This is a genomic window from Micromonospora sp. CPCC 205558, assembly GCF_036902955.1.
GTDB lineage: Bacteria > Actinomycetota > Actinomycetes > Mycobacteriales > Micromonosporaceae > Micromonospora.
This window is the reverse complement of record NZ_JBAKHR010000012.1, coordinates 1-115,343: the sequence shown is the minus strand read 5'-3', so window position 1 is coordinate 115,343 and position 115,343 is coordinate 1. Positions and strand designations below refer to the sequence as shown.

The 115,343-nt window shown below is 69.4% G+C and carries 96 protein-coding genes and 1 pseudogene; 33 read left to right on the top strand and 64 right to left on the bottom strand.

Features of this window, described 5'->3' with window-relative positions:
• Positions 1–56: 56 nt before the first annotated feature.
• From V6U86_RS16490 to V6U86_RS16475, 4 genes are all read right to left on the bottom strand, one after another.
• Positions 57–1,160, bottom strand: coding sequence for a sugar-binding protein (locus tag V6U86_RS16490; RefSeq protein ID WP_334504086.1), 1,104 nt, complete (start codon positions 1,158–1,160; stop codon positions 57–59).
• Positions 1,161–1,212: 52 nt separating this feature from the next.
• Positions 1,213–2,511 carry a multiple monosaccharide ABC transporter permease gene (gene mmsB / locus V6U86_RS16485; RefSeq protein WP_334504084.1) on the bottom strand — a complete coding sequence of 433 codons (1,299 nt, stop codon included), beginning with the start codon at positions 2,509–2,511 and terminating at the stop codon, positions 1,213–1,215.
• Entirely contained in the window at positions 2,508–4,055 is a 1,548-nt protein-coding gene (mmsA, locus tag V6U86_RS16480; protein WP_334504082.1) for a multiple monosaccharide ABC transporter ATP-binding protein, read from the bottom strand. The genes mmsB (V6U86_RS16485) and mmsA (V6U86_RS16480) overlap by 4 nt, the downstream gene beginning before the upstream one ends.
• 543 nt (positions 4,056–4,598) lie before the next feature.
• Complete coding sequence (locus V6U86_RS16475) at positions 4,599–5,777, bottom strand: alcohol dehydrogenase catalytic domain-containing protein (RefSeq protein WP_334504080.1); 1,179 nt, start codon at positions 5,775–5,777, stop codon at positions 4,599–4,601.
• Positions 5,778–5,941: 164 nt separating this feature from the next.
• Between V6U86_RS16475 and V6U86_RS16470 the strand changes: the two genes are divergently transcribed.
• Entirely contained in the window at positions 5,942–6,268 is a 327-nt protein-coding gene (locus tag V6U86_RS16470; RefSeq protein WP_334504078.1) for an alpha/beta fold hydrolase, read from the top strand.
• A 28-nt stretch (positions 6,269–6,296) separates the two neighbouring features.
• On the opposite strand, the gene V6U86_RS16465 is transcribed toward V6U86_RS16470, so the two are convergent.
• Positions 6,297–6,527 (bottom strand): tautomerase family protein, encoded by a 231-nt coding sequence (locus V6U86_RS16465; RefSeq protein WP_334504076.1) that lies wholly within the window; start codon positions 6,525–6,527, stop codon positions 6,297–6,299.
• Between the two features lie 30 nt (positions 6,528–6,557).
• Positions 6,558–7,274, bottom strand: a complete 717-nt coding sequence (locus V6U86_RS16460) for an SDR family NAD(P)-dependent oxidoreductase (protein ID WP_334504074.1) — start codon at positions 7,272–7,274, stop codon at positions 6,558–6,560.
• Between the two features lie 68 nt (positions 7,275–7,342).
• On the opposite strand from V6U86_RS16460, the gene V6U86_RS16455 reads away from it, so the two are divergent.
• From V6U86_RS16455 to V6U86_RS16445, 3 genes are all read left to right on the top strand, one after another.
• Positions 7,343–7,963: a TetR/AcrR family transcriptional regulator gene (locus V6U86_RS16455; protein ID WP_334504072.1), complete on the top strand. Its 621-nt coding sequence runs from the start codon at positions 7,343–7,345 to the stop codon at positions 7,961–7,963.
• A 112-nt stretch (positions 7,964–8,075) separates the two neighbouring features.
• A complete protein-coding gene (locus tag V6U86_RS16450; RefSeq protein ID WP_334504070.1) occupies positions 8,076–9,758 on the top strand; it encodes an ABC transporter ATP-binding protein/permease in 1,683 nt (560 codons plus the stop codon).
• On the top strand, positions 9,748–11,214 hold the full coding sequence (locus tag V6U86_RS16445; RefSeq protein WP_334504067.1) for an aminotransferase class V-fold PLP-dependent enzyme: 1,467 nt from the start codon (positions 9,748–9,750) through the stop codon (positions 11,212–11,214). The genes V6U86_RS16450 and V6U86_RS16445 overlap by 11 nt, the downstream gene beginning before the upstream one ends.
• 47 nt (positions 11,215–11,261) lie before the next feature.
• On the opposite strand, the gene V6U86_RS16440 is transcribed toward V6U86_RS16445, so the two are convergent.
• On the bottom strand, positions 11,262–11,660 hold the full coding sequence (locus V6U86_RS16440) for a hypothetical protein (RefSeq protein ID WP_334504064.1): 399 nt from the start codon (positions 11,658–11,660) through the stop codon (positions 11,262–11,264).
• Between the two features lie 378 nt (positions 11,661–12,038).
• On the opposite strand from V6U86_RS16440, the gene V6U86_RS16435 reads away from it, so the two are divergent.
• Together V6U86_RS16435 and V6U86_RS16430 are read left to right on the top strand one after the other, a co-directional pair.
• The gene (locus V6U86_RS16435; RefSeq protein ID WP_334504062.1) at positions 12,039–13,295 is read left to right on the top strand and encodes a family 16 glycosylhydrolase; all 1,257 of its coding nucleotides are present in this window, start codon (positions 12,039–12,041) and stop codon (positions 13,293–13,295) included.
• A 160-nt stretch (positions 13,296–13,455) separates the two neighbouring features.
• Positions 13,456–14,478: a DUF4331 family protein gene (locus V6U86_RS16430; RefSeq protein ID WP_334504060.1), complete on the top strand. Its 1,023-nt coding sequence runs from the start codon at positions 13,456–13,458 to the stop codon at positions 14,476–14,478.
• Positions 14,479–14,557: 79 nt separating this feature from the next.
• Here the strand turns inward: V6U86_RS16430 and V6U86_RS16425 are convergent, their stop codons facing one another.
• Together V6U86_RS16425 and V6U86_RS16420 are read right to left on the bottom strand one after the other, a co-directional pair.
• Complete coding sequence (locus V6U86_RS16425) at positions 14,558–14,788, bottom strand: DUF2188 domain-containing protein (RefSeq protein ID WP_334504058.1); 231 nt, start codon at positions 14,786–14,788, stop codon at positions 14,558–14,560.
• Positions 14,789–14,861: 73 nt separating this feature from the next.
• On the bottom strand, positions 14,862–15,521 hold the full coding sequence (locus V6U86_RS16420; protein WP_334504342.1) for a M23 family metallopeptidase: 660 nt from the start codon (positions 15,519–15,521) through the stop codon (positions 14,862–14,864).
• A 138-nt stretch (positions 15,522–15,659) separates the two neighbouring features.
• Between V6U86_RS16420 and V6U86_RS16415 the strand changes: the two genes are divergently transcribed.
• Complete coding sequence (locus tag V6U86_RS16415) at positions 15,660–16,325, top strand: hypothetical protein (protein ID WP_334504056.1); 666 nt, start codon at positions 15,660–15,662, stop codon at positions 16,323–16,325.
• Positions 16,326–16,377: 52 nt separating this feature from the next.
• Positions 16,378–16,944, top strand: coding sequence for a TetR family transcriptional regulator C-terminal domain-containing protein (locus V6U86_RS16410; RefSeq protein WP_334504054.1), 567 nt, complete (start codon positions 16,378–16,380; stop codon positions 16,942–16,944).
• Between the two features lie 18 nt (positions 16,945–16,962).
• Here the strand turns inward: V6U86_RS16410 and V6U86_RS16405 are convergent, their stop codons facing one another.
• Complete coding sequence (locus V6U86_RS16405; protein WP_334504052.1) at positions 16,963–17,946, bottom strand: TolB family protein; 984 nt, start codon at positions 17,944–17,946, stop codon at positions 16,963–16,965.
• Positions 17,943–19,244 carry an MFS transporter gene (locus V6U86_RS16400; protein WP_442934948.1) on the bottom strand — a complete coding sequence of 434 codons (1,302 nt, stop codon included), beginning with the start codon at positions 19,242–19,244 and terminating at the stop codon, positions 17,943–17,945. Before V6U86_RS16400 ends, V6U86_RS16405 begins: the two co-directional genes overlap by 4 nt.
• 214 nt (positions 19,245–19,458) lie before the next feature.
• Between V6U86_RS16400 and V6U86_RS16395 the strand changes: the two genes are divergently transcribed.
• Positions 19,459–20,838 (top strand): CBM96 family carbohydrate-binding protein, encoded by a 1,380-nt coding sequence (locus V6U86_RS16395; RefSeq protein WP_334504047.1) that lies wholly within the window; start codon positions 19,459–19,461, stop codon positions 20,836–20,838.
• 280 nt (positions 20,839–21,118) lie between these two features.
• On the opposite strand, the gene mmsB (V6U86_RS16390) is transcribed toward V6U86_RS16395, so the two are convergent.
• The 19 genes from mmsB (V6U86_RS16390) to V6U86_RS16300 form a co-directional block, all read right to left on the bottom strand.
• Entirely contained in the window at positions 21,119–22,369 is a 1,251-nt protein-coding gene (gene mmsB / locus V6U86_RS16390; RefSeq protein WP_334504044.1) for a multiple monosaccharide ABC transporter permease, read from the bottom strand.
• Complete coding sequence (gene mmsA, locus V6U86_RS16385; RefSeq protein ID WP_334504041.1) at positions 22,366–23,904, bottom strand: multiple monosaccharide ABC transporter ATP-binding protein; 1,539 nt, start codon at positions 23,902–23,904, stop codon at positions 22,366–22,368. The genes mmsB (V6U86_RS16390) and mmsA (V6U86_RS16385) overlap by 4 nt, the downstream gene beginning before the upstream one ends.
• 82 nt (positions 23,905–23,986) lie before the next feature.
• Entirely contained in the window at positions 23,987–25,129 is a 1,143-nt protein-coding gene (gene chvE, locus V6U86_RS16380; protein WP_334504039.1) for a multiple monosaccharide ABC transporter substrate-binding protein, read from the bottom strand.
• A 310-nt stretch (positions 25,130–25,439) separates the two neighbouring features.
• Entirely contained in the window at positions 25,440–27,086 is a 1,647-nt protein-coding gene (locus V6U86_RS16375; RefSeq protein ID WP_334504037.1) for a glycoside hydrolase family 27 protein, read from the bottom strand.
• 290 nt (positions 27,087–27,376) lie between these two features.
• On the bottom strand, positions 27,377–28,363 hold the full coding sequence (locus tag V6U86_RS16370; RefSeq protein ID WP_334504035.1) for a LacI family DNA-binding transcriptional regulator: 987 nt from the start codon (positions 28,361–28,363) through the stop codon (positions 27,377–27,379).
• A gap of 412 nt (positions 28,364–28,775) precedes the next feature.
• Entirely contained in the window at positions 28,776–30,881 is a 2,106-nt protein-coding gene (locus V6U86_RS16365) for a family 43 glycosylhydrolase (protein ID WP_334504033.1), read from the bottom strand.
• Positions 30,882–31,219: 338 nt separating this feature from the next.
• Positions 31,220–32,722, bottom strand: a complete 1,503-nt coding sequence (araA, locus tag V6U86_RS16360; protein WP_334504031.1) for an L-arabinose isomerase — start codon at positions 32,720–32,722, stop codon at positions 31,220–31,222.
• Positions 32,723–32,748: 26 nt separating this feature from the next.
• Positions 32,749–33,738 carry a galactofuranose ABC transporter, permease protein YjfF gene (gene yjfF, locus V6U86_RS16355; RefSeq protein WP_334504029.1) on the bottom strand — a complete coding sequence of 330 codons (990 nt, stop codon included), beginning with the start codon at positions 33,736–33,738 and terminating at the stop codon, positions 32,749–32,751.
• Positions 33,735–34,805: an ABC transporter permease gene (locus V6U86_RS16350; RefSeq protein ID WP_334504027.1), complete on the bottom strand. Its 1,071-nt coding sequence runs from the start codon at positions 34,803–34,805 to the stop codon at positions 33,735–33,737. Before V6U86_RS16350 ends, yjfF begins: the two co-directional genes overlap by 4 nt.
• Entirely contained in the window at positions 34,802–36,343 is a 1,542-nt protein-coding gene (locus V6U86_RS16345; protein ID WP_334504025.1) for a sugar ABC transporter ATP-binding protein, read from the bottom strand. Before V6U86_RS16345 ends, V6U86_RS16350 begins: the two co-directional genes overlap by 4 nt.
• A 189-nt stretch (positions 36,344–36,532) precedes the next feature.
• Positions 36,533–37,537 carry an ABC transporter substrate-binding protein gene (locus V6U86_RS16340; protein ID WP_442934947.1) on the bottom strand — a complete coding sequence of 335 codons (1,005 nt, stop codon included), beginning with the start codon at positions 37,535–37,537 and terminating at the stop codon, positions 36,533–36,535.
• Between the two features lie 128 nt (positions 37,538–37,665).
• Positions 37,666–38,358 carry an L-ribulose-5-phosphate 4-epimerase gene (locus V6U86_RS16335; RefSeq protein WP_334504023.1) on the bottom strand — a complete coding sequence of 231 codons (693 nt, stop codon included), beginning with the start codon at positions 38,356–38,358 and terminating at the stop codon, positions 37,666–37,668.
• Positions 38,355–40,037, bottom strand: a complete 1,683-nt coding sequence (araB, locus tag V6U86_RS16330; RefSeq protein WP_334504021.1) for a ribulokinase — start codon at positions 40,035–40,037, stop codon at positions 38,355–38,357. Before araB ends, V6U86_RS16335 begins: the two co-directional genes overlap by 4 nt.
• 627 nt (positions 40,038–40,664) lie before the next feature.
• Entirely contained in the window at positions 40,665–41,453 is a 789-nt protein-coding gene (locus V6U86_RS16325; protein ID WP_334504018.1) for an ABC transporter permease, read from the bottom strand.
• Entirely contained in the window at positions 41,450–42,427 is a 978-nt protein-coding gene (locus V6U86_RS16320; RefSeq protein WP_334504016.1) for an ATP-binding cassette domain-containing protein, read from the bottom strand. The genes V6U86_RS16325 and V6U86_RS16320 overlap by 4 nt, the downstream gene beginning before the upstream one ends.
• Positions 42,428–42,460: 33 nt before the next feature.
• Positions 42,461–43,303, bottom strand: a complete 843-nt coding sequence (locus V6U86_RS16315; protein ID WP_334504014.1) for a DUF4097 family beta strand repeat-containing protein — start codon at positions 43,301–43,303, stop codon at positions 42,461–42,463.
• A 70-nt stretch (positions 43,304–43,373) separates the two neighbouring features.
• Entirely contained in the window at positions 43,374–43,898 is a 525-nt protein-coding gene (locus V6U86_RS16310) for a hypothetical protein (RefSeq protein WP_334504012.1), read from the bottom strand.
• Positions 43,899–43,990: 92 nt separating this feature from the next.
• The gene (locus tag V6U86_RS16305; RefSeq protein ID WP_334504009.1) at positions 43,991–45,139 is read right to left on the bottom strand and encodes an FUSC family protein; all 1,149 of its coding nucleotides are present in this window, start codon (positions 45,137–45,139) and stop codon (positions 43,991–43,993) included.
• A gap of 56 nt (positions 45,140–45,195) precedes the next feature.
• Entirely contained in the window at positions 45,196–46,179 is a 984-nt protein-coding gene (locus tag V6U86_RS16300; RefSeq protein WP_334504007.1) for an SDR family NAD(P)-dependent oxidoreductase, read from the bottom strand.
• Between V6U86_RS16300 and V6U86_RS16295 the strand changes: the two are divergent.
• A pseudogene (locus V6U86_RS16295) lies at positions 46,162–46,707 on the top strand (AraC family transcriptional regulator); the annotation flags it as partial. The gene V6U86_RS16300 and the pseudogene V6U86_RS16295 overlap by 18 nt on opposite strands.
• 130 nt (positions 46,708–46,837) lie before the next feature.
• A complete protein-coding gene (locus V6U86_RS16290; RefSeq protein ID WP_334504002.1) occupies positions 46,838–49,069 on the top strand; it encodes a hypothetical protein in 2,232 nt (743 codons plus the stop codon).
• 12 nt (positions 49,070–49,081) lie between these two features.
• Here V6U86_RS16290 and V6U86_RS16285 read toward each other — a convergent pair whose 3' ends face one another.
• Positions 49,082–49,837 carry an SDR family oxidoreductase gene (locus tag V6U86_RS16285; protein WP_334504000.1) on the bottom strand — a complete coding sequence of 252 codons (756 nt, stop codon included), beginning with the start codon at positions 49,835–49,837 and terminating at the stop codon, positions 49,082–49,084.
• A gap of 117 nt (positions 49,838–49,954) precedes the next feature.
• Between V6U86_RS16285 and V6U86_RS16280 the strand changes: the two genes are divergently transcribed.
• Complete coding sequence (locus V6U86_RS16280) at positions 49,955–50,605, top strand: class I SAM-dependent methyltransferase (protein ID WP_334503998.1); 651 nt, start codon at positions 49,955–49,957, stop codon at positions 50,603–50,605.
• Here V6U86_RS16280 and V6U86_RS16275 read toward each other — a convergent pair.
• Positions 50,580–51,113 (bottom strand): adenylate kinase, encoded by a 534-nt coding sequence (locus tag V6U86_RS16275; RefSeq protein WP_334503996.1) that lies wholly within the window; start codon positions 51,111–51,113, stop codon positions 50,580–50,582. The genes V6U86_RS16280 and V6U86_RS16275 overlap by 26 nt on opposite strands.
• Positions 51,114–51,286: 173 nt before the next feature.
• Here V6U86_RS16275 and V6U86_RS16270 point away from each other — a divergent pair, with 173 nt between their 5' ends.
• Positions 51,287–52,474 carry an RNA ligase RtcB family protein gene (locus tag V6U86_RS16270; protein ID WP_334503994.1) on the top strand — a complete coding sequence of 396 codons (1,188 nt, stop codon included), beginning with the start codon at positions 51,287–51,289 and terminating at the stop codon, positions 52,472–52,474.
• Positions 52,471–53,100: a peptide chain release factor H gene (gene prfH, locus V6U86_RS16265; protein WP_334503992.1), complete on the top strand. Its 630-nt coding sequence runs from the start codon at positions 52,471–52,473 to the stop codon at positions 53,098–53,100. Before V6U86_RS16270 ends, prfH begins: the two co-directional genes overlap by 4 nt.
• Before the next feature lie 4 nt (positions 53,101–53,104).
• Here prfH and V6U86_RS16260 read toward each other — a convergent pair whose 3' ends face one another.
• On the bottom strand, positions 53,105–54,010 hold the full coding sequence (locus V6U86_RS16260; protein WP_334503989.1) for an alpha/beta fold hydrolase: 906 nt from the start codon (positions 54,008–54,010) through the stop codon (positions 53,105–53,107).
• A gap of 191 nt (positions 54,011–54,201) precedes the next feature.
• Between V6U86_RS16260 and V6U86_RS16255 the strand changes: the two genes are divergently transcribed.
• The 7 genes from V6U86_RS16255 to V6U86_RS16225 all read left to right on the top strand — a co-directional run bounded on the left by V6U86_RS16255 (position 54,202) and on the right by V6U86_RS16225 (position 62,032).
• Positions 54,202–55,026: a PIG-L family deacetylase gene (locus V6U86_RS16255; protein WP_334503987.1), complete on the top strand. Its 825-nt coding sequence runs from the start codon at positions 54,202–54,204 to the stop codon at positions 55,024–55,026.
• Positions 55,027–55,421: 395 nt separating this feature from the next.
• Entirely contained in the window at positions 55,422–56,615 is a 1,194-nt protein-coding gene (locus tag V6U86_RS16250; protein ID WP_334503984.1) for an endo-1,4-beta-xylanase, read from the top strand.
• A gap of 201 nt (positions 56,616–56,816) precedes the next feature.
• Entirely contained in the window at positions 56,817–57,158 is a 342-nt protein-coding gene (locus tag V6U86_RS16245; RefSeq protein ID WP_334503982.1) for an ArsR/SmtB family transcription factor, read from the top strand.
• A 287-nt stretch (positions 57,159–57,445) separates the two neighbouring features.
• Complete coding sequence (locus tag V6U86_RS16240; protein WP_334503980.1) at positions 57,446–58,213, top strand: hypothetical protein; 768 nt, start codon at positions 57,446–57,448, stop codon at positions 58,211–58,213.
• Between the two features lie 141 nt (positions 58,214–58,354).
• The gene (locus V6U86_RS16235) at positions 58,355–60,958 is read left to right on the top strand and encodes a hypothetical protein (protein WP_334503978.1); all 2,604 of its coding nucleotides are present in this window, start codon (positions 58,355–58,357) and stop codon (positions 60,956–60,958) included.
• A gap of 39 nt (positions 60,959–60,997) precedes the next feature.
• Positions 60,998–61,486, top strand: a complete 489-nt coding sequence (locus tag V6U86_RS16230) for a nitroreductase/quinone reductase family protein (protein WP_334503976.1) — start codon at positions 60,998–61,000, stop codon at positions 61,484–61,486.
• 156 nt (positions 61,487–61,642) lie between these two features.
• Positions 61,643–62,032: a DUF6223 family protein gene (locus V6U86_RS16225; protein ID WP_334503973.1), complete on the top strand. Its 390-nt coding sequence runs from the start codon at positions 61,643–61,645 to the stop codon at positions 62,030–62,032.
• A 66-nt stretch (positions 62,033–62,098) separates the two neighbouring features.
• Here V6U86_RS16225 and V6U86_RS16220 read toward each other — a convergent pair whose 3' ends face one another.
• The 4 genes from V6U86_RS16220 to V6U86_RS16205 all read right to left on the bottom strand — a co-directional run bounded on the left by V6U86_RS16220 (position 62,099) and on the right by V6U86_RS16205 (position 66,529).
• Positions 62,099–62,761 carry a response regulator transcription factor gene (locus V6U86_RS16220; RefSeq protein ID WP_334503971.1) on the bottom strand — a complete coding sequence of 221 codons (663 nt, stop codon included), beginning with the start codon at positions 62,759–62,761 and terminating at the stop codon, positions 62,099–62,101.
• The gene (locus V6U86_RS16215) at positions 62,758–63,891 is read right to left on the bottom strand and encodes a sensor histidine kinase (RefSeq protein WP_334503969.1); all 1,134 of its coding nucleotides are present in this window, start codon (positions 63,889–63,891) and stop codon (positions 62,758–62,760) included. Before V6U86_RS16215 ends, V6U86_RS16220 begins: the two co-directional genes overlap by 4 nt.
• Positions 63,892–63,959: 68 nt before the next feature.
• Complete coding sequence (locus V6U86_RS16210) at positions 63,960–65,933, bottom strand: ABC transporter ATP-binding protein (protein WP_334503967.1); 1,974 nt, start codon at positions 65,931–65,933, stop codon at positions 63,960–63,962.
• A gap of 104 nt (positions 65,934–66,037) precedes the next feature.
• The gene (locus tag V6U86_RS16205) at positions 66,038–66,529 is read right to left on the bottom strand and encodes a MarR family winged helix-turn-helix transcriptional regulator (RefSeq protein ID WP_334503965.1); all 492 of its coding nucleotides are present in this window, start codon (positions 66,527–66,529) and stop codon (positions 66,038–66,040) included.
• A gap of 107 nt (positions 66,530–66,636) precedes the next feature.
• On the opposite strand from V6U86_RS16205, the gene V6U86_RS16200 reads away from it, so the two are divergent.
• Genes V6U86_RS16200 through V6U86_RS16190 form a run of 3 tightly spaced genes read left to right on the top strand, consistent with a single transcriptional unit; the run spans position 66,637 to position 69,451 of the window.
• On the top strand, positions 66,637–67,686 hold the full coding sequence (locus tag V6U86_RS16200) for an LLM class flavin-dependent oxidoreductase (protein WP_334503962.1): 1,050 nt from the start codon (positions 66,637–66,639) through the stop codon (positions 67,684–67,686).
• Positions 67,679–68,707 carry an LLM class flavin-dependent oxidoreductase gene (locus tag V6U86_RS16195; RefSeq protein WP_334503960.1) on the top strand — a complete coding sequence of 343 codons (1,029 nt, stop codon included), beginning with the start codon at positions 67,679–67,681 and terminating at the stop codon, positions 68,705–68,707. Before V6U86_RS16200 ends, V6U86_RS16195 begins: the two co-directional genes overlap by 8 nt.
• Before the next feature lie 27 nt (positions 68,708–68,734).
• Complete coding sequence (locus tag V6U86_RS16190) at positions 68,735–69,451, top strand: NADPH-dependent F420 reductase (RefSeq protein ID WP_334503958.1); 717 nt, start codon at positions 68,735–68,737, stop codon at positions 69,449–69,451.
• Here V6U86_RS16190 and V6U86_RS16185 read toward each other — a convergent pair.
• Both V6U86_RS16185 and V6U86_RS16180 read right to left on the bottom strand, forming a co-directional pair.
• A complete protein-coding gene (locus V6U86_RS16185) occupies positions 69,448–70,176 on the bottom strand; it encodes a tetratricopeptide repeat protein (protein WP_334503956.1) in 729 nt (242 codons plus the stop codon). The two genes, V6U86_RS16190 and V6U86_RS16185, sit on opposite strands and share 4 nt — an antisense overlap.
• A 14-nt stretch (positions 70,177–70,190) precedes the next feature.
• Positions 70,191–70,964 (bottom strand): GNAT family N-acetyltransferase, encoded by a 774-nt coding sequence (locus tag V6U86_RS16180; RefSeq protein ID WP_334503954.1) that lies wholly within the window; start codon positions 70,962–70,964, stop codon positions 70,191–70,193.
• A gap of 206 nt (positions 70,965–71,170) precedes the next feature.
• On the opposite strand from V6U86_RS16180, the gene V6U86_RS16175 reads away from it, so the two are divergent.
• From V6U86_RS16175 to V6U86_RS16160, 4 genes are all read left to right on the top strand, one after another.
• Positions 71,171–71,617 (top strand): iron chaperone, encoded by a 447-nt coding sequence (locus V6U86_RS16175; RefSeq protein WP_334503952.1) that lies wholly within the window; start codon positions 71,171–71,173, stop codon positions 71,615–71,617.
• 59 nt (positions 71,618–71,676) lie between these two features.
• Positions 71,677–72,273 carry a hypothetical protein gene (locus tag V6U86_RS16170; RefSeq protein ID WP_334503950.1) on the top strand — a complete coding sequence of 199 codons (597 nt, stop codon included), beginning with the start codon at positions 71,677–71,679 and terminating at the stop codon, positions 72,271–72,273.
• Between the two features lie 237 nt (positions 72,274–72,510).
• Positions 72,511–72,915: a superoxide dismutase, Ni gene (gene sodN / locus V6U86_RS16165; RefSeq protein WP_334504338.1), complete on the top strand. Its 405-nt coding sequence runs from the start codon at positions 72,511–72,513 to the stop codon at positions 72,913–72,915.
• A 63-nt stretch (positions 72,916–72,978) separates the two neighbouring features.
• On the top strand, positions 72,979–74,289 hold the full coding sequence (locus V6U86_RS16160) for a radical SAM protein (protein WP_334503948.1): 1,311 nt from the start codon (positions 72,979–72,981) through the stop codon (positions 74,287–74,289).
• A 57-nt stretch (positions 74,290–74,346) separates the two neighbouring features.
• Here the strand turns inward: V6U86_RS16160 and V6U86_RS16155 are convergent, their stop codons facing one another.
• Entirely contained in the window at positions 74,347–75,900 is a 1,554-nt protein-coding gene (locus V6U86_RS16155; protein WP_334503946.1) for a pectate lyase family protein, read from the bottom strand.
• A 480-nt stretch (positions 75,901–76,380) separates the two neighbouring features.
• Here V6U86_RS16155 and V6U86_RS16150 point away from each other — a divergent pair, with 480 nt between their 5' ends.
• Positions 76,381–77,694: a hypothetical protein gene (locus tag V6U86_RS16150; protein ID WP_334503944.1), complete on the top strand. Its 1,314-nt coding sequence runs from the start codon at positions 76,381–76,383 to the stop codon at positions 77,692–77,694.
• Positions 77,695–77,755: 61 nt separating this feature from the next.
• On the opposite strand, the gene V6U86_RS16145 is transcribed toward V6U86_RS16150, so the two are convergent.
• From V6U86_RS16145 to V6U86_RS16110, 8 genes are all read right to left on the bottom strand, one after another.
• Positions 77,756–78,835: a hypothetical protein gene (locus V6U86_RS16145; protein WP_334503942.1), complete on the bottom strand. Its 1,080-nt coding sequence runs from the start codon at positions 78,833–78,835 to the stop codon at positions 77,756–77,758.
• Between the two features lie 87 nt (positions 78,836–78,922).
• Entirely contained in the window at positions 78,923–79,555 is a 633-nt protein-coding gene (locus V6U86_RS16140) for a hypothetical protein (protein ID WP_334503938.1), read from the bottom strand.
• A 27-nt stretch (positions 79,556–79,582) separates the two neighbouring features.
• On the bottom strand, positions 79,583–82,003 hold the full coding sequence (locus tag V6U86_RS16135; RefSeq protein ID WP_334503936.1) for a family 43 glycosylhydrolase: 2,421 nt from the start codon (positions 82,001–82,003) through the stop codon (positions 79,583–79,585).
• A 188-nt stretch (positions 82,004–82,191) separates the two neighbouring features.
• The gene (locus tag V6U86_RS16130; protein WP_334503934.1) at positions 82,192–84,657 is read right to left on the bottom strand and encodes a glycoside hydrolase family 43 protein; all 2,466 of its coding nucleotides are present in this window, start codon (positions 84,655–84,657) and stop codon (positions 82,192–82,194) included.
• Between the two features lie 348 nt (positions 84,658–85,005).
• Positions 85,006–86,160, bottom strand: a complete 1,155-nt coding sequence (locus tag V6U86_RS16125; protein ID WP_334503932.1) for a serine hydrolase domain-containing protein — start codon at positions 86,158–86,160, stop codon at positions 85,006–85,008.
• A gap of 3 nt (positions 86,161–86,163) precedes the next feature.
• The gene (locus V6U86_RS16120; RefSeq protein ID WP_334503930.1) at positions 86,164–86,988 is read right to left on the bottom strand and encodes a carbohydrate ABC transporter permease; all 825 of its coding nucleotides are present in this window, start codon (positions 86,986–86,988) and stop codon (positions 86,164–86,166) included.
• Positions 86,985–87,938 (bottom strand): carbohydrate ABC transporter permease, encoded by a 954-nt coding sequence (locus V6U86_RS16115; RefSeq protein ID WP_334503928.1) that lies wholly within the window; start codon positions 87,936–87,938, stop codon positions 86,985–86,987. The genes V6U86_RS16120 and V6U86_RS16115 overlap by 4 nt, the downstream gene beginning before the upstream one ends.
• Positions 87,935–89,290, bottom strand: a complete 1,356-nt coding sequence (locus V6U86_RS16110) for an ABC transporter substrate-binding protein (protein ID WP_334503927.1) — start codon at positions 89,288–89,290, stop codon at positions 87,935–87,937. The genes V6U86_RS16115 and V6U86_RS16110 overlap by 4 nt, the downstream gene beginning before the upstream one ends.
• 370 nt (positions 89,291–89,660) lie before the next feature.
• Between V6U86_RS16110 and V6U86_RS16105 the strand changes: the two genes are divergently transcribed.
• Together V6U86_RS16105 and V6U86_RS16100 are read left to right on the top strand one after the other, a co-directional pair.
• A complete protein-coding gene (locus V6U86_RS16105; protein ID WP_334503925.1) occupies positions 89,661–90,686 on the top strand; it encodes a LacI family DNA-binding transcriptional regulator in 1,026 nt (341 codons plus the stop codon).
• 15 nt (positions 90,687–90,701) lie between these two features.
• The gene (locus V6U86_RS16100) at positions 90,702–91,715 is read left to right on the top strand and encodes a family 43 glycosylhydrolase (RefSeq protein WP_334504336.1); all 1,014 of its coding nucleotides are present in this window, start codon (positions 90,702–90,704) and stop codon (positions 91,713–91,715) included.
• 57 nt (positions 91,716–91,772) lie between these two features.
• Here V6U86_RS16100 and V6U86_RS16095 read toward each other — a convergent pair whose 3' ends face one another.
• From V6U86_RS16095 to V6U86_RS16070, 6 genes are all read right to left on the bottom strand, one after another.
• The gene (locus tag V6U86_RS16095; RefSeq protein WP_334503923.1) at positions 91,773–94,166 is read right to left on the bottom strand and encodes an RICIN domain-containing protein; all 2,394 of its coding nucleotides are present in this window, start codon (positions 94,164–94,166) and stop codon (positions 91,773–91,775) included.
• Positions 94,167–94,246: 80 nt separating this feature from the next.
• Positions 94,247–95,098: a sugar phosphate isomerase/epimerase family protein gene (locus tag V6U86_RS16090; RefSeq protein ID WP_334503921.1), complete on the bottom strand. Its 852-nt coding sequence runs from the start codon at positions 95,096–95,098 to the stop codon at positions 94,247–94,249.
• Between the two features lie 6 nt (positions 95,099–95,104).
• Positions 95,105–96,289: an ABC transporter substrate-binding protein gene (locus V6U86_RS16085; RefSeq protein WP_334503919.1), complete on the bottom strand. Its 1,185-nt coding sequence runs from the start codon at positions 96,287–96,289 to the stop codon at positions 95,105–95,107.
• Positions 96,290–96,302: 13 nt separating this feature from the next.
• A complete protein-coding gene (locus V6U86_RS16080) occupies positions 96,303–97,286 on the bottom strand; it encodes an ABC transporter permease (protein ID WP_334503917.1) in 984 nt (327 codons plus the stop codon).
• A gap of 2 nt (positions 97,287–97,288) precedes the next feature.
• Positions 97,289–98,260, bottom strand: coding sequence for an ABC transporter permease (locus tag V6U86_RS16075; RefSeq protein ID WP_334503915.1), 972 nt, complete (start codon positions 98,258–98,260; stop codon positions 97,289–97,291).
• A gap of 114 nt (positions 98,261–98,374) precedes the next feature.
• Positions 98,375–99,886, bottom strand: coding sequence for a sugar ABC transporter ATP-binding protein (locus V6U86_RS16070; protein ID WP_334503913.1), 1,512 nt, complete (start codon positions 99,884–99,886; stop codon positions 98,375–98,377).
• 525 nt (positions 99,887–100,411) lie between these two features.
• On the opposite strand from V6U86_RS16070, the gene V6U86_RS16065 reads away from it, so the two are divergent.
• Positions 100,412–103,966: a ThuA domain-containing protein gene (locus tag V6U86_RS16065; protein ID WP_334503911.1), complete on the top strand. Its 3,555-nt coding sequence runs from the start codon at positions 100,412–100,414 to the stop codon at positions 103,964–103,966.
• Positions 103,967–104,144: 178 nt separating this feature from the next.
• On the opposite strand, the gene V6U86_RS16060 is transcribed toward V6U86_RS16065, so the two are convergent.
• The 8 genes from V6U86_RS16060 to V6U86_RS16025 form a co-directional block, all read right to left on the bottom strand.
• The gene (locus tag V6U86_RS16060) at positions 104,145–105,152 is read right to left on the bottom strand and encodes an aldo/keto reductase (RefSeq protein ID WP_334503909.1); all 1,008 of its coding nucleotides are present in this window, start codon (positions 105,150–105,152) and stop codon (positions 104,145–104,147) included.
• Positions 105,149–106,027, bottom strand: coding sequence for an amidohydrolase family protein (locus V6U86_RS16055; RefSeq protein ID WP_334503907.1), 879 nt, complete (start codon positions 106,025–106,027; stop codon positions 105,149–105,151). The genes V6U86_RS16060 and V6U86_RS16055 overlap by 4 nt, the downstream gene beginning before the upstream one ends.
• A complete protein-coding gene (kduD, locus tag V6U86_RS16050; protein ID WP_334503905.1) occupies positions 106,024–106,785 on the bottom strand; it encodes a 2-dehydro-3-deoxy-D-gluconate 5-dehydrogenase KduD in 762 nt (253 codons plus the stop codon). The genes V6U86_RS16055 and kduD overlap by 4 nt, the downstream gene beginning before the upstream one ends.
• Entirely contained in the window at positions 106,782–107,807 is a 1,026-nt protein-coding gene (locus V6U86_RS16045) for a zinc-dependent alcohol dehydrogenase (RefSeq protein WP_334503903.1), read from the bottom strand. Before V6U86_RS16045 ends, kduD begins: the two co-directional genes overlap by 4 nt.
• Before the next feature lie 105 nt (positions 107,808–107,912).
• On the bottom strand, positions 107,913–109,136 hold the full coding sequence (locus V6U86_RS16040; RefSeq protein ID WP_334503900.1) for a mandelate racemase/muconate lactonizing enzyme family protein: 1,224 nt from the start codon (positions 109,134–109,136) through the stop codon (positions 107,913–107,915).
• A 1-nt stretch (position 109,137) separates the two neighbouring features.
• Positions 109,138–109,965 carry a carbohydrate ABC transporter permease gene (locus tag V6U86_RS16035; RefSeq protein WP_334503898.1) on the bottom strand — a complete coding sequence of 276 codons (828 nt, stop codon included), beginning with the start codon at positions 109,963–109,965 and terminating at the stop codon, positions 109,138–109,140.
• Positions 109,965–110,939 (bottom strand): carbohydrate ABC transporter permease, encoded by a 975-nt coding sequence (locus V6U86_RS16030; protein WP_334503896.1) that lies wholly within the window; start codon positions 110,937–110,939, stop codon positions 109,965–109,967. Before V6U86_RS16030 ends, V6U86_RS16035 begins: the two co-directional genes overlap by 1 nt.
• Positions 110,940–110,949: 10 nt before the next feature.
• The gene (locus V6U86_RS16025; protein WP_334503894.1) at positions 110,950–112,212 is read right to left on the bottom strand and encodes an ABC transporter substrate-binding protein; all 1,263 of its coding nucleotides are present in this window, start codon (positions 112,210–112,212) and stop codon (positions 110,950–110,952) included.
• A gap of 146 nt (positions 112,213–112,358) precedes the next feature.
• On the opposite strand from V6U86_RS16025, the gene V6U86_RS16020 reads away from it, so the two are divergent.
• Positions 112,359–113,129, top strand: coding sequence for a FadR/GntR family transcriptional regulator (locus tag V6U86_RS16020; protein ID WP_334503892.1), 771 nt, complete (start codon positions 112,359–112,361; stop codon positions 113,127–113,129).
• A gap of 72 nt (positions 113,130–113,201) precedes the next feature.
• Here V6U86_RS16020 and V6U86_RS16015 read toward each other — a convergent pair whose 3' ends face one another.
• Together V6U86_RS16015 and V6U86_RS16010 are read right to left on the bottom strand one after the other, a co-directional pair.
• Complete coding sequence (locus V6U86_RS16015) at positions 113,202–114,587, bottom strand: RICIN domain-containing protein (protein ID WP_334503890.1); 1,386 nt, start codon at positions 114,585–114,587, stop codon at positions 113,202–113,204.
• Between the two features lie 188 nt (positions 114,588–114,775).
• Positions 114,776–115,343: RICIN domain-containing protein (locus tag V6U86_RS16010; RefSeq protein ID WP_334503888.1), on the bottom strand; the 568-nt coding region annotated here is incomplete at its 5' end.

Sequence of the window (115,343 nt, the reverse complement as noted above, 5' to 3'; positions counted from 1 at the left end):
GGGTCCCGGAAGAGGAGACCCGGGACCCATCGTCGTTACTACCTACCGTGCGGTAATTACTTGGTGAGCGGCGCGAGCTTCGGGTCGTTGGCGTACGCCTCAGCCGCGTTCGCCTTGGTGACGGCGACCGGCGGGAGCAGGTACGTGTCGACGACCTTGCTGCCGTTGTTGTAGGACGAGGTGTCGTTCACCTGCGGCTTGTCGCCGGCCTGGAGAGCCTTGACCATGTTGATGGTCTCCTTCACCAGGTTGCGGGTGTCCTTGTTGATCGTCATGTACTGCTCGCCCTTGACGATCGACTTGACCGACTCGACCTCGGAGTCCTGGCCGGTGACGACCGGGGTCGGCTTGCCGGCGCCCTTGACCGAGGTCAGGATGGCGCGCGCCAGGGTGTCGTTCGGGGAGAGGACGCCGTCCAGCTCCTTGCTGCCGTAGGTCGAGGTCAGCAGCTGGTCCATGCGGGCCTGCGCACCCTCGGCCTTCCAGCCCTGGATGGCGGTCTGCTTGACGTCCTTCTGACCCGAGGCGACGACGACGTTGCCCTTGTCGATCTCCGGCTTGAGCACGTCCATGGCGCCGTTGAAGAAGACACCGGCGTTGTTGTCGTCCGGCGAGCCGGAGAACAGCTCGATGTTGTACGGGCCGTTCGGCTTCTTGGCCTTCATGCCGTCCAGCAGGGCCTGGCCCTGGAGCTGGCCGACCTTGAAGTTGTCGAACGCCACGTAGTAGTCGAGGTCCGGCGTGTTGGTGATGAGCCGGTCGTACGCGATGACCTTGGCGCCGGCGGCGTGCGCCGCGGCGACCTGGGTCGCCAGCTGCGCGGCGTCGGTCGCGCCGATGACGATGACCTTGGCGCCCTTGGTGGTCATGGCGGTGATCTGGGCCTGCTGGTCGGCGACCGTGGTCGACGCGCCGGCGTACTGCACGTCAGCCTGGAAACCGGCCTCCTTGAGGCCGTTGCTGAACAGGTCGCCGGCGAGGACCCAGTTCTCCGAGGTCTTGGCCGGGAGGGCCACGCCGATCAGGGAGTTGGCCGCGAAGCCCTTGGCGGCGTCGCCGCTGGAGCTGCTGTCGCCGTCGCGGCCGGAACCGCAACCGGCGAGGGCCAGCATGGCGGCGGCGCTGACCGCGACCACCGACGTGCCGAAGAATTTGCGCATGGTGAGGACTTGCCTTTCTGGAGGTGTAACAGGGTGGTGAGGTCGGTGACCGTCAGCCGGACACCGCTGCCTTGGCGGGCTCGCGCTCCGCGTCCGGCGGTGAGGCGGGTGGGACGGAGTCGTCGCGGCGGAAGGGCCGCATCAGGCTCCCGATGATGGAGAACCGCCCCTGGCTCTTGTTGTAGACGTCGATCGCGACGGCCAGCAGCAGGACCAGGCCCTTGATGATCTGGACCTTGTCGGTGCCTACGCCCTGGAGCTGGAGGCCGTTGTTGAGCACGGCCATGACGAGACCACCGACGATGGAGCCGCTGATGGTGCCGATGCCGCCGGCGACGGCCGCGCCGCCGATGAAGACCGCGGCGATGGCGTCCAGCTCCCAGCCGTTGCCGTCCTGCGGCCCGGAAGCCTGCGAACGGGCCACGAAGATCATGCCGGCCAGCGCGGCCAGGACGGACATGTTCATCATGACGAAGAAGTTGACCCGCTTGAGCTTCACGCCGGACAGCTCGGCCGCCCGGGAGTTGCCGCCCACCGCGTAGATGTGCCGGCCGCCGGCGGTGTTGCGGGTGTAGAAGGAGTACGCGATCACCAGCGCCACCAGGATGATGCCGGAGATCGGGAAGCTGGTGCCGACACGACCGCTGGCGAAGCGCAGCGCCGCGAAGGCGATGACCCCGACCATGACGGCCATCCGCAGGATCGAGATCCACATCGGCGCCGGGTTGGCGTCCATGGCCCGACGGGTGTTGCGGGCTCGGACCTCGCGCCACACCACGGCCACCGCGGCGGCCAGACCGAGCAGCAGCGTCGCGTTGTTGTAGCCGGTGTTCGGCCCGAACTCGGGCAGGAAGCCCGAGCCGATCTCCCGGAAGCCCTCCGGCACCGGAATGCTCTGCGCGTTGCCGATGAACTGGTTGCCACCGCGGAACAGCAGCATGCCGGCCAGGGTCACGATGAACGCCGGCACCCCGACGTACGCCACCCAGAAGCCCTGCCACGCGCCGATCACCGCGCCGATGGCGAGGCCGAACACGATGGCGGCGGGCCAGGGCAGATCCCACTCGGTCATCGACTTGGCGACCAGGATGCCGGTGAATGCGGCGACGGAGCCGACCGAGAGGTCGATGTGCCCGGCGACGATCACCATGAGCATGCCGATGGCCAGGATCAGGATGTACGAGTTCTGCTGGAACAGCGCGATCAGGTTGTCCGACCGCAGCGTCAGCCCATTGGTCCAGATCTGGAAGATCAAGACGATCGCCACGAGGGTAAAGATCATCCCGAACTGGCGAGCGTTGGAGGTCGTGCCTCCGAACAGGTTCTTCTGAAGGTCCTTCAATCGGCTCATCGGGTGGCCATCTTCTTCGTCGAGGTCATCTGCTTCATGAGGTTTTCCGGGGTGGCGTCCGCCCGGGCGATCTCGCCCGTGATGGCGCCTTCGAACACGGTGTAGATGCGGTCGCAGAGCCCGATCAGCTCAGGCAGCTCCGAGGAGATGACGACGACGCCCTTCCCCTGGTCGGCGAGCCGCTGGATGATGCCGTAGATCTCGTACTTGGCACCCACGTCGATGCCGCGGGTCGGCTCGTCGAGGATCAGCAGGTCCGGGTCGGTGAACATCCACTTGGCCAGGACGACCTTCTGCTGGTTGCCGCCGGAGAGCTTCGAGACGCCCTCGTCGACCGACGGGGCCTTGGTCCGCAACTCCTTGCGGTACGCCTCGGCCGCCTGGTACTCCTCGACCTGACTCAGGACGCCGTGGTGCCTGATCTTGGAGAGCTTGGCGGCAACCGTCGACGACTTGATGTCGTCGAGCAGGTTGAGGCCGATCGCCTTGCGGTCCTCGCTGACGTACGCGAGGCCGTTGTCGATCGCGTCGGCGACCGACTTCAGGACGATCTCCTTGCCGTCCTTGATGATCGTGCCCGACTCGTACACCCCGTAGGAGCGGCCGAAGACACTCATCGCGAGTTCCGTGCGGCCCGCGCCCATGAGACCGGCGAAGCCGACGATCTCGCCGCGGCGCACCACGAAGCTCTCGTTCTTGCAGACCTGCCGCTCGGCGGAGATCGGGTGCCGGACGTTCCAGTCGCGGACCTCGAAGAAGACCTCACCGATCTTCGGCGTGTGGTCCGGGAACCGGCTGCCCAGCTCACGACCGACCATGCCGCGCACGATCCGGTCCTCGTCGACCCCGTCCGCCTTGACGTCGAGGGTCTCCACGGTCCGGCCGTCACGCAGGATGGTGATCTGGTCGGCGATCGCCTCGATCTCGTTCAGCTTGTGCGAGATCATGATCGAGGTGATGCCACGGGAGCGGAACCCGCGCAGCAGGTCCAGCAGGTGGCGGGAGTCGGCCTCGTTGAGGGCCGCGGTGGGCTCGTCGAGGATGAGCAGCTTCACGTCCTTGGCGAACGCCTTGGCGATCTCGACGAGCTGCTGCTTGCCGACCCCGATGTCCTTGATCAGGGTGTCCGGGTCCTCTTCCAGACCAACCCGGGCCATCAGGTCCAGCGCCATCCGGTTCGCGGCCTTCCAGTCGATCGCGCCCCGCTTGCGCGGTTCGTTGCCGAGGAAGATGTTCTCGGCGATCGACATCCCTGGAATGAGCGCGAGCTCCTGGTGAATGATCACGATGCCGGCGTTCTCGCTGGCCCGGATGTCGGAGAACTTGCTCTCCGACCCCTGGTAGACGATCTGGCCGTCGTAGGTGCCGTGTGGGTAGACCCCGCTGAGGACCTTCATCAGCGTGGACTTGCCCGCACCATTCTCGCCGCAGATGGCATGGATCTCGCCGGCGCGAACCACCAGGTTGACGTCGGAGAGGGCCTTGACTCCGGGGAACTCCTTGGTGATGGAGCGCATCTCAAGGAGGATCGGCACGTTGCTCATAGCTCGTACCACCTCGCCAACGTCATCGGTTGCCTCCGGAAGGTTGAACCTTCACTTGGTTTTGTTGTTGACGGCAACGTATTGCGGCCGGAGGGCCATCCGCAAGGCGAGAGACTGTTGAAAAAGTAACAATCCGGCAATATAGACGTAACGCAGTATTCGCCTGTCACAGCCGCCCCGATGGCCCCGCAGGGCACCTTGGCCTGCCGGTGGCAACGTTGTCAAATGACGGCCAACGCCATGATCGACCCCGGCCATCCTCGACAAGCCTGCCACCAGGCACGATCCGCCACCAACCGGAGCACGGGCCGCTGGGCGACAAACTCGGGACCATTGAGTGATCTTGATTGGGTCGCGACGCCGACATCGAGCCCAGGACGGCACGACGGCCTTGGTTCAATGGTGTGACCCACGCCTCCACTCAATGCTGGGATCGACGATGATCATCTCGTCGCGCCCGCGACCAGGAGGCCAGGTGCGGCTCAGCGTCCCTTAAGGGCGAATCGGGGCGTTCGCCGCTCCCGCGTCTTCGGAGCCGATCGCTCAGGACGGGTGCAGCACCACCTTGATCACGCCGTGCTCCCGCCGGTCGAAATGCTGATACAGCTCGGGGGCGTCGGCGAGGGTGCCGTGATGGGTCACGATCATGCTCGGGCGCGCTCGGCCCGCGACGACCAGGTCCCGCAGCAGGGCGGTGTAGCGGCGGTCGTGGGTGCGACCGAAGCGGACCGCCACGCCCTTGCTGAACAGCGCACCCCAGGGCGCGACCAGATTCTCGTGGCCGTCCGCGCCGGGGCCGGGGTGCGGGTCGCGTTCCGGGAACACACCGGCGACCGCGATCGCGCCGGCGGCGTTGACCAGCCGGGCCGCATCGGCGATGACCTGGCCCGGACGCTCCCGCTCCGGGTGCTCCCGGTCGCGGGCCTGGAACCCCACCGCGTCGATGACCTTGTCGACCCCGCCCAGCTTCTCCTCGCCGAGCGGCAGCCCGGTCCGCGACCGGTCGGCGCGGATCTGCTCGACCGGGTCGCCCCGCCGGAAGTCGATCGGCACCGCGCCGATCTCGCCTGCCTTGTCGAGTCGGGCGTCGACGCCGTCGACGGAGTAGACCACCCGGGCACCTCGCAGCAGCGCCGAGTAGGCGCCGAGCAGACCGATGGTGCCGGCGCCGAACACCGCCACGGTGTCACCGGGCTCGACCTCGGCGAGGGTGGCGGCGGCGTGCCACCCGGTGACGAACGCGTCGGCGAGCAGCACGAAGTCGTCCTCGTACCCGTCCCCCGGCTCGCCGGGCAGGGGTACGCAGTTGGCATCGGCCCACGGCACGCGCAGCAGATCGGCCTGCGCACCCCGATACGGACCCATCCCCGCGTACCCGTATGCCGCGCCCGGCCCCTCGGCCCGCGCCCGCAGACAGGCCGCGGAGAGCCCGCGAGCGCACATCACACACGTTCCACAGAACAGGTGCGTGGGGATCACCACCCGGGTGCCCGGCCGGACGGTCTGCACCGCGGCCCCCACCTCCTGCACCACACCCAACGGTTCGTGACCGAGCACCAGGCCCGGCTCGGCACTGGTTCGTCCGTCGTACATGTGCAGGTCGGTGCCGCACAGGGCGGTCGAGGTGATCCGCACGAGCGCGTCCGTGTCCGCCTCCAGCGTCGCGTCGGGCACCTCCCGCACCTCGACGGTCCGGACGTCCGCGTACACGACGGCTCTCATCCCGGCTCTCCTGTTCGGCGGCAGACAGACCCGGCGGCCTTCCCCCGACTGGTCCGTTCATGCCGCCCCGGCCCAGGGGCGGGTCGGGGCGGTGCTACCTTCCACGGCTTCACAAGCCTCGAAACGGTCGACGGGTTCGGGCATCCCCGCGCCCTCGACGCGTCGTGGCATTCGATCCTCGACGCGGTGCACACCACGTTGAGCACCTGGCCGACCGAGACCAGGACAGCACGGACATCAGCCGGTGGTCCTCGATCTCGGTACCGACTCTCCTGCTGGCTGGCGCGGACACCTGGGAGCCGATGCCCACCACGATGAACGCCCTGGCGCGGACGATTCCGGCGGCGCGTCACGTCGTCTGGCCGGGTCAGTCGCACTTCGTGACCATGACGGCCCCTGCCCTGTTCGCCGAGGCGCTGCGGGAGTTCTTCGCCGAGGCCCCGGCGGTCCCGCCGGGCCGGTCGGATTCCGGCGGCCCGGCGGGACGGTGACCGCGGCGGCGACGCCGCCATCGTCGCCCTACTCGGGCGCCTGCTGCTGGCGGAACTGTTCGACCGGGAGGCCACCGCGACCCCAGTTCTCGGTGTCGACCTCGTCGATCACCACGAAAGTCGACGTCAGCGGCTTGTTCAGGACGTCGCGCAGCAGCTCGCTGACGCCCTTGATGAGGGCGGCCTTCTCCTCGGCGGTCGCTGCGGACGCGCCGGCGGTGCTGCCCTCGCGGGTGATCTGGATGGTCACGATCGGCATTGTCTACTCCGTTCCAGGCGTGGGGTGGCGTCAGTGACCGGCGTTCTGGCCGCCGTCGACGTGCAGGATCTCGCCGGTGACGAACGGGGCGGACTCGAGGTAGACGACGGCGTCGACCACGTCGCTGGTCTCGCCCATCCGGCCCACCGGGTGCAGGCCCGCGAGCGTCTGGTGCGTCTCGACCGGGTGCATCGGGGTCTTGATGATGCCGGGCGCGACGGCGTTGACCCGTACGCCACGACGGGCGTACTCGATGGCCAGGGACTTGGTCGCGGAGCTGAGACCGCCCTTGGTCAACGACGCGAGCACCGACGGGACGTTCGAGTTGGGCTGGTCGACGAAGCTGGTGGTGATGGTGACGATGTGGCCCGAGCCGCTGGCCTCCAGGTGCGGCAGGACGCGCCGGGTGAGGTGGAAGAACCCGGCGAGGTTGATCCCGGTGACCTGGTCGAAGTCCTCGTCGGTGTAGTCGGTGAACGGCTTGGCGACGAAGACGCCCGCGTTGTTCACCAGGGTGTCGATCCGCCCGAAACTGTCCAGGGCGGCACGGACCACCCGCTCGGCGGTGTCGGCCTCGGCGATGTCGCCCGGGACGGTGACGACCTGCGGGTCGTCGGACGCGCCGATCGAGCGTGAGGTCGCGACCACGCCGTACCCGAGCTTGCGGTAGGCGGTCACCAGGTCGGCGCCGATGCCCTGGGAGGCGCCGGTGACCACAACGACCTTCTGTCCCTGACTGCTGTTCATGAGGAAACCACCTTCACTAGACGACTGGTCTACTAAAAGCTAGCCGACCGGTCGTGTATCGTCAAAGCATGGGACGGACCAGTGACGCGAAGAACAAGATCCTCGACGCGGCCGCCACGCTGATCGAGCAGCGCGGCTACACGGCCCTCGGCGTGGCCGAGATCTGCGCGGCGGCCGGTGTGCCGAAGGGCAGCTTCTACTACTTCTTCGAGTCCAAGCAGGCGCTCGCCCGCAGCGTCATCGACGAGCACTGGGTCACCCAGCGCCGCCAGTGGGAGCAGTTGCTCGGCAGTGAGCGCGACCCGCTACAGCGGCTGCGCGACCTGTTCGAGGCCACCGAGGAGGTCCAGCGCGTCGGCCAGCGGAAAGCCGGTGTGGTCGCCGGCTGCCTGTTCGGCAACCTCGCCCTCGAACTCAGCAACCAGGCCGAGGAGATCCGCGGCCGGCTCCAGGAGATCTTCGAGGAGCAGATCAGTCTCATCGAGCAGGTCGTCGTCGAGGCGAAGGAGCGCGGCCTCGCGGGCCCGGCGGTCGACAGCCGGGAGGCCGCGCGGTCGATCGTCGCCCAGATCGAGGGGCGGGTCCTGCTCGCGAAGTTGCTCAACGATCCGACCCAGCTGGAGACGCTGTGGCGCAACTGCCTGGATCTCCTCCAGGTGCCGGCGCAGGCGCGGACCACGACCGACTGAACGGACGACGGTCGCTGACCGTCCACTGCGGGCGCACTGCGCGGTCGCTCAGTAACATCGGCGAGGCACGATATTCAGGCGGATCACTCCCCGACCGGATCGAGCACTCGACATGACGACCGAGCAGACCACGTCTCCCCCACGTGCCGGTGTCGGCATCGCCGCCCGGGGGCTGGGCCAGAGCGTCCAAAGCGGTCACCAGATTCTGGACGACATCTCCCTGAGCATCGCGCCGGGCGAGGTGGTCGCGATCATCGGTGCCAGCGGCGCCGGAAAGACCACACTGCTGGAGATACTCGCCGGGGTGCGGCAACCAGCGGCGGGCACTGTGACGTACGACGACAGCGCCGCGGCCGGCACCGTCGGTGTCGTTCCGCAGGACGACATCATCCACCGCGAGCTGCCCCTGGCCCGCACCCTGAGCTACGCCGCCCGACTGCGCCTCCCCGCTGACACCCGGCCGGCCGAGATCAGCGCCCGGGTCGCGGAGGTGCTCGCCGAGCTGCGACTCACCGACCGGGCCGCCACGCCGGTCGGCCTGCTCAGCGGCGGTGAACGCAAGCGCGCCAGCATCGCCGTCGAGCTGCTCACCCGGCCTGGCGTGTTCTTCCTGGACGAGCCCACCTCCGGGTTGGACCCGGCGATCGCCGTGGATCTGCTCCGGGTGCTCCGCGCGCTCGCCGACACCGGCGCCACTGTCGTGCTGACCACCCACCAGGTCACCGACGTGGACCATTGCGACCGGGTCGTCGTGCTGACCCGTCAGGGCCGCCTGGCGTTCACCGGCACCCCGGCCGCCGCCCGGGAGTTCTTCGGCCTGCGATCCCTCGTCGAGGTGCACCTCCGGCTCGACGAAGCGACGCGACCCACCGAGTGGCCCGATCGCTTCGCCGAGCAGCGCGACGCCGAACAGCCGCCATCGAGCACCGATGCTGGCGTCGCCGCGACGTCGCCGCGACACGTCGGCCGGCTGCGCCAGTGGGCCGTCCTCACCGCGCGCAACGCGGAGATCGTCGTCCGCAACCGGCTGACCCTGGCGATCCTGCTCGGTTCGCCGCTGATGGTCCTCGGCATGTTCGCGCTGCTGTTCCGTCCGGGGGCGTTCGAGCCGAGCAGACCCAGCCCGACGGTGACCGTGATGATCCTGTTCTGGATCGCGTTCGGCGGTTTCTTCTTCGGGCTGACCTACGGGCTCCTCCAGATCTGCACCGAGCTGCCGATCCTGCGCCGGGAGCGGCTGGCCGGTGTCCGGCTGGCCCCGTACCGGTTGGCGAAGGTCGCGGTGCTGCTGCCGCTGCTGGCCGTGGTGGACCTGGCCCTGCTCGGGGTGCTGCGCGGCATGGACCGACTCCCGCCGGTCGGCAGCGCCGACTTCGCCGCCCTGTACGCGACCCTCCTGCTCTCCTCAGCGGCGGCGCTCGCCCTCGGCCTGCTCTGCTCGGCGGCCGTGTCCGACGCGGCCCAGGCGACGCTCATGCTGCCGATGCTGTGCTTCCCACAGGTGCTCTTCGTCGGTGCGATCCTGCCGGTGCCGTCCATGGCCGTCGGCGGTCAGTGGCTCAGCTACGCGATGTCGAACCGGTGGGCGTTCGAGGGCCTGGGGCACACCGCCGGCGTGGAGCGGCTCTGGCGCGACGGCGGCTCCCCGCTCGGCCCGCCGCTGCTGGCCACGTACGGCGACAGCTTCTCCCGGCCGGTGTGGGTCGACTGGCTGGTGCTCGGCGGTTTCGCGCTGCTCTTCCTGGGCGCGGCCTGGGTGGTCCTGGTCCGACGGGATCGTCGTCGTGCCTCCTGAGCCGGCCACGCACGCCTCCCCCGCGGCGCTGCCGGGATATGCCGCTACCGGCCGGATCGACGAGCTGCGCGCCACCGAGTACCGACACCTGGATGCCGACGGGCAGGTCTACCTCGACTACGCCGGTGCCGGGGTGGCCGCCCAGGCCCAGGTTCGCGCCCATCACGACCGGCTGCTCGCCGGCCTGTACAGCAACCCGCACTCGGAGAACCCCACGAGTGTGGCGGCGGGCTCGCTGGTGGAGTCGGCGCGACGCGCGGTGCTCGACTTCTTCCGCGCCGACCCGGCCGAGTACGCGGTCGTCTTCACCCCGAACGCCAGCGGCGCCTGCCGGCTGGTCGGCGAGGCGTACGACTTCGGCCGTGCCGCGCCACTGGTGCTGACCTGGGACAACCACAATTCGGTCAACGGCATCCGGGAGTACGCCCGGTCGGCCGGCGGGTCCGTGCGCTACGTGCCGCTGGACGGGCCGGAGCTACGGGTCGCCGAGTCGGACGTGGTCGCGGCGCTCGACGCCGGCCGCGGCGGGCTGACCCGTCGGTGGGGTCGGTCCGGCCGAGGTGGGTTGTTCGCCTATCCGGCGCAGAGCAACTTCTCCGGCGTACAGCACCCGCTGAGCTGGGTGGAGCTGGCCCACCAGCGGGGCTACGACGTGCTGCTCGACGCTGCCGCCTTCGCGCCGACGAACCGGCTGGATCTCAGCGCCGTGCGGCCGGACTTCGTGTGCCTGAGCTGGTACAAGCTCTTCGGCTACCCCACCGGGATCGGCGCGCTGCTGGCCCGCCGATCGGCGCTGGCACGGTTGCGCCGGCCGTGGTTCGCCGGCGGCACGATCCGGGCGGTGAGCGTGCAGGGTGACTGGCACCGGCCGATGGACGACGAGTCGGCGTTCGAGGACGGCACGCTCAACTTCCTGAGCATCCCGGACGTGGAGTTCGGGTTGCGCTGGCTTGACTCGGTCGGCCTGGATCTCGTCCACTCCCGGGTCGGCCTACTCACCGAATGGCTGCTGGAGCGGCTGGCGACCCTGCGCCACGACACCGGCGGGCCGCTGGTCCAGGTGCACGGGCCGACGACGGGTCTGGGGCGCGGTGGCACGGTGACGTTCAACTTCCGCCACCCGGACGGCACGCTGGTCGACGAACGGCTCGTGGCGCGGGAGGCGGCAGCGGCCGGCCTCTCCCTGCGTACCGGCTGTTTCTGCAACCCGGGCGCGGGCGAGGGCGCGTTCGGGATCAGCCGGGCCTCGACCCGGCAGCGGTTGTTGGCGGGGGTCGACACGATCGACCAGTACCTCACCGCGCTGCGGCTGCCGACGGGCGGCGCGGTCCGGGTCTCGTTCGGACTGGCCTCCACGGCGACCGACGCGGAACGCTTCGTCGCCTTCGCCCAGTCGACCTACCTCAACCGTGAGGTAGGTGCCGAGTCACCGCTGCCACCTCGGCTGCGCTGCTGACCGGCCCGGGCCACGCCAGCTAGCTGACCGGCCCCGGGCTCCGCCGGCTAGCTGACCTGGGCGACCGGCGCGGGGCGGCGCTTGATCTCCTCCATGAACGGAAACCGGGCGGTCAGCTCGGCGGCCGTCAGGCCGGCCCGCCAGGCCGCAGCCACCTGGGCGACCTGCACCAGGTCCATGACGTCACCGCGCGCGAGAACCTCTCCCGCGACCCGGATGTCGATCATGAAGTATCGGGCCTGCGATCCCAGCCCCACGCAGACCACGCCCTCGTCGGAGTGCAGCTCAGCACAGGTGAACCGGGCCCGCCCCTGCTCGGGTGCGGTCACCCGGCCGACATCGAGCCCCTGGCGGGCAGCGGTTTCGATGAGCGCGGGGGCCAGGCCACCCCGCTCGACCAGATCCGGGTAGAGGCGCACACCCAGCGCCGTCGACGCCTCGCTCATGACTGACTCCCACTTCCTTGTGACAGAGACCAGCAGCGCGCAGGTTACGGGAAAGTTTCCGGCACGCCTCGTCATCCTGTCCCGGGTGGACGCCCCTCGGCAATAGGAAGGGTCGATTCGACCGCTATCGAGTAACGCCGGGCCGCGCCGAACTCCTTCGATGGGTCAGCGCCGTCCACCTCGGAGGCATCGATCGATCCCACCGTGACGACCGGGCCCGGCGCTTCTCCGCTCACTGGCCAGCATCGGGCGGTAACGGACGGTCGTGATATTGGAAACAGTCTTGACAGAAAGACACTATATCGACATGCTTCGCTTTAGAGAGCGCTCTCTATCCTGGTAGACCGCTTCCACCACCCCCACGCTGAGGAGCCTCCCGTGTTCACAGCCCGGCCCAGCCCGCGCTTCCGCCCCCTCGCACTCCTGGTGGTCGCCATCGTCGCGACCACGACGGCGCTCGTCCTCCCGGCGCACCCCGACCGGGCCGAGGCCGCCATCGGCCCGATCAGCTGGCAGGACGAGTTCAACTCCCCCGCCGGCACGCCCGTCGACCAGAACAAGTGGCGGTTCGACATCGGGGGCGGCGGCTGGGGCAACAACGAGCGGCAGTACTACACGAACAGCACCAGCAACGCCGTCCACGACGGCCAGGGCAACCTGGTCATCACCGCCCGCCGGGACAACCCCGCCAACTACCAGTGCCACTACGGGCGCTGCGAGTACACGTCGGCGCGGTTGCTGACGGCGGCCACCTTCACCCAGACGTACGGGCGATTCGAGGCCCGGATCAAGATCCCGCGCGGTCAGGGCATCTGGCCGGCCTTCTGGATGCTCGGCACCGGCGGCGGGTGGCCCGACGCTGGCGAGATCGACGTCATGGAGAACATCGGCCGGGAGCCGAACACCGTCTACGGCACCGTGCACGGGCCCGGCTACTCCGGCGGTGGCGGCATCACGGGCAGCCGCACCCTCGGTGCGCCGCTCGCCGACACCTTCCACACCTACCGGGTGGACTGGGAACCGAACGTGATCACCTGGTACGTCGACGGGGTGCAGTACCACCGGGTCGACCCCGCCCGGCTGGGCGGTAGCCGCTGGGTGTTCGACCACCCCTTCTTCATGATCCTCAACGTGGCGGTCGGTGGTAACTGGCCCGGCTACCCGGACGGCTCGACCCAGTTCCCGCAGCAGATGCTCGTCGACTACGTCCGGGTTTCCAGCTACACCTCGGGCGGGGGCGACCCGGCTCCCGGCACCAGCCGGATCAGGGGTGCGCAGAGCGGTCGTTGCATCGACATCCCCGGCGCCAACCCGGTCGAGGGCGCCAAACTCCAGATCTGGGACTGCAACACCACGGCGGCCCAGAGCTGGACCTTCGCCTCCGACGGAACCATCCGCGCGATGGGCAAGTGCATGGACCCGGCCTGGGCCGGCACCGCCAACGGCACCGAGGTCAACCTGGTCAGCTGCAACGGCAATACCGCGCAACGCTTCACCCTCAACGCCTCCGGCGACCTGGTCAACCTCAACGCCAACAAGTGCGTGGACGTACGGGAGGCCAATCCCAACAACGGCGGCAAGCTGCACCTGTGGGACTGCCTCGGCGCCGCCAACCAGAAGTGGTCTCGCATCTGACGACACGGGCACCGAACGGTGGGCCGTCCGAGAACAGTTCGGGCGGCCCACCGCCGTACGCGGACCTCCGCAGACCGGATTGTTCGATGGGTGGGGAGGCCAGGCTCACGCCCACTATGTTCGGATTAGTCCAGAATCCGGCAGTTCCAGGAGTGAGCTCATGTCGCACCACCTCGACACCCCCCTCGCCGCCCAGGGCGGTCAGCTGTTCCTCAACGACCTGTTCGTGTTCAACGGCGACCGCGCCACGGTGTTCGTCATGGACGTCAACAGCTCGGTGACCAAGGCCGACATCAAGCGCGGCTTCCACGCCGAGGCACGCTACGAAATCAAGATTCATATCAATGGGGCCGAGATGGAGGACCTGACCTACCGGTTCGCCTTCGGCGAGCTTGACGGCGACGCCCGGCAGGCCTTCCAGTTGTACGAGCTCACCGGAGCCGACGCCCGCGACGACGCCGCGATGGGCACCCCCGTCGCCCAGGGGCGAACCGGCGAGGTGACGGCCGGCAGCAACGTACGGATCTGGGCCGGCCGAATCACCGACCCCTTCTTCATCGATCTCGACGAACTCGCCACCATCAACGGCGCGGTCAAGAACGGTTCGCGGGTGGACCGTTCAGCGTGGCGGGTCGACCAGGCCAAGAACAGCTTCGCCGGCACCACGGTCGAGTCGATCGTCCTTGAGGTCTCCCATGACGAGCCGCTGCTGCGCGACGGCACTGAGATCGGCGTGTGGTGCCGCACCATGCTGGCCACCGACGCCGGCGGGTGGCGCCAGATCAACCGCGCCGGCCACCCCATGATGTGGCCGATCTTCTGGCCCCACGACACCGACTTCTCCGACCCCGCCAACTTCCGGCACCCCGGCAGCGACCTCGCCGAAGGCGGCGAGGAGATCGCCAACGCGGTCGCCGGGGTCGTCAAGGCGAACGGCACCGCCGCGGACCCGCAGGCGTACGGCTGGAGCGTCGCCCGGCAGCTCTACCCCGACCTGCTGTCGTACAAGGTCGGCACGGCCGCGAACTTCGGCTTCGCGGCCCGCAACGGGCGCGGCCTGGCCGACAACGCACCCGAGGTGATGTTCTCCCTGGTCCTCAACACGGGCACCACGTCCGGCCTCACCGCGGAGGTCACGAAGGCCGCCCGCGCCGCTACCTTCCCGTACGTGGTCCCGGCCTGAACGATCACCGATCAACCGCCGGCGGACCGACCTCCCCGGTCACGCCGGGGAGGTCGGCCCGCTGAGACGGAGAAAGCCGTCAGCCCTCGATGTCCCGAGGGTCACGGCTACGGGGGTAGGTGTTCTTCTCCCCGATCGTGCCGTCCTGCTTCTTGATCACGTGTTCGACGCCCCGGTCGGCCGCCATCTCGCGGCCCTGGGCCTGCGCGTCGGCCTTCACGTCATGCGTGCTGCTGGCCCGCTCGTGACCCTCGGGCTTGTTCTTCCACTGCCCGTCCTCGTGGTACGTCTCGACGTCACCCTTGACCATGGCCGGCTCCCTCCCTGCGTCTGCGCTGTCCCCCGAATCAGTGCCCCGAGCCGTGCCGGGCAAACCGCGTTCCTCAGGAGACGGTCGGGCAGTTGTTGCTCACCCGCCGCAGGATCTGCTCGCGTTCGTCGGTGGTGATGCCCGACGCCGTACCGTCGAAGTGGGTCTCGACCTTGTCCCAACCGCGTCGCTGTTCGTAGTGCAGGTGCGGCGCACCGGAGTTGCCGGTGCTGCCGAGCCGCCCGATCTGGTCACCCTGGGCGACCTTCTGACCGACCTTCACCAGTGGCGGTTCGAGCATGTGCAGGTACTGCGTCTCCCACTTGCCGCCGTGGTCGATCTTCACCCAGTAGCCGCCGCCGCGCCCCCGTGGGCCGTCCGGGTTCTCCGGGGTACGGCCGCCCAGCGAGCCGTTGATGCCCGCCACGGTGACCGTTCCGGCGTACGACGCGAGCACCGGCCGCCCCCACGACTCACCCTCGATCGGGAAGAAGTCGACGTCGTAGTCGTCGTGGCCGGGGTAGGTGCTGAGCTGCCATGTCTCGCCACAGGCCACCGGCATCTGGAAGAGCGGGCGCGGCCCGGCCGGGCGCAGCATCGGCACCGTGACCACCGCGATGCCGAGGACGGCCGCCACGGCGACGAGCGCGAGGAGGACGCGGATGGCACGGCTTCGAGGGCGGCGGTGGGAACGGGCTCTGGTGGGGCGGCCGGTCGTCACCGGCCCGAGCATGGCAGATGCCGGCAACCGCTCAGCTTCGAGGCCGCGCCCCACACCCGTTTACATTGCAGTCGCATCGTAAACGGGATACGGTCGAATCCAATGCAGTTGTATTGCAACTGACTACCGTCCCGAGCGAGAAGGACGACCATGATCGACGCGAAGACGCCGTCCAGGGCACGGATGGGCCCGCTGCTGCGCCGAGCGGCGCGGGCCGAGGCCGCGACCTGGCGCAGCCTGTACGTGTGGGCGCGCCGCAACCCGCTGCCGCTGGAACCCGGCGACGAGCCGTTCGGTTACCTCGGTGTGGTCAAGCCGATCCTGGGCATCTTCATCGGTCTCTCGGTCGTGGAGATCCCGATCTTCGACGTCGTGGTCACCCACGTGGTGCCGTGGCGGCCCGCGCGGTGGATCGTGCTCGGCCTCGGCATCTGGGGTCTGCTCTGGATGATCGGCCTGTTCGCCAGCATGACCATCCATCCCCACGTCGTCGGCGACCGTGGCCTGCGGGTGCGGCTCAGCTCGGGCATCGACATCTTCATCCCGTGGACGGACGTCAAGGCGCTGCGCAAGCGCTACCGTTCGCTGCCGTCGAGCAGGTCGGTGCAGGTCGAGCAGGAGGGCGACCGCCGGGTGGTGTCCATCTCGGTCGGCAGCCAGACAAGCGTTGACGTCCTGTTGCGCCGGCCGCTGACCTTCGACCTGCCCAGGGGCGGGTCCGCGCCGACGAACGAGCTGCGACTGTACGCCGACGACCCGGACGGCCTGCTGCGCAGTGCGCGGGGCACGCCCGCGAGCAGCACCGTCAGCCGCTGATCGTCAAAGCTGGCGGGGCATCCGGGTCAACCACTGTGAAACGATCGAGGCCATGCCGAAGAAGGTCGACCACCAGGAGCGACGCACCCTCATCGCGGACGCGTTGATGCGGGTCGCCGCAGCTCAGGGGCTGGAGGCCGTCAGCCTCCGACACGTCGCCGCCGCGGCCGGTGTGTCCGCCGGCATGGTCCAGCACTACTTCCGGACCAAGGACGAGATGATGACGTTCGCGTTGAGCGTGGTCCGCGAGCGCAGCCAGATCCGGGTCACCGAGGCGGTGGCGGGGCTGGGTGCGAACCCACCGCCTCGGCTGCTGCTGCGGACCCTGCTCGCCGCGCTGCTGCCCCTCGACGAGCGCACCCGCGACGACGGGCGGGTGGCGCTCGCGTTCCTCGCCTACACGGCGGTGCGTCCGGCCGCCGCGACCGGCCTGCACGACGACACCGCGCAGTTCACCGGGTTCATCGCCAGCCTCCTGCCCGACCGGCACGACGCCGCCGCCGCGGCCGGTCTGCTGGCGCTGATGGAAGGGCTGGGTGTCTACCTGCTGGGCGGGCAGTACACCGCCGAGCAGGCGCTGGGTGCGCTGGACGCCCACCTGGACCTGCTCTTCGGCTGATCGCGGCACAGCTGAGCGTCAGGTGAGCGGCGACGGCGACTCGGCGCCGGGGATCGTCAGCGCCGGCGTACCCGACCCGTCCGCCGGGACGCTCCACACGTCGGGTTGGCCGTCGTCGCGGCGCAGCGCGTAGGCAAGCGTCACGCTGTCCAGCCAGGCGGCCTGGTCATCGACGCTGCGGGTCTCCGCGGTCGCGGTGACCCGCATGCTCGACAGGTCGAGGACCGACAACCGCCAGCCCTTCGCCGGGTCGGCGTCGATCGCCTCCTTGAACGCGAGCCGGGTGCCGTCCGGTGACAGCGACGGGCACTCGACGTTGTCCTTGAGCGTTTCGACGGTGCGGGCGGCGACGTCACCCCGGACGAGGTATCGCCTGCCCCCGGTGGACATCGTCGCGTAGAAACGGTTGTCGTCGGCGGTGAAGGTGACGCCCCAGTAGTTGACGTCCGGGTTGCGGTGACGGCGGCCGTCCTTCGTGATCGCGAAGTCTTCGAGCGATGTCACAGTGGCGCCGGTGAGGGTGTCGAGGATCCCGGTGCGGGTGGAGAAGCCACTGGAGGTGTACGAGTCGCCGCCGACGAACGTCGTCCAGGAGACCATCCGGCCGGAGGCCGAGACCCGGGCCCGGTTCGGCAGACCGGGCACACCGACCGCCCGGGTCTGGCGCAGCTCCGCGTCGAGCACGACAACCTGGTACGACCACGCGGTCTCCGGTTTCAGGCAGACCCCGGTGCCGGCTGCGGCGTACACCCGGAGGCATTCCAGACCGGCGACCGTGCGCGGCCCGGCGGGGTCGGTCGCGGCGACGGTGGAGACGTGCCGGTCGGTGATCGCCAGCAGGCGCGGCCCGGGTGCCAGGCTGACCGCCCGCTCGCCGCCGACGGGCGGTGGTGTCCGGGGATCCCGCGCGGCCGTGGCGGCGTAGCCGGCCGCCACCGTGCCCAGCAGCACGGCCGAGGCGACCACCACGCCGAGCTTCGCTCGGGTCGACATCGCGGTCATCGGAGCACCTTCCGGGTGGTGGGTCGGGACGGGGAGGTCAGCAGGAGCAGCGTGCCGACCAGGACGCCGGCGACGGCCACCGCCGCCGCGCGGGCCGCGTTCTGCGGTCCCCACGCCTGCCAGGCCAGACCGAACAGCACTGAGGAGACGAGGTACGCCAGGGCCTGCCCGGTCTGTACCAGCGCGATTCCGGTCGTCCGCAGTCGCGCCGGCAGCACCGGCCCGGCGAGCGCGATGAGCACGCCGTCGGTGGCCGCGTAGAAGGCGCCGTACAGCGTCAGCGCCAGGGCGATCAGTGGCCAACCGTCGACCGGGCCGGCCAGCAGCAGGTACGTCGCACCGAGGGCGGTGTAGCCGCCGATCACCACGGGCAGGCGACCGACCCGGTCGGCGAGCGCGCCGAGCGGGGCGGCGAGCACCAGGTAGGCCAGGCTGGTCCCCACCGCGAGCAGCGGAAACCAGCGCAGACCGAGGTCCATCCGGCGCTGCAGCAGCAGGTAGACGAAGCCGTCCCCGATGGTGGCCAGGCCGAGCATCGCGGCGGCCAGCACCAATCGCCGGGCAGGCCCGCCGCGCAGCAGGCCGAACGCCTCGCGGACGGACACCTTCGGGTCGTCCGGCCCGTCCGCCGCCTCGCCGTCCGCTGCCGGACCGGCGGGCCGTTCCCGGACGAAGAGCACCAGCACCACGACGGCCAGTGCGGCGATGCAGAAGCTGGTGACGAAGACCGCGTCGTACGACTGCCCGACGACCAGCAGCACCGCGAACGCGGCGAGCGGCCCGAGGAACGCGCCGAAGCTGTCCATCGCCCGGTGCACCCCGAACGCCCGACCCAGCGCCTCGGGCGGGGTGGAGAGGGTGATCAGGGCGTCGCGTGGGGCGCTGCGCACGCCCTTGCCGAGCCGGTCGACGGCGATGACGGCACCGATCGCCGGGATCGACCGGCCGGCGAGCAGCAGTCCGAGTTTCGCCACCCCGGAGAGCGCGTACCCGAGGCCGGCGATCAGTTTGCGCCGCCGGAACCGGTCGGCGGCGAAACCACCGACGACCCGCAACAGCGCGGTGGCGCCGGTGTGGACGCCGTCCAGCACACCGAAGGCCACCGGGCTGAGGTTCAGGCCCAGCACCAGGTAGAGGGGCAGGACCGCGGCCACCATCTCGGCCGACACGTCGGTGATCAGGCTGACCGTGCCGAGCGCGATGACGTTGCCGCTGACCATCGCGAACCGGCCACGTCGGGGCCCCGATCCGGGCGGGTCGGCGACCGGTCGGGAGACGGTCGACAGGTACACGAGCATCTCCTCGGATCGACGGCTGACGGGCAGCCATCGTCCGTACTCAGCGCAGTGGGCACAACGGACCGTCGGTGGCCTCCGGGCGAGGGCCGGGTGAACGGGTGTCCAACAGCGAGGTGTTCGCCTGCCGGGACGCGGTGTTCATCCGCTCGTCGCTCGCCGGCCCATCGACCTTCCTACATTCGTTGCGCTCTTCCCACGAGGTAAGGAGTCCTGGATGGACATTCGATTCCCCCGTCCGTCGGTGACGCTGGGGGTGGTCGCGGTGATCGTCGCCGCGACCGCCGCCGTCGTCGTGAGCGGCGCTGGCGCGGCGTCGGCGGCGAGCGTGACCTTCACGCCGGTCGCCGACACCTACGTCCAGAGCGACACGGCCAGCACCAACTACGGCACGTCCACGCAGGTCGTGGTCGACAACTCACCGGTGCGGCGCTCGTTCCTGCGCTTCACCGTGAGCGGTGTCAGCGGCACGGTGACCGCCGCCACGTTGCGACTGCGCACGATCAGCGGCAACAGCGGCAGCGACGCCGGCGGCACGTTCCGCCGGATGTCCAATACCACCTGGTCGGAGACCGGCACCACCTGGAACAACCAGCCGGCCATCGACGGGGCCACGCTCGGCACGATCGGCGCGGTCAGCGGCAACACCTGGTACGAGGTCGATGTCACGGCCGCGGTCACCGGCAACGGTACGTACAGTTTCGGCGCCACCTCGACCAGCGGCGATGGCGCCTACTACGACACCCGCGAGAGCGGGCCGGACGCCCCGCAGCTGGTGGTCACCACCGGGACCACCACGCCGCCCTCGTCGGGCGACCCGGTCTTCGTCGGCGCCGGCGACATCGCCGACTCGGGCTCCGGCGACAGTGCCACCGCTGCGCTGCTCGACACCATCCCGGGAACGGTCTTCACCACCGGCGACAACGTCTACGACAGTGGGACGGCGTCGCAGTTCAACAGCTACTACGAGCCCACCTGGGGTCGACACAAGTCCCGTACCCGTCCGTCGCCGGGCAACCACGACTACAACACGTCGGGCGCGACCGGCTACTACAACTACTTCGGTACGTCCGCCGGCCCGAGCGGTCGCGGCTACTACTCGTACGACCTCGGCAACTGGCACATCGTGTCGCTGAACTCGAACATCAGCATGTCGGCCGGATCGACGCAGGAGCAGTGGCTGCGCGCGGACCTGGCCGCCAGCGGCAAGCCGTGCACGCTCGCGTACTGGCACCACCCGCTGTTCACGTCCAGCTCCAACCACGCGCCGTCGACGTCGACGCGTCCGCTGTACCAGGCCCTCTACGACTACAACGCCGACGTCGTGGTGTGGGGGCACAACCACGTGTACGAGCGGTTCGCCCCGATGAACCCGTCCGGTGCCGCCGACTCCAGCCGGGGGATGCGCAGCTTCGTCGCCGGGATGGGCGGTGCCGGTCACTACAGCTTCGGCACCATTCAGCCCAACAGCGAGGCGCGCAACAGCTCGGCGTGGGGTGTCCTGAAGTTCACCCTGCACTCGGGCAGCTACGACTGGCAGTTCGTGCCGGTGGCCGGGCAGACCTACGCCGACAGCGGCACCGGCACCTGCCACTGAACGGTGGGTCCCGCCGCGTCGTTCGCGGCGCGGCGGGACCACCACCCGCCCCAGCCCGCCGCACGCCGCTCCCTCGCCGGATCGAGATCTTGGACAGTTTCCGTTACGCCGTAACGGAAACTGTCCAAGATCTACGGGATCGTCGTCGGGCGGCGCCGTCTTGCGGGACATCGGGCGGCGACTGAGGGCGACCACGGACAGGTGCGGCACCGTTGAAGCGAAACGACGCGTGCCCCGGCCCGTAGGACGGGCCGGGGCACACGTGCGGACGGACCAGGCGTCAGCGGGCCGTGCCGGCGCGACGCTTGTTGTAGACGTCGAAGGCGACCGCGACGAGCAGGACCAGACCCTTCACCACCGACTGGGTCGACTGGTCGATGCCCATCAGCTGCATGCCGTTGCTCATCACCGCCATGATCAGACCACCGACCATCGCGCCGACCACGGTGCCCACGCCACCGGTAACGGCCGCGCCGCCAATGAAGGCCGCGGCGATGGCGTCCAGCTCGAACATGTTGCCGGCGGCAGGCTGCGCGCCGTTGGACCGCGACGAGTAGATGACGCCAGCCACCGCCGCCAGGAAGCCCATGTTGACGAACATCCAGAAGTTGACGGTGCGGACCTTCACCCCGGACAGCGCCGCCGCCGACAGGTTGCCGCCGATCGCGTAGACCTGGCGACCGAAGACGGTACGGCGGGTGAGCAGGCCGTAGACCAGCACCAGCACCGCCAGGATGATCAGCACGATCGGCAGCCCTCGGGCGTGCGCCAGCTGCCAGGCGAAGTACATGAGGACCGCGCCGACCAGCACGACCCGGGCGACGAACAGCGGGAACGACTCGACCGGCTGCTGGTAGCGGATACGTGCCACGCGGGTGCGGAAGCCGCTGACCGCGTAACCGGCCACGGCGATGGCGCCGATCAGCAACGTGAAGGCGTCGAAGCCCTCCCCGCCGAGCAGGCCGTTGAGGAAGCCCGCCGCGACCTGCTGGTATTCGGAGGGGAACGGGGACAGCGAGATGTTGTCGAGCACCCGCAGGGTGAGACCCCGGAACAGCAGCATGCCGGCCAGGGTCACGATGAAGGCCGGGATGCCCGCGTACGCCACCCAGAACCCGTGCCAGGCGCCGACCGCGACACCGACGACCAGCGCGGCCACGACGCCGATCCACCAGGGATGGCCCTGCTGGATCACCAGGACGGCGGAGACCGCTCCGGTGAGCGCGACGACCGAACCGACCGACAGGTCGATGTGCCCGCCGATGATCAGGATGACCATCCCGATCGCGAGAACCAGGATGTACGAGTACTGGAGGACGATGTTGGTGATGTTGCCGGGGCTCAGCAACACCCCGTCGGTCAGGACCGCGAAGAGGGCGACGATGACGACCAGGGCGACGTAGATCCCGCTCTGCCGCAGGTTGTTCAACACCAGCGCCCGGAGGTCGTTCGTCCCGCTGTGCAGGGCGGCGGTGGGCGTGCTGTCCGGGGGCGTGGGGCGCTCCGTCGAAGGGGTCTTGATGCTGGTCATCCGACGAGCTCCTTGTCCTTGGTCATCAGCTCCATGAGGCTCTCCTGAGTCGCCTCGGCCACCGGCATCTCGCCGGTGATCCGGCCGGCGGCGAGGGTGTAGATGCGGTCGCACATTCCGAGCAGCTCCGGCAGCTCGGAGGAGATGACGATCACCGCCTTACCGGCCGCCACCAGCCGGTTGATGATCGTGTAGATCTCGTACTTGGCGCCGACGTCGATCCCGCGGGTGGGTTCGTCGAGGATCAACACGTCCGGGTCGGTGAACAGCCACTTCGACAGCACCACCTTCTGCTGGTTGCCGCCGGAGAGCTTGCCGACCACCGCCATGACGCTCGGCGTCCGGATGTTCATCTCCTTGCGGCTCGTCTCGGCAACCTTGATCTCCTCGTTGCCGTTCACCCAGCCCAGGCGGGACAGCCGGTCCAACGCGGCGGCGGACACGTTGCGCCGCACGTCGTCGATGAGGTTGAGGCCGTAGCGCTTACGGTCCTCGGTGACGTAGGCGATGCCGTTGTCGATCGCCTCGGCGACGGTGCGCGCGTGCACCTCCCGCCCGTGGACGAAGAGTCGGCCCCGGATGTCGCGCCCGTAGGACCGACCGAACACGCTCATGGCCAGCTCGGTGCGCCCGGCCCCCATCAGGCCCGCGATGCCGACGACCTCACCGGCGCGTACGGACAGGCCGACGCCCTCGACGACCATCCGGTCCTGGACCGGGTGCCGCACCGTCCAGTCCTCGATGCGGAGGACCTCGTCACCGGGGGACGACTCGCGGTCGGGGTAGAAGCTGTCCAGGTCGCGCCCGACCATGCCCCGGATGATCCGCTGCTGGTTCACGTCGTCGGACTTCATGTCGAGGGTCTCCACCGCGCGCCCGTCGCGGATCACGGTGGTGGAGTCGGCGATGGCGGTGATCTCGTTGAGCTTGTGCGAGATCATGATGCAGGTGATGCCCTGCTCCTTGAGGGCCCGCAACAGGTCGAGCAGGTGCGCCGAGTCGATGTCGTTGAGCGCGGCCGTCGGCTCGTCCAGGATGAGCAGGCGCACCTTCTTCGACAGCGCCTTGGCGATCTCCACCAGCTGCTGCTTGCCGACGCCGAGCTGGATGACCGGGGTGACCGGGTTCTCGTGCAACCCGACGGACGCCAGCAGCTTCGCCGCTTCGGCGTTGGCGAAGTTCCAGTCGATGAGCCCGCTGCGGCCACGCCGCTCGTTGCCGAGGAAGATGTTCTCCGCGATCGACAGGTACGGCACCAGGGCGAGCTCCTGGTGGATGATGACGATGCCGTTGGCCTCGCTGTCGCGGATGCCGCGGAACTGCATCGGCTTGCCGTCGAAGAAGATTTCGCCGTCGTACGAGCCGGACGGGTAGACGCCGGACAGCACCTTCATCAGGGTGGACTTGCCGGCGCCGTTCTCACCGCAGATGGCGTGGATCTCGCCGCGGCGCACTGCGAGGGTGACGTCCTCCAGCGCGGTCACGCCGGGGAAGGTCTTGGTGATGCGACGCATCTCGAGGATGGTGTCGTCCATTGTCACTGTCCTCCGTCAGGTCTGGACGCGGTACACGCCCAGGCGTCGGGCCCGGCGGTGACCGCCGGGCCCGACGAGTGGCTTACTTCTTGGCCTGACCGGCGGCGACCTCTTCCGCCGTCCAGTAGCCGGAGTCGATCAGCGTCGCCTTGATGTCGTCCTTGTAGACGGTCGCGATCGGCAGCAGGTACGACGGGACGACCTTGACGCCGTTGTTGTACGTCTGGGTGTCGTTGGCCTGCGGCTGCTTCTTCTGCAGGAATGCCTCGGCCGCGTTCACGGCCTGCTCGGCCAGCAGTCGGGTGTCCTTGAAGACAGTGGAGTTCTGCACGCCGTCGTTGATCAGCTTGATCGAGGCGATCTCCGCGTCCTGGCCGGTCACCACCGGGAGCTTCTTGGCGCCCTTGCCGTAACCGGCGTTCTGCAGGGCGGTGATGATGCCGCGGGAGATGCCGTCGTACGGCGACAGCACCCCGTCGACCTTCGAGCCGTCGTTGTAGGCCGAGGTCAGCAGGTTCTCCATCCGCTTCTGCGCGGTCTCCTGCTGCCACCGCAGGATGGCGACCTGCTCGGGGGTGGTCTGCTTGGACTTGACGACCAGCGTGCCGTCTTCGATGAACGGCTTCAGGGTGTCCATCGCGCCGCTGAAGAAGTACTGGGTGTTGTTGTCATCCAGCGACCCGGCGAAGAGCTCGACGTTCAGCGGCCCCTTGGCCGTGCCCTTCGAACCGTCCTTGTTCAGCAGGCCGAGACCGACGAGCAGCGCGGTGCCCTGGGCGACGCCGACCTTGTAGTTGTCGAAGCTGACGTAGAAGTCGACGTCCTTGCTGCCGCGGATCAGCCGGTCGTAGGAGATGACCGGGATCTTCGCGGCGGCTGCGGCCTGCAACTGGCTGTTGAGCGCAGTGCCGTCGATCGCCGCGATGACCAGAACATCAGCGCCCTGGGTGATCATCTGGTCGACCTGCTGCGACTGCGTGGGGATGTCGTCACCGGCGTACTGGAGGTCGACCTTGTAACCCTTGGCCTCCAGCTTCGACTTGACCGCGTTGCCGTCGGCGATCCACCGCTCCGAGGTCTGGGTCGGCATCGACACACCGATGGTCAAATCGCTGGGCTTGTCGCTGCTGGTGTCGCCACCGCTGCCCGCACCCCCGCCGCTGCACGCCGCCAAGCTCAGCGCCAGTGCCGCGCCGCCGAGAGCAACCAGGAATTTCCTGCCCACGGGCTTCTCCTCTCTGGACTCCCCCGCCGACTGCCGGGGCCAACTGTCATCTTTCGGGTAGTGTTAGCGCTCACAAACATTGCGTCAACACCTGATCCGAAATACCGGTGTCACGGTCTCGTAACGGAGCATCCGGGCGAGCGTAGCCATCCGGTCGAGCGGCCGGAAGAGCAGGACGCGACAACTCAGCGTGGTCGTCACAGCACCGACAGAACGATGCCCGCGGACGACGTCTGTCGTCCGCGGGCACCAGCGCTACTGCCGGATCAGGTGGGTCGCCGGGACCTCGGCGGTCGGCGGACCCGATCGGCTACCGCTGCGACCACCGCTGGTTGGCCGCCCCGGTGCAGGTCCAGAGGATCACCGTGGTGCCGTTGGCCGTGCCGTTGTTGTTGACGTCCAGGCAGAGCCCCGACTGCGCTCCACTGATCGTGCCGTTGGCGTTGACCGCCCACTGCTGGTTGGCCCCGCCGTTGCAGTCCCAGATCTGCACCTTGACGCCGGCCGTGGCGTTGAGGGGCGCGTCGAGGCACTTGCCGAGGGCCTGCAGGGTCTGACCACTGCGGGTCCAGCGCTGGTTGGCGGCGCCGTTGCAGTCCCAGATGACCGGCTGCGTGCCGTTGGCGGTGTTGCTGTTCGGCACGTCGAGGCAGCGGCCGGAGGCGGCGCTTGCGTACGCGCTCGCCGTGGTCGGCGGGGGCGTCGTCGTTCCGCCACCGCTGACCCGGTACACCACCGTGCCGTGCGCCGGGACGCTGGCGCTGATGGTTCCGCTGCTGGAGTTGGTACCGCCGGTCCACGCGTCCACCAGCGTGAACGACGAGCCGGACTTGCCGATCGCCGCGGCCGTGGTCGAGATCGTCGTCGTCGAGCCGCCCTGGTTGAAGAGGGCGACGGCGACGTCACCGTTGGCGAGCCGCTTGGCCAGCACCCGGCGCGTGCCGTCGAACGACACCTGCGTCCCCTGCAACCCGAGCGAGTCCTGGTTGATCGCGATCAGGTTGGCGTTCTTCAGGATGGTCTGCGTCGCGGAGTTCATGTTCCGCACGTCGTTGCCGGCGATCAGCGGAGACGCCATGATCGCCCACATCGCGAAGTGGCTGCGCATCTCCGTGTCGTTCATGCCGCCGCGGCCGACCTCCATCATGTCCGGGTCGTTGAACCCACCCGGCCTCGCGTAGGACGCCAGCGGAACGGTCACGTTGATGATGTTCTGGATGCCCATCGGGTAGCCGTTGGTCTGGCCGGTGTCCCACGCGTTGGTGATGTCCTCGGTGGTTCGCCACATGTTGGCCACGTCGCCCCAGTTGCGCTGCGGGCCGGTCTTGGCGTGGATGCTGTTGGGGTTGATGCTGTAGACGATCGGCCGGCCGGTGGCGGCCAGCGCGTCACGCATCTTGGCGAAGGTGGTCACCTGGTCGTTGATGCTGCCCTCGGGTGAGCACCAGTCGTACTTGAGGAAGTCGACACCCCAGGCGGCGAACTGGCGGGCATCCTGCACCTCGTGACCCCGGCTGCCGGTCGCGCCCGGGTAGGAGCCGAAGTACTGTGCGCAGGTCTTGTCGACCGGCACCTGGTAGAGGCCGAACTTCAGGTTCCGGGCGTGCAGGTAGTCGCCGAGTGCCTTCATTCCGCTGGGGAACCGGCCGGGGTCGCCCTGGATGTTGCCGGAGCTGTCCCGGTTGGGGTTGAACCAGCAGTCGTCGACGACGACGTAGTTGTAGCCCAGGTCCCGCATACCGCTGCTGACGATCGCGTCCGCCGTCTGCCGGATCAGCGCCTCGTTGATGTTGCAGCCGAACGAGTTCCACGAATTCCACCCCATGGGGGGAGTGCGCGCCACGCCGTTGTCGAGTGCCTGCGCCGTCGGGGCGCGAAGGCCGACCAGTGCGCCGGCGAGCAGTATTCCGGCGGCCAGTACGCTCCCCCAGCGACGACCTCGGGTAGTGCGGTTCATCGAGCCTCCTTGTCGGTGGCGCCCGCCCGTGACTACGATCCCCGGTTGGTGCGCCGATAGTCGTACACCAATTTTGTTAGCGTTAACAGAGACGCTCATCATGTTACGGCGACATTTCACGAGGTTCAATACCTTCACGGTGCCGTATCGTTCGGGGTCGATTGACTACACACCGCAACCCATCGAGTCACGTCATACCGATGACAAAGGCCGGGAATTGGCGCAGGCATGCGCAAGCCCAGACCCGCTCAGCGGAAAGCGGGCGGGACTGCCGCTGGGTGCTCCGGCCGTCAGCGCCGCGGTGGGGCGACACTCTGGCGGGCGACCAGCGCCGGGGCGACGGTCTGCCGCAGCGCCCCACCGGTGCCCGACTCGATCTGGGACAGCAGCATCTGCAGGCTCGCCCGCGCCACCGCGTCGAAGTCCGGTCGGACGGTGGTCAGCGGCGGAATGAAGTACGCCGCCTCCGGCACGTCATCGAAGCCGACCACACTGATCTCGTCCGGCACCCGCCGGCCGAACTCGTGCAGCGCCCGAAGCACGCCCAGCGCGAGATGGTCGTTGGCAGTGAAGACGGCGGTGACCTCCGGCATCCGCGCCAACATCTGCCCGCACCGGTAACCCGACGCCGCGGACCAGTCCCCCGGCATCGGCGGCGGCGGATCCACCCCGGCGGCCAGCAGCGCCTGCCGCCAGCCGTCGATCCGACCGACGCTGTCGAACCAGTCGGTCGGCCCGGAGACGTGCCAGACGGTACGGTGCCCGGCGTCGAGGAGATGTTGCGTCGCCGCCCGCGCGCCCGCCACCTGGTCGACAGTCACCAGCGGCACCGGTCGGCTCGGGTCACCGTCGACCGTGACCAGCGGGACATCCTTGGGCAGGCGCTCCAGCGCCTCACCGGCCGACTCGACCGGGGCGATGACCACAATGCCGGCGACCCGGTGCGACAGGTGCCGCTCGACGGCCGCCGAGATGGAGCGGTGGTCGAGATTTCGCACGCTGCCGACACTGACCGCGAAGCCCTCTTCGGCGGCGGTCTGCTCCAACGCGGCCAGCAGTGACGCCGGACCGTAGAGCGTCGTGTTCTGCGCGACCACACCGATGACCTGCGATCGACCGGTCACCAGGGCGCGCGCCGCGCCATTGGGTCGATAGCCGAGTTCGGCGATCGCCGCGCGCACCCGAAGCCGGGTCTGCTCACGGACGTTGGGGTGCCCGTTGAGCACCCGCGACACCGTCTGATGGGAGACACCGGCGAGACGAGCAACGTCCGTCATCGCGGGACCGTGGACGGCCATTTCACTCCCCCCGCTACATCGCCGGCCCGCAGCCCGTCGACGTCGACTGGAGCGGCCCGGCCCGATCCCCCTCGCTCAGTCACCACGCCGGTGCTGAATCCCAGGTGACCAGCGCTGGATCGCCGATAGTCTACGCCAGCAAGGGCCTCAAACACGGCATGGCTCTGTCGGGACTGCGCGACGCGCCGAAGCCGCCCAACGCAGTGCCCACCGGGAGTACGCGGCCAACCGGCGCGACGCACGGTCCCGACATGGTACGCCGGCCTGCCCTCGCTCCTGGACAGAGCGTGGAGCAGGCCGGCGAGGACCTGACGCGGTGGCGCGGACGCGGCATGCCACCAGGCATGTCGTGCCAGCGCCACCGGTCAGACCGACAGTGGTGTGACTGGTGTCACGGGGTGGTCAGGTCGAACCGCCGCACGGTGACCGCGCCACCGAGCGCCTGCGTCGCGTGGTTGAAGATGGCGAATCGGTAGCCCATGAAGAACTGCCAGTTGTTCGCCAGCGTCAGGGCGTTGCCGAACGAGGTGAAGTTGACCCCGTCGGTGCTGTACGAGAAACGGGCCTGCCGGCCGGAGCCGGGTCTGATGTCGGCGTTGGCACGCAACCAGATCCGGCCACCGGAGACGGCCGTGCTCGCCACCTCGCTGCCGGTGCTGGTGGTGTTCCAGCTGCCGTCCATCGTCAGGCCGTTCTGCATGACCAGCCTCGTGGAGCCGTTGTCCCGGCGGACGCCGATCCAGGCCGACGAGTTGCGCAGCACCGCCAGGCCGGTGCGATCACCGTCGCGCATGGTGGAGTAGTCCAACTCGATGGTCGCTGTCGAGGTGGGCCCCTGGATCCGGTGGGTCAGCGTGTTGCGCGCCTTGTACAGGTCGCCGGTGACGGTGGCGGTCTGCAGGTTCAGCCCGTTGTTGACCGACCACTTGCTGTTGTCCGGGTTGTGGTTCCACTCCCACTGCGGGCCGAGCGTGGTGCCGGCGAACGTGTCGGTGCCGGTGAGCGGCTTGACCGCCCGGGGCGGGGCGGGCAGGTTCGGCTTCGGGTACGAGCTGCCCCACGCGCCGTTGACCGTCTGCAACACGGGCCAACCGTCGCCGGTCCAGGTGATCGGGGCCAGGGCCGGCATCCGACCACCGGGGTACGCGTCGACGAAGGACATGTAGTACCAGTCGCCGTTCTGGGTCTGCACCAGACCGCCCTGGTGCGGAACGCCACCGCCGGAGATCGGGCCGGGCAGGTTGAGCAGGACCTGCCGCTGCTCGTACGGACCGAACGGGCCGTTCGTCGACTTCAGCACGTACTGGCCGTTGGCCGGGCGGGTGAGCCAGATGTAGTAGGCGCCGTTGCGCTTGTAGAAGCGTGCGCCCTCCAGCGTGCCGATACTCGACGGCGTCTGGTAGACCTGCTGGGCACGGACCTGCGACTTCCCGTCGGCGGACAACTGGGCCACGCTGATGGTGCCGTTGCCGTACGCGATGTACGGGGTGTCGTTGTCGTCGAACAGCAGGCCGGCGTCGTAGTAGCAGTTGGGGATGGTGGCGTGCTTGCTCCAGGTGCTGTCGACGGCGGACGCGGTGTAGATGTGGGTCTGCGCGAAGTCGATGCAGCCGGCCCAGTAGTACTGCCTGTTGCTCGGCCGGTAGTTGAGCGTCGACGCCCAGATCCCGTCGACGTACGCGTTGCCGCCGCTCATGTCGTACTTGGAGCCGAAGTCGAGCCGGGGCACGGCGTGACCTGCGAACTCCCAGTTCACCAGGTCGTACGAGCGCAGGACGGGCGCGCCGGGCGAGTAGTGCATGGTGGACGACGTCAGGTAGTAGGCGTTGTCCACCCGGATGATGTCGACGTCGGCGAAGTCCTGCCAGATGGCCGGGTTCGAGAACGTGCCGTTCGACGGGGGCGGCGTGGTGGGGTCGGTTCCACCGCCGACGCGGACGAACTGCCACTGCTGGTTGGCGCCGTTCCAGTCGTCGTACTGCACGATGTTGCCGCCGTCGGCGATCGAGGCGCTCTGCACCTCCATCACCTTGTTGCTGTTCCGATTGATCAACCGGACGTAGCCGCCGTCGGAGTCGGCCAACCGGAACTGCTGGTTGGTGCTGTTGTTGTCGGTCCACTGCACGATGCTGGCGCCGTTGGCGGTCGAGAAGCCCGAGACGTCCAGCACCTTGTTGGACAGCCGCGACTTCACCCGGTAGTAGCCACCACCGGAGTCGACGAACTGCCACTGCTGCTGGTTGCCGTTGTTGCGGGTCCACTGCGTGATCCGCGCGCCGTCGTTGGTCGCCAGGTTGTACACGTCTAGGGCCTTGCCGCTGTTGCGGTTCACCAACACGTACCAGGCACTGGTGTCGACCGTCGCCGCTGACGCGGGCGCCGAGGCGACGGCTGCGGCCGCGCCACCGACCACCAGTGTCATCGCGGCGACAGCAAGTCTTGACAGCCACCCGCGCCGACGTGGCGCGCTCCGGGGAACCCGACCGATGGAAAGCATGATCCTCCTCTGCTGACGTCAACCGAGCGATCTGGGTCGGCGTCCGCGGCACCGGGCGGGGCACCGAGCTGACCGACGTCCGGCCATGTGATCGCTAACACCGCCAGCCCGACCGTTGCGGCGATGAGCTGCCGCAACCGAGGGAGGTGGAACGCGTGCGTGGCCGGACAGTCAAAGACATCGACCATCTTGGCTATAGACTGTGAGCGATAACATGCTGTTAGTCAAGCCGTAACACGGCCGCCTCGCGTCACGCCGGGACCACACGCGAACGGGTGGTCCACCCAGCCGCAGGCCGGGATGGACCACCCGTGTCGAGGGCGATCAGAGCGCGCGAATCAGAAGCCGCGGGCCAGCCGGTAGTAGGCCTGGTTCCAGCGCAGCTCGTCGGCGAAGCGGCGGGGCTCCGTGGCGGCGTCGATGACGACGAGCTCGGTGCGGCTCATCTCCGCCAGGTCGTGCAGCTCCTCCACGCCCACCGCCTGCGACAGCACGGTGTGGTGCGGGGCGCCCGCGGTGATCCACGCCTCGGCCGAGACCGGCAGGTCGGGGCGCGGACGCCAGACGGCACGGGCGACCGGCAACCGGCGCAGCGGCTGCGGCGGGGACACCACGTCGATCTCGTTGGCCACGAGTCGGAAGCGCTCCCCCATGTCGGCCAGCCCGAGCACCACGGCCGGACCGGGTGCGGCGTCGAACACCAGCCGGACCGGGTCCTCCCGGCCACCGATGCTCAGCGGGTGGATCTCCACGTTGGGCACGTCGGAGGCGATGGTCGGGCAGACCTCCAGCATGTGGGCGCCGAGCACCAACTCGTTGCCCGGGGTGAGGTCGTAGGTGTAGTCCTCCATGAACGACGTGCCGCCGCTCACGCCCACCGACATCGCCTTGAGGGTGCGGACCAGGACCGAGGTCTTCCAGTCGCCCTCACCGCCGAAGCCGTAGCCGTCCGCCATCAGCCGCTGCACGGCGATGCCCGGCAACTGACGCAGCCCTCCGAGGTCCTCGAAGTTCGTCGTGAAGGCCCGGAACCCGCCCGCGTCCAGGAAGGCGCGCATGCCCAACTCCACGCGCGCGGCGTAGCGCAGCGAGTCGTGCTGCCCGCCGCCGGGCAGCAGCTCGCCGACAATGCGGTAGGTGTCCTCGTACTCCTTGACCAGGTCGTCCACCTGCGCGTCGGTGACCTCGCCGACCACCTCGACCAGGTCGTTGACGCCGTAGGTGTTGACCGAGACCCCGAACCGCAGCTCGGCCTCGACCTTGTCGCCCTCGGTCACCGCGACGTCGCGCATGTTGTCACCGAAGCGGGCCAGGCGCAGCGACCGCATCGCCGACCAGCCCAGCGCGGCGCGGGCCCAAGCCCCGATCCGAGTGGTCACCCGCGGGTCGCTGACGTGCCCGGCCACCGTCTTGCGGGCCACACCGAGACGCGTCTGGATGTACCCGAACTCACGGTCGCCGTGGGCGGCCTGGTTCAGGTTCATGAAGTCCATGTCGATGTCGTTCCACGGCAGCAGAACGTTGGCCTGGGTGTGCAGGTGCAGCAGCGGCGTCTGCAACGCGTCCAGACCGGAGATCCACATCTTGGCCGGCGAGAACGTGTGCATCCAGGCGATGACCCCGACGGCACCCTGGGCGGCGGCGTCCCGGCAGACCTGCAGGATCTCACCACTGTTGGTCAGGACGGGCTTCCAGACCACGCGGGCGGGAATCTGCGGTGAGTCGTCGAGCGCGGCCGCGATCTGGCGGGACTGCTCGGCCACCTGGCGGAGCGTCTCCTCGCCGTACATGCCTTGGCTGCCGGTGAGGAACCAGATCTCGGGTTCGGTGTGTGGTGCCATGGAGTTGCCTTCCGCGAGAGGGGCGGTCACTTGTAACGGATTCCGATGAGGCGCTGCAGGAGGATGAACGCGAAGAGCAGGCCGCCAATCACGATCTTGGTCCACCAGGAGTTGAGGCTCCCATCGAAGGTGATGAGGGTCTGGATCACGCCGAGGACGAGCACGCCGAGCACCGTCCCGAAGACGTAACCCGCGCCACCGGTGAGGACCGTGCCACCGATGACGACGGCGGCGATGACGTCCAGCTCCATCCCCACGGCGATCAGCGGCGCGCCGGAGAGGGTGTAGAAGGACAGCAGGATGCCGCCGATCGCCGAGCACAGACCACTGATCGTGTAGACGGCGATCCGGGTCCGCCCCACCGGCAGGCCCATCAGCAACGCCGACTGCGGGTTGCCGCCGATGGCGTACACGTTGCGTCCCAGCCGGGTGTAGGCCAGCACGTACGCGGCGATGACGACCACCACGAAGGCGATCAGCACGCTGATCGACACGAAGTTGCCGCGGGGGTTGCCGATCCGCTCCTGCGACATCGCCGTCCAGAAGCCGTCGGTGATCGGAATCGACGCGCCGGAGATGAACGTGCACATGCCCCGGGCGAAGAACATCCCGGCGAGCGTGACGATGAACGGCTGGATCTCGAAGAAGTGGATGACGCAGCCCATCAGCAGGCCGAGCGTCGGGCCGATGAGCAGGGCGATGACGAGCACCAGCGCCGCCGGCATGCCGTCCTTCAGCAGCGCGGCCGACACCATCGCCGTCATGGCGACGACCGAACCGACCGACAGGTCGATGCCACCGGTGAGGATCACGAAGGTCATGCCCACCGCGACGACGAGCAGGAAGCCGTTGTCGATGAAGACGTTGAAGATGACCTGGACGTTGGAGAACGCCGTGTACTGCGAGACGCCGATGCCGTACATCACCAGCAGCAGGGCGAGCGTCGCCAGGACCGGTATCTGCTTCCTCGGCAGCCGGAACCGGGTACGACCGGCGGTAAGCGCTCCAGTGGTCATGCCGGCACCTGCTCCTTCGGCTTGTCGGCGACGGGGGCGGGCGGCGGAACGTTGCGCCTACGGCGGCTGAACCGGGCCCGGAAGGCCGGTGCCTGGATGAGGCAGACGGCGATGACGACTACCGCTTTGAACAGCAGCGACGTCTGCGGTGAGATGTCCATGGCGTACACCGTGGTGGTCAGGGTCTGGATGATCAGCGCGCCGATGATCGTGCCGCTGAGGAAGAACCGACCGCCCGCGAGGGAGGTACCACCGATCACGACCGCGAGGATCGCGTCCAGCTCGACCCAGAGGCCGGCGGCGTTGCCGTCGGCACTGGAGACGTTGGCCGTCATCATGAAACCGGCGACCGCGGCGCACGCGGCGCTGATCACGTAGGCCAGGAAGATGACCCGGCCGGACCGGATGCCGGCGAGCCGGCTGGCCACCGAGTTGCCGCCCACCGACTCGATGATCATGCCGAGCGCCGTGCGACGGGTGAACGCGGCGACGAGCAGGGCCGCGGCGAGCGCGATGAAGATGGCCAGCGGCAGGGTCAACGCGTGGCCCAGGCCGATCGCCCGGTACGGCTCGGAGTTGATGGTGATGATCTGACCCTCGGTGATCAGCTGGGCCAGACCTCGGCCGGCGACCATCAGGATCAGGGTGGCGATGATCGGTTGGATGCCGATCACGGCCACCAGCACCCCGTTCCAGGCGCCGAGCACGAGCGAGACCCCCATCGCCATCGCGAGGGCGGTCACCACCACGCCAAGGCTGCTCTGGTCGGGCTGCTTGCTGATGTACATGCAGGCGATCGCGCCGCTGATCGCGCAGAGCGAGCCGACCGACAGGTCGATGCCGCCGGTCGAGATGACCAGGGTCATGCCCAGCGCGACGAGGATCAACGGTGCGCTCAGCCGCAGGATGTCGATCGGCGTGCCGTACAGGTGCCCGTCCTTGAGCTCGATGGACAGGAACCCGGGCCGGTAGATCGTGTTCGCCGCGAGCATGACGAACAGCACGGCGGCGGGCCAGAACAGCCGGTGTCCGGTCATCGTCCGATAGCGGCTCAGGGTGTCGTTCATCGGTCTGCCTCCTCCCGGTGGGATCCGCTGGCGATTGTCTGCATGACGCGGTCGGCGTCGAGGCTTTCGTCGTTGGCGAGCTGCGCGACCATCTGCCGATCCCGCATCACGGCAACCTTGTGGCTGAGGCGCAGCACCTCCTCCAACTCGGCGGAGATGAACAGCACCGCCATGCCCCCGTCGGACAGCTGCGTCACGAGCTTCTGGATCTCGGTCTTCGCACCGATGTCGATGCCCCGGGTCGGCTCGTCGAGGATCAGCAGACGTGGCTCGGTGATCAGCCACCGGGCCAGGAGCACCTTCTGCTGGTTGCCGCCGGAGAGGTTACGGACCGGAATCTCCGGGTCGGCGGGCCGGATGTTGAGGGCTTTGACGTACTTGTCGACCAGCTCGTCCTGGCGGCGACGCGGAACGGGCCGCAGCCAGCCGCGGGCCGCCTGCATGGCGAGGATCATGTTCTCGCGGACCGACAGGTCGGCAACGATGCCCTCGGCACGGCGGTTCTCCGAACAGAAGCCCACGCCGTGGTCGATGGCCTGCGCGGGGGTGCGCAGGCTGCCCGAAGCGCCGTCGATCGCGACCTGACCGCCGTCGGCCCGGTCGGCCCCGAACAACAACCGCGCCACCTCGGTACGCCCCGAGCCCAGCAGGCCGGCCAGGCCCACCACCTCGCCGGCGTGGATGGTGAGGCTGAACGGCTCGACCGCACCCGCCCGACCGAAGTTCGACACCGCCACCAGCGGGGTGCCCTCCTCCAGGGTGGCCAGGTCCCGCCGGGAGTGCTCCTCGATGCCCTCCAGGACGTCGAGCTCCTTGCCGATCATCTTCTCGACCAGGGAGAGCTGGGGAAGCTCGGTGGTGAGGTACTCGCCGACCAGCCCGCCGTTGCGCAGCACGGTGATCCGGTCGGCGATCTCGTAGACCTGGTCGAGGAAGTGGGTCACGAACAGGATGGCGATGCCCTCGTCGCGCAGCTGCCGCATGATCCGGAACAGCTGCGCCACCTCGTCGGCGTCGAGGCTGGACGTCGGCTCGTCCAGGATCAGCACCCGGGCTTTGATGTCGATCGCGCGGGCGATGGCGACCATCTGCTGGATCGCCAGCGAGTACGAGCCGAGTGGCGCGCTGACGTCGAGGTCGAGGTCGAGGCGGGTCAGCAGGGCTCGGGCGCGGCGGCGAACCTCGCCCCAGCGGACGGCGCCGAGGAGCCGAGGCTCACGGCCGATGAAGATGTTCTCCGCCACCGAGAGGTTGGTGCAGAGGTTGACTTCCTGGTAGACGGTGCTCACACCGGCGGCGGTCGCCTGCATCGGCCCGGTGAACGACACGGGCTCGTCGTGGAGGGTGATCGCGCCCTCGTCGGTGTCGTAGACACCGGTGAGCACCTTGATGAGGGTCGACTTGCCGGCGCCGTTCTCGCCCATCAGGGCGTGCACCTCGCCGGGGAAGAGCCGGAAGTTGACGTCGTGGAGTGCGCGCACCCCGGGGAAGGACTTGCTGATCCCGGTCATCGTCAGGACCGGACGGCTATCCGTCATCCCATCAGACCTCTTCTGGGTTGTCGACACGGAAGGGCCGCCACGCCCCCGCGACGCCCGCCCGATCGCCCCTGGGGGGTCGCTCGGGCGGGCGTGCTACGAGGGTCGTCGCGGGCCAAGCCCGGTCCGTTTCGGGTAGGGAAGCGACGCGGCGGGGCCGCCACGCGAGCGCGGCGACCCCGTCGTCGATCAGTACTTACGGTTGGGCAGAGCTTCCTTCGCCTGCTCAGACGTGAAGGTGGTCTCCTCGGTCTCGATCCGAGCAGGCACCTCCTGGCCCGCGTGGACCTTCTTGGCCAGGTCCATCAGCTGCGGGCCGAGCAGCGGGCTGCACTCCGCGATGAAGTTGAACTTCCCGTCGGCGAGAGCCTGCATCCCGTCCTTGACGGCGTCGATCGTGATGATGGTGATGTCCTTGCCGGGCGTCTTGCCGGCGGCGGTGATCGCCTCGAGAGCGCCCAGGCCCATGTCGTCGTTGTGCGCGAACAACACGTCGATCTTCGGGTTGGCCTTGAGGAACTGCTCCATGACCTGCTTACCGCCGGCCCGGGTGAAGTCGCCCGTCTGGGAGGCGATGACCTTCAGGTTCGGGTTGGCGGCGATCGCCTCGGCGAAGCCCTTCTTGCGGTCGTTCGCCGGTGCCGCGCCGGTGCTGCCCTGCAGCTCGACGATGTTCACCGGACCCGAGGCGGTCTTCTTCTGCTCGACCAGCCACTCACCCGCGAGCTTGCCCTCCTTGACGAAGTCCGAGCCGAGGAAGGTCTTGTACAGCGACTTGTCGGCCGAGTCCACCGAGCGGTCGGTCAGGATGACCGGGATGCCGGCGTCCTTCGCCTCCTTGAGCACGGTGTCCCACCCGGACTCCACCACCGGCGAGAAGGCGATCACGTCGACCTTCTGCTGGATGTAGTTGCGGATCGCCTTGATCTGGTTTTCCTGCTTCTGCTGCGCGTCGTCGAACTTCAACTCGATCCCGGCCGCAGTAGCGGCCTCCTTGATCGAGATGGTGTTCGCGGTACGCCAGCCGCTCTCCGCACCGACCTGGGAGAAGCCCATCGTGATCTTGCCGTCGTCCTTGGCCCCGCCGCCGCCGGTGTCGCTGTTGCCGCAGGCCGCCACGCCGCCGACCAGCAGCACGCTGGCGAGGACCGCGGCAGCGCGCCACGGAGCGGACTGCGTTCGCATCTTTCCCATCGAATCTCCTTGGCTGGATGTGGTGGGTAACCGCGCGAACCGCCGAGGTGCGAAGGAGCGGCGTACGCGGGTGGTGCGTGCTGGTGCGTCGTGGTGCAGACCGACGGGTCCCGGATGTTCGGTGAGGGTCAGGAACCCGCCGGTGCGACTGGTTGTTGGCCGTAGACGTTCTGGTAGCGGTCGTAGAGGGAGTCAATGTCGGCCTGTGCCATCGGGACCGGCTGCCCGAGGGTGTGGGCCAGGTGCGCGGTACGGGCCACGTCCTCGCACATCACCGCTGCCTTGACCGCCGCGCGGGCGTCGCGGCCGATGGTGAACACGCCGTGGTTGCGCATCAGCACCGCGGGCGAGCGGTGCCCGGCGAGCGTGGCGACGATGCCCTTGCCGATGTCGTCGCCGCCGATCAGCGCGAACGGGCCGATCGGGATCTCCCCGCCGAACTCGTCGGCCTGAGCGGTGAGGTGGCAGGGGATCGGCTCCCCACACGCTGCCCAGGCGGTCGCGTACGAGCTGTGCGTGTGTACGACACCACCAACCTCGGGCATGGCCCGATAGACGTAGGCGTGGGCGGCGGTGTCGCTGGACGGGGCGAAGTCGCCCTCGACGAGAACGCCGTCGAGGTCGCACACCACCATCGTGGCCGCGGTGAGGTCGTCGTAGCTCACCCCACTCGGCTTGATCACCATCAGATCCTGGCCGGGAACCCGCGCGGAGACGTTGCCGGACGTCCAGGCGACCAGGTTGTACCGGGTCAGCTCGGCGTGCAGGCGGGCGACCGTCTCACGCAGCTCGCCGATCTGTCGGTTCACCTCGGCGTTCACGCCACCACCTCCAGCGGGGCCTCGTGGGTGGTCGCGGCGGTCTCGACCGCCGCGTTGCGGATCGCCCGCAGGCGGAGCATGACGTCGTTGCCGCCGCGACCGAAGTGGTCGTGCAGCGCCCGGTACTCGGCGTAGAGGGCGTCGTAGGCGCGTGCCCGCTCGGGGTCCGGACGGTAGACGGCCTCGTGCACCCGACCCATCGCCCGCGACGCCTCGTGGATCGAGGGGAACTCGCCGGCGGCGACGGCGGCGTGGATCGCCGAGCCCAGCGCCGGCCCCTGCGCCGAGGCGATGATGTTCAGCGGTCGCTTGGTCACGTCGGCGTAGATCTGCATCAGCAGCGCGTTGTTGGTCAGACCACCGGCGATCACCAGGTCGTTCACCGGGACTCCGGCGTCGACGAACGCCTCGATGATCATCCGGGTGCCGTACGCGGTGGACTCCAGCAGGGCCCGGTAGATGTCCGCCGGCCGGGTGGCCAGGGTCATGCCGACGATCATCCCGCTGAGGTCGTGGTTGACCAGCAGGGAACGGTTGCCGTTCCACCAGTCCAGGGCGATCAGGCCGTGCGCGCCGACGGGCTGGCTCGCGGCCAGCTCGGTGAGGCGCTCGTGCGAGTCGACGCCAGCCGGGGCGGCGTGCTCGACGAACCAGCCGAAGATGTCGCCGACGCCGCTCTGCCCGGCCTCGTAACCCCAGGCGCCGGGGCTGATGCCGCCGTCCACGACACCGCACATGCCGGCGACCTCGGCGACCTCCGCGCCGTTGACCACGTGGCAGGTCGAGGTGCCCATGATGGCGACCAGCCGACCGGGCTCCACCGCCTGTGCGGACGCCGCGGTGACGTGCGCGTCGACGTTGCCGACCGCCACCGCGATCCCCTCCGGCAGGCCGGTCCATGCGGCGGCCTGGGCGGTGAGCGCGCCGGCTCGGGCACCGAGGGGCAGCAACGGGCCGTCCAGTTTGGCCACGAAGTCGCCGAAGTTGGGGTTGAGCGCGGTCAGGAAGTCCTCGGAGGGGTAGTGACCGTCCTGCAGGATGCCCTTGTATCCGGCCGTGCAGACGTTACGGGTCTCGGTGCCGCAGAGCTGCCAGACGATCCAGTCGGCAGCCTCGATGAAGCGCTCGGCCCGGTCGTAGACCTCCGGGTCCTCCTCCAGCAACTGCAGGCCCTTGGCGTACTGCCACTCGGCGGAGATCTTGCCGCCGTACCGGCCGATCCACGGCTCGGCCCGCTCGTGGGCCAGCGCGTTGATCCGGTCGGCGTGCGGCTGCGCGGCGTGGTGCTTCCACAGCTTGACCCAGGCGTGCGGCCGATCGCGCAGCTCGGGCGTCTCGCACAGCGGAGTGCCGTCGGCGAGCGTCGGCAGCACGGTGCAGGCGGTGAAGTCGATGCCGATGCCGACCACCGCCGCCGGGTCCACCCCTGCGGCGGACACCGCCGCCGGGACGGCGTACCGCAGCACGTCGCGGTAGTCCTGCGGGTTCTGCAGGGCCCAGTCCGGAGGGAGCGTTCGCCCTCCTGGCAGCGCCGTGCTGATCACGCCATCGCCGTACTCGTGCACCGCGGTCCCCAACTCGGCACCATCGCCGACACGGACCACCAGAGCTCGCCCGGACAGGGTGCCGTAATCGACACCGACGACGTAGCGGTCGTCAGCTCCGTCCACACGGTTCATGTTCACCTCCACCGTTAACGGGGATAGTGTTAACGCTCACATCCAGCCTCGTCAAGACATCTACCCGCAACAGCTCCGTAACGGAACGCGGAAGGCGCACCGACTCGGGAGGGTTGATAGCGGACCGGCGCAAAGCGCTCTATTTCCGCCTCAACTGCCCCAGCCAGGCGAGGAAGGGGGCCTACGCGCGGAACGGATGCCGTCCGGAGCGCCGCCTACCGGCGGGGCGACAGGTCCAGCGCGCCGGACACTGCGGGACGACCGTCCGATAGCGACCACCTCTCTCGCGCCGACGATGGCAGCGATAACATCGCTGGGCCGTCGCGCTCGCGTGCTCAGATCCGTGCCACGGCCATTGGTGACCATGCAGGCTCATGGGTGAGCGCTCCGCAGCGGCGGCCCGCACAGCGCGCAACCGGTTGGCGCGGCGGTGTTATCGATAACAATCGACGTCTTGCCGTGCCGCCACCGCCCGGAGCGACCCGCGCGGCGGACAGCACCGGAGACAAGGTCGACTGGTGTCTCCCGAGGGTCGTGGAGCCGGCCCGCGGGCCGCGCGACGCCACGAGCCGGCGGCCCGACCCCCAGTGGGGGCCGAGCCGCCGGCTCTCTGCTGCGATGGCGGGATCAGGCCGTCCGGTTGCGGTTGTAGAGGGCCTTGGCCCAGAGGAAGCAGACCACGCTGATGACGACGCACCAGACGACGGCGATGGTCCCGTTGTTGCCGATGCCGGTGCCCAGCAGCAGGCCGCGAAGGGTCTCCATCACGGGCGTGAAGGGCTGGTAGTCCGCGAACAGCCGCACGGCTGCCGGCATCGAGTCGGTGGGGACGAACCCGCTGCCGAGGAACGGCAGAAGGATCAGCGGCATGGGCAGGTTGCTGGCCGTCTCGACGCTGTCACTGACCAGACCGAGGGCGACGGACAGCCAGGTGAGCGCAAAAGTGATCATGGCGAGGACGCCGACCGCGGCGAGCCACTCGACCGGGTTGGCCGTGGGCCGGAACCCGACCAACAGCGCCACACCGGTGACGGCCGCGAGGCTGAGCATGGTCTGGATCAGGCTGCCCAGCACGTGACCCGTCAGGACCGACGGTCGGAAGATCGACATCGTGCGGAACCGGGCGATGATCCCCTCGGTCATGTCCATCGCGACCGAGATGGCGGTGCCCTGCGCGGCGCTGACCACCGTGATGAGCAGGATGCCGGGGGTGACGTAGTTGGCGTACTGCGAGCGGTCGCCGGACGGGCCGAGGCCAGCGCCGAGCGTGCCGCCGAAGACGTAGACGAAGAGCAGCAAGATGATGATCGGGATGCCGATGAGCAGGAACGTCATCGACGGATACCGCCGCATGTGCAGCAGATTGCGCCGCAGCATGGTGTTCGAGTCGCGGACGGCGAGGGAGAGGGTGCTCATCGCGCGGGAGCCCTTTCGTGGTCGGGTCGGCTGGCCGGGGCCTCGGGCTGACCGGTGAGGGTGAGGAAGACGTCGTCGAGGTCGGGGGTGTGCACGGAGAGCCCCGCCACGCTGATCGAGGCGCGGTCGAGCTGGTCCAGCAGGGATCGCAGCGATTTGACCCCGCCGTCACTCGGCACCTGCAGGGTGAGCGCGGCGTCGTCCCGGGTGGCGGCCCGGAACGTCCGGGCCGCCGAGTCGAGCCCCTCCTGGTCGGCGAACTGCAACACCACGTGGCCACCCGGGATGAGCCGCTTGAGTTCGCGCGGCGTGCCCTCGGCGATCAGCCGGCCATGGTCGAGGAACGCCACCCGGTCGGCGAGCTGGTCGGCCTCCTCCAGGTACTGCGTGGTGAGCAGGATGGTGACGCCCTCGGCGGCGAGCGCCCGAATGATGTGCCACATGGCCCGCCGGCTGCGCGGGTCGAGGCCGGTGGTCGGCTCGTCGAGGAAGATGACGCGGGGCTGGCCGACCAGGGTCATCGCGAGGTCGAGCCGCCGACGCATGCCACCGGAGTACGTCGACACCGGCTTGCCCGCCGCCTCGGTCAGGTCGAACTGGTCGAGCAGGTCGGCGATCCGACGCCGACCGGCGGCCCGGTCCAGGTGGCACAGATCGGCCATCAGGGTCAGGTTCTCCCGAGCGGTGAGCAGGTTGTCGACGGCGGAGAACTGGCCGGTGACGCCGATCAGCGCGCGTACCGCGTCGGGCTCGTGGGTCAGATCGTGGCCGATGATGCGCGCAGTGCCGGCGTCGGCCTTGATCAGGGTGGAGAGGATCTGCACGGTGGTGGTCTTGCCGGCGCCGTTGGGACCGAGCAACGCGAAGATCGAGCCCTCGGTGATCATCAGGTCGATGCCGTCCAACACGACCTTGTCGCCGTAGGACTTGCGTAGGTCGGTAGCGACGATCGCGGGGTTCAGGGAGCTGGTCATGGTCTCCTCATTCGTGCTCGACGGGGTGGGAGGTCAGGCGCGGCGGATCATGATGTCGCCGTACGAGGTGTCAGCCCGGACCTCGACCGTCTCGTCGGTCTGCGCCGGGCTGTCGGTCGACTCCAGCGCGTTGTGCACGCGGCCATGCTTGGAACTGACGTCGAGCCACGCGGCGGTCCCGCGACGGATGCCGACCTCGATCGCGCCGTAGGAGGTCTGCACGTCGATCGCGCCACGGGCGACCTCACCCAGCCGAAGGTTGCCGTAGGCGGTGCGCGCCGTCACCGAGGCCAGCGACGCGTCCACGGTGATGTCGCCGTAGGCCGTGTTGATCCGGACGTCGCCACCGCTGCGACCGATCCAGCAGTCGCCGGACGAATTCTTGATCTCGGCGGTGCCATCGACCGCGCCGATGCGCACCTTGCCGGAGGAGGCCTTCACCCGGGCGGAACCCACGACCCTCTCCACGGCGACATCGCCGTGGCTGCTGTCGATCTCCAATGGCCCGGTCTCGTCGAGCCGGATGCCACTCCCGGTCTTGATCCGACACTCGCCGAGCCGACCCTCGCAGCGGAACGCCGCCCACGACGCCTCGGCGTGCACTCGCGAACCGGCCGGCAGCTCGATCAGGACGTCGACCGACGGCCCCGGGCCGAACCCGTAGCGGCGCCAACTCTTCGGCACCCTGATCACCAGTTTCCCGGCGGCGTACTCCACGGTGGTCTGGTCGGCGGCGCTCACGTCGGCCTTGCTCGACGGGTCGCGGGGCCGAACGGTCACCACCGTGTCGGTGCGGTCGCTCGCGGCGATCCAGGCATCGCCGACCGGCAGTTCGATCTGCGCGGAAATCGGCTCTGGCGTCTCGAAAACAGGCATGGTGGTCTCCCGAAAGGTGGTCGGCGAAGGTCGCCGCAGGTCAGCGGCGCGGCGGAAGGGGTACGGGAAGTTAGCGGGCCCAGCCGGTGAAGCGCTGGCCGGAGGTCGGCTCCACCCGGCGCGGTGGACGGCGTCCCGGGTCGCCCGCCCCGATGGCACCGGCGACGGCGCGCACCAGCCAGGCGTTGACCGAGAGCCCGGCACGGCCGGCGGCGTCCTCGACGCTGGCCTTCAGGTGGTCAGGGAGCCGGAGGTTGATCCGCGAGGTGCCGCCCTCGTCACCGTCGGGCGCGGACACCGGCACCGACAGCGGTGGCGGGCCGCTGGCCTCGCTCGCCACCTCGACCGGCGGGCTGGCCGGCGTCACCACGAAGTCGGGCTCGCGCCCGCGCAGCCGAACGTGCACCGAACCCGGCGCCAGGTCACGGGTGATCTCGTCGGCCGCGTCGGAGAGCGCTTCGAGCAGCGTGAGACGGGTGGCCGCCTCCAACTGCGCGAAGAGCCGTTCGGCAAGCGCCCGGGCCTCCGGGTCCACACCCTCCGCGGCCACGGCGAACTCGTCTCGCAGGTTCTCGACGTACGACCTCAGCTCCATGGCACCATCATGGCATCATTTTGGCTCAGGATGCAACAGTGATGGCTCACGTAGGTGCCGTCGCCTGGCTCCGCTGGCGGGTAGCCGGGCTCTCAGAGATCGCCGAAAGCCCTCCGGACCAGGAGATTCGCGTCCTCCTGAGCCAGGCCGGAAGCGAGCAGGAGGTCACTGACGGTCGTCCGGACCTGCGCCACGACCACCGCGCCGGAGAAGCCGACGCCGTCGCGATAGGCGTGCCCGGCGTGCCCGACCGCCCGCAGCGCCTGCTCCCGCGCCCGATCCGGCTCAGCACCGGCGGCGAACTGCCGCTTGAACAGACGGACGGCCTCCGCGAGATCGGCGACCGACCTCGGCAGCGACTCGGGCACCGGCTCGCCGTCCTCGATGAGCGTCACCGACCGCCGGATCAACGTCCCGCTGTTGCGCATCGCCCGGTCGATCGGCTCCGCCGCCTGCGCGTAGCGGCCCACCGGCCCGCGCCGGTGGTGCCAGTACACCGGCGACAGCATGCTCGCCTCCCGCGCGCCCTGGGTCGCCTCGACGAACGCGTTCAACCGGCCCGCGCTCTGGCGGAGCTCACCCCGGGCGGTACGGGCCCGAGCGGCGTCACGCTCGGTCAACGCCTCGGCGGTGGCCTCAAGCTGGCTCACCAGCAGATCCAACGCCGGCCGGGCGGCCCGGTTGAGCACCCGCAGCGGGTTCAGCGGCAGCAGCACGGCGCTGACCAGCAGCGCCACCCCTCCCCCGATGAGCGCGTCCACGAACCGGGGGATCTCCAGATCCCGGACGGCCGGGCTGAGCGTGGCGATGAGCACCGCCGTCGCTCCGGCCTGGATCACCACCGCCGCGCTGCCCGCGAGGAACAGCGCGACGACGATCGCCAGCACGACGATCAGGGCGAGCTGCCACCACCCGGTGCCGATGACCAGGAGCAGCAGGTCGCCGATCAGCACCCCGACGGTGACACCGATGATCAGCTCGACGGTGCGACGCAACCGCTGGCCGACCGACGCGGCGAGCGTCGAGACGGCGGAGATCGGCGCGAAGACCGGCTGCGGCACATGCAGCACCGAGTGCGCCACGAACCAGGACAGCGCCGCGGCCAGGCCGGCCTGCAGGGCCAGGCCACCGATGGCCCGCACCCGACGGAGCCGGTCGCGCAGCGTGGCCAGCACGCGGTCCGAGAGCCGGACGACGGTCGACGGGCCCGCGTCCGCTCCGCGCCGACCGGCAGCGACCATGGCGACGCCTACCCTGCCAAGACCGGCTCAATCCTCGCCAAGAGGCGTCGGCGCCCTCAGCGTGCGGCGAGCGTCTTCTCGGCGTAAGCCCAGAGCCGGTCAGCGGCGGCCGGGTCCAGGGCGTAGGCGGCGACCCCGCCGGTGGCGTCGGGGCCACCGGCGACGATTTCGGCCTCCTGGTTGTCGTCGAAGTACCGGCCGCCGACCCCGTCGAGCAGAGGCGAGCCGGCGAGCAGCACCGTCGTCGACGCGCCCTGGGCGGGCGTCTTGTAGTAATCCGCCTCGACGAGGTTGCCCGCTTCGTCCATCGCGCCCGCCGCACGCATCGTGTCGTCGCCGATGTGGCGCTGGAGGTTGGTGAAGATGTACCCGGGGTTGAGGGCGTTCGCGGTGATCCCGTCAGCCGCCCACTGGCGGGTGATGCCGACAGCGAGCAGCACGTCAGCGGTCTTCGACTGGCCGTAGGCCGACCACGGGTCGTACGGGCGCCGCTCGAACTGCGGGTCGTCGAAGTCGAACGGCGCGGCCAGGTGCGCCCCGGAGCTCACCAGCACGACCCGGGCCGCCGTGGCGGTGCGCAGGTTGTCGTGCAGCCCCCGGGCCAGCGCGAAGTGACCGAGGTGGTTCGTGGCGAGCTGGAGTTCCCAGCCCACGGCCGTCAGCTGGCGGGTCGGGATCGCCATGATTCCGGCGTTGGCGACCAGCACGTCGAGCGGGCCCTGCCAGGCTGCGACGAAGTCGTCGACCGACGCCAGGTCGGCGAGGTCGAGGGCGGCCGAACGGACCGTGCCCGGGGTGGCGTCGGTGACGAACTCCTCGGCGAGCCGGTCGGCCGCTCGGGGGTTCCGGGTCGCGACGGTGACGTCGGCGCCGGCCCCGGCCAGCGCGCGCACCGTCTCCACACCGATGCCGGAGGCACCCCCGGTGACGATCATGCGGCGCCCGGTGAGGTCGACACCGTCGAGGATCTCGGCGGCGGTGGTGCGGGCGTTGAACGGGGTGGTGAGGCGTGAGTTCACTGCCTCCCGCCGGTCATCCACGTGCCCGCCGACACCCCGGAGGTCGATGCCGTCCAGTGGGCCCTCGGCGAGATCGACGCGGAACTGCGATCGACGCGGCTCGGCTCCCACCTCGTCGCCGAGCATCTGGCGCTGGTCCTGCTGATCCGGGTGCTGCGGCTGCACCTGGCCCGCGACGACCAGCCCACCTCGGGGTGGCTGGCCGGCCTGACCGACCCGGTCGTAGCTCCGGCGCTACGCGCGATGCACGCGCGACCCGCACACCCGTGGACGGTGGACGAGGTGGCCCGGGCAGCCACCGTCTCCCGGTCGACACTGGCCGCCCGCTTCAAGAAGGTCGTCGGGGTGGGCCCACTGGAGTACCTGACCGGGTGGCGGATCGAGCTCGCGGCGGATCGCATCCGGCGAGGCTCCGACACTGTCGCCACCATCGCCCAATCTGTCGGTTACGGCTCGGAGAGCGCGCTGAGCGTGGCCTTCAAGCGCACCACGGGCCTCTCGCCGCGCGCCTACCGCGCCGAGATGGCGAAGGCCGGCCGCCGGGATTGAGGGCGTCCGGATCGGGTAGACCCGGCTCCGCTGTCACAGCGGTCGCCAGCGCCGACGCATGACGTCGGGGATCGGTCGCGGGTCATGAATTGCGGGACGCCTCGGGAGGACGTCGGATGGATCAACGCGGTTGAGCGGGCCGGACAGCTCCGGTGAGGTCGTGGAGCTACGGGTGCACGGGGTCTCCGGCGCGAGCCCCGCACAGGTGCTGGGCCTGCAACAGACCGGGCAGGTCGCCGGTGACCGCAGCGGCGGGTTCTACCGGCCGCGCCCCCGGTGCTCGGACAGCGCCGGTGTGCCGGGGGTGACGCTGGAGGCGTACCGCTGGGGTGATCTGCCCTCCGGCACCGTGGCCCGCACCCTGGCGGTGGTGTTCCTGCTCCCCTTCATGCTGGTCAACGTCGCGATCTGGATGCGCCCGGCGAACCCCGGTGCCGAGGCGGCGGTCAAGTCCCTGTGCCGGGTGCTGGGGCTCACGCTCACCGTGCTGTACGTGCTCGCCATCGCCGGCGTCGCGCTGGATCTCGTCGGATGGAAGTGCCTGGCCTCGCCGAACTGCCTCTCCGGGCGCAGCTGGTTGTCCTGGTTGGGTGGGCGGACGATCGAGCTGCGGCTGGCGGTGCTCGCACTGGTCCCGGCCGCCGCGATCGGCCTGATCTGGCTGGTCAGCTGTCGTCCGGGGCGAGCCTTCGAGGCGTTTCGCCCACCCGATCAGGGCGGCTCCGCGTGTCGGCTCGACACCGTCGGCCAGTGGGACGCCGAGCCGCTGGTGGGCCGGTTGCGGGCCATCCATGTCGCCGCCGCGTTCGCGACGCTGGACCTCGTCCTGCTCCTGGCCCAGGGTGCGAGAGACGCCTCGGCGGCCACCATCGCGCTGACGGCGATCACGGGGGTGATCCTGACGAGCTGCGTGGGGCTGCTCTGCACCCCGCCGCTGATGGACCGGTTCCCCGCCGACCAGCGGCTCGACCGGATCACCCGCACCCTCCGGACCGCTGCCATCATCCTGACCGTGGTCGTCGTGGCTTACGTGCCGACCAGTTCGCAGCCGTGGCCGCAGGAGCACGGGCTGCCCGGTTACGACCCGACCGTGGTCGGTGTGTTCGCGGCTCAGACGACACTGTTGGCCGCCCTGGGCGTGGTGCTGCTCTGGTACCGGAGCCGGGAGCGCGACGCCACCCCGCTGTTCGGGCTGGGCGCTCTCGTTGTCGCGGCCACCGGGATCAGCATGGCGGTGGCGTACTCCGCGGAGCTGGTCTGCCGGGTGGCGGACTTCCTGGATCGCGACGTGCCGACCGGGGAGGGCATCTTCGCCGGCCCGCCCCGGGCCTACACCTGGGCGATCTACGGCTTCTTCCGCGCAGTGGTGGTCACCGCGATCGTCGCCGGCCTGGTCATCCTGATCTCCCGCCGGAGTCGACGCCGGGCTGCGGCGGCGATCGTCGCGCGCGACTTCCCGAACGCGCCGGCCGAGGCCGAGCCCCGCCTGAGGCAGGTCCGAGACGCGATAGCTCGGGCCCGCTTCACCGAGAAACTGGTGCCGTTGGCAGTGGTCTACGGTTGCCTCGCCGGACTCGCCACGGCCACCACCACGGTCGGCCTGCTCGGCCACTTACCGGGCAACGTCATCGAGCGAAACATCGGATTGCCGGCGGAGGCGATCAATTTCACCATCGCGCTCAGTAGCTGGGTGATCGGGGCAATCGTCCTCGTCCTGATCATCGGCGCCATCTTCGCGTACCGGACCGAGCCGTACCGCCGGTACATCGGCGTCCTCTGGGACCTCGGCACCTTCTGGCCCCGGGCCGCCCACCCGTTCGCGCCGCCCTGCTACTCCCGGCGGGCGGTGCCGGAACTGGCCCGCCGGATCACCTACCTGGTCGAGCGCGGCAACGCGGTGCTGCTGACCGGGCACAGCCACGGCTCGATTCTGCTCGCCGCCGCGGTGCTCCAACTGCCGCCGCAGATCGGCGACCGGGTCGCTCTGCTCACTTACGGATCACCACTGCGCCGTTTCTGCGCGCGGCCCTTCCCCGCCTACCTCGACGACGCGGCACTACACGAGATCGGCCGGCGGGTGGGTTGGCGCTGGGTGAACCTGTGGCGCGACACCGATCCCATCGGTGGCTGGATCTTCTCCCGGCATCCGTCACCCGCGCCGGCCACCACCGGCGATCCGGCCGCAGCGGTCGATCGCCGACAGCGCGATCCACGCGACGTGGTGCCGCCGCCCGGGGACAGCGTCGCCCCACCCATCCACGGGCACTGGCCGGACGAGTCCGACGAGCCGTTCATCGAGGCGGTTCAGGAGTTGGTGCAGCGACTCGGTGGGCGGGCTGGCCCGCCCGCGACGCCGAGATAGCAGGGGCCGGGCTCAGCGTCCCCGGCCGGCCCCCGCACGCCACTCGTCCAGGGCGGTGCCGGGGATGCGGGCGCCGTCGGCCGGAACGAGCGAGCGTTCGCCCAGCTTGGCGCCGAAGTACCGGGCGTCGGGGTCGGCCACCACTGAACGAGGGTCCTGCTGATCCGCGAGGAGGGACCGCCCCAACTCGTCGAGGCGGAACGGCTCCGGGCCCGCGACCTCGACCACGGAGTTCGTCGGCGCGCCGAGCACGACCTCGGCTACCGCGGCCGCGACGTCGTCCGCGGCCATCGGCTGAATGAGCACCGGGGCGAGGTGCACGGTGTCGCCGTCGGTGGCGGCGTCGATGATGCCCTGGAGGAACTCGAAGAACTGGGTGGCGTGCACCACCGAGTACGGGATTCCGGACGCGGCGATGAGCTTCTCCTGGGCGACCTTCGCGCGCATGTACCCGCTGTCCGGGATCCGGTCGCTCCCCACGATGGAGAGCGCAACGTAGTGACGCACCCCGGCGTCCGACGCGGCGGCGAGGAGCGTGCGGGTCGAGGTCTCGAAGAACTCCAGCACGGCCTTGTCCTCGAAAGACGGCGAGTTCGACACGTCGACGACGACCTCGGCGCCGGTGAGCGCATCGGCCACCCCCTCACCGGTCAGGGTGTTCACGCCGGTCTTCGGCGATGCCGCCACGGTCTCGTGGCCCTGCTCGTCGAGGCGGGCCACGAGCTTGGAACCGATGAGGCCGCTGCCCCCGATGACGACGATCTTCATGGTCGAACCGTCCTGTCTGCCCTGGGTTGAATCGTGCCGCCAACCAGTAAGACGGAAAGCGTGCGCGGATGCAGGACAATCGCCAGAGAACACTTCGACGGAGATCAGGAGGTCGGCATGGCCACGGTTTCCCACCCCGTGTTCGCCCGGGTGTACGAGCGACTCAGCGTCGCCATGGACCGCGCCGGCACCGCGGCGTTCCGGCGGGAGCTGGTCGCCGGCCTGTCCGGCCGGGTGATCGAGATCGGTGCGGGCAACGGGCGGATGTTCGCCCACTATCCGCCGGAGGTGACCCAGGTCCTCGCGGTCGAGCCGGAGCGGCGTCTCCGGGCCTCCGCCGAGCGCGCCGCGTCGGACGCGCCGGTTCCGGTCACTGTCGTCGACGGTCTGGCCCAGGCGCTGCCCGCCGGGGACGGCGAGTTCGACGCCGCCGTGGTCGCATTGGTGTTGTGCACCGTGCCCGATCAGGCGAGCGCGTTGGCCGAGATCAGCCGGGTGCTGCGCCCCGAGGGCCAGGTGCGGTTCTTCGAGCACGTGGCCGCCGAGGAGGGCAGCGGTCTGCGCCGCGCCCAACGAATCGTCGAAGCCACACTGTGGCCGAAGCTGTTCGCCGGCTGCCACCCCGCCCGTGACACCGTCGCCGCCATCGCGGCGGCCGGCTTCGAGGTGGCGGAGCTGCGCCGGTTCCGTTTCCCGGCCACCAGCAACAGCCCCTCCTCCCCCTGCGTCCTCGGCCGGGCGGTCAAACCGGCCCCGACAGCCCGCTGAGCCAGGCGTCCAGGTCCGCCGGAGAGCGCAGTAACACCACGGGCGGCGCGGCCGGGTCGGCCTGCCAGGCCCGCATCCGCCGTCGAGCCCGGGCGAACGCGGTGACGTGCCACACCAGGATCGAGTCCCGGGACAGCACACTGCTCAGCGACTCGCGGTTGCCGTTGCAGATCACCTCGCCCGTCAGCACGCGGCGCACGGTGCGGCGGAGCAACCACCCGAACGAGCGCCACCGTGGATAGTCCAGGCCGACGACCAGATCGGCGCGGGCGATCGGGACGTCCCGCCAACCGTGGTACGCCCCGTCGATGATCCAGCGGTCCCGTCGGCAGATCTTCTCGATCCGGCTGCGCTGCTCATCGACCGGCACCTCGACCCACCCCGGCTGCCAGAGCAGGTCGTCCACCGGATACCAGGGCAGTCCGAGGCGGTCGGCCAACCGCGCGGCGAGGGTGGACTTGCCGGAGCCGTACACCCCGTAGATCAGGATGCGACGCGGTGCGCTCATCGCGGCAGCGTACGTGGTGAAGGAAAATCGGTTGTCGTGCCTGGCGCGCCTCGGCCAGAGTGACGGCCATGACGTACTGACGGACACCCTCCCCTGCTCCGCGCCACCGGTGAATGCCTCCCCGGGGCCGTGACGCCGTCCGTTCCCACGTCCGCCGCGAGAAGTGAGCCTCCTTGTCCCAGCACCACCTCCCTCGGGAGACCCTGCCCCCGTCCGCCCCGGCCACCGTCACGGTGTTCGCCTCGCCGGCGAGCTGGATCGAGTCCGAAGCGCTCGCCCAGTGCCAGCAGGTCGCCGCCCTGAACGGCATGCGGCACGTCGCCGCGATGCCGGACCTGCACCCCGGCAAGGGCGCGCCGATCGGCGCGGCCATGGCGTCGACAGTGCTGTACCCGTTCCTGGTGGGCTCCGACATCGGCTGCGGCATCGCCGTGTTTCCGATCAAGCTCAAGCGCGCCGTACCGGAACGGCTCGCCGCCCGGTTCCCCGACCTCGACCAGCCACTCGATCCGGTGCGGGACGCCGACGACCCCGCCTGGGCCGCCGTCGACTGTGCCGTTCCGGCCGGTTACCTGGACGGTCTCGGGACGGTCGGCCGAGGCAATCACTTCGTGGAGCTGGCCCGCGTCGACACCATCCTCGACGGACGTCACGCGAGCCGGCTCGGGCTCGACGCGGGCGATCTCGTGCTGATCGTGCACAGCGGTTCCCGTGGCCTGGGCGAGCAGATCCTGCGGGCGCACACCGAAGTCCACGGCGCGGGGCCGGCCCCCGACCCCGCCGCCTACCTGAGCAGGCACGACGACGCCGTGCGCTGGGGATCGCTCAACCGGCGGGTGCTGGCCGCCCGGGTGGCGCACGCGTTGGGGGCCGAGCCCACCGCACCGATCGTCGACCAGTGCCACAACCTGGTCGAGGTCCGGGACGGGGGCTACCTGCACCGCAAGGGCGCGGCACCGGGCGACGGGCGCGACGTCCTGATCGCCGGCACCCGGGGAACGGCGTCCTACCTGGTGGCCGCGCACGCCGGGCCGGACGCCAACCATTCCGTGGCCCATGGTGCTGGCCGCAAAATGTCACGCGCCGACGCCCTGCGGCGGGGTCGGGCCAAGCACACGGTCGAGGAGCTACGCCGTACGCCGGTGGGGTCGCTGGTGGTGTGCGGTGACCGGCAGTTGCTCTTCGAGGAGGCGCCCACGGCGTACAAGCGCATCGAGCAGGTGATCGCCGACCTGGTCGAGCACCGCCTGGCCACGCCGGTGGCCAGCACGACTCCCCTGGTCACCTACAAGACGCCCGATCTCGGGTCCGCGGCACGACCGGACCGGCGGGGCCACCGCGGCAGGCGAGGCCGGTCGTGAACGTGTTCCTGCTGCTGTCGGCCGGACGCGGGCCGCAGGAGTGCGCCTGGGCACTGAGTCAGCTGCTGCACCGTCTGCGCGCAGAGGGCACCCGCCGAGGTCTGACGATCCAGCAGGTTCAGGCGGTGCCCGGTGACCGCACCGGCACCTACCGGTCGGTGCTGATCCGGATCTCGGGTGTCGACGCCGAGGCGTTCGCGGCCTCGTGGACCGGGACGCTGTGCTGGCAGGCCCCCAGCCCGTACCGGTCGGGCACCGGCCGGAAGAACTGGTACGTCACCGCCCAGCCGCCCGAACGCGACGCTCAACCGACGACGTTCCGCGAGGCGGACGTCGACATCGTCGCCTGCCGTACCGGCGGGCCGGGTGGTCAGCACCGGAACAAGGCCAGCACAGCGGTACGCGCAACGCACCGTCCCTCAGGCATGGTGGTCGTGGTGGACGAGGAGCGGCAGTTCGGCCTGAACCGGCGGATCGCCCTGGACCTGCTGCGGCACCGCATCGAGAGCGGTGACGAGGCGGCGCGGCGGGCCGTCACCACCGCCCGGTGGCGGATCCACGACCGGCTGGTTCGCGGCGATCCGGTGCGCGTGGAACGTCCGACGCCCGGGCGACCGGGCGGCTAGGGGCTCAAACCTCCAGCACCGCGTCGGCGAAGGCCTGCGGCGCCTCCTGCGGCAGGTTGTGCCCGACACCACCGCCGACGGTCCGGTGCTCGTACGGGCCGGCGAACTGCTTGCCGTAGACGGTGGGCTCCAGGTGCGGCGCACCGTTGGCGTCCCCCTCCAGGGAGATGCTGGGCACCGTGATCTTCGGCTTCGCGGCCAGGCGCTGCTCGATCTCGTCGTACTGCGGCTCACCGTCGGCGAGGGCCAGCCGCCAGCGGTAGTTGTGGATGACGATGTCGACGTGGTCGGGGTTGTCGAACGCCGCCGCGCTGCGGTCGAACGTCGCGTCGTCGAACGTCCATCTGGGGGACGCGGTCTGCCAGATCAGCTTGGCGAAGTCGCGCCGATTCTTGTCGTACCCTTGCCGTCCGCGCTCGGTGGCGAAGTAGTACTGGTACCACCACGCGAACTCCGCCTTCGGCGGCAACGGCACCGTGCCCGACTTCTGCCCGTCGATCAGGTAGCCGCTCACCGAGACCAGCCCTCGGCAGCGTTCGGGCCACAGCGCCGCGACCACATCGGCGGTCCGCGCGCCCCAGTCGAAACCGGCGAGCTTCGCGGTGTCGATCTTCAGGGCGTCCATCAGGGCGATGAGGTCGAGCCCCATGGCCGCCGGTTCGCCGTTTCGCATGGTGTCGGCGGAGCGGAACCGGGTGGTGCCGTAGCCCCGAAGGTACGGCACGACGACCCGGTGACCGGCCGCGGTGAGCAGCGGTACGACGTCGACGAAGCTGTGGATGTCGTAGGGCCACCCGTGCAGAAGGATCACCGCTTCCCCGTCCGGCGGCCCGGCGTCCACGTATCCGACGTTCAGCAGTCCGGCCTCGATCTGTCGCAGGTCGGTGAACCCGCCAACGGCCCTTGCCATCGATTGTCTCCCCACGTCCGGACCTGCTCGGATGTGCTGATCACGCCCGAATCTAACGACCCGCCCGGAGCCTGAGCACCGTTCACACAAGCACCGCTCGACCGATGTCGAGCTGGGTAGGATGCCCCGCCCCCGCGGACGTTCCCGGCGGAGGTCGTGGGGTCGTGGTCGGGTGACCGTAGGGTGATGGCATGGCTGAGCGACCTCTGACCCTGATGGCGGTGCACGCCCACCCCGACGACGAGGCGACGAGCACCGGCGGCGTTCTTGCCCGCTATGCCGCCGAGGGGGTTACCACCGTGCTGGTGACCTGCACCGACGGGCGGTGTGGGGACGGCCCGGGTGGGGTCAAGCCGGGCGAGGAGGGGCACGACCCGGCCGCCGTCGTGGCGATGCGCCAGGCCGAGCTGCTGGCCAGCTGCGCCGCGCTGAACGTCACCCACCTGGAGACCCTCGGCTACGCCGACTCCGGGATGATGGGCTGGCCGACCAACGACCTGCCCGGCGCGTTCTGGACGACACCGGTGGCGGAGGCGGCGGCCCGGCTCGCGGAGCTGATCCGGCAGTACCAGCCGGACGTGATCGTCACGTACGACGAGAACGGCTTCTACGGCCACCCCGACCACATCCAGGCGCATCGGATCACCATGGCCGCCGTCGAGCAGACGGACGTCCCGGCGAAGGTCTACTGGACCACGGTGCCGCGTACGGCGTTCGCGGAGTTCGGTCGGATCATGAAGGAGCTCGGCGTCGAGTGGGCCGAGCCGGACGAGGCGACGGAGCCGCAGCTCGGCCTGCCCGACGATGAGATCACCACCTGGGTCGACACGAGCAAGTACGGCGCGCAGAAGTTCGAGGCGCTGGCCACTCACGCCAGTCAGACCGAGAACATCTTCTTCCTGCAACTCGGCCAGGAGCGGTTCACCGAGCTGATGGGCGTGGAGACGTTCCTGCGGGTCCGGGACCGGACCGACGCGCCGATCCCCGAGGACGACCTCTTCGCCGGTCTGCGCTGACCGGTCTTCCGCAGCGACACCAGGGCATCGTCGACCACCGTGTCGACGATGCCCTGTCGTTGTGCGCCGCGCTGACGCCCAGAGGCCTGCACCGTGCTGATGGCACCACGCACGGCGTCGGGCTGTCGCATCCTGCGCTGGGGCCGGGGCGGGGCGGACCCCGAAAGTTTCGACCTCCTATCGCTCGGGGCTACGCAGGTCATGTGATGAATTTCCGGAAGTTTTCAGCGTTGACGCCCAGACATTGACCGGCTTAATGTTTCGAGCGAGTTTCCGGTTTCCGGCCGGAACTACCGGCGTCACCAACCTCGCCGGCGTCCCCGCCCGCCAACACCGGACGGACCCTCACCTCCTAGATCGAGATTCATCTATTGATCGTCTGGAAGGGAAGGCACATGAACGTGAGACAGTGGTCGACCGTCGGCCTGGTCGCCGTCGCGACCGTCGCGACGTTGAACGCCGTGCCGGCCACCGCGAGTCGGCCGTACGACCCCACGACGCAGAGCCTCGGCACCCTCGGCCTGCGCCACGGCCTGCACGTCGGCACCGCGGTGAGCATCGATGCCCTCAACGACGCCAGCGACCCGCAGTACCGCAAGCTGGCCGCCACCGAGTTCGCCTCGGTCACCGCCGAGAACGCGATGAAGTGGGAGAGCCTGGAGCCCACCCGCGGCAATTACAACTGGGCGCCAGCCGACCAGCTCATCGAGTTCGCCAAGCGCAACCGGCAGAGCGTGCGCGGCCACGTGCTGGTCTGGCACAACCAACTGCCCGCCTGGTTGACCAGTGGCGTCGCCGACGGCTCCATCAGCAAGCAGGAGCTGCGCGAGCTGCTGCGCAACCACATCACCACAGTCGTCAAACGCTACAAGGGCAAGATCTGGCAGTGGGACGTGGTCAACGAGGCGGTCAGTGACCCGTGGGACACCCCGTCGACCCTGCACTACAAGGGCTTCTGGGCGCAGAACCTCGGGCCCGGCTACATCGCCGACGCGTTCCGCTGGGCACGGGCCGCCGACCCCAAGGCGCTGCTGTTCTACAACGACTACAACATCGAGGCGTTCGGCTCGGGCAACCCGGCGGACGACAAGACCCAGTTCGTGTACGACATGACCAAGAGCCTGCGCGCCCAGGGTGTGCCGATCGACGGCGTCGGTTCCCAGGGCCACCTGGGCACCCAGTACGGCAACTACGACACCCTCCAGGTGACCGCCGCGCTGAAGAAGTTCAGCGGGCTCGGTGTCGCGACCGCGTTCACCGAGGTCGACGTCCGCAGCCAGCTGACCGAAGCCGTCCAGGCGGGCAACTCGGAGGAGATCAACCCCCGACTTCAGGCCTCGGCCGCCAACTTCAGCGTGCTGATGAAGGCGTGCCTCGCCGTGCGGAGCTGCCTGTCGTACACGGTGTGGGGTTTCAGTGACAACCACTCCTGGGTGCCGGGCTGGTTCAGCGACCCGCCCGAGGGATTGGCGACCATCTACGACGAGAACTACCAGCCCAAGCGGGCGTACCAGGAATTGAAGTCCGACCTGATCTTCGCCGGGCCGCCGTACGTGCTGCCCCGCATCGCCCCCAAACCGCGCCGCTGACGCGCATCTCGGCGTGCGGGCCGTGTGGAGCTTCCCGAAGCTCCACACGGCCCTACGGCCGGCACGGACGTCGACGTTCGACTCACGTTCGGTGGTTCCGTTCCGCCATCTGGACGCCATCGGAGGACTGGTGCCGGTTTCTGCCGGTTTATTGATGGTGTTGGTGTCACTATGGCAGGCGTGGGAACTGCGAAAACTGCCATGCCTGCGATCTCGCCGCTCACCGGCGATCCCATCAAGCGGGCCGATGCCGAGAAGCTAGCGGGGGTCCTGAAGGCCTTCGCCGATCCGGCGCGACTCCGGTTGCTCAGCCTGATCCAGTCCGCGCCGGAAGGTGAGGCGTCCGTCAGTGACCTCACCTCGGCGCTCAACCTCTCTCAACCGACGGTGAGTCATCACCTTCGGATCCTCACCGAGGCTGGCCTGCTCGAACGCGACAAGCGCGGGGTCTGGGCGTACTACCGCTTGGTGCCCGCCGCGATCGCGCAGATCGCCGACCTGTTGACGCCGCCCCGGAAGCGGGCGACGAAGCGGACCCGCTGACCGGGCCGGGAAGCTGGCCCGTCACATCCGCTCCGGCGCGGTCCAGCCCCTGCCGCAGGGTCCGGGCGTCAGCTCGGCCGGCAGCAGCCGACTCCGCACGCCTGGACGTCATCCGACAGTCCGGTGGCGCATTGAGCGATTACGCTGGTCACGCGGGGGCGGCCTAACGGCCCGGTCGATGCGATGACGCCTCAAATCCGGTGGTCCGGTCGATCTCCGGGCCGCCGCGTGATCGTTTCGGCCGGCTCGGCGCAGGGCACTTCCCCCGGCACAGATGAGGGGTGACGATGAGCCGATCCACACCACTGCCGCCGGCCCGTACGCGACGTGCGCTCGCGCTGCTTCCGCTGCTCGGCACCATCGCCTTGGCCGCCGCCTGCACCACCACCGATGATCCGCCCGGCTCGGCCCTGCCGACCACCGCACCGACGACCGCGTCGGCGTCAGCGCCCCCGACGGACACACCGTCTCCGAGCGCGAGCAGCCCTCGGGTGACCATCCCGACCTCGGCCTTCGTCGAGTTGCCCGCCGAACTGCGGAAGTCGCCCCGGCGGACGACACCCGTCGAGGAGGCCCTGCCGACGCTGTGCGGCAACGAGTTCGGCACCGGTGGCCGGCAGGTCACCGCGAGCGCCGCGATGACCGTCACCTACCAGACGGCCGGCGAGCCCTCCAGCAACGTGCCACAGGGGATGATCCACCAGACCATCTTCACCTTCGACGGCGCCGGGGCCTCGGCCTACCTGGACCGGCTCCGCACCGCCGTGCAGGCGTGCCCCTCGTACGACCAGTCCGGAAACCGCGTCACCGTCAAGAGCGAGGTGCTGCCTGGGGTCGGTGGCGAGGCGTTGCTGCTGACCCGAACCTGGCCCGAGACGAGCCTGAACGGTGAACGCACCGGCGACACCGCGTCCAGCCAGATCGCCGTGGCTCGCGTCGACAGCACGGTGACGGTCTTCAACGACCAGGGGTGGGAGGGCACCAGCGGCAACCCGGCCATCCTGGACCGGGTCGTTCGCGACGGCGTACGCGCCATCGACGCCTGGCAGCGGTAGGCCGGCGTCCCCGCCACCAACACCTCCACCGATCGGTTTGGTTCTCCGTCGGATCATGGACACCTGGACCCGGGTCGCGCTCGCGTCCGGAGACTGGAGGATCTCGGTCCACAGTGAACCCGACCCTGGATGTGGCGGCTGATGAAGGTTTCTCCCCCGGGCACCGGCACCCACCGCGACGGCCCACCGCATGCCGGTGAGCTGTTCACCGACCGGGAGAGCGAGTCGCAAGCGTTCAAGTCGACGCTTAGCCGTTTTCGGCAGTTGCTCGACAGCGACGACGAGGTCGGGGTCGCCCGCCACAACGTGCTGACCTTCCACGGTCTCGGTGGCATCGGCAAGACCGCGCTCTCCGAACGGTTGGACGCATGGGTCCGCCACGACCTTCCACTCGTCAATGGCTGGGGGCCGGCTCCGGCCACCCGCGTCGACGCGACGGCCCGCATCGACCTGCACGGCTCGGTCGGTCGCATGGACCTTCCGGCCGCGCTGCTCGCGTTGCGGGCCGGTGTGGCCAGCATCCGTCGCCGATGGCCGGTCTTCGACCTGGCGTTCACCGCCTACTGGTCGGCGCTCCGTCCCGGTGAGTCCCTGCCCCGCTTCCGGGGACGCGACGAGCTGGAGAACTCCGTGGCGGAGACGGTGGGTGAGGTGCTCAAGGACCTCGGCTCGCTGGCGGACCTCGCCGGTGGAACGGCCACCTCGCTCGCGGTGCGGGGGGTCCGGAAGGTGGTGGGCAAAGTCCGACGTCGACGTGACCTGCGACTCGCGGTCGACGGGTTCCCGGGCTTCGAGGAATTCCTGCTCCGATGCGCTGACGAACCGAGCCCCACCGAGCCTCGACCAGCGCTGGCCTGTGAGCTCGCCGCTGCCCTGTCATGGGAGCTGGCCCAGATCGTTCCGTCACCCCTGCTGGCGGTGTTCGTCGACACCACCGAGCGCCTGGCACTGGACCCGCGACGGGTCTCGGAGGGGCACCTCAACCGGCTGGTCCACGGCATGCCGAACGTGTTGTTCGTGCTGACCGGGCGCGATCTGCTGAGCTGGCACGACGAGGGCCGCGTCGACCTTCCGCACCGCGGCCCATGGACCTGGCCGGGGCTCGTGCCGGGGGCCTCGGAGAATCCTCGGCAGCAACTCGTGGGAAACCTCTCCCCCTCGGACACCCGGGCGCTGATCCTGCGTGGACGTGCCCAGCTCGACCTGCCGATGAGCGATGACGTTGTCGAGCAGTTGGTCCGATCGTCGGCCGGGCTACCGCAGTATCTGGAACTGGCCCGGCAGGTCGCCATCTCGATCACGGATGCCGGGAGCGGACGCAAGGTGGAGGCGCAGGACGTCACGGGTTCCCTTGGCTCGCTGGTGATGCGCATCCTCGACGACGTCCCCGCCGACGAGCAGCGGGCCATCCGGGCCGCGTGCCTTTTCCGGGTCTTCGACACTCATCTGATGGCAGCCGCGGCGGACGTCGACCACGGCTGCGCCGAGCGGGCCGTTCGACGTCCGATGATCGACCACCACCACGGCGACCGCTTCCCGTACCGGATCCACGACGCCGTCCGGGAGGCGATCCGTCGATCCGATCACCAGATCTCCGGCGGCTGGTCCGAGCGCGACTGGGAGCTGGCCGCCGGCCGGGCTGCGGCGGCAGCCCGACGTCTGCACGACGATGCCAAGGAACGTGACGACAATCGAGAAGTCCTGGACCTGATCGGTGTCGCCGTCGTGCTGGTGTGCGAGCAGAGCACGACGTTGGAGCCAGCTCCGAGCGAAAATTACGAGGACTGGCTGTCACGCGCCATCGTGTTCAGTCCCTCGGTGCAGGGCCTACGGTCCCGGGCGCCGGCCGCGAGCCGCACCGAGTACGGGCGCCTGGTCCTGAACTTCATCGCGGCCAAGTCCATCGAGACGCCCATGGACGAGCGGCTGAGCCTGCTCCGCGAGATCTTCGACTCTGATCACCCGCTCCAGACACCTGCGGGCCGGCACCTCGGCTTCACGCTGCGACTGTGCCAGCGCTGGGACGAGGCGCTCGCCGTCTTCGACGAGCTGGTCGCACGTAAACCCACGCCGCTGCACCGGGGACAGCGCCCACAGGTTCTGAGCCTGGCCCGGCGCTTCATGGACGCCGAGCGGGCCGCACAGGGGCTCCCCGTGCGGGACCTCATCCGGCGGGTGGCGGAGTACGCCCACGGCCGGCCGGAGCGCTACTTCGCTGAGGTCGCCGACAAGACGGCGAAGCTGCGTGACGCCGGCCGCCAGCGGGAGTACCTGAATGAGGTCAGCACACTGCTGATGCGGCGGACGTTCTTCCGCGGCGATGTGAGCGCCGACGAGGTGCTCGACTTCGTCGATCAGGCCGACCTCTCCGGTCACCTGGTCGCGACCCGCACCGCGCTGCTGACCACGGTCCTGCTGGGGCGGTCGGCCCCGACGGACATCGCGCTGACCATCGACCGAATACGGACGCTGGACGAGGCGTCCACGGGCAAGATCGGGTACCTCTACGGTCTTGCCGAATGCTGCACCGCGCTACGTCTCGGAGCGCGCGACCGTCTGGAGCGGCTCCGAGACGAAATCAGCCTGTTGCCCTCACGAAGCCGTTCGATGATCCCGGTCGAGTGCCTCCTGGAGTCGGTCGGCCTATCACTGCCCAGCCAGCCGACCCAGTGGCTCGAACCTTTCGAGGTCGTCACCCGCCGCTGGGCCGATCACTACGCGGCGTACGCCGCACGTCACGGGTAATGCCAGCTCACCACATTCGCCACTAGGGGAGGTTTCGTCATGTCGGACGGTCAGGGAACGAAAGCGCCGTGGCTTCCGCCGCGTTGGTTCATCCGTCTCGCCTGGGTGGTGCACCGGGGTCTGTACCGGGGCACCGGCAGCCGTGTCGGTCTGTGGCGACCGCGCGAGGACCGCTGGGGCACGCTCCGACTGACCACGACCGGTCGCCGCACCGGTCAGCAACGCAGCGTCATCATCGCGTACTTCGAGGACGGCCCGAACCTCGTCGGGGTGGCGATGAACGGGTGGGGCGAGGGCGCCCCCGCGTGGTGGCTCAACCTGCAGGCCCACCCGGACGCATCCGTCGATCTGCCCGACGGGCGGCGACTGGTCCGCGCCCGTGTCGCCACCGACGACGAGCGGTCCCGGCTGTGGCCGCGCTGGCGCGAGGCGGACAAGAACTTCGACGCCCACGCGGCGCGTCGATCGTCGGAGACCCCGGTGGTGGTGCTGGCGCCCAGATCGGAGGGCGACTCCCCAACGCCGTGATGCGCTGCCCGGCCAACGGGACAACCGCTGCGGTACGACAGCCGGAGCGCGTACATCCCGGGTGGTAGCCGCGTTGGCAACTCTGGCCTGACGACTCGCGGGGGGTGCGGTTCCTACGCTGCCGCTGTAGCCGTCAAGCGACCGAGGGGAACCACGATGTCCGTCCACCTGTTTGTCACCGCCGTAGCCGCGCCGGTCTCGGCCGAGTCGACCGCCGCCGCTGTCTCCATGAGCTCCGGACGGGTTGGCGCCAGTATCGCCGTACTGCTGGGGCTCGCCGGCGCGGTCATCGGTGGGGTGGCACTGGCCCGCCCCGCCAGTCGCCTCGGTGCCGGGTCGGGCCGCCTGGGAGCGGTCCTGGCCGTGGCGGCCGGTCTGCTCGGCATGGCGCTCGGCGCGCTGGTGGTGGCGACCTCCGACAGTGGCATCGGCACCGGGAACGGGCGAGGCGGGGCCTACCTGGCCGTGGTGGTCGGGCTGGTCAGCGCCGTCCTCGGTGGGCTCGCCCTGGCTCGGGCCCGCCGCACCGACGGGCTGATCGGGTAACGGGCTGACCGGTCCCGGCGCGGGGTGTGCCCCGTGCCGGCCGCACCGGCCAGCCGAAGGCGGTGGTCAGGAGCGGGTGACCCAACCTGGCACGGTCAGGCCGGACTCGTAGGCGAGGATCACCAACTGGGCTCGGTCCCGGGCACCGGCCTTCGTCATGATCCGGCTGACGTGGGTCTTGGCGGTCGCCGGGCTCAGCACCAACCGCGCCGCGATCTCGTCGTTGGACAGGCCGGCGGCGACCAGCGCCAGCACCTCGCGCTCCCGCTCGGTGAGCACGCTCAGTCGCGGCCCCGGGTCGGGGTGCGTGGCCCGGGCCGCGAACTCGGCGATCAGCCGGCGGGTGATCGCCGGCGCGATCAGCGCATCACCCCGGGCCACGACCCGCACTCCGTGGATCAACTCCGCCGGCTCGGTGTCCTTGACCAGGAAGCCGCTGGCGCCGGCCCGCAGCGCTCCGTAGACGTATTCATCCAGGTCGAACGTGGTCAGGATGATGACGCGAGCATCGGTGCTCGCGCTGATCTCACCGGTGGCGGTCAGGCCGTCCAGCCCGGGCATCCGGATGTCCATGAGGACGACATCCGGCCGTAGCTGCCGGGCCAGCCGCACCGCCTCGGCACCGTCGGCCGCCTCACCGACCACCTGGAGGCCGTCCTCGCCGTCCAGGATGGACCGGAAGCCGGCGCGGACCAGGGTCTGGTCGTCGACGAGCAGCAGCCGGATCATGACTGCTCCCCCGCTAGGCCGGGCCGCACCGGCAGCCGGGCGCAGACCCGGAAGCCGCCGTCCGGCTGCGCGCCAGCGGTCAGCGAGCCGCCCAGTGCCCGCGCCCGCTCACGCATTCCGACGATCCCGCTGCCCGGCGTGCCCGGTTGGCTGGTGCCGTCGTCCTCGACCTCCACGACCACGTCGTCGTGGTCGGGCCGGACCCGGACCACCGCGGCGGTGGCACCAGCGTGTCGCGTCACGTTGGTGAGTGCCTCCTGGACGATCCGATACACCGCCAGGTCGACCGCCGGCGGCAGCGACCGGGTTTCGGCCAGCTCAGTGCGGATCTCCAACTCCGGTCGGTCAACCGTCCTGACCAGATCGCCGAGGCGGGACAGACCGGGTGCGGGCCCGACCGCCCCGGCACCCACGCTCCGCAGTACGCCGAGCGTCGCACGCAACTCGTGCAACGTCTCCTTGCTGGTCTGTTTGATCGCGGTGAGTGCCTGCTCGGACCGGACCGGGTCGGGTCGGTGCAGCGCGGCGCTGGCCTGCACATTGATCAACGACAGGTGGTGGCCGAGCACGTCGTGCAGTTCCCGCGCGATGCGCAGCCGTTCCTCGGTGGCCCGTCGCCGGGCCTCCTCCTCCATCCGCTGCTCGGCGACGACCGCGCGGGCCTGCGCCTCGGCGAGGTAGGCGCGACGGTTGCGGGTCACCCCGACGATGACGGCGACGAGCCAACCGGCGTGCAGCAGCGTCGCCCCGTTCATGCTGTTCGGGGACCGGTTGTAGCTGTCCGCCACGGCGAAGGCGATCACCGAGGCGAGACCGAGCCCGATGGCGACCGCGAGGTATCCCTCGTCGACGACGGTGTAGAGCGCCACGACGAACACCACCATGATCGGACCGGGCCGGTGCAGCAGCGCGCCGTACGCGCCGACGGCGGCCAGCGCCACGACGCCCACCGGCACCGGGTGACGCCGGCGGACGTACAGCGCACCGGACGAGAGCAGCACCACCGGTAGCGCCGCCCACTCGGCGGCCGTGTCGAGGCCACCCGACTGCACCACCAGGCCCACGAGGGCGACCAGACCGACGGCGAGCACCAGGGCCGCGTTCGCCGTCCGGCTTCGCCACCCTGACATGCGCCGAAGCCTAGCCTCTGGTCGGGGAGCGGGAGAAGGTCCGACGCGGAGGCCGCCGGTGACGGTCTTCAGTGGGGGGTCGGCGCGGAACGGTGGCCTTCCTTCAGGTTCGCGCCGTAGCCGGCAGCCTGGAGGGCGAACAGTTCGGCGTACCGACCGCCGGTGGCGACGAGGTCGGCGTGTGAGCCGGACTCGACCAGCCGGCCGTGGTGCAGGACGAAGATCCGGTCGGCGTGTCGGACGTTCGCGAGCCGGTGCGTGATGAGGATCGTGGTGGCGCGTCCCTTCCGATCACGGATGGCCTGGAACAGGGCGTCCTCGGCGCGGGGGTCGAGCGCGGAGGACGGCTCATCCATGATCAGCAGTTCGGCGTCACGCAGGAACCCGCGGGCCGCGGTGATGCGCTGCCACTGCCCACCGGAGAGGTCCTGACCTCGGGCGAAGGTCCGGTCGAGCAGCGTCTCGTACCCGTGGGGAAGTTCGTTGATCATGTCGTGGGCGACCGCGCGGCCGGCGGCGGCCTCGATGCGGTCCTGCCGGGCCTCACTGTCGACGTCGCCGATGGCGATGTTCGTGGCCGCGGTGAACGGCCACTTGTGATATTCCTGCGTCACCACCGCGATCCGGGCGCGCAGCCCCTCGACGTCCCAGCTCGACAACTGTCGACCGTTCCAGTCGATGGTGCCCTCGGTGGGGACGCGGAGGCCGGCGATCATCGCGGCGAGGGTCGTCTTGCCCGAGCCGTTCTCTCCGACGAACGCGACCGTCTGTCCAGCGGTGATGGTCAGCGTGACAGCGTCCACAGCGAGGTCTTCCCGGTCGGGGTAGCGCAGGCTCACCTCGTTGACTGTCAACTCCCGCAGCCGCTCGGGACCGGCCGTGGTCGCATGTCCCCCGCGCTCCGGCAGGTATGCCGCGGCACGGGTCATGAAGCCCGTGTAGTCGCCGAAGTGTTGGCCCTGGGTGTAGACGTGGTCGACCTGGAAGGTGGCGATGGCCAGGGACCGCTGCGCGGACTGCAGGGCGATGACGCAGGTCGCCGCCGCGGCGAGCGGAATCTGCCCGTCCAGGAGCAGCAACCCGAGCAGGACGTAGACGGTGCCCGTGGCGATGCCGCCGATGATCGCCCCGATCGTGGTCGTGGTGGTGACCCGTCGGGCGAGGGTGAGTTGGATGTCGGTCTCCACCCGCATCACGCGGTCGTACTGGTCGAGGAGGAAGCCGCGCAGCCCGTACGAGCGCAGCTCGGGGGCCGAGGCACGTTCGGCCATCAGCTTGTGCAGCAACCACAGTCGACGTCGGCGCACCGAGCCGGCAGTGTACGTCCGGTAGCGCAGATGCCCGGACCGTAGCGACGCCCAGGCGGTGGGCACCGTGGCGACCAGCAGCGCCCACAACAGCAGCGGGTGGATGATGATGACGGCGGCCGCCACGGCGAGCAGCCCGGCCAGCCCAGCCAGCAGGTTCATCGACGCCTGCACCAGCTCGATCGTCGACTCGGTGCCGCGGGAGGCGCGTTCCATGTCGTCGGCGAACGCGTCGGCGTCGAACGCCTCCAGGCGTACGGCCGTCGACACCTCGAACAGACTCCGCTCCACCTCGCGGCTCACCCGGGGCGTCAGCCCGTTCTGCGCGTACCCGGTGGCGATGCCCATCCCGGCGCGGAGCGCGACCGTCACCGCCAGCACGGCCAGCGCGGGCAACGCCGCCCGCACCTTGTCCGCGGTCGGCCCACCGGCGAACAGCTCCACCAACACCCGCTGGGTGGCCAACAGGCCGAAGGCCGCCATCACCCCCGCGCCGACCGTCGCCGCGGCGACCACACCGGTACGGAGCCGGTCCGCGCGCCAACTGATGCCCAGAGCCGTCCAGACCAGCCTGGGCAGCTCCGCGAAGACGGCGAAGAGGCCGGCCTCCGCGCGCGCCCGCACCCCCGTCTCCCACCACATCTCCCGCAATTCCGGCAGCACCGATTCGGTACGCCCAGGGTGAGGCCTGTCTGGCCTGACCCGGTGGGCCTCAGCGGTGGCGGTCTCGCTCATGGACGTACCTCCCGGGCGGCGGAGCAGGCCTTTGGGAGGATTGGACCACCCGGATGTAGCTCTCGGCAATCATCCGCGCACTCGCCGTTATTGATGTGCGGCGATCACTCCTTGGCCAGGACGTCGAGGCGCGCCCTCAGCGCCGCGGCGATCTCGCCCGCCGCGGCGATCTGATCCGGGGTGAGGGCGTCGACGAAGAACTCCCGAATGGCGCGCAGGTGCGGAAAGGTGGCACCCCTGAACGCCTCGGCTCCGGCCGCCGTGAGCAGCACCTCCGACCCTCGGGGGACCGTCGCGCACTCCTGCCGGCGGATCAGGCCGCGCCGCTCCATCCGCCCGAGATGGTGGGAGAGCCGGCTCCGCTCCCAGCCGATGTGCGACGCGAGCTCGGACGACCGCATCGCCTGACCCTGCGCCTCACTGAGGGCGAGGAGCACCGCGTAGTCGCCCGTCGAGAGCGAGGAGTCGTTCTGTAGCCGGGACTCGAGCCGGGAGCCGAGCGCCGACGTCGTCTCGATGAAGTCCCGCCAGATCCGCAGCTCGTCGGCGCTCGGGAGTTGGCGTCCTCCCGGCCGGCCCGGTGTGGCGTCCGTCATCTCACTCTCCCTGGGAATTGACGTGTCAATCTGCAAGTTAGCATCATTGACACGTCAACCGGTAGGTCTGCTTCCGCGGGCTGCCGGATTGCACCGAGGAGGAGACGATGGCAGCTGCAGACTTCGAGCTGGGGCTGAACTCGTTCGGGGAGGTCGCCACCGACGGCGACCGGATCCTGAGCGACGCCGAAACCGTACGACTGCTCGTCGACGAGGCACGACTCGCCGAGTCGGTCGGAATCGACGTGTTCAGCATCGGTGAGCACTACCGCGAGGGTCACAACGACTCGGCGACACCCGTGTTGCTGGCTGCGGCCGCGACGGCGACCGAACGAATTCGGCTCGGCACCTCGGTCACCGTGCTCAGCACCAACGACCCGGTACGGCTCTACCACGAGTTCGCCACCCTCGACGCCGTCTCCAACGGGCGCGCCCAGATCGTCCTCGGACGCGCCTCGGCAACCGAGTCGTTCCCGCTGTTCGGTTACGACCTGGCCGACTACGAGCGGTTGTTCGAGGAGAAGCTGGACCTCTTCCTCCGGCTTCAACAGGACGAACCGGTCACCTGGTCCGGCACGGTGCGAACCCCGCTGACCGGACAGCGCCTGCACCCACGGATGCGCCCCGGCGGCATCCCGACCTGGATCGGGGTCGGGGGAAGCCCGAACTCGGTGATCCGCGCCGCCCGGCACGGACTGCCGCTCATGCTCGCGATCATCGGTGGCCGTCCCCAACGCTTCGCCGGCCACGTCGACCTCTACACCAGGGCGCTCGAACAATTCGGGCATACCCTGCAGCCAATCGGGCAGCACTCACTCGGCCTTGTCGCAGACACCGACGAGGAGGCGGTGCAGACGTGGTGGCGATACTGGCAGCCGGTCGTTGCGGCCCTCGCCGCCGAACGCGGCTTCTACAAACCGGACCGGGCGCGTTATGAGGCCGAAATCGACACCGGGGCGCTCTTCGTCGGTTCACCCGAGACGGTGGCGCAGAAGATCGCCACTGTCGCTCGCGACCTGCGACTGAGCCGCTTCGACCTGAAGTACGACATCATGCACCTGCCCCGCGAGGCACGCGCGCGCACCATCCAACTGCTGGGCAGTGAGGTCGCGCCGCGGGTCCGGGAGCTGCTCGCGAAGGAGCCCACCAATGTCTGACATTCTGTTCGGCCTGGACACGTTCGGCGACGTACCGCAGGACGACGCCGGCAAGCTCGTCTCCCACGCGGCGGCGATCCGGCAGGTCGTCGACGAGGCCGTGCTCGCCGACCAACTCGGGGTCGACGTCATCGCCCTGGGCGAGCACCACCGGCCGGAGTACTCGGTCTCCACGCCGGAGACGGTGCTGGCCGGCATCGCCACCCGCACCTCGCGGATCCGACTGGCCTCCGGCGTGACCGTGCTCAGCTCGGACGACCCGGTGCGGGTGTTCCAGCGCTTCGCCACCGTGGACGCGCTGTCGAACGGCCGGGCCCAGGTCATCCTCGGTCGCGGCTCGTTCACCGAGTCGTTCCCGCTCTTCGGTTACGACCTGCGCGACTACGACACGCTGTTCGAGGAAAAGATCGACCTGTTCGTGAAGTTGCTGGACGAGAAGCCGGTCACGTGGGGCGGCACCCTGCGTGCCCCGCTGGAGAACGCCGACGTGTTCCCGAAGACCGAATCGGGTCACCTGGACACCTGGGTCGGCGTGGGTGGCTCGCCGCAGTCGGTCGTCCGCACCGCCCAGTACGGACTTCCGCTCATGCTCGCCATCATCGGGGGCGCCCCCGAACGCTTCGCGCCCTACATCGACCTCTACCGCCGGGCCGCCGACCAGCTCGGTACGACCGCGCACCCGGTCGGGATGCACTCGCCCGGCTTCATCGCCGACACCGACGAAGAGGCCAAGGAGATCTACTGGCCGCACTACCGGATCATGCGGGACCGGATCGGCAAACTACGGGGTTGGCCGCCGATCCGCCGCCAGGAGTTCGACTCCGAGGTGGAGAACGGCTCCCTCTACATCGGCTCGCCGGAGACGGTGGCCCGCCGGATGGCCCGGGCGATCCGCAGCATCGGCGTCGGCCGGTTCGACCTCATCTACTCGGCCGGAGCACAACCGGCGAGTGCCCGCATGCGCGCCGTGGAACTGTACGGCTCGAAGGTGATCCCCATGGTCCGCGACCTGCTGGCCTGACCAGCACCTCCCAGCGAAAGGACGACCATGTTCGACAACGACCGGAGCCGGCCTGCGACCCTCGGCATCCTCGGGGCCGGCAAGGTGGGCACCGTGCTCGCCCGGCTCGCCGTCGCCGCCGGCCACCGGGTGCGGGTCGCCGGCTCCGGCGACCCGGCGAAGATCGCCCTCACCGTCGAGGTCCTCGCCCCGGGCGCCGAGGCCACCACCGCTGTCGACGCGGCGGCCGACGCCGACATCGTCATCCTCGCCCTGCCCCTGGGCAAGTACCGCAGCGTCCCCGTCGAGGCGTTGCGGGGCAAGCTCGTCGTCGATGCCATGAACTACTGGTGGGAGATCGACGGCATCCGCGACGACCTCACCAACCCGCGTACCTCGTCGAGCGAGACCGTCCAGGCGTTCCTGCCCGGCTCGCGGGTGGTGAAGGCGTTCAACCACATGGGCTACCACGACCTGGAGGACGAGGCCCGGCCGACGGGGGTGACCGGCCGCAAGGCCATCGCGATCGCCGGCGACGACATCACCGACCTCACCGAGGTGGCGACCCTGGTGGACGCGCTCGGTTTCGATCCGGTCGTCGCCGGCCCGCTGGCCGAGGGGGTACGGCTCGAACCGGGCAGCGAGCTGTTCGGCGCCAACGTCAGCGCCGACGAGGTACGCGCCATGCTCGACCGCTTCCCGGAGTCGGAGCGAGGACGGATCATCACCGCCGCCCGAGCCTCGAACCCACCCGAGGCCGGTTAGGGCGTCGGCCCGCCGAAGGCCGCCTTCGGTTCGAGCAGCTGGCCCACGGCGTGCTGCTCGTCGAAGGCGGTCGGGCCGAGCGTCCCGATCGCGGCGGCGCGCATCCTGGCCAGGTCGGCCGCGTCGTCCGGGTCCGGCACCTGGCCGAGCGCCGCGAACGCGGCATCCGCGACACCGATCATCCGGGCCGCGCCGGAGTGGTCCCCTTCGGCGGTCGCGAGTGCGGCGCCCGCAACGCAGACGTACGGCACGAAGTCGTCCCAGCCGTTGCGGAACACCCGCTCGCGGTTCTCGGCGAACAGCGTTCGCGCCACGTCGAGGTTGCCGAGCCCCAGCTCGCAGAACGCCAGGTTGTGATACTCGGAGTTGACCGTCCTGGGTTGGCCGAGCGCCTCGTTGAGCGCGATGCTCTCCCGATACAGGTCGCGGGCCCGGAGCAGGTCGCCGGACATTCGCGCCACGGCAGCGAGGACGTGCCTCGGCCGTTCCTCCAGGGCCCGGTCGCCGGAGCGCAGCGCCACCGCGAGAGCCTCCCGGGCCCGGGCCTCGCCGCCGGGCAGGTCACCTCCGCGAATGGCGACGCGGGCGAGGCTGTATCGGGCCTCCACCTCGCCTGCCGGGTCGCCGGCCGCCTGGGCCCGCTCGATCTCGGCCTCGCTCATCCGCACCACCGCGTCGGTGTCGCCCCGCCGGAACGCCGAACGCACGTTCTCGCTGAAGCTCATGGCCTTCTCCCCCGTCACGCTTCGCTCGGTCGCGACGAGAACATGGTCCAGGTCTCCACGAGCGCGAAGCCCATCGACTCGTAGAGCGGCCGGCCCATCGGACTGGTGTGCAGGTAGGCGGCGTCCGCGCCGGCCGCGATGCCGTCGCGCAGCACCGCTTCGGTGAGCGCCCGGCCGAGGCCGCGACCCCGGGCGGACGGCACGACGCCGATGTTGAACACGCCGACCACGCCGGGGGTCAGCATTCCGAGGGCGGTGCCGACGGGACGCTCGGACTCCTCGGCCAGATAGCCGGTCACGCCGTCGGTGTCGAGCACCGCGCCGCCCATCAACGAGCCGAACGAGCCTTCGGGCACCTCGAAGCTCTCGGTGAAAGCAGCGGTGTACGTGTCGCTCTCGGCGGCGCCGACGCGGCGTACCAGGGTCCGCTGGGGCGAGCCGGGCCGGAACACGATGTCGTTCGTGGCGCAGGCCATGAGAGAAAGAGTGCTGCGTTCGCTGAGCCCGTGCCGGGCCGCGAGGTCGACGATCCCGGAGCTGGGCTCATCCCGCACGATGATGGACCACTGCGGGACCTGCCCGCTGACCTCGGTTGCCAACTCGTCGAGCGAGCCGAGATCCGGGTCCATGGTCAGGTCGAAGACCCCGTTGAGCGACGCGACGCCGACGTGGGTGACCCCCGCTCGAGCGGTGCCCCGTTCGGCGTACCAGCCCTTCGGGGTCACCCGGCAGAGGGTCCCTATGGCGTCGGAGTACGCCGTTGCCAACCGGTCGGCGGTGGTGCTCATGCCTGCTCTCCCCCGTGAAACTGTCGTCCTCAAAACTCCGTCAACCTAGCCCGCAATTCGTGGCACCGGCGAACGTGACGATTCGGGCGGTCGGCGGCGCTCCGTACCGATCAGGAATCAAGAAGCCCCGAGGCCGGCGCCCCGCCTAGCCTTTTCTCAGAACGGCCGGGGGCACGCCGAGCCGGGCAACGAGAGGGAGACCGCACATGTCCGCGAAGACCAGCACCGCGTCCGACGGCTTCACCGCCGAGGAGCGCGCCGCGATGAAGGAGCGCGCCGCCGAGCTGCGCGCCGAGGGCAGGAAGGGCGCCAAGAAGGCCGACGGGCTCCAGGCGGTCCTCGACCGGATCGCGCAGATGAACCCGGAGGACCGGGCCCTCGCCGAGCGCGTACACGTGACGGTGACCGCCACCGCCCCGGACCTGACGCCCAAGACCTGGTACGGGATGCCCGCCTACGCGAACGCGGACGGCAAGATCGTGGTCTTCTTCCAGGACTCCGGGAAGTTCAACTACCGGTACTCGACGCTGGGCTTCCAGGACACGGCCAACATCGACGACGGAGACCTCTGGCCCGTGTCGTACGCGCTGCAGAAGTGGAGCCCGGCGGTGGAGAAGAAGATCACCGAGCTGGTGCGGGCAGCGGTTTCCTGATCCACCGCCGATCCGTCGCCGCAGTCGTCCGGGCGGTGCAAATGACGGTGCCGTGCGCGATGATCGAGGGCCGGAATCTGAAGGAGGCCTGTGGTGCGGACGGTGTGGTGCGGGTCGCCAGCGGTGAGACGAGCCGCTCGGTGACGGCCCGGATCGGTGAGGTGTTCGACATCGGGCGGGCGGTGTCCGACATCGAGTCGCTCCTCACCGCGCAACTGCGCACCGACGGCGTGCCGGTCAGCGAAGGCGACCCGGCCACCGGGGAGTGGACCGGCACGTCGGGCCCGGGCTTCCGGATCGTCCCGCTCTGGGAGAGCGACGCCCTCACCGGTGTGTACGGCGTCGAGTGGAACCAGGCCGAGGAGGCCGCCGCGGCGAACCTGGCCCTCGTCGTCCGGGAGCTGGACCGGCGTTGGGGCGCGCACCGCAGGGTCTCCATGCACGTGCCACTGTTTCGGAACCAGGCCGGTGAACCCATGCCGGCGCTGTTCCAGTCGCTGTGCGACATGGACTGCTACGGCAGCCTGACGGTCTGGGGGCCGACGGCGACCGAGGGCCGGTGGGTCGCGGTTTCGGTCAACCAGTGTGACGGCGACGCCCCGATGATCATGACGGCGGTCGTCAGCCAGCTACCGATAATCGAACTGCCGGACTGACCCGCGTCCGGCGTGGCCGTCGTCGACGTTTCGTTGCATCCCGGTGGGGACGGTCTCGTCGTGGCCGCGGACGAGCGGACGCACGCCGCACTGCTCACCCTCGTCCGGAGACAGCGCTCGTGATCACCTCGGTCTTGACATGAAGTTCGGTTGAGGTTCTAGCGTCCCTAGATGATCACGTCAGGGCCGCCGCGTCCGGACGTACGTCACCCGAGCGCCACCGTCGAAGGGATTCTGATGCGCCTGTCCCGCCTGCTCCGCCCGCGTACCGTCGCGAGCGCCCACTGCGACCTGCCCTGCGGCGTCTACGACCCGGCCCAGGCCCGGATCGAAGCCGAGTCGATCAAGGCGATCTCCGAGAAGTACCAGGCCAACGACGACCCGGAGTTTCGCACTCGCTCGCTGCTCATCAAGGAGCAGCGGGCCGAGCTGGTCAAGCACCACCTCTGGGTCCTCTGGACCGACTACTTCAAGGCGCCGCACTTCGAGAAGTACCCCCAGCTGCACAGCCTCTTCAACGAGGCGACCAAGCTGGCAGGTGCCGGCGGCGCGAAGGGTGCCGCGGACCCGGCGGTCGCCGAGCAGCTCCTCGTGAAGATCGAGGAGATCTCGAAGATCTTCTGGGAGACGAAGCAGAGCTGATCAGCCCGGTACCGGGTGGCGTCGGCCACCCGGTTCGGCAGGTACCAGGTTCGGAGGAACCGCATGGCGTCGCGCACCGACCTCATCGAAGATCTGATGAGCCGTTTCCCACACGTCCCACGGGAGGCGGTCCTCAAGGAGGACCTGCTGCGGGGCGGGCTCGCCTTCGATGAAGGGGCACTGACCGACAACGAGCACGGCGACGTCAAGCCCAAGTCGTACTTCATCTTCTCCTTCGACCACCGGACGCTGCCGGAGTTGGGCACGGCCGCGCTGCGCCGGCCACCGGAGGAGATCGTGCTCACCGGGGGTCCGTACGAGCTACGTCGTACCGTCGTCTCGGTCCGCGTCAATCCCAGCTCGCCCTACCGCGTCGGCACCGACAGCGACGGTCGACTGCGCCTGTTCCTGGACGGACGGCCGATCGCCGATGTCGGGTTGCCCCCGATGCCGGCGTACTACCGCCACACGCTCGCCAACGGCAAGTCGGTGATGGAGGTCGCCCCGACGATCCAGTGGGGCTATCTCATCTACCTCACCGCGTTTCGGGTCTGCCAGTACTTCGGCGCCAAGGAGGAGTGCCAGTACTGCGACATCAACCACAACTGGCGGCAGCACAAGCAGGCCGGCCGCCCCTACACCGGGGTCAAGCCCGTCGACGAGGTCCTCGAGGCCCTGGAGATCATCAACCGGCACGACACCGACCGCGCGTCGCAGGCGTACACGCTGACCGGCGGCAGCATCACCTCGCAGGTCAACGGGCTGGCCGAGGCCGACTTCTACGGGCAGTACGCGCAGGCGATCGAGGAGCGGTTCCCGGGACGGTGGATCGGCAAGGTCGTGGCCCAGGCGCTACCCCGAGCCGACGTGCAACGCTTCCACGACTACGGGATCCGCATCTACCACCCCAACTACGAGGTGTGGGACAAGCGGTTGTTCGAGCTGTACTGCCCGGGCAAGGAGCGCTACGTCGGTCGGGAGGAGTGGCACCGGCGCATCCTCGACTCCGCCGAGGTGTTCGGCCCGCGCAACGTGATCCCGAATTTCGTGGCGGGCGTCGAGATGGCCGCGCCGCACGGCTTCACGAGCGTCGACGAGGCGATCGCCTCCACCGCCGAAGGGCTCGACTACTTCATGTCCCGGGGGATCACGCCCCGCTTCACCACCTGGTGCCCGGAGCCCACCACACCGCTCGGCCGGACGAACCCGCAGGGCGCGCCGCTCGAATACCACGTCCGTCTGCTGGAGGTCTACCGCGCGACGATGGACGCGCACGGGCTGTCCAGCCCACCCGGGTACGGCCCCGCGGGGCCTGGGCGAGCGGTCTTCTCCGTCAGCTCCTTCATGGACACCCTGCCGTCCACCGATTCCTGACGGATGCCCACGGGCGGGAGCGGCTTGGTCTGCCGCCCCCGCCCGCGAAGACAGGCGCTAGCTGGCGTACGTCTCGAACTCACCGACCCGTGGCGTACCGCTGGAGCTGTTGATCTTGAAGTTGATCTTGCTCAACGTGGTCGCGGAGAAGGTGATCGAACCGGCCCCGTTGCCGGAGGTGAGGACGGCACCGTTGTCGTTGTTGATCAGCTGCCACGACCCGATGGAACCCTGGGTGCCGGACGGCTCGCGGATCACCACCCGGGACACCCGGGTCGCGGAGCCCCACTTGATCGAGATCGTGCCGGTCGATCCCGCCGGCGACCAGTAGCTGCTCAGGTTGCCGTCGCGCACGTTGCCGTAGCTGGTCCCGCTGGCCTTGCTGGAGCCGTCGGCACCCGCGCCGAGGCTGAGGTTGGTCCCGCCGGAGGGCGGCGGTGTGGTGGGCGGAGGCGTCGTGGGCGGGGGCGTGGTCGGCGGTGGCGTGGTCGGCGGTGGGGTCTGCGGTGAGCAACTGCCGTTCGACACCCTCAGGCCCGTGTTGGCACCGACCGTCTGGCGGACGATGTCCGGCACGCAGCTCGCCCCGTCCAGGCTGTACGGGTACGGGATGCCGACCGTGGTGTTGGAGGTCGGGTTGGGGCCGGCGGGGTAGTTCTCGCTGCCGGCGCTGGACCAGGTCACGTTGTCGAAGACGTTGCCGCTGACCTGCCAGTAGCCACGCTCGTTGGTGTAGAAGGTGCCGAGCACGTCCTTGGAGTCGCGGAAGTAGTTGTTCTCCACTTTGGCCCTGGCGCCCGCCCGGGAGTTGATACCCGACTCGTGCAGGCTCACGTAGTGGTTGTTGTAGATGTGGGCGACACCACCACGCAGCAGCGGCGTCCGGGAGTCGATGTTCTCGTAGAGGTTGTGGTGGTACGTGATGAAGCCGTTCGACAGGTCACTCTCACTGGACCCGACGAGGCCGCCGCGACCGGAGTTGCGCAGGATGCTGTAGGACAGCGTCACGTACTGGGTGTTGTCCTTCATGTCGAAGAGGCCGTCGTACCCCTCGGACTCCCCACCCGAGGCCTCCAGGGTGACGTGGTCGATCCAGACGTTGCGGACCGTGCTCTCCATGCCGATGGCGTCGCCGCCGTTGGAGGTGGGCGAGCCCGACTTCTTGACGTTCCGCACTGTGACGTTCTGGATGATGATGTTGCTGGAGTCGCGGATGTGGATGCCGAGCTGGTCGAAGACGGCTCCGCTGCCGACCCCGATGATGGTGACGTTGCTGATCTGCTTGAGCTCGATCACGCCCGCCGCGGTGTTGCAGCTCGACCCGGACACCTTGCTGGTGTTGCCGTGGTTGATGGTCCCGGTGACCTCGATGGTGATCGGGGTGCTGCTGCTGGGCCGACCGCACAGCGCCGCGTGGATCGCCGTGCCCGTGCTGGACCGCACCGTCTGCCCGCCCGCGCCACCGGTGGTCCCGCCGTTCTGGGTGGCGTAGCCGGTGGCGTTGCCAACCGCCGCCGAAGCGTTCGGGATCGGCAGAGCCACCCCGGCCACGATCAGCACGGCCGCCGTGGCCAGCGCCGCCTGACGCCGCAACACGACTCGTCGTCTCATGTCGTCTCACCTTCGCATTCGTCTCGTTCCAGGTTTCGACTCGACGGACACCGCGACCCCAGCTGCCGACACGCGTCATTCAGAGATTGGCGACAGTCAATCGCGAAGATTTCATCGAGATCTCTCGTGCCCTGGTGGAAGCAGGGATGTGCCGGGCGATCGGGGCGCTCCCGGTGACGCCGCTCGCCCAACCGTCAAACGAAACATCGATGTAACGCAATCGTAGGAAAGCGGTTTCCCCGAAGGCAATAGCTGACGCTTGCAGGTTTGTTGCAGTGCTCTCGGGAGGGTCGGCCGAAGGGGGCACGCTCTCGACGGCGAGGTTTCCGGGCCTGTTGCGCGGGCGGTATTGACAGCGCTGCGCCCGCCGTCGATGCTCTGCTAAATCAGTTTAGCGGCCGACTCGCTCCGACCCGTCCCAACCCCGATACCCAGAGCCGGGCCGCTGGCTGAGCGCACCACCCCCGAGAAAGGACTCGCATGAGACTGCGAAAAGGACTGATCCCGCTCGCCGCCACCCTCGTCCTGGCCAGCGCCTCCGGCACGGCGTACGGCAGCCCGAACGGCGGACCGGGCGCCGCCGACGGGATCCGCAGCATCACCCCGATCACCACCGTCTACACGTACGGCCAGAAGGTCTCGTCGGTGGCGATCGAGTACGGGGCCACGGTCAACCCCCGCACCCTCGACACCGCCACGTTCGCGGTGAGCGACACCATCTACAACTTCCGCTTCAACCCCATCGAGGACCTGCCGAAGCTCGCCGAGCGGACCATCACCCACACCTACACCAACTCCGCACCGGACACCCAGGCCGACCACCGGTCAACGCCGGGCAGGTACGTCATCGTCGAGCTCGACCCCGCCGACACCGGTGGCTCGACGGTCATCGTCTCCAAGTGCCCGACCTTCCTCTGCACCGTGAAGGTCAATCCCGAGCTGCCGACCCGGGTCGTGCAACGCAAGGACGTGCACGGCCAGCCCGGTCGCGGGGCCGGCAAGGGGCCGGTGCTCGCCCGGGCCACCCCGCACGAGTCCCGACCGGTCACCGCGAAGCCGGTCAACCAACTGGTCGACGAATTCAGCTACGGCTCATTCCTCAGTAACGGAATGGTGCTGCCGTACCACTACCACCTGCCGAAGAACTACCAGCCGGGCCGCCGCTACCCACTGATGGTCGTCCTGCCCGGTCACGGGATGGGTTGGGACGGCGACAACCTCGGTGTCCAGCTCGCCGCCGACATTCCGGCGACCGCGTGGCTCCAACCACAGTGGACCGGCGCCTCCGAGGACGTCATCGTCCTGGCCCCCCAGCACCAGCGCGTCGGTGGGGTCGCCGAGGCGGACCTGCTGGTCAAGCTCCTCGACCAGTTCGTCGGCCAGTTCGCGGTGGACACCAGCCGGGTGTACGCGACCACCGTGTCGTACGGTTCCCAGCTGCTCTGGGAGGCGTTCGCCAAGCGTCCGGACCTGTTCGCCGGCGGGCTGGTGACCGGTGGCTTCCCGGTCAACGCCACCCAGGCGACCGCCATCGCGGCGGCCGAGGTGCCGGTGTGGATCACCCACGGCGAGCACGACCACCTGCTCAACGTCTCGGGCGCGCGCAACTCCACAGCCGTGCTGCGGCAGGCGTACGCCGCCCGGGGCAAGACGCCCGAGCAGGCCGCCGGCCTGGTGCGCTACACCGAGTACGCCGACGCCGCGTTCTCGTTGCCGGACTACCACGCGGCGTTCGGGCCGACCTACGAGGACGCCAGCATCCTGCGCTGGTTGCTCGACCAGTCCAAGCCCTGAGGTCGCGGGCCGGGCGACGCTTCGCCGCGATCCGGCGACGCGAACTCCTCGCGTCGCCGGATTACCGGCGGGCGTCGCCCGCGTCGGGCTCGACAGCAGTGGATGCGCCCCCGACGAGCACCGACTCCTGACCCTCCTGCCGACCCTCCTGCCGGGCGCGGGCCAGCAGCCCGGCCAGCCGACGCCGCCGGTGCCGGGCCGCCGCCCGCAGCCCCAGGAGCAGGACGGCGAGCAGGCCCAGAAGTGCGAGCTGCGCCCACGGTACGACCCAGGTGGTGACGGTGGCGGAGGCCGGTCGGAGGTCGGCCCCGGCCTGGCCGTCGCCGAGCAGCGTGGGCGACGTGGTAACGGTCGTGCGGAGGCGGCCCAGGGCCCAGACGCCGTCGGCCCGGGTCTCCACCGTCCGGCTGCCACCGGGCAGCAACTCCTCGACGGTGCTGGTGGCGTCGTGGCTGGTCCGGCCGAGCAGGTCGGACATCGCCACCCGGCTCGTGCCGCTGACCCAGACGTTGCCGTCGTTCTCGACGGTGTAGCGGACCCGCACCGTGCCGCCGGCGAAGGGGTTCCACGACGGGGTGTACGTCGCGCCGAGGCCCCGGACGGCCAGGGCCGCCCGCGCCGAGCCGTTGACCCGCAGCATGACCCGGAAACCGACCCGGCTCTCGACGTTGACCGTCCCGCCGGTGCTGGTGACGGTCGCGGCGATGCCGGCCGGGTGGTCACCCGGTGTGGCGTCTCGGGGCACCGTGATCGTGAACGGCACCACCCGCGTCTCGTTGGGGCCGACGGTGACCTTCTCCTGCACGTCGATCCAGGTGCCGCCGTCGACCGAGGGCCGGTCGGACGACAGCATGTTGAAGCGGCCCTTGTCGGTGAGGTAGCCGTCGGCGGCCTTCAGCGAGAAGGCGACAGCGGTGCGGCTGAAGTTGCGTACCGCCAGGTGCTCGGTCAGGGTCTGCCCCGGGTCGAGGCTGGCGTTGATCCACCGGCGTTGGTCCGGGCCGCTCGCGGTGGCCGGCTGGACCGTCCAGGTCAGGGCCTTCGGGTCCGGTTCCGCCGCCGCCGCGGTCGGCGCGGCCACGACGGCGAGGGACGCGACGGCGAGGACGACGAGCGCCCGGCGCAGCGGGGTGACGGTCATGAGACGGCCCTTCGGATTGTGCCCGGCGATCCGCGACGACACTCGCGGGGCTGGGCGGGGGCCCGATCCGGGCCCCCGCCCAGGCCACTATTCGAACAGTGAGAGCGTGAGCGTGGAGCTGTACTCGCCGGCGGCGACCTCTGCGGGGGTCCGCAGATACAGGTCGGCGTTGACCGAGTACGAGTCGCTGACGACGGCCGCGGAGTCGAAGGCCGAGACCAACAGCTCCTGGTCGACAAGGCCGACATTGTTGCCCGGCTGGGTTTCCTCGTCCAGGCTGGTCACCACCTCCTCGCCCTCGGTGACCAGGCCGGTGTCCCCGCCGTCGAGCAGGCGCGGCTTCCAGCCGAGGTGGTCGGCGGTGATCGGCGCCTGGCCGGCGGCGCCCGCGAAGTCGGTCGCGCTGCCGAGCACCGCCCAGCTGGCACCGTCGGGCACCTCGTCGGCAACCCGGGTGTCGGTGACAGTCACCGTCGGCAGCGTGCCGACGAACTGGCGAACCAGGAGGGTCGAGCCGTCCTCGGACAGCGCGACGGAGTCGCCGGCGATCGACAGGGCGAGGACGCCCGGTTCCCTGATCTCGTCGATGTCGACAGTGACCCGCACGCTGGCGTCGTCACCGGGTTCGGCCAGTGCGGGCGACGGAAGCAGGGCCGCCCCGGTCAGCACGGCGCCGACGGAACAGGCCGCGAGCAGCTGCCGCCGTTTGTATGTGTTCATCTGATCTCCGTTCTCTGCCATCAGGGGTTATCCGCCGCAGGTGCCGGCGGGGTGTTGCGCGGTGCGGACGGTCGTCACGTCCTGTCCGCCGACAGTCCCGGTCACCCGGACGGTCGCCGAACCCGCCGACACCGACACCGCGCGGGTGTTGAAGGACTGGTAGGCGTTCGCGCCCGGCGCGACGGCCGCGAACGACCGCTCGCCGTACGGCGTCTGCAGGGTGATGTCCACCGGCGCGTCATTGTCGTTGCGCGCCTGGACAGCCACGTACGTCTTGCCGGCCACGCACCGCGTCGACGCGGTGACCGTGACGGGCAGGTCGAGAGTGGCCGCCTGGAAGGCCCAGTTGTCGATCTCGAAGAGGTCGACGCCGGCCGGGCCGGTGTAGGTGAAGTAGACGTCGTGCACGCCGCTGACGCCCGCAAGCTCGGCGGTCACCTCGGCCCACTGTCCGACCGGCGTGTCCACCTCCGCCGTGCCGACGACGGGACCGGTGACGTCGTCCAGCCGCACCTGGACCTGCCCGCCGGCGGCGAGCGCACGCACCCGCGCCGTCAGGCGCTGCGCGCCGCTGTCCCCGAAGTTCACCGAGGAGAGCGCAGTCCAGTCGCCGTTGTCGATGTCGCGGACCACCAGGTTCGGTGCCGCACCACCGAACTGGGCGGAGCTTCCGTCGACCTTCGTGGTCGCGATGCCCTTGCTCCAACCGAAGGTCTCGGCCTCGAAGACGCGGTACGGGTCGAAGTCCCGGACCTGGTCCACGCCGGCATAGGTCCCGACGACCTGCTGGATCGTGCCATCCGGGTTGAAGGTCAGCTCCTGGATGTGCGGGCTGCGGTACCCCTGGGTGGTGTTGCCGTTGATGCGCTTGTTCAGCGTCGGGGCGTGGTAGGTGAAGTAGTACTTGCCGCCGAACTCGAACACCGACTGGTGATTGTTACCACCGGTGCCGGCACCGAAGAACTGCGACTGGTTCGGGAACAGGACACCCGCGTAGGTCTCCTTCGGCCACGACATCGGGCCGTCGGAGATCATGTAGCCGATCTGACCACCTCCGGGGTAACCGGGAAGCGGCTGCTGGCTACCACCGAAGTCGTTCCCGCCGAAGTGCGAGGAGTACGAGAAGTAGTACTTGCCCTGGCGCTTGAAGACGTGCCCCGCCTCGAAGGCGACCGGGGCGTCGACCACCGCGGCCGTTCCCTCGGTCGAGACCATGTCGTCGCCGAGCTCGATCGACCGGATGTTCTTCGGGTTGTTGAAGCGCTCGGCCGGCGGCATGCTCGTCGACGCGGGACCACCACCGAAGTAGAGGTACGGCTGGCCGTCGTCGTCGACGAACGGGGCCGGGTCGAACTTCCACGCGACGGCCTCGGCACCGGGGGTACGCCCGTCGATCAGCGTGCTGGTGCGCTCGCTGGTCCACGGACCGAGCGGCGACGCGCCCGTGATCACATTGCTGGAGCCACCGCCGTTGGCGTAGTAGAGGAAGAACTTCTCCACTCCGTTCACCACCTTCTTGGTGATGCCCGGAGCCCACGAGTTGGTGGTGAACGGGGCGACCCCGTTCGGGCCGGCGACCTGGATCTCACCGTGGTCGGTCCAGTTCACCAGGTCCTCCGAGGAGATCACCGTGATCTGGTTGATGTCGCCGTAGTTGATCCCCGGCGAGACGCCAGTGGTCGGGTTGGGGGCGTAGCCCTGGGTGTCGTTGGTCATGTACATGTAGACCCGACCGTCGTGCACGAGACCGAAGCCGTCGGCGCCGAACTTGTGCCCGATCAACGGGTTGTGCTCACTGGGCAGCTTGCCGACGACCTCGATGGTCTTCGACGCCGGGGCGGGCGGCGCGGCGCCGATCACCGACACGTCGTCGAGCTTGAAGTCCATCAGGTGCAGGTCCGGGTCGGTGGACGGCGTACTCGTCCAGGGGGTCTCGAAGAACAGGCGTGCCGTCGACACGCTCTGCGTCGTCGGGATCGTGAACGTTCCGGCGAACTGCGCCCACTGGCCCTTCGTCGCCGTCACGCTGACCAGGTTGGTGTAGGTGCCACCGCCGTAGTGCATGGTGGCGAAGAACTGCTTCGTGGCCGGGCCGCTCTCGTTCTCGTACTTGATGCGGGCCGTGAGGGTGTAGGCCTGGCCGGCCTGCACCTTGCCGCTGAGGTCCTGCATCGGGCCGGATCCGGTGGTCGTCCGGCTGGTGACGTGCGCGGCGTTCGCGCCGGAGAAGGCGTCCGACGTGGCGGACAGCTGGGCGCCGTCGGCGGCGTTTCCATTGTTGATGAACCAGTTGGCCAGGCCGTCCTCGAACCCGCCGTTGACGACGAGGTTCGTGTCGGCGGCCTGGGCCGGCGACGCGCCGGCGACGAACCCCGTGGCCAGCATCAGGCCGAGTGTCGCGAGCGCTGCGACCCGTCCTCGGGTCGCCCGTCGCAATCGTTGTTCCACGAGACATCCTCCTTCATCTCTGACGTGCGGTCATCGGTGTACGGGGGATCGGTGGGTGGTCCGGACATCAGGGGTCGACTGCCGCCACCGGCTGACCGTGGCCGGCGGCGCGGGACAGGTCCGTTGCTCCGCGCCGCACGGCCGAGAGCCGGTGGTGCTGGTCGATGAGCCGAGGGCTCGTGGTGGGGTTATCCGCCGCAGGCGTTGGCGGGGTGCTGCGTGGAGTGGACGGTGGTCACGTCCCGCCCGGCGACCGTGCCGGTGACCCGGACCGTCGCTGAGCCGGCCGCCACGGACGCCGCACGCGTGTTGAACGACTGATAGACGTTCGCCCCCGGCGCGACGGCCGCGAACGACCGGTTCCCGTACGGGGTTTCCACGCTGATCTCGACCGGCTCGGTCGAATCGTTGCGCGCCTGCACCGCCACGTACGTCTTGCCACTCAGGCAGCGCACCTGGGCGGTGGCCGTCACGGGCAGTGCCGCCAGCACTCCGAGTCGGGCCAGTTGGTAGCTCAGCGCCCGCTCCGGCGCGTCGATCTGGTTCTGGGTGCCGAGTTGACCGGCCCGTGCCGACGTCGCCGCGGCGAGCGCGGACTGCGTCGTGGCCCAGGCGTCGGCCGGGTAGTGGCGCGCGTCGAGCGTCTGCGCGTGGGCGATGGCCGCGTCGAGGGCGGTGGTGTCCAGCGGCCGGACCTGCGCGGTCAGCACGTCGCTGAGCAGGTAGTTGTCGAAGTCGACGTGGCCGCCGGTCTCCTGGGTGGCGTAGTTGAACAGGCCCACCCGGTGACCCATGAAGTGCGCGAGGCTGCCGTCGAGCGCCTGAGGGCCGACGCGGTTGCCCAGCCGGGTCCACTGGACGCCGTCGAGGCTGTAGTAGAACGTCGTCCACAGTTGGCCGACCGGCGAGGAGAAGTCGAGGTCGGCCTTCAGGTGCACCTCGGTCGCGGCGTCCAGCGACACCGTCGTGCCGGCCACGAAGTTCTCCAGCGTCGACTGGTCGAGGTCGACGGCGAACGGCTGCGACCGGTTCACCACGCCGAGGGTGTTGACGCCGTCGACGCGCTTCACCGCCACGTACGAGAATCCGCGGTTGTAGGCCGCCAGGCCGGCGACGTCGCCGTTCTTCATTCCGGAGATGTCCATCCGGGTCTGCACCGACTGCCGTGGCCCGAAGGTCCGCTGCGAGAGCGTGTTGCGGGCCTCCTCGAACCAGGCCAGCTCGGCCCGGTTGGACAGCTTCGTGTAGACGTACTGGCCGGTGACGACCTTGCCGGCGGTCAACCGCAGCCAGCCGTCGCGGTCGGTGAGCGACCAGTACCGATTGTCCGGGGCGTGGTTCCACTCCCACGCCAGGTCCAGCCGCGACCCGTTGGGAGCGATCTCCGCCGGGTCGAGCGGCGCCGGGATCGTCCACTGCTCGTCCTGGTACGCCTTGTGCGGCGCGTCGTTGGCGAAGTCGTCCGAGGCGACGATGCTCTTCTGCCGCTCGAACACCTCCTCCGCCGGGCTGAGCTGGATCGGCTTGTCGAACAGGCCGTTGACCGGCACGACCCCGTTCGTGCCGAAGGTCGGCCACCCGTTCTGCCAGGTGGCAGGGATGAGCGCGGGGATCCGACCGATCGGGAACGTGTCCCGGAAGAACATGCCGTGCCAGTCGGTTTCGCCACCCGGGCGGCTGATCGGCACCAGGCTGCCCTGGGCGAAGCCGTTGGAGTTGAGCACTCCGCGTGCCTCGTAGGTGTTGACGCCACCTGCCGAGGTGTAGCGCCCGAGCAGATCCTTCGACCGGAACATCACGACCTGGCGGCCCTGCCCGGACGGCCAGGTGATGATGACGGCGTAGTACCAGCCGTCGATGTGGTAGACCTGCGCGCCCTCGAACAGGCCGCCGATGAACGGCTGCCCGGCGTAGTTGTTGGCCGTGAAGATGTTCGGGTAGTCCTGCGCGATGGCCGTCAGGTCCGCGTTGAGGCGGACGGCGCTGGTGCCCCCGGAGCCGTAGAAGATGTACGGCGTGCCGTCGACGTCGAAGAAGAGCGACGGGTCGTGCAGGCCACGCCCGAGGGCGGTGCGCTGCCACGGACCGTTCTCGATGTCGTCGGTGCGGTAGAGGTACGCGCCGCTGAGGTTGTTGGTGTTGAAGACGGCGTAGAAGGTGCCGTCGTGGTAGCGCAGCGAGGACGCCCACTGGCCCTGGCCGTACGAGTTCTGGCCGTTGCGCAGCGAGAAGGAGTCGCCGATGCTCGCCCGGTCGAAGACGTAGTTGACGATCTCCCAGTTGACCAGGTCGTACGACTTCATGATCGGCGCACCCGGGCTCAGGTGCATCGTCGTGCTGATCATGTAGTAGATGTCGCGGCCCTCGTCGTTTTCGGCGGCCGGTACGCGCTCCACGCTGATGTCCGGCACGTCGGCGTTGAGCAGCGGCACCGAGTAGGTGCCGGCGCCGGTATCGGTCGAGGTGTACGACGATCGGGGCGACCATCCGTCGGCGGCGTGCGCGGCGGCGGGTGTCGCCACCAGACCGGAACCGACGAGGACGGCTGCCGATGCGAACGCGCACAGTGGACGGAGACGACCGGAACGCACTGTGGACGCCTTCCGGGTCAGCAGGTCTGCGACCCGGTGAGCGGCGGCATCGATGCTGGTCACAGTGGATGCGATGGCGGAGGTCAGGACACGCGGACGGATCAACACGACCAAGGCGAGCTCCAAACGCGAGAGCGGCGTGAAGGCCATCGTGTTATCGCTAACAACCACTGTCAAGACGTTCAATGAAACGTGCCCGAAGTATCCCCGTAACAACACCTGGGCTCCACAATGGACAGTCCACCCGCCACCGCCCCACCCCCGACCCACCCCGGCCCCACCCCGACCCCACCCCGGCCCCACCCCCGGTGATCATGAAGTTATTGCCACTGTCCACGGCGTGTCAGGGCAATAACTTCATGATCACCGGGGAGGGGTGGGGGCCCGGGGGCCCCCGGGGGGTGGGGTGGGTTAGGTGGTTAGGCAGGAACGGACGGCGGCGGCGAGCCGGTTGGCGCGCTCGTCACCCATCCCGCGCATCTGGTTGACCACGTAGCCGAATCCCACCTGATGCTCGGCGTCGGCGAAGGCCAGGTTCCCGCCCGCGCCGTCGTGGCCGAAGCTGCGCTCACCCAGCATCGGTCGGGCCGGTGGCGAGTGCAGCAGGAAGCCGGTACCCCACCGTTGCCCGGTGTCCGGCGGGCCGTGCCGCTGCTGACCACGCGAACGGACCACGACCGCGTCGTCCACCGACGCGGCCGTGAGCAGCGGCCCACCCCGAAGGTCGGAGACGCACGCGGCGTAGAGGCGTGCGAGGCCGTCGGCGGTGCTCACCGCGCCCGCGCCGGGAACACCGGCGGCCCGGATGGCGTCGTCGTTGAAGCTCACCAGGCCGTCGGCGTCGGCGGGGAACGCGAAAGCACCCCCCATGGTGATGCCTCGTTCAGCTACCGGGTCCTCGAACGGGTCGGGGTCCGGCGGCGGCGCCAGGCCCCAGGCGACGGTGTCGCTCTCGGCGGCCGGAAGCCCGAGCCAGGTGCGCAGGCCGAGCGGCTCCGCGAGAGTGTCGGCGAAGAACGCGCCGGGGAGTTGGCCGGTGATGCGGTGGATCACCTCCCCGACCAGCCAGCCGTAGGTCATCGGGTGATAGCCGTGCGCCGTGCCCGGCTCCCACAACGGGGCCTGTGCCTCGATCGCCTTGATGACCGGATCCCACGCCAGGACCTCGTCGAGGGTCAGAGGTCGGTCCAACGCGGGTAGACCGGCCTGGTGCGTAAGCAGCCAGCGCACCGGGATGTGCGCCTTGCCGTGCTGTCCGAACTCCGGCCAGTAGCGCGTCACGGGAGCGTCGAGGTCGAGCCGGCCCTGTTGGGCCAGCAGGTACGCGCAGATCGCCAGAATTCCCTTGGTGCAGGAGAAGACCACGACCGGTGTGTTCGCGTCCCAGGACCGCCCGGTACGGGTGTCGGCGACTCCGCCGTACAGGTCGACGACCTTGCGGCCCCGCACGTAGACGGTGACCGCGGCGCCGACCTCTCCGCCGGAGGTGAAGTTGTCCCGGAAGACGTCCGCGACGCGCCCGTAGCGATCGTCGACGTCGCCGTGGATCTGCGGCTGTGTGACCACTGCCTACCCCTTCACTGACCCTTGGATCAGGGCCTTGATGAACTGTCGCTGGAAGATCAGGAACACGATGAGGGTCGGGGTGAGGATCAGCAACGACCCGGCGCACAGCAGCACCAGGTCGGTGCCCCACTGGCCCTGGAACGCGCCGAGCGCCCCGGCCATGGTGCGCTTGGTGGCGTCGTCGACCAGGACGATGGCGAGCAGGAACTGGTTCCACGTCCAGAGGAACATCAGGATCGTCAGCGAGGCGATCGCCGGCCGGGCGAGCGGCACCTGGACCCGCCAGAACAACTGCCACGTACTGCTGCCGTCCACCCGGGCTGCCTCGGACAACTCCACCGGCACGTTGGTGAAGTGCGCCCGCATCCAGAACACCGCGAACGGCATGTACAGGCCGATCAGCGGCAGGATGATTGCCCAGCGTGTGTTGAGCAGGCCGAAATCCTGCATCTGGTAGTAGAGCGGCGTGACCACGGCTTCGAACGGCAGGGTCAGCCCCAGCAGGAAGAGACCGAAGACGAGCCGGCCACCGGGCACCCGCAGCTGGCCGAGACCGAAGCCGGCCATGGTCGCGATGAGCACCGAAACCGGCACGACACCGGCCACGATGAGCAGGCTGGACCGGAGCAGGGCACCCATGTTCGCGGCGGTGAAGGCGTCGGCGAAGTTGCCCCACTGCGGGTCGGATGGCCACTCGAGCCCGCTGGGCACGGTGCCACGGGGTTGCAACGCCGCCGACAGCATGCTCACGAACGGCAGCAGGGTCACGACGATCAGGGCGATCAGGAAGACCCGCCCGGTCAACTGTTCACGTCGGCTCAGGTTCACGGCTTCTCCCCTCGGCTCAGGCGCTGGATCGGCAGCACACACGCCAGCACCAGCAGCATGAGCACGACGGCGAGCGCCGAGGCGAGCCCCACCTGCCGCTGCGAGAAGGCCAGGCGGTAGATCTCCAGGCCCGGCACGGTGGTCTGGAGGCCGGGGCCGCCGCTGGTGGAGATGTAGACGATGTCGAAGCTCGCCAGCGCCGCGATGATCGTCACGGTGAGGCAGACGCCGATCTCCTGACGCAGGCTGGGCAGGGTCACGGCGAGGAACTCGCGGACCGGACCGGCGCCGTCCAGGCGGGCGGCCTCGTACAGTGCCGGGTCGATCTTGCTCATGCCGGTCACCAGCAGAATGGTGCAGAGGCCGAGCAGAACCCAGGCCCCGATGACGCCGACGGCGGGCAGCGCCGTGTCGAAGTCACCGAGCCAGGCGCGGGCGACGCCACCCAGCCCGACCGCGCGCAGCACCTGGTTGACCAGACCGTTCGACGAAAGCAGCCAGCTCCACGCGATGCCCGCCGCCACCAGGGGGATGACCTGCGGCAGGAACAGGATGGTCCGGACGACCGTGCCGAACGCGCCGGTGGTGATCCGGCGAACCATGCTCGCCACCAACAGCCCGAGCGCGACGGGGATGAAGCTGAAGAAGACGATCAGGAGGATCGCGTTGCCAATGATCTTCAGCAGGTCGCTGTCGGTGAAGACGGTGAGGTAGTTGTCCAGGCCCACCCAGCGGGCCACCCCGATCCCGTTCCAGTCGTAGAGCGAGTACTGAAACGTCAGGACGAGCGGGCGGAGGACGAACACCGCGTACATCACCAGGGCCGGCAGGACGTACAACCAGCCGGTCCCGGCCGCGCGGGCCCACCGAGATCGGTGGGCCCGCGTGGGGGTCGGACGGGCGCGACGATCGTCACGCCCGGTCGGTGCGCTGCCGAGGGCAGACGTCATCGGGACAGTTCCTTCTGGTACTCGGCCTGGACCGCCTTCACGTACCCCTCGGGCGTCTGCTGGCCAGCGATCAGCTTCTGCATCTCCGGCGTGATCGCGGCGGCGAAGATGCCGCCGGTCGCGTTCGCGGTGAAGTCCACCGCGCCGTTGTCCGCACCGAGTTGCTGCGACGCCTTGAGGGTCTCGGCGAGCACGGTGTTCGGTGCGGCGCTCGGCACCGGCAGGTCACTCGGGCCGCCGGGGCTGGAGCCACCGACCGTCACCGAGATCTCGCGGGCCTTGGCGTTGGTGTGGACCCAGTTCAGGAAGTACGCGGCGGCGTCCGGGTTCTTGGCCTTGGCGGAGACGCCGAAGGTGTTAGGGGCGGACATCGCCACGTGCTTTCCACCCGGAGACTCGGTGGGGAAGAGGAAGAAGCCCACGTTGCCGGGCATCGACTTGTCCAGGTTGGCCGACTCCCAGTCGCCGTTGAACATGAACAGGCCGTTGCCCTTCTGGAACTCCCCCACCATGCCCGCGTAGTCCAGAGCGTTGGCGTCCTTGGGGAAGTAGCCGGCCTGCGCCCACTTCTGGATGGTCTGGGTGGCCTTCAGGGCGGCCGGGGTGTCGAACGTGGCCCCCGGCTTCTGGAAGATCCAGTCGGCGACCTGGGTCGGGTCACCGAACTGGTTCTGCAGCGCCTGGTGCGGGAAGTTGATGCCCGCGGTGTTCTTGTTGAACTGCATGATCGGCTGAACCCCGCCGGTCTTCGCCTTGGCCAGCAGCTCCTCGAACTCGGCGACCGTGGCCGGCGGCTGGGTCATGCCGATCTGGGTGGCCAGCTTCTTGTTGTAGAAGACGCCAGTGACGCTGTAACCGAGCCCCATCCCGTACAGCGAACCGGTGCCCCGGGTGTTCTCGCCGACGCGCAACTGCATGAGCTGTGAGGCGGGGAACTTGTCCCAGCCGTACGCGGTGAAGTACGGGTCGAGGTTCTTGAGCAGGTCGTCCTTGACCAGGTCGACCATGGTGGGAAGCCGGATGATGTCGGGCGAGTTGTCCGAGGCCATCACCCGGGGTGCGTTCTCCACGATCACCGTGAACTGGTCCTCGCGGATGTTGAACTTGACGTTCGAGTGCTGCTTGGAGAACTCCTCGGCCAACGCCTTGGCCAGCGGGAAGCCGGTCTCGGCGTACATCTCCAGGGTGATCGGGTCGGCCCCCAGCTCCGTCTTGACGGCGGCATCGGGCTTCTGGGTCGAGGACCGGTCCTCGCCCGGGGCGCTACAGGCCGTGGCGGTCATCCCGACCGCCAGCAGCGACGCGAGGAGCACCGTTCTCCGTCGCGGAAACTTTGTCAGCAATTCTGCCATTTCATGACTCCTTGACATCTCCACGCGTCCCGCGACCCATGGCCGCGCGACGGCTCCACCGGGACCAGCGCGACCGGGTGACGGCCACGACACGTACGCCGTGACCTGCCGCCCGGGCGCAGCACCCGTACCGTCAGCAGAAAGAGCCCGGCACGGCCACCGAAGGCGCCTCTGGATGCACCAGAAGTGGTCGCTAAACTGATTTAGCAGAGCATGCGCGCGGCACGGGAAGCTGTCAAGGACAAGTTCGCAACGGTGCGGAAACGTCTGGTTCACACCGCGCCGACGTGACCGGCGCGGGATCCCGGACGACGACGCATCATGATGGGCGGGAGCGGCGCCTGTGCACCGCGCCTGATTCGGAGGACTGATGGGCCGCAACAGAGCAACACTCGCCGACGTCGCGCGCAGAGCCGGGCTGTCCAAGACCGCCGCGTCGATGGTGCTCAACGGCAGAGAGGGCACCCGACTCTCGGCCGAGGCGCACCAGCGGGTGTTCGCCGCCGCCGAGGAACTCGGCTACCGGCCCAACCTCGCCGCGCGCAGCCTGCGCACCCGCAAGACGGCCACCATCGCGTTCGTCTCCGACATCGTGGCCACCACCCGGTTCGCCGGTGACCTCATCCGTGGCGCCCTCGACGCGGCCCGCGAACGCGACCACGTCCTGCTCATCACCGAGACACAGGGCGACGCGACCTTCGAGCAGTACGCCATCGAGGCCGTCCTGGACCGGCAGGTCGACGGGGTGATCTACGCCGCGATGGCGACCCGACGGCTGACGGTGCCCGCGGCCATCCTCGGCGGCCCGGTGGTGCTGCTCAACGCCACCAGCCCCGACGGCCTGCCCAGCGTGGTCCCCGACGACGAGGGGGCCGGGCGCTCCGTCGCCGCCGCCCTGCTGGAGCTCGGCCACCGCGACTCGATCGCGCTCATCGGTCGCAACCGACTCAAGGAGGACGACCCGGAGGTCTCGCTCGCCGCCCGTGCCCGCCTGCACGGCATCCGGCAGGCGCTGGACGAGGCGGACGTCAGCCTGCTGGCCGAGTGCTTCTGCACCGAGTGGTTGCCCGAGCACGGTTACGCCGCCATGCGCGGCCTGCTGAGCAAGCCGAAGCGACCCAGCGCGATCATCTGCATGAACGACCGGTTGGCCTTCGGCGCCTACCAGGCGCTCGGCGAGGCGGGGCTGACCGTCCCGGAGGACATCTCGGTCATCTCGTTCGACGACGACCCGATCGCCGCCTGGTTGCGCCCCAGTCTGGCCACCACGGCCCTGCCGCACGAGCAGATGGGACGGCGCGCTGTCGAACTCCTCCTGGACGGCGGCGCCACCGAGCCCTCGCTGGTGCCGATGCCCCTGCGCAGACGCCGGTCCCTCGCGCCTCCGGCCGGCTGACCGGCGGCCCCTCCGATCGTACGGCCGGGTTGGCCTTGGCCGACGCTAAAACGGTTTAGTGCTAGGTTTCGGACCATGCTTCGTCTACCCGACCACTGGGTGTGGGACAGCTGGTACGCGCGGGACGACAACGGCCTCTGGCACGTGTTCTTCCTGCGCGCGTCCCGTGCCCTGCACGACCCGCACCGGCGCCACCGCCGCGCCACGATCGGCCACGCCGTCTCGGCGGACCTGCGCTCGTGGCGCCTGGTGGCCGACGCCGTGGTCCCCAGCGACCCGCCCGGCTGGGACGACCTGGCGACCTGGACGGGCTGCACGGTCCGCGGGCCGGACGGACGGTGGTACCTGTTCTACACCGGGGTCGGTCGCGCCGAGGACGGGCTCGTCCAACGCATCGGGCTGGCCGTCTCCGACGACCTCATGACCTGGCACCGGCACGGCACCGAGCCGATCGTCGAGGCCGACCCCACCTGGTACGAACTGCTGGACAAGGACCAGTGGTACGAGCAGGCCTGGCGTGACCCCTGGGTGTTCCCCGACCCCGACGGCGAGGGTTGGCACATGCTCATCACCGCCCGCGCCAACACCGGGCCGGCGAACACCCGTGGCGTCGTCGGGCACGCCACCTCCACCGATCTGCTGAACTGGACGGTGCGGCCACCCCTGTCGACGCCCGCCGGCTTCGGTCACCTTGAGGTGCCCCAGGTCGCGGTGCTCGACGGGCAGCCGCTGCTGCTGTTCTCCACCGACGCCACCGGCAGCGCTCGACGCGACGACCACCGGATCTGGGTGGCGACCGGCGAGACCACCGTCGGGCCGTGGGACATCGCGTCCGCCCGGCCGTTCGCGCACCCGCACCTGTACGCGCCCCGGCTGGTCCACGGACCCGCCGACGGCTGGTCCCTCATCGGCTTCCTCGATCACGTCGACGACACGTTCGTCGGGGAACTCACCGACCCCATCCCCGTCCGCTACCAAGCCGCGACCGGGTTGACCGCGGACCCGGCGAGGGCGAACGTGGGGCAGTAAGGCGCACAGGTCCGGGCCGGGGCGCACGCCTCGGTCTGGACCTGTCGGTGCCCTGGGTCAGCTGCGCAGCTGCCACTGCTGGTTGGTGCCGCCGTTGCAGGACCAGAGGATCAGCTTCGTGCCGTTCGCCGTCCCGGCGCCGTTGGCGTCCAGGCAGAGACCCGACTGCACTCCCGTGATCGTGCCGTTGGCGTTGACGTTCCACTGCTGGTTGGCCTGACCGTTGCAGTCCCAGATCACCACCGTGGTGCCGTTGCTGGTGCCCTGGCCGGAGGCGTCCAGGCACTTGGTGCCGTAGACCATGAGCTGCCTGCTGGCCGTGTGGGTCCACCGCTGGTTGGTGGCCCCGCTGATGCAGTCCCAGATCTGGGCCTGCGTGCCGTTGGTCGTGCTGGAGTTGCCGATCTCCGCGCACCGGCCCGACTGGACGCCCACGATCTGCACGTTCTGCGGGTTGGTGCTGCCGCCGCTCTGCACGCCGGCCGCGTTGATCACCGTCTGCGCACCCGACGGCCAACTGCCGTTGCTGACCGTGACATTGCCGTTGACCACGTTGCCGCGGTCGCCGTTGGTCACGTTCGTGCTGTTGTTCGTCGACCAGTTGTTGGTGACGGTGAAGTTGCCCATGTTCTCCGCGTACCAGTAGTTGGCGGTGGCCCAGGTGCCGGTGGAGGAGAACACGTTGTTGCGGGCCGTGTAGTAACGGGAACCTTCATCGAAGTAGAGCCCGAACCAGCCGTTGGTCCGCAGGCAGTAGTTCTCGTTGATCGTCCCGCCGGGGTTGGCCGACAGCGTGTAGATGCACCCACCGTCGGTCATCTGCTGCATGACGTCGTGCACGTAGTTGCCGATCACCTGGTTGTTGGCCGCGGTGGTCGCCGTGGTGTAGCGCGGCTGGTAGTTGTACAGCCCCCGGTTCGCGTAGTGCTGGCTGCCGCCGGCGTCGTTGGCGCCCCAGCCGTAACCGACAGACAGGCCGGTGTACGGCATGTTGTAGACCTCGTTGTGCGAGACCAGTGCCGTGTTCACGTAGGTGGTCAGGATCGAGACCACACCCCGGTACTCCAGGCCGAGATCGTGCACCCGGTTGTTGCTGATGGTGATGTTGCGGTTGACCATCCGCTGGTCGCTCGGGTGGTGGGCGTCGGCCCGCACCCCACCGACCACGACGCCACCGGCGGAGTTGCGGGCGATCTCGGAGCGGGTGACGGTGATGTTGCTGGCGCCCAGGCCGACACCGCTGGCGTGTGCGTTGGCGTCGTTGCCGATGCCGATCGCCGTCTGCCCGAGGTTGACGAACTGGGAGTCGCTGAAGGTGATGGTGTTGGCCGCCGAGACCTGCACGGCGGCGGGCATCTGGTTCCAGTTCGGTCGGGTCGCCTCGAACTGGGGGCAGCCGGCCTGGCAGGAGGTCAGCGCGTCGGACGGACGGGACCAGGTGCCGGTGATGTGGGCACCGGTCTGCTGGTCGGCGAAGCCGTTGCTGCTGCTGGGGCCGAGCCAACTGGTGCCGGTGAAGGTGATACCGCTGAACGAGATGTGGTGCGCCGGCGCGTCGAGGCTGCCCCCGACGTTGACCAGGGACTGCAACTGCGGCAGCTCGACACTGACCGAGCTCATGTTCTGCCCGGCGAGCGGGATGTAGTTGAGCTGACCGTTGCTCGGGTTGAGATACCACTCCCCCGCCGAGTCCAGGAACTCGTACGCGTTGGTCAGGTAGAAGGGACCGGCGCGGTGCGGGCTGGAGAGGGTGTCGAACCCGAAGGTGTTGTTGTTCCACGCGGGCTGCTGCATCGTCAGGAAGTTTCCGCTGATGCTCTGCACCGGCGAGTACCGGTCGGTGAACGAGCCGACGCTCTCCACCTCGACGCGGTTCTGGTTGCCGAGGTTGTTGAGATAGTTGAGCGCGCTGTTGGTGAACCGCATGCCCGACGTGGTGAAGGTGAAGTCGGAGCGGTTCACGGCGGTACGCGCCCGCGTGGCGACGGCCCCGTCGACGTAGAGCTGACGGGAGTCGAGCCCGGCGCCGACGTTGGCCCGCCAGATGTTCTTTCCGGAGTCGACGAGCGACCAACCGGTGACCGCGCGAGCGCCGGTGATGGTCGGACGTGCGCCGGAGGCCGCCCGCCAGATCACCTGGTAGCCGTTGTTGCCCGAGTCGGCAGCGGTGAACCGCAGCGGCGACGAGAGCCGGTACGTGCCGTTGGCCAGCTCCACCACGATGTCACCGGACATCGCGCTGTTGATGGCCCGGACCGCGGTCTGGGCGCCGGTCAGCGAACACGGCTGGCTGGCGGAACAGCTGGTGCCGGTGCCGGCGGGCGACGCGTAGAGGGTGGTGGTGGCCGCCACGGCCGGGGAGGCCGAGGCGGTCACCGCGACCACTGCGGTCACCGCTGTCGCGGCGGCGCCGGCCAGCAGTCGACGCAGCGGCGGAAGGGACGAGGACACGGGACGGTGCTCCTGACGTGAGAACGGGGTGGGGGTGGGCGGACGGCCTCGACGAGCGCGGGGGTGACGGGCCGAGACGGTTATCCGAGGATCTCCCGGAGATAGCGCAGGCCGTCCGTGGCGAGACGGTCCTGCGAGGGGGCCAACGGACGCCAGATCGCCGCGGCGGTGGCGATGGTCTCGTTCTCCGCGGTGAACGACTCGATGCAGATAGCGCCCTGGTAGCCGGTGTCCCGCAGGACGGTGAAGAAGCGGGGCCAGTCGAAGTGGTCAGCACCGGGCGCGCCCCGGTTGGTGCCGCTGACCTGGACGTGCTTGATGTGCCGGCCGGCGACGGCGAGAGCCGCGTAGGGGTCGGCCTCCTCGATGTTCATGTGGTACGTGTCGATCATGATGCCGACGTTCGACGGCAGCCCGTCGATCATCTCGACGGTCTGCTCGATCGTGTTGACGACGCTCGTCTCGTAGCGGTTCAACGCCTCGACGCCGATGCTCACGCCCAACTCGCCGGCCCGCTCGGCCACCGGCGCGAGGTTGCGCCGGAAGTCCGCGTAGCAGGCCGCGCGAGCCGCTGGCGACATCCGCCAGGTGCGACCGACCGAGGCGTACGCGGGACCGCCGACGCATCCAGCGCCGACGGCCGCCGCGTTCGCCACGCAGTCCATGAGGTACGCCACCGTCGACTCGACGACCGCCGGCGCGGCGTCGACCAGTTCCCGCCCCGGCGGGGTGACCGCGCAGACGCCGGCGGCCACGAGCCCGTGCGCGGCCAACAGGTCCCGGGTACGGATCGGGTCCCAGTCGCCGGGCTGCTCGATCGGCAACTCGACCGCGTCGAAGCCGAACGACGCGATCCGCGGAATCAGCTCGGCCAGGGCCTTGTCGTCGACCGGCGAGGCCCAGACCCAGGGGTTGACGCCGATGGCGTACATCGGACCTTACTTCCAGCGCTGCGGGTAGCCGGGCAGGTCAGTGCAGCCGCACATCGCGTAGTGCAGCGGCGGCATGCTCGCGTCGAGGTACTGGTCGAGGTTGTCCTGCGTGATGGTCGGCTGTGGCAGCTTCCACGGGCTGGACACCTGCTGGCCGTCGAGGATCTGCAGCACCGCCAGGATCGGCGTCCGCCACTGGTAGGTCGGGTAGGTCGGCGCGATCGCGGTGAGGTTCTTGTCCTTCCAGATCTTCAGGAAGTCGAGTTGGTCCTCGCCGTTCATCGGCGGAACGGGCTTGCCCGCGTCCTGGAACGCTTCGACCGCCGCGACGGCCGTCGCTCCGGCGTCCATCCAGACACCGTCGATCGTGCCGTACCGCTGGATGTAGTCGTCGACGATCTTCTTGGTCTTGGCCGGGTCACCGTCGGTGAACTCGACGCCCACGACGTCGACCTTCGCCTTGTCGAACGCCACCTTCGCCGCTGACCAGCGGGTCTCCAGGACGTCCACGCCCGGCAGGATCCGCAGGGCAAGGACCTTGCCGCCGGGCTTCATCTTCTGACTGACGAACTCGGCGCCGACGTGGCCGAACCCATAGCCGCCGATGGGGTTGATGAACGTCACCGGGCACTTCGTGTTGACACCGCGGTCGAAGACGACGACCGGCAGCCCCGCCTTGCAGGCCGCCTCGACGGCCGGGGTGAGCGTGGCGGTGGTGTTCGGCGAGACGATCAGCGCGTCGCAGCCCTTGCCGAGCAGGTCGTTGATGTCCGCGATCTGCTTCTGGTCCTTACCTTCGGCGTCGACGTGCACGAACTCCTTGATGCGGCTCTTCTGCGCCTCGACCTCGGCCTGCATGGTCTTGAACCCGACCTGCCGCCAGGGGTTGTTCAGCGCCGCGTTCGAGAAGCAGATCTTGTGCGGGCCCTTCTTCTTGAACTTGGCGGTGTCAACCATCGTCGGGTTGAGCACCTGCTCCCACGGCTTGTCGGCCGGGCCTGTCGGTGCCGCGTCGAGCAGCGCGAGCTCGGCGTCGTAGTCGGCCTGCACGAAGAACTTCGACTGGTCTCCGGTGCCGGAACCAGCGGCGGCGGACGCGCTTCCCGACGGGCTCGCGGCCGGCTCGTCGGTGGCACAGGCGGTGAGGGACAGCAGGGTGACAGCGGCCAGTGCCGCCATGGAACGTCGCACTATGGTTTCCCCTTCATCTCGACGAAGAACGTGTTGCCGAGACCGCCACGGCGAGCAAAATGATCGCGCCCTGGACGGTCGACCTGAGGGCGCCGGAGACGCCGTAGAAATTCATGAGGGCGAACAGCAGCTCGAGGGTCAGCGCCCCGAGCATCGCCCCGACGACCGCGCCGCGACCTCCGCCGAGCGCCACTCCACCGAGGACGACAGCGGTGATCGCACCGAACTCCAGGCCCGCACCGGCCTGGAACGACACGCCGCTGTAGCCGCCCAGGAGGATGGCCGCCACCGCCGCCGCGAGCCCGCTGAGGATGAAGGCGAAGGTCCGGGTACGCCAGACGCGTACACCGCTCAGCTCGGCGGTGCGCGGGTTGTCGCCGACGGCGACCAGCGTCCGGCCGAAGTCCGAGCGCATCAGCAGCACGGCCGCCACCGCCAGGACCACCAGGACCACCAGCGCGTACGGCACACGGCCCAGCAGCGGCACGTCCTCGAAGGCCCGCCGGCCGAACCGCCGGAACTCCTCGGAGAGCCCACCCTTCGGGGCGCCGTCGGACCACAGGTAGACCGCGCCCACGAGGATCAGGAACATGCCGAGGGTGGTGATGAACGACGGCACCCGCAGCCGAGTCGTGACCAGGCCGTTGACCAACCCGACCAGTGCTCCGAAGGCGAGCAGGAGCAGCACCACCGGCCAGGTACGCGCCGGGTCGCTGTCGATCAGCCGGGCGGCGACCACCACCTGCGCGGTGACCAGGGACCCGACCGAGAGATCGAACTCACCGGAGACGATCACGAAGTACTGACCGGCGGCGAGCAGGATGATCGGCGCCGAACGACCGAGGAACGACATCAGCGACGACGGGGCCAGGAAGTCGGGCTGCCGAATGCCGACGAGCACCAACAGCACAGCGAGGATCGCGAGGATCGGCAGGACACCGCCGGGACGCACCCGCGGCAGACGCAGCGGCAGGGAACGGGGCTGGACGGTCTGCATGGCTAGGCCGCCTTTCGCATGGCCCGGCGGGCGTAGACGGCGACCGCGGCGATGATGATGACGCCCCGGATCACCTGCTTGAAGAAGGCGTCGACCTCGAGCTGGTTGAAGATGGCGTCGATGCTGGCGAGCAGCAGCACCCCGCCGACCGTGCCGATGACGCCGCCGCGCCCACCGGCGAGAGCGGTCCCGCCGATCACCACCGCGGCGATCGACTCCAGGTCGTAGAGACCCTCGGTGCCGACGCGCGGGGCGCCCGAACCGAGCCGACTGGCGAGATAGATGCCGGCGAGGCCCGCGCACATCGAGCACAGGATGTGGGCGGTGACGAGGATCCGGTCGTTGCGGACGCCGGAGAGCCGGGCCACCTCCGGATCCCCGCCGACGGCGACCAGGTGGTGGCCGAAGCGGGTCCGCGAGAGCGCGAACCAGGCCGCCGCGGTGACGGCTATCAGCAGCACGAACGACACCGGGACCGGCCCGACGCGCTGGTAGCCGAGCGACTGCACGAGTGAGGGTGCGGTGACACCGGCCGGACCGTCGTAGCCGTTGTCCAGGTAACCCTTGAGCAGCAGCCCGACGCCGAGGGTCGCGATGAACGCGTTGACCCGGAACCTGGTGACGAGGATCCCGTTGAGCAGCCCGACGCCGGCGCTGACGACGAGCGCCAGGCCGATCGCCGGCAGCACCGCACCATCGCTGCCGTTCATCGTCTCGGCCGCGACGAGGGTGCTGAGGCTGATCACGTACGCCACCGAAAGGTCTAGCGAGCCGCCCAGGATGACCAGGGTCTGGCCGACCGCGACCAGCCCGAGGCCGGCGGCGACATGCAGCAGGCTCACCGTCGTGGACTGGTTGAAGAGCTGACCGCCGTCGAGCAGGACGACCAACCAGCCGATCGCCAGGGTGAGGGTCAGGGCCACGAAGACACCCGGTACGGGACGCCGGGCCGGCAGCAGCGACAAAGCGCTCACTGGGCCATCTCCGTTCGCGACTGCGGGGCTCGCAAACCCGGCTCACTCCTCGCGCTCACTGGGCCATCTCCGTTCGCGACTGCGGGGCTCGCAAACCCGGCTCACTCCTCGCGCTCACTGGGCCATCTCCCGGGCGGTGCCGACCGCCAGCGCGACGACCTCCTCCTCGGTCGCGCCAGCGGGCAGCTCGCCCGCGACGTGGCCGTCCCGCATGACGACGATCCGGTCACTCATTCCCAGCAGCTCCGGTAGATCGGACGAGATCATCAGCACCGCCGCGCCATCGCGGGCGAGACGGCGGACGAGGTCGTGGATGGCTGACTTCGCGCCCACGTCGATGCCCCGGGTCGGCTCGTCGAAGAGCAGGATCCGCGGGTTGAGCGCGAGCCATCGGGCCAGCACGACCTTCTGCTGGTTGCCCCCGGACAGAAAGCGGATCTCCTGGTCGTCGCCGGCGCCACGGACCTCCACGGCGGCCAGCAACTCGCGCACCCGGACGGTCCTTGCCGCCCGGCCGGAGCGAGCGGCGAAGACGGCCCGGCTGGCGAGCAGCGCGTTGTCGAGCACCGACTGTCGGGGGACGATCCCCTCGCCCTTGCGGTCCTCGGTCACGTAGGCGATGCCGGCCCGCATCGCGGTGCGGGGTGAGCGCAGTCGAACCGGCCGGTCGTCGAGCGTGACATCGCCGGTCGTGAACGGCGACACCCCGAAGATCGCACGGGCCAGCGCGGAGCGCCCGGAGCCCTGTAGGCCACCGATGCCGAGCACCTCGCCGGCGCGCAGCTGGAGGTTGACGTCGCGCAGCTTCCGGTTTCCCGCGTCGCGCAGATTGAGCCGTACCGGACCCCGGTCCTCGGGAACGGCCCGGTCCGGGTAGTAGCTGGACAGTTCCCGGCCGACCATGTGCCGCACCAACTCGTCGGCGGTCGTGTCCGCGGTGTCCACGGTGGTGACCCGACGGCCGTCCTTGAGGACGGTGATCCGACTGGACAGGTCGAAGACCTCGGCGAGTCGGTGCGAGACGTACAGCAGCCCGATGCCCCGCTCCTGGAGTCGGCGTACCAGCCCGTAGAGCAACTCGACCTCGTGGTCGGCAAGCGCCGCGGTCGGCTCGTCCATGATGAGCAGCCGCGCGTCCAGGGCCAGCGCCTTGGCGATCTCGACGACCTGCTGCTGCGCGACACCGAGCTGGCCCACCCGGGCGTCGGCCGGCAACGTGGTCTCGCCGATCGAGGCGAGCAGCTGCCGGGTGCGGTCGAGCATGCCCCGGCGGTCGACCAACCCGCGGCGGACCGGCTCGTGCCCCAGGTAGACGTTCTCCGCGACGGTGCGCTCCGGGAGCAGGTTGAACTCCTGGTGGATGATGCCGACCCCGGCTCGCTGCGCGTCGCGTGGGCCGCGGAAGCTGCGCGGCGCACCGGCGAACTCGACGGTGCCCTCGTCCGGGCTGTAGCCGCCGGACACGATCTTCATGAGGGTCGACTTCCCGGCGCCGTTCTCACCGACGACGGCGTGCACCTCGCCCGGCGCGACGTCGAGGTCGATGCCGTCGAGGACGCGTACTCCAAGGAAGGACTTGCCGATGCCCCGAAGGGTGAGAAGCGGCGTCGGCGGCGGATCTGACATCCCGAAAGCCCTCACAGACAGTAGTCATCAACAAGATTCGATGGAACCCTACGGCGGCCCCGCGGTGCTGGGCATCGAACTTTCGTAGCCATCGACGGATGCTTACGTTCTTATGGTGCGAACATTCCCTTGACATCGAGGAAACATCACACGTATGAAGATAGATGTTTGGATGGAGGTCCGCAATCCTCGACCGGGGCCGATTGCCAGGGCCGCAGCTTGAGCGGCAGCGACGCCGCAGCGAGGGAGCCGATCACGGCCGTCGTCATCCGGGCGCAACGTCGGACGTTACTTCATTGATTGACAGCCATCTATTTGTAGCTCATCCTGACCCCGTGGATCACCGGACGAGAACCACAGCCAACATCACGCTGGGTGACGTCCCACGGGTCTGACTGCCGTCTTCGGCGAGCGGCACGAGGACCGACCACCACCCTCGTGCCGTCGCGCGCGTCCAGACACAACCTGACGTGCTGCGGGGGCCCGGGTCGCTATCGGAGTTGCCCGTCCAACCTAGGAGACGCCATGCGTCGCAACACACTGCTCATCTCAGTGATCGCCGGCTTGTTACTGGCGCTCGGACTCGCCCCACCCGCGTCGGCGGCACCGGCCTTCCGCGCCCTGCTGTTCACCAAGACCGTCGGCTACCGGCACGACTCGATCCCCGCCGGCATCAGCATGTTCCAGCAGCAGGCCGCGGCGAACAACTTCGAGCTGGTGCAGACCGAGGACTCAAGCGTCTTCACCGCCAGTAACCTGGCGACCTTCGACGTCATCATCATGTTCCAGACCTCCGGCATGGTCTGGACCTCGGCGGCCCAGCGCCAGGCGGTGGAGGGTTATCTCGCCAGCGGCAAGGGCATCGTCGGCGTCCACAACGCCACCGACATGGGCATCGAGTCCGAATACCCGTGGTGGGACCAGACCATGAACGGCGGCGCCCACATGCCCGAGCACTCCCCCGGGGTGCTGCAGGGCACCGCCATCGTCGCCGACAAGAAGCACCCGTCGACGACCAGCCTGCCGGATCGGTGGACCCGCAGCGAGGAGTGGTACAACTTCGACACCAACCCGCGCGGCAACGTCCACGTGCTGGTGACCGCCGACGAGCGCACCTACAACCCCGGATCCCGGGCGATGGGCCCAGATCACCCGATCTCATGGTGCCGCAACGCCGGCGGCGGACGGGTGTGGGCCACCGCGATGGGCCACGCGATCGCCTCCTACAGCGAGACGAACTTCCAGAACCACGTCCTCGGTGGTGTCAAGTGGGCAGCCGGCAACGCCGCCGGCGACTGCGGAGGCACCGTCTGGGGCAACTTCGAGAAGCGCACCCTGGACGACAACACAGTCGACCCGATGGCGATGGGTGTGGCACCGGACGGCCGCGTCTTCTACGTCCAGCGCGGCGGCCAGGTGAAGATTTTCAAGCCCTCCACCAACAGCACCGTCACCGCCGGCACGCTCAGCGTCTACACCGGTGGTGAGGACGGCCTCACCGGCATGGCGCTGGACCCCAACTTCGCCAGCAACGGGTACATCTACCTGTACCACTCGCCGGCCAGCAGCAGCACCGACGTCAACCGCGTCTCCCGCTACACGGTCAGCGGTGACACGCTGAACACGTCCAGCGGCGTGACGATCATCGACATCCCGGCGTACCGGGACCGGACCTTCCCCGAGCCCGGCCACACCGGCGGCTACATCAAGTTCGGCCCGGACGGCAACCTCTACATCGGCACCGGTGACGACACCGCACCGAACCTCGACCCCAACTGGCAGGGGTACGCCCCGCTGGACTGGCGCTCGGGCAAGTCAAACCTGGACGCCGCGCGCAGCGCGGGTAACACCAACGACCTGCGCGGCAAGCTGCTGCGCATCCGCCCCGGAGCCAGCGGCAGCTACACCATCCCGTCCGGCAACCTCTACCCGCAGGGCACGGCGCAGACCAAGCCGGAAATCTACGCGATGGGCTTCCGCAACCCGTTCCGCTTCTCGATCGACCCGGCCAACGGCTGGGTCTACCTGGCCGACTACGGGCCGGACCGGAACCCGCCCACCACCAACCGAGGGCCCGAGGGCCTGGTCGAGCTCAACGTGATCAAGCAGGCCGGCAACTACGGCTGGCCGTTCTGCCACGGTGACAACCAGCCGTACGCGCCGTTCAACCCGGACACCGGCGTCGTCGGCTCGAAGTTCAACTGCTCGGCGCCGGTCAACAACTCGCCGAACAACACCGGTCTGACCAGCCTGAAGCCGGTCGTCGCACCCAACATCTGGTACGGCTACGGCACCTCGCCGACCTTCCCGGAGCTGGGCTCCGGCGGCTCGGCGCCGATGGGCGGGCCGATCTACCGGTACGACGCGTCGAACCCGTCCGCGACGAAGTTCCCGCCCTACTACGACGGCGTGCACTTCTTCTACGAGTGGGCCCGCAACTACATCAAGGAAGTGCACTTCGACTCGTCCTCCACGGTCACCCGGACCAACCCGTTCCTGCCCAGCACCCGGTTCAACAAGCCGATGGACATGGAGTTCGGCAAGGACGGCTCGCTCTACCTGCTGGAGTGGGGCACCAACTTCGGTGGCGGCAACAGCGACTCCGGGCTCTACCGGATCGACTACATCCAGGGCGGCCGATCGCCGATCGCCAAGGCCACCGGCACGCCGACCAGTGGTAGCGCGCCGCTCACCGTCCAGTTCAGCAGCGCGGGCACGGCCGACCCGGACCCGGGCAACACGCTGAGCTACCAGTGGACGTTCGGCGACGGCACCACCTCCACGGCGGCCAACCCGTCGAAGGTGTACACCGCCAACGGCAACTACACGGCCCAGTTGAAGGTCACCGACAACACCGGAAAGACGGGTTTCGCCAACGTCCAGATCACCGTCGGTAACAGCGCGCCGGTGCTCACCATCACCACTCCGCCGAACGGTGGCATGCTCACCTTCGGTGACAAGGTGCCGTACCAGATCACCGTCACCGACCCGGACGGCGGCACCGTCGACTGCTCGAAGGTGTTCCTGAACCCGGCGCTCGGTCACGACGACCACGCGCACGAGACCACCGAGTACCCGGGCTGTTCGGGCACCATCTCCACGGATCTGCTCGGTGGGCACCCCGATGGTGCCAACCTGTTCTACGTGCTCAACGCCCGCTACACCGACAGCGGCGGTGCGGGGGGCGCGGCTCCGCTCACCGGGACCGCGCAGGCGATCCTGCAGCCGAAGCACAAGCAGTCCGAGTACTTCACCAGCCAGTCCGGTATCCGGGTCGTCGACCAGGCCGCCGCGGAGAGCACCAAGCGCGTCGGTGACATCTCCAACAACGACTGGATCTCGTTCAGCCCGATGAGCCTGTCCGGCATTTCGACGGTCAGCTACCGGCTGTCGTCGCCGTCGGGTGGCGGCACGATCGAGCTGCGGTCTGGCTCACCCACCGGAACCCTGCTGGCCACCACGTCGGTGCCCGCCACCGGTGGCTGGGACAACTACCAGTCCACGACACCGGTGAGCGTCGCCGCCAGCAGTGGGACGCAGACGCTCTACATGGTGTTCAAGGGCAGCGGCAACAACTGGTTCGATCTGGACTCGCACACCTTCGGCGGGAACGGCGTCGGGACGCCCACCAACGGTGGCGGCGACGGTCTGGCGGGCAAGACCTACACGGTCACCGCGCAGCACAGCGGCAAGCTGATGGACGTCAGCGGTGTCTCCACCGCTGACGGCGCCCAGATCACCCAGTGGGCGTCCACCGGTGGCAACAACCAGAAGTGGCAGGCGGTCGACGCCGGCAGCGGTGCGGTCTACCTGAAGGCGGTGCACAGCGGCAAGTGCGTCGAGGTGATCGGCAGCTCCACTGCGGCCGGCGCCTACCTCCAGCAGGCCACCTGCAACAACGGCAACCAGCAGAAGTTCACCGCCACCGCGACGGGAACCTCCGGCGTGTACACGGTGCGCAATGTGCTGAGCGGGCTCTGCGTGGACGTCAACGGCGCATCCACCGCTGACGGCGCCCGGCTGTTGCAGTGGACCTGCCACAGCGCCGCCAACCAGCAGTGGCGGTTCACCGCAGTGTGATCCCGCCGCTGTCGCGGTAACAACTGACGTCCCGGTCGGGACCGGTATCCGAGCATCGGAGCCGGTCCCGGCCGGGACGTCGCCGTCGCCGTCGCACCCGCAGGTGCAGAGCAGAGGTCAGGTCAGGGTCGCCGTCACCGTCGCACCCGCGGGTGCAGAGCAAAGGTCAGCGCCATCGTCAGCCGGGCTCGACCGAAGAGTGCCGGCCGGGCGGCGCGGCGAGTAGGCCGGCCTCCGCCAGGTCGTCCCACAACTCGCCCGGCACGACGATCCCGGACCGTCGCACCGTCTCGAGCGCCTGTGCCTCGTTGCGGACGCCGACCACCGTCGACACCACGGCCGGGTGCCGGCGGACGAAGGCGAGGGCCGCCTGTGGCAGCGTCACCCCGTACGTCTCGCAGACCGCGGCGATCCGCCGCGCCCGCTCGATCAGCGCTGCCGGGGCCTGCTGGTAGTTGTAGACGGCGTCGGCCGGCGGCCGCTCCCGCGAAAGCAGCCCGGAGTTGTAGACGCCCGCGATGACCACGCCCACCCCCCGGTTCTCGGCTGCCGGCAGCAGGTCGCCGGCCGCGCCCTGTTCGAGCAGGGTGTACCGCCCGGCGCACATCATCACGTCGACGTCGGTCTCCCGCACGAACCGCGCCAGCATCGCCGACTGGTTCATGCCGGCGCCGATGGCACCCACGACCCCCTGGTCGCGCAGGTCGATCAGGGCGGGTACGGCCTCGTGCGCGGCCTGCTCCCAGTGGTCGTCCGGGTCGTGCAGGTAGACGATGTCGATCCGGTCCAGCCCGGTCCGGTCCAGGCTGGCCTCGATGGAGCGCAGTACGCCGTCGCGGCTGAAGTCCCACACCCGTCGGTGGGTCGCGGGCACATCGAACCCGTCGGAGTCCCGCAGATGCGCGTCCTCGGGTGATGGCACCAGGAGTCGCCCGACCTTCGTCGACACCACGTACTCGTCGCGCCGCCGTTGGCGCAGCGCGGCGCCGAGGCGGCGCTCGGACAGCCCGAGGCCGTAGTGCGGGGCGGTGTCGAAGTACCGGACGCCCGCCTCCCAGGCGGCGTCGACAGCCGAGGCGAACTCCTCGTCCGTCGTCGTCCGGTACAGGTTGCCACCCTGGGCCGCGCCGAAGCCCAGCTCGCTGAGGCGTACCTCCGGGCGACGCGGCAGGGCACGAGCCATCATGACGCCGCCAGCCCGTAGACGCGGCGTGCCGTCTCGCCCCAGACCGACGCCTGGTCGGCGCCGTCCTGGCCGTCCAGCAGCTCCGCCATGGTGTCGACCCACCGCTGGTACGAACTGGCGAGCAGGCAGACCGGCCAGTCCGAGCCGAACATCAGTCGGTCCGGCCCGAAGGCGCCCAGCGCGTCCTCGACTGCGGGTCGCAGGTCCCCCGGCGTCCAGTGCGAAGCCGGCACCTCCGTCACCAACCCGGAGAGCTTCGCCGTCGTGTTGGGCGAGGCCGCCAACGCCCGCAGGTCCCGGCTCCACTGCGCCATCTCCGGGTGGCCGAGCGCGGGCTTGCCCAGGTGGTCGAGGACGAAGCTCACCTCGGGCAGGTCGCGCGTGAGGCGCACGGCCATGGGCAGCTGGTGCTGGCGTACCAGCAGGTCGTAGACGAGCCCGGCGGCGCCCACCGCGGCGATCCCCCGACGGACGTCCGGGCGGTCCAGGTACGCCGGGTCGGTCTCGGACTGCACGAGGTGGCGGATGCCGACGAGACGCTCCCCGCCGCGAGCTGCCCGTAGCTGGTCGAGGCGCTCCGCGACGTCGTCGGCGGTCAGGTCGACCCAGCCGACGACCCCACGGACCAGGGTGTCCTCGGCTGCGACGCCCAGCAGGTCCACCGTCTCCGCCACGGAGGCGATGGACTGCACCACGACGGTCGCGGTGACCCCTGCCGCCCGCGCCAGCGGCGCGAGATCGGCGGGTTCGAAGTCGGCGTCGATGGCCGCCATTGTCACCGGGTCGATCCACGTCTGCGGGTGCCGGGCGCGGACCCAGAGGTGGTGGTGTGCGTCGACGATGCCGGGACGCCCGGCCTCCTGTGCGCCGGTCATCGGCCCAACCATCCGCCGTCGACGGGCAGCACCACGCCGTTGACGTAGTCCGACGCGGTCGACGCCAGGAACACCGTGGCACCGCCGAGATCGTCGGCCCGGCCCCACCGCCCGGCCGGGATCCGGCCGAGGATGGCCTGGTTACGGTCGGGGTCGTCGCGCAGCGCCTGCGTGTTGTCGGTGGCGATGTAGCCGGGCGCGATGGCGTTGACGTTCACCCCGTGGGCCGCCCACTCGTTCGCCAGCGCCTTGGTGAGGCCGGCCACGCCGGACTTCGACGCGGCGTAACCGGGCACGGTGATACCGCCCTGGAAGCTCAACAGCGACGCGGTGAAGATGACCTTCCCTCGGCCGCGCTCGACCATCGTCCGGCCGATCTCCCGGCTGAGGATGAACTGGCTGCTGAGGTTCACCTCGATCACGTGGTCCCACATCTCGTCCGGGTGCTCCGCAGCCGGGGTCCGGGCGATCGTGCCGCCGTTGTTCACCAGGATGTCGATCGGCCCGAGAGCGATGATGTCGCGGGCCAGCCGGTGCACGGCCGCCCGGTCGCCGAGGTCCGCCCGCAGCGCGGTGAACCGGCGGCCGGCGGCTCGGACCCGACGCTCGACCTCGCTGCCCTCCGCTTCGAGCTGAGCGGAGACGCCCACGATGTCAGCACCGGCCAGGGCCAGGGCCTCGGCCATGGCGAGGCCGATACCGCGCCGCGCCCCGGTCACGACGGCGGTCCGTCCAGAGAGGTCGAACAGGGCCGTCACTGGTTGCCCTCCCGCACGTCGAGCAGCACCTTCATGACGCCGCCACCCTCCAACGCCGCGAAGGCCCCGCTGGCCGCCTCGACCGGCTCGACTCGGGAGATCAGCTGCCGTGCCGGGATCGCACCCGAGGCGACCAGCCGGATCGCCTCCACCATGTCGTCGCGCTGGTACAGCCGGGCACCGAGGAGTTCCAGCTCACGCCAGAAGAACCGGTGCAGGTTCACCTCCCGGGGCTGGGGATGGATCGCCACCATGACCAGCCGCCCGCGAGTGGTCAGGACGTCGACCGCCGTGCTGACGCCGGCCGGGGCGCCGGACACCTCGAAGGCGATGTCGGCGCCCGCGCCCTCGGTACGGTCGTTGACCAGCGCCACCACATCGGTCGATCGCGGGTCGACAGCCTCGATCCCGATCCCCTCCGCCACCTCGCGTCGGAACGGGTCCGGCTCGACGAGAAGGACCCGCGCGCCACGGTCCCGCGCGACGGTCGCGATGAGGACGCCGACCGGCCCACCGCCGACCACGACCACCTGGTCGTCGGCGGTCACGTTCCCCCGGCGTACGTCGTGCACGGCGACCGCCACCGGCTCGACGAGCGCCGCGTGGTCCAGGGGCAGCTCCTCCGGAAGCGGCAGAACCAACTCCACCGGCACGGTCCAGGACGACTGCATGGCACCCGGTGAGTCGATGCCGAGGAAGTTCATCGCGTGGCAGACGTGGGAGTTGCCCCGCTGGCAGGCGGCGCACCGTCCGCAGGGTCGGGTCGGCATCACGGTGACGGGCTGACCGACATTCCAGCCGGTCACGCCCTCGCCGATGGCAGCGATGCGCCCGGACATCTCGTGCCCGATGATCGCGGAGTCACCAACGCGGGCGTCCATGTCGCCGTGGTAGATGTGCAGGTCCGTACCGCAGATGCCGGTGTACGCCACCTCGATCCGTACCTGGCCGCGACCCGGTGGCTCCGGGTCGCGGGTCTCGATTCCGAGGTTTCGCGCCCCCCGGTAGACGACTGCCTTCATCGTTCCTCCGTCTCGACGGTCGGTACGTCGGTCGTGCCGACCGGGCATGGTCGTGGGTGCATCGCCGTCGCGATGCACCCACGCCCTTCTGTTCTGGCGGTCAGCTCAGTGCCGTGCGGTCGGTGACACGTCGTTGTGGGAGTGCAGCGACCTGACAGGCACCTGGCGGGCGGGTATCACCCCGTCGACTCCGGCCAGCAGCCGCCGTCCGGCCCGCTCCGGCCGGACGTTGGGGCTGTCGGCCGTCTGCGCCTGCGGGCGGCGGTTGGCCACCCGGATCCGCTCCTCGTCCACCCGGATCCCCAGCCCGGGTGCGTCGCCGAGGATGAAGGCGCCATCCTCGACGTGCAGGTCGACGGAGACACCGACCGGTGGGTGCAGGTCCTGCAACTCGCTCGTCAGATGGTTCGGCACCGAGGTCGCGGCGTGCAGCAGCCCGACCGGGCTGTTGCCGATCGGGCTGACCGGCAGGTCGTGGGCGTGAGCCAGGGCGGACGCCCGCAGGAAGTGGGTGACTCCCCAGACGGCCGCCATCTGGACGATGTCGACCGCGCCGGCGGCGATCAGCGGACGGTACTGTTCGAGACCGGTGAGGTTCTCGCCGGTGGCGACCGACGCGGACACGCCCCGGCTGACCGCGGCAAGCCCTTCGGCGTCCCAGCGCCGGACCGGCTCCTCGATCCAGATGAGGTCCAGGGTGCGCTCCAGTTCGCAGACGTGCCGGACGGCCTGCTTCCGGGTCCACGCCTCGTTGACGTCGAGCATCAGGCCGGGCCGCCGGCCGTGCCCGGCCTCGGTCAGGACCTCCTTGACCAGGCCGAGGCGGCGCCGGTCCTGCTCGATGTCGAGCCCGCCCTTGAGCTTGGCCGCTCGCAGGCCGTGGCTCGCGTAGACCTCGTACTCCGCGACGAGCTCATCGTCGGTGAGCCCGATGTCCAGCCCGGAGGCGTAGGCGGTGACCCGGCGGTCTCGTCCGCCCAGCAGCCGCCACAGCGGCTCGCCAGCGGCCTGCGCCTTGATGTCCCAGAGTGCGGTGTCCAGCGCGCCGATGGTGCCGAACACCGGCCCTGCGTGGCCCGCCTTGAAGGTGTGCCGCAACATGCGGTCGTACAGGGACGTCACGGCACGGGGGTCTTCGCCCTCGATGGCTGCGAAGATCCGCTCGATCTCGACGTGCGGCCCGAGGCCGACTCCCGAGATTCCCTCGTCCGTGTCGACGATGACGATCGAGACCGGGACCACCCCGTCGGCGAACACCCCGTTGGCGTCGCCGACGGGCCGCCCCCATTCCTGGACCGTCGTAAGCGTCCGATATCCCGTGATCTGCATGTCAACCCTTCGTGGAACCGGCGGCGACGCCGTCGGCAATTTGGCGCTGGAGGAACAGGTAGACCAACAGGACGGGTATCGCGGCGATCAGCACCCCGGACGCGAAGGTGGGGATGTTGTCGGAGTACTGCCCGCGCAGCGAGGTCACCCCGATCATGAGCGTCCGGTGATCGGCCGAGGGCATCATCACCAGCGCCATGAGGACGTCGTTCCAGCAGAACAGCGCGTTGAGGATGCCGACCGACAGCAGCGCCGGGGTGCCCAGGGGCAGCATGATCCGTCGGTACACGCCGTACACGGTGCTGCCGTCGATCCGCGCGGCGTCGACGATCTCCGGCGGAATGCCCTTGTAGTAGCTCGTCATCAGAAAGACCGTGAAGGGCAGGAACTGGGCCACATAGACCAGGATCAGACCGGGGTACGTGTCGATGAGCGCCGTGTCGGCCATGATCCGAGCGAGCGGCACCATGATCACCTGGAACGGGATGAAGAGCCCCGCGAGGCAACCCAGGAACAACGCAGACGAGCCGCGGAACCGCAGCTGGCTCAGGGCGAAGCCGGCCATCGACCCGAACAGCAGCAGCAGGAGCACCGACGCCGTCACCACGAACAGCGAGTTGACGAAGTAGCGGCCCATGCCGACGCTGTTCCACGCCGTGCTGATGTTCTCCCAGCGCAGCGAGTCGGTTAGGCCGAACCGGTCGAGGATGTAGTCACGCCGGGTCTTCATCGCGACGTTGGCGGTGAACAGCAGGGGGTAGATCGTCGCCAGCGCGAGCAGTGCCATCGGGATGGCGACCAACCACCGTCCCAGTCGAATGCGAGACATCAGTCCTCCTTTCCGGATCGCTCGAGCAGCTTGATCTGCAACAGCCCCACGACGAGCATGATCATGAAGAGGATCGTCGACGCTGCCGACGCGAGGGCCGGGCGGTTCATCTGGCCCTGCTGGATCCAGATGTAGTACTCCGGCAGGTATGTCGAGCCCTCCGGGCCGCCGCTGGTCATCACGAAGAGCAACCCGAACATCGAGGTCAGCATCCCGATCATCGTGGTCACGAAGACGAACTGGATGGTCCGGGCGAGGCTCGGAATGACCACGTGCCAGATGACCTGGCGCAGCGACGCCCCGTCCACCCGGGCGGCGTCCAGGAGCGCGGCGTCCAGCGTGGCGAAGCCGGCGAGGAACACCACCAGGGCCATTCCGAAGGTGGCCCAGATGTGCACGCCGACCACCATGAACATCGCGATGTCCGGGTCTCCGAGCCAGTCCACCGGACCGACCCCGACCGACCCGAGCACGGCGTTGAGCGGGCCGTCGAAGGCGAGCAACAGGTTGAAGATCGCACCGACGATGACCGGCGAGAGCACCGCCGGGAAAAAGTAGACGCTGCGGTAGAAGCGGTGGCCCGGCACCCGGAGGTAGATGAACGTCGCAAGGAGGCCGGGGATCGCCACCGCCACCGGTAGCAGCAGCACCAGCAGCGCGACGTTGCTCAGCGCGGTGCGGAACAGCGGATCTCCGAACAGCTCGCGGTAGTTGCCGAATCCGACCGCCGTCCCGTTCTGCGCGCCGTCACCGGTGAAGGAGAAGTTGACGCCGAGGAGCAACGGATAGAGCCGCAGCAGCACGATGATCAAGACGGCCGGCGCGACCAGGATGTAGGGGGCGTAACGCTCGGCCCGCAGGCCGCCGCGGGTGCGACGGGGTCGTGCGCCGCTCCGATGGGCGGCGGGGGTGACCGCCGCCCCGGCGGCCCGTCCGGCCGAAGCCGAACGGACCGCCGGTTGCGTGTTTCCCATTGGCACGAGGTCAGCCCGCCTGGTCAGAAGCGGCCAGCTGCTTCACCACCTCGTCGACGGTGATCGAACCGCTGAGGAGCTGCTGGGAGAGGCGCCCCATCAGGTCGATCGTCTTCGAGGAGAGCGCCACGTGCAGAGCGGGCTTGCCGCTCTTCAGCTCACTGACGATCGTGGAGACCGCCGGGCCGCCCGCCGACACGTCGATGGTGGTGTCGGCGGCGATCGCGCCGGCGTCGGCGTAGAAGGCCTTCAACGCCTCGGCCGAGCTCAGGGAGCGCGCCAGGTCGGCGGCCACCTTCGGGTCCTTCGTCCACTTGGCGACCGCGTAGCCGATGCCGCCGTCGTACGGAAGGGTCGGGGTGGTGCCGGCGGTGACGACCGGGGCCTTCATGACGCCGAGCTTCTCCGGGGTCAGGAACTCGTTGAAGTCCTGCCAGTGACCCACGTCCGACATCAGACCCATGACGTGGGCGGCCTTGCCGGACTGGAAGAGCGCGAAGGAGTCGTTGAACATGGCGGTCGAGTTGGCCCCGTCGCTGTTCATCTTCTTGTCGCCGGTCTCCTTCCAGAGCTGGAAGAGGCGCTTGACGTTGGGCGAGTTCCAGTCGCGCTTGCCGGTGATCCAGGCGTCGTACTCGGCGGCGGTGAGGGTCGTCGAGCCCATGCTGGAGATCCAGAACTGGATGCCGACGCCCTCCTTGTTGCCCAGGGCGAAGCACTTGGAACCGGCCTTGGCGATGGCGGCGCAGTCGGCGACGAACTTGTCCCACGTGGTGGCCGGGCTCGCCGGGTCGAGGTTGGCCTTCTGGTAGATCGCCTTGTTGTAGTAGATCGGGTAACCCTGCAGCGTCACCGGGGCGGCGTAGATCTTGCTGTCCTTGGTGAACGCCTCCCAGCCGGCCAGCCGCTGCTTGTCCTCGGCCACGTACTCGTCGAGGGGCACCAGCGCGTCCACCCGGTCGCGGATCTGGCCGCCACCGTTGAACAGCATGACGTCCGGGCCCTTGCCGGACTGGATCGCCGCACCGAGCAGGGTGTAGTACTGGTCGAAGGGCTGCGCGACGAACTCGACCTCGACATCGGCGTGCTTCTTCTTGAAGTCGGCCTTGGCTTTGTCCAGATAGGATTTGGCGAACGGCTCGCCGGACTTCCAGTCCCACACCACCAACTTGCCGTCCGAGCTGGTTGACTTGCCCGAATCGCTAGCACTTCCACAACCGGCCAGGGCCAGGCCCACAACGAGGACGGCCGACCACATTGCGCGCTGTCTCATCAGTTGTCACCTCTATATGGGGGATGGCCGGCGGTGTCCCGCGAGCCAAATGTTGACCGGAAGGTAACTCGTATGACGTGTGACGTCAACAGTCGGCCGTACACTGATCCAGACGTCGTGCCACGGCGAGCCATTCGGAGGGGGACATGACGCCACCGCGGGAGACAGCCCTGAACAGCCCGGCGACCCCGGCGTGGGTGCGTCGGCCGACCAATCTCGCCAGGGCGGTCACCGCCGAACTGGTGGAGCGCATCGTCCGCGGCGTACACCCGTCCGGGACGTCCCTGCCTCCCGAGCCGATCCTCTGCGAGACCTTCGGGGTGAGCCGGACCGTCGTCCGGGAAGCAGTGAAGATCCTCCAGGAGAAGGGGCTGGTGCAGGTCCGCCAGGGCGCCGGCACCATGGTCACCCCACCGTCACACTGGGACATGCTCGACGAGCTCGTCCTCGCCGCGACCATCGCGGTGGACGACAGCTTCGCCATCCTCGACGACCTGGTCGTCACCAGGCGGGTGCTGGAGTCCGACATGGCGAACGTCGCCGCCCGTCTCGCCGACGCCGAGACCATCGATCAACTGCGGGCAATGGTGGACCGGATGGACGAACTCGTCGACGACCACGTGACCTACCACGACCACGACCGGGCCTTCCACGACACGATCATGCAGGCCTCGGGGAACCGCATCGCCCGTGGCGTCGTACGGGCGCTGGAGAGCCAGGTCATCAACACCGCCCGGTACATGGGCCGCACGGAACGCGCGTTGTGCGTGGCGTCCAACCAGGGCCACCGACGCATCTACGAACGCATCGCCGCCCACGACTCCAACGGTGCCGCCGACGCGATGTTCACCCACATCACCGAGGCCTGGTTGGTCCGCCGCAACGGCTCGGGGAGCCCGGCTCGTCTCGAACGCTGACCGTTCCGGGCGACCGGAACGGCGCCCACCCCCGAGGTACGGGAGCGGACGCCGTCGGCTGGCCGATCAGCGTCACGAGAACTGGGCGAAGAACCTCCAGATCTCACCCTTGGTCCAGGTCGTGATGCCGCTCTCGGCGTACGTGCCGTCCACCGGGCCGGGCATGTGACCGTTGTCGTACGCGGCCCACTGCACCGGGTACCCGGCCCGGCAACCGGAGTAGGCGGTCGTGATGTGCGCACGACTGCCGCCGGCCGGCTCGGGCGGGTTCTGGGCGGTGCAACCGTTGTTGCGGACGAAGGTGTCGCGCAACGCCCTGCCCTGGGAGATGTTCAGGACGTTGTCCGAGATGCCGTGCAGCCCGAAGTACGCGATCGGCTGGGTGCCGCCGCTGCATCCGCTGATCTGCGCGCCGGAGATGACCGCGACGGCCCGGAAGACGGTGGCCCGCGCGCAGGCGACGGCGTAGCTCATGCCCCCACCCCAGCTGAAGCCGAGCGCGAACCGCTGCCTCGGGTTGACGCAGAGGCTGCTCTCGATCCGGCTGATCATGTCGTCGACGAAGGTGATGTCCTCACCGCCGGAGTTGCCCCAGCCGTTGCCGAATCCCTGGGGCGCCACCAGGATCGCGCTGTTGTTCGACTGCTCCTGCTGCCCGTAGTAGGACCACGCGGTCCCGCTGGTGCCGCCGGACGAGATCTCCTGCATGGTGCCGCCCCGCCAGTGGAAGGCGAAGATCAGCCGATAGGGGTTGCTGTTGTTGTAGTTGGCGGGCACCCGCAGGATGAAGGTTCGGCTCTTGCCGTTGCTCTGGATCGTGTGCGTGCCGCTGGACAGCGTCGGCGCCTTGCCGCAGCCGCTGCCGCCGGTCGGCGGTGGATTGCTGCCGCCGACCGGAACGAGTTGCCACTGCTGGTTGGCGCCACCCCAGTCGGCGTACTGCACGATGTTTCCACCATCGGCGGTGGACGCGCCCTGCACCTCGACGACCTTGTTGCTGTTGCGGTTGACCAGGCGTACGTAGCCACCGTCCGAGTCGGCCAGCCGGAACTGCTGATTCGTGCCGTTGAGGTCGGACCACTGGACGATCGCGCCGCCGTCGGCGGTGGAAAAGTTGCTGACGTCGAGCACCTTGCCGGAGTGCCGGGACTTGATCCGGTAGTAACCGCCCCCGGAGTCCACGAACTGCCACTGCTGGTTGTTGCCGTTGTTGCGCGTCCACTGGCTGATCCGCGCGCCGTCGTTGGTGGCCGAGGCGTACAGGTCCAACGCCTTGCCGCTGTTGCGATTCACCAGGGTGTACCAGGCGTTGGTGTCCACTGTCGCGGCCGCCGCGGGCGCCGCGTCGACCGCGGCGAGGGTGCTGGCCGCCATCACCGCGGCTGCCGCCGCGGCCAACCCTGAGCGCCAGCGACGTCTGTGTCGAGAGGCGGAACGAGCCTCATCGAGGGCTTTCATGGTGCACTCCTTAAGGGCGCAGGTGAATTGGTGATGGGCGATGGCCCGGCAACGGCACGCTGATGGTCACGGTGGCCCGCCCCCGCTGGGGCGGGCCACCGTTCGTTCGTACCTCGCCGGGGCGGGCGCCGGCCGGATCCCGGTCGGCCGGCAGCCCTCTGGACCCCAGCTCAGGGTGTGGGCGGTCGCTAGCCGATCCGGACCAGTTGCCACTGCTGGTTGGCGCCACCCCAGTCGGCGTACTGCACGATGTTTCCACCGTCGGCGGTGGATGCGCCCTGCACCTCGACGGCCTTGCTGCTGTTGCGGTTGATCAGGCGCACGTAGCCGTCAGACGAGTTCGCGAGCCGGAACTGCTGGTTCGTGCCGTTGAGGTCGGACCACTGGACGATCGCACCGCCGTCGGCGGTGGAGAAGTTGCTGACGTCCAGCACCTTGCTGGAGTTGCGGGACTTCACCCGGTAGTAGCCGCCGCCCGAGTCCACGAACTGCCACTGCTGGTTGTTGCCGTTGTTGCGCGTCCACTGGCTGATCCGCGCCCCGTCGGTGGTGGCCGAGGCGTACACGTCCAGCGCCTTGCCGCTGTTCCGGTTCAGCAACACGTACCAGGCGCTGGTGTCCACTCCGGAACCCGGCGGGGGCGTGGTGGGCGGGGTGGAGCCGCCGTTGAGAGCGTCCAGGACGGCGGTGTATGCCGCCTTCTTGTTGCCGTTGCAGTCGAAGAGCAGGGCGTTGTCGGAGCCACGCCACGAGTCG

Bases quoted from the DNA above. Each gene is read 5' to 3' on its own strand.
- V6U86_RS16490 (WP_334504086.1), bottom strand. From the start codon at position 1,160: ATGCGCAAATTCTTCGGCACGTCGGTGGTCGCGGTCAGCGCCGCCGCC.
- mmsB (WP_334504084.1), bottom strand. From the start codon at position 2,511: ATGAGCCGATTGAAGGACCTTCAGAAGAACCTGTTCGGAGGCACGACC.
- mmsA (WP_334504082.1), bottom strand. From the start codon at position 4,055: ATGAGCAACGTGCCGATCCTCCTTGAGATGCGCTCCATCACCAAGGAG.
- V6U86_RS16475 (WP_334504080.1), bottom strand. From the start codon at position 5,777: ATGAGAGCCGTCGTGTACGCGGACGTCCGGACCGTCGAGGTGCGGGAG.
- V6U86_RS16465 (WP_334504076.1), bottom strand. From the start codon at position 6,527: ATGCCGATCGTGACCATCCAGATCACCCGCGAGGGCAGCACCGCCGGC.
- V6U86_RS16460 (WP_334504074.1), bottom strand. From the start codon at position 7,274: ATGAACAGCAGTCAGGGACAGAAGGTCGTTGTGGTCACCGGCGCCTCC.
- V6U86_RS16455 (WP_334504072.1), top strand. From the start codon at position 7,343: ATGGGACGGACCAGTGACGCGAAGAACAAGATCCTCGACGCGGCCGCC.
- V6U86_RS16450 (WP_334504070.1), top strand. From the start codon at position 8,076: ATGACGACCGAGCAGACCACGTCTCCCCCACGTGCCGGTGTCGGCATC.
- V6U86_RS16440 (WP_334504064.1), bottom strand. From the start codon at position 11,660: ATGAGCGAGGCGTCGACGGCGCTGGGTGTGCGCCTCTACCCGGATCTG.
- V6U86_RS16430 (WP_334504060.1), top strand. From the start codon at position 13,456: ATGTCGCACCACCTCGACACCCCCCTCGCCGCCCAGGGCGGTCAGCTG.
- V6U86_RS16425 (WP_334504058.1), bottom strand. From the start codon at position 14,788: ATGGTCAAGGGTGACGTCGAGACGTACCACGAGGACGGGCAGTGGAAG.
- V6U86_RS16420 (WP_334504342.1), bottom strand. From the start codon at position 15,521: ATGCTCGGGCCGGTGACGACCGGCCGCCCCACCAGAGCCCGTTCCCAC.
- V6U86_RS16415 (WP_334504056.1), top strand. From the start codon at position 15,660: ATGATCGACGCGAAGACGCCGTCCAGGGCACGGATGGGCCCGCTGCTG.
- V6U86_RS16410 (WP_334504054.1), top strand. From the start codon at position 16,378: ATGCCGAAGAAGGTCGACCACCAGGAGCGACGCACCCTCATCGCGGAC.
- V6U86_RS16405 (WP_334504052.1), bottom strand. From the start codon at position 17,946: ATGACCGCGATGTCGACCCGAGCGAAGCTCGGCGTGGTGGTCGCCTCG.
- V6U86_RS16400 (WP_442934948.1), bottom strand. From the start codon at position 19,244: ATGCTCGTGTACCTGTCGACCGTCTCCCGACCGGTCGCCGACCCGCCC.
- V6U86_RS16395 (WP_334504047.1), top strand. From the start codon at position 19,459: ATGGACATTCGATTCCCCCGTCCGTCGGTGACGCTGGGGGTGGTCGCG.
- mmsB (WP_334504044.1), bottom strand. From the start codon at position 22,369: ATGACCAGCATCAAGACCCCTTCGACGGAGCGCCCCACGCCCCCGGAC.
- mmsA (WP_334504041.1), bottom strand. From the start codon at position 23,904: ATGGACGACACCATCCTCGAGATGCGTCGCATCACCAAGACCTTCCCC.
- V6U86_RS16375 (WP_334504037.1), bottom strand. From the start codon at position 27,086: ATGAACCGCACTACCCGAGGTCGTCGCTGGGGGAGCGTACTGGCCGCC.
- V6U86_RS16370 (WP_334504035.1), bottom strand. From the start codon at position 28,363: ATGACGGACGTTGCTCGTCTCGCCGGTGTCTCCCATCAGACGGTGTCG.
- V6U86_RS16365 (WP_334504033.1), bottom strand. From the start codon at position 30,881: ATGCTTTCCATCGGTCGGGTTCCCCGGAGCGCGCCACGTCGGCGCGGG.
- araA (WP_334504031.1), bottom strand. From the start codon at position 32,722: ATGGCACCACACACCGAACCCGAGATCTGGTTCCTCACCGGCAGCCAA.
- yjfF (WP_334504029.1), bottom strand. From the start codon at position 33,738: ATGACCACTGGAGCGCTTACCGCCGGTCGTACCCGGTTCCGGCTGCCG.
- V6U86_RS16350 (WP_334504027.1), bottom strand. From the start codon at position 34,805: ATGAACGACACCCTGAGCCGCTATCGGACGATGACCGGACACCGGCTG.
- V6U86_RS16345 (WP_334504025.1), bottom strand. From the start codon at position 36,343: ATGACGGATAGCCGTCCGGTCCTGACGATGACCGGGATCAGCAAGTCC.
- V6U86_RS16340 (WP_442934947.1), bottom strand. From the start codon at position 37,537: ATGGGAAAGATGCGAACGCAGTCCGCTCCGTGGCGCGCTGCCGCGGTC.
- araB (WP_334504021.1), bottom strand. From the start codon at position 40,037: ATGAACCGTGTGGACGGAGCTGACGACCGCTACGTCGTCGGTGTCGAT.
- V6U86_RS16325 (WP_334504018.1), bottom strand. From the start codon at position 41,453: ATGAGCACCCTCTCCCTCGCCGTCCGCGACTCGAACACCATGCTGCGG.
- V6U86_RS16320 (WP_334504016.1), bottom strand. From the start codon at position 42,427: ATGACCAGCTCCCTGAACCCCGCGATCGTCGCTACCGACCTACGCAAG.
- V6U86_RS16315 (WP_334504014.1), bottom strand. From the start codon at position 43,303: ATGCCTGTTTTCGAGACGCCAGAGCCGATTTCCGCGCAGATCGAACTG.
- V6U86_RS16310 (WP_334504012.1), bottom strand. From the start codon at position 43,898: ATGGAGCTGAGGTCGTACGTCGAGAACCTGCGAGACGAGTTCGCCGTG.
- V6U86_RS16305 (WP_334504009.1), bottom strand. From the start codon at position 45,139: ATGGTCGCTGCCGGTCGGCGCGGAGCGGACGCGGGCCCGTCGACCGTC.
- V6U86_RS16285 (WP_334504000.1), bottom strand. From the start codon at position 49,837: ATGAAGATCGTCGTCATCGGGGGCAGCGGCCTCATCGGTTCCAAGCTC.
- V6U86_RS16280 (WP_334503998.1), top strand. From the start codon at position 49,955: ATGGCCACGGTTTCCCACCCCGTGTTCGCCCGGGTGTACGAGCGACTC.
- V6U86_RS16275 (WP_334503996.1), bottom strand. From the start codon at position 51,113: ATGAGCGCACCGCGTCGCATCCTGATCTACGGGGTGTACGGCTCCGGC.
- V6U86_RS16260 (WP_334503989.1), bottom strand. From the start codon at position 54,010: ATGGCAAGGGCCGTTGGCGGGTTCACCGACCTGCGACAGATCGAGGCC.
- V6U86_RS16255 (WP_334503987.1), top strand. From the start codon at position 54,202: ATGGCTGAGCGACCTCTGACCCTGATGGCGGTGCACGCCCACCCCGAC.
- V6U86_RS16250 (WP_334503984.1), top strand. From the start codon at position 55,422: ATGAACGTGAGACAGTGGTCGACCGTCGGCCTGGTCGCCGTCGCGACC.
- V6U86_RS16245 (WP_334503982.1), top strand. From the start codon at position 56,817: ATGCCTGCGATCTCGCCGCTCACCGGCGATCCCATCAAGCGGGCCGAT.
- V6U86_RS16240 (WP_334503980.1), top strand. From the start codon at position 57,446: ATGAGCCGATCCACACCACTGCCGCCGGCCCGTACGCGACGTGCGCTC.
- V6U86_RS16235 (WP_334503978.1), top strand. From the start codon at position 58,355: ATGAAGGTTTCTCCCCCGGGCACCGGCACCCACCGCGACGGCCCACCG.
- V6U86_RS16230 (WP_334503976.1), top strand. From the start codon at position 60,998: ATGTCGGACGGTCAGGGAACGAAAGCGCCGTGGCTTCCGCCGCGTTGG.
- V6U86_RS16225 (WP_334503973.1), top strand. From the start codon at position 61,643: ATGTCCGTCCACCTGTTTGTCACCGCCGTAGCCGCGCCGGTCTCGGCC.
- V6U86_RS16220 (WP_334503971.1), bottom strand. From the start codon at position 62,761: ATGATCCGGCTGCTGCTCGTCGACGACCAGACCCTGGTCCGCGCCGGC.
- V6U86_RS16215 (WP_334503969.1), bottom strand. From the start codon at position 63,891: ATGTCAGGGTGGCGAAGCCGGACGGCGAACGCGGCCCTGGTGCTCGCC.
- V6U86_RS16210 (WP_334503967.1), bottom strand. From the start codon at position 65,933: ATGAGCGAGACCGCCACCGCTGAGGCCCACCGGGTCAGGCCAGACAGG.
- V6U86_RS16205 (WP_334503965.1), bottom strand. From the start codon at position 66,529: ATGACGGACGCCACACCGGGCCGGCCGGGAGGACGCCAACTCCCGAGC.
- V6U86_RS16200 (WP_334503962.1), top strand. From the start codon at position 66,637: ATGGCAGCTGCAGACTTCGAGCTGGGGCTGAACTCGTTCGGGGAGGTC.
- V6U86_RS16195 (WP_334503960.1), top strand. From the start codon at position 67,679: ATGTCTGACATTCTGTTCGGCCTGGACACGTTCGGCGACGTACCGCAG.
- V6U86_RS16190 (WP_334503958.1), top strand. From the start codon at position 68,735: ATGTTCGACAACGACCGGAGCCGGCCTGCGACCCTCGGCATCCTCGGG.
- V6U86_RS16185 (WP_334503956.1), bottom strand. From the start codon at position 70,176: ATGAGCTTCAGCGAGAACGTGCGTTCGGCGTTCCGGCGGGGCGACACC.
- V6U86_RS16180 (WP_334503954.1), bottom strand. From the start codon at position 70,964: ATGAGCACCACCGCCGACCGGTTGGCAACGGCGTACTCCGACGCCATA.
- V6U86_RS16175 (WP_334503952.1), top strand. From the start codon at position 71,171: ATGTCCGCGAAGACCAGCACCGCGTCCGACGGCTTCACCGCCGAGGAG.
- V6U86_RS16170 (WP_334503950.1), top strand. From the start codon at position 71,677: ATGATCGAGGGCCGGAATCTGAAGGAGGCCTGTGGTGCGGACGGTGTG.
- sodN (WP_334504338.1), top strand. From the start codon at position 72,511: ATGCGCCTGTCCCGCCTGCTCCGCCCGCGTACCGTCGCGAGCGCCCAC.
- V6U86_RS16160 (WP_334503948.1), top strand. From the start codon at position 72,979: ATGGCGTCGCGCACCGACCTCATCGAAGATCTGATGAGCCGTTTCCCA.
- V6U86_RS16155 (WP_334503946.1), bottom strand. From the start codon at position 75,900: ATGAGACGACGAGTCGTGTTGCGGCGTCAGGCGGCGCTGGCCACGGCG.
- V6U86_RS16150 (WP_334503944.1), top strand. From the start codon at position 76,381: ATGAGACTGCGAAAAGGACTGATCCCGCTCGCCGCCACCCTCGTCCTG.
- V6U86_RS16145 (WP_334503942.1), bottom strand. From the start codon at position 78,835: ATGACCGTCACCCCGCTGCGCCGGGCGCTCGTCGTCCTCGCCGTCGCG.
- V6U86_RS16140 (WP_334503938.1), bottom strand. From the start codon at position 79,555: ATGAACACATACAAACGGCGGCAGCTGCTCGCGGCCTGTTCCGTCGGC.
- V6U86_RS16115 (WP_334503928.1), bottom strand. From the start codon at position 87,938: ATGACGTCTGCCCTCGGCAGCGCACCGACCGGGCGTGACGATCGTCGC.
- V6U86_RS16110 (WP_334503927.1), bottom strand. From the start codon at position 89,290: ATGGCAGAATTGCTGACAAAGTTTCCGCGACGGAGAACGGTGCTCCTC.
- V6U86_RS16105 (WP_334503925.1), top strand. From the start codon at position 89,661: ATGGGCCGCAACAGAGCAACACTCGCCGACGTCGCGCGCAGAGCCGGG.
- V6U86_RS16090 (WP_334503921.1), bottom strand. From the start codon at position 95,098: ATGTACGCCATCGGCGTCAACCCCTGGGTCTGGGCCTCGCCGGTCGAC.
- V6U86_RS16080 (WP_334503917.1), bottom strand. From the start codon at position 97,286: ATGCAGACCGTCCAGCCCCGTTCCCTGCCGCTGCGTCTGCCGCGGGTG.
- V6U86_RS16070 (WP_334503913.1), bottom strand. From the start codon at position 99,886: ATGTCAGATCCGCCGCCGACGCCGCTTCTCACCCTTCGGGGCATCGGC.
- V6U86_RS16065 (WP_334503911.1), top strand. From the start codon at position 100,412: ATGCGTCGCAACACACTGCTCATCTCAGTGATCGCCGGCTTGTTACTG.
- V6U86_RS16060 (WP_334503909.1), bottom strand. From the start codon at position 105,152: ATGATGGCTCGTGCCCTGCCGCGTCGCCCGGAGGTACGCCTCAGCGAG.
- V6U86_RS16055 (WP_334503907.1), bottom strand. From the start codon at position 106,027: ATGACCGGCGCACAGGAGGCCGGGCGTCCCGGCATCGTCGACGCACAC.
- V6U86_RS16045 (WP_334503903.1), bottom strand. From the start codon at position 107,807: ATGAAGGCAGTCGTCTACCGGGGGGCGCGAAACCTCGGAATCGAGACC.
- V6U86_RS16040 (WP_334503900.1), bottom strand. From the start codon at position 109,136: ATGCAGATCACGGGATATCGGACGCTTACGACGGTCCAGGAATGGGGG.
- V6U86_RS16035 (WP_334503898.1), bottom strand. From the start codon at position 109,965: ATGTCTCGCATTCGACTGGGACGGTGGTTGGTCGCCATCCCGATGGCA.
- V6U86_RS16030 (WP_334503896.1), bottom strand. From the start codon at position 110,939: ATGGGAAACACGCAACCGGCGGTCCGTTCGGCTTCGGCCGGACGGGCC.
- V6U86_RS16025 (WP_334503894.1), bottom strand. From the start codon at position 112,212: ATGAGACAGCGCGCAATGTGGTCGGCCGTCCTCGTTGTGGGCCTGGCC.
- V6U86_RS16020 (WP_334503892.1), top strand. From the start codon at position 112,359: ATGACGCCACCGCGGGAGACAGCCCTGAACAGCCCGGCGACCCCGGCG.
- V6U86_RS16015 (WP_334503890.1), bottom strand. From the start codon at position 114,587: ATGAAAGCCCTCGATGAGGCTCGTTCCGCCTCTCGACACAGACGTCGC.